Source organism: Acinetobacter sp. LipI_15 (assembly GCF_058242865.1).
Genome location: NZ_JBZAYN010000001.1, coordinates 1,095,369 through 1,210,711 on the forward strand (window position 1 = coordinate 1,095,369; position 115,343 = coordinate 1,210,711).

General features: G+C 39.9%; 105 protein-coding genes, 6 tRNA genes and 2 pseudogenes (1 of these 113 only partly in view). 59 read left to right on the top strand and 54 right to left on the bottom strand.

Annotation, left to right across the window (positions count from 1 at the left end):
- Window positions 1-93: 93 nt before the first annotated feature.
- The 10 genes from lepA to AC4CU0_RS05350 all read left to right on the top strand — a co-directional run bounded on the left by lepA (window position 94) and on the right by AC4CU0_RS05350 (window position 8,168).
- Window positions 94-1,911: a translation elongation factor 4 gene (gene lepA, locus AC4CU0_RS05305; protein ID WP_490742634.1), complete on the top strand. Its 1,818-nt coding sequence runs from the start codon at window positions 94-96 to the stop codon at window positions 1,909-1,911.
- Between the two features lie 21 nt (window positions 1,912-1,932).
- Window positions 1,933-2,760, top strand: a complete 828-nt coding sequence (gene lepB, locus AC4CU0_RS05310; RefSeq protein ID WP_411691221.1) for a signal peptidase I — start codon at window positions 1,933-1,935, stop codon at window positions 2,758-2,760.
- A gap of 20 nt (window positions 2,761-2,780) precedes the next feature.
- Window positions 2,781-3,152: a DUF4845 domain-containing protein gene (locus AC4CU0_RS05315; RefSeq protein ID WP_490742635.1), complete on the top strand. Its 372-nt coding sequence runs from the start codon at window positions 2,781-2,783 to the stop codon at window positions 3,150-3,152.
- Window positions 3,124-3,822, top strand: coding sequence for a ribonuclease III (rnc, locus tag AC4CU0_RS05320; RefSeq protein ID WP_490742636.1), 699 nt, complete (start codon window positions 3,124-3,126; stop codon window positions 3,820-3,822). The genes AC4CU0_RS05315 and rnc overlap by 29 nt, the downstream gene beginning before the upstream one ends.
- The gene (gene era, locus AC4CU0_RS05325) at window positions 3,822-4,850 is read left to right on the top strand and encodes a GTPase Era (RefSeq protein WP_067765139.1); all 1,029 of its coding nucleotides are present in this window, start codon (window positions 3,822-3,824) and stop codon (window positions 4,848-4,850) included. Before rnc ends, era begins: the two co-directional genes overlap by 1 nt.
- A 31-nt stretch (window positions 4,851-4,881) precedes the next feature.
- Window positions 4,882-5,076 carry an NF038104 family lipoprotein gene (locus AC4CU0_RS05330; RefSeq protein WP_490742637.1) on the top strand — a complete coding sequence of 65 codons (195 nt, stop codon included), beginning with the start codon at window positions 4,882-4,884 and terminating at the stop codon, window positions 5,074-5,076.
- Between the two features lie 8 nt (window positions 5,077-5,084).
- On the top strand, window positions 5,085-5,801 hold the full coding sequence (gene recO, locus AC4CU0_RS05335; RefSeq protein WP_180007698.1) for a DNA repair protein RecO: 717 nt from the start codon (window positions 5,085-5,087) through the stop codon (window positions 5,799-5,801).
- 9 nt (window positions 5,802-5,810) lie between these two features.
- Window positions 5,811-6,536 carry a pyridoxine 5'-phosphate synthase gene (gene pdxJ, locus AC4CU0_RS05340; RefSeq protein WP_180040118.1) on the top strand — a complete coding sequence of 242 codons (726 nt, stop codon included), beginning with the start codon at window positions 5,811-5,813 and terminating at the stop codon, window positions 6,534-6,536.
- A 16-nt stretch (window positions 6,537-6,552) separates the two neighbouring features.
- Window positions 6,553-7,206, top strand: coding sequence for a MiaE family protein (locus AC4CU0_RS05345; protein ID WP_490742638.1), 654 nt, complete (start codon window positions 6,553-6,555; stop codon window positions 7,204-7,206).
- Between the two features lie 137 nt (window positions 7,207-7,343).
- Window positions 7,344-8,168, top strand: coding sequence for a DUF4198 domain-containing protein (locus AC4CU0_RS05350; protein WP_490742639.1), 825 nt, complete (start codon window positions 7,344-7,346; stop codon window positions 8,166-8,168).
- 62 nt (window positions 8,169-8,230) lie between these two features.
- On the opposite strand, the gene AC4CU0_RS05355 is transcribed toward AC4CU0_RS05350, so the two are convergent.
- Both AC4CU0_RS05355 and AC4CU0_RS05360 read right to left on the bottom strand, forming a co-directional pair.
- Window positions 8,231-9,304 (bottom strand): hypothetical protein, encoded by a 1,074-nt coding sequence (locus AC4CU0_RS05355; RefSeq protein WP_490742640.1) that lies wholly within the window; start codon window positions 9,302-9,304, stop codon window positions 8,231-8,233.
- A gap of 88 nt (window positions 9,305-9,392) precedes the next feature.
- Window positions 9,393-9,468 (bottom strand) — tRNA-Asn (locus tag AC4CU0_RS05360).
- A 251-nt stretch (window positions 9,469-9,719) separates the two neighbouring features.
- On the opposite strand from AC4CU0_RS05360, the gene AC4CU0_RS05365 reads away from it, so the two are divergent.
- The gene (locus AC4CU0_RS05365; protein WP_490742641.1) at window positions 9,720-10,178 is read left to right on the top strand and encodes a hypothetical protein; all 459 of its coding nucleotides are present in this window, start codon (window positions 9,720-9,722) and stop codon (window positions 10,176-10,178) included.
- A 50-nt stretch (window positions 10,179-10,228) separates the two neighbouring features.
- Here AC4CU0_RS05365 and AC4CU0_RS05370 read toward each other — a convergent pair whose 3' ends face one another.
- Window positions 10,229-10,666 (bottom strand): PaaI family thioesterase, encoded by a 438-nt coding sequence (locus AC4CU0_RS05370; RefSeq protein WP_490743462.1) that lies wholly within the window; start codon window positions 10,664-10,666, stop codon window positions 10,229-10,231.
- 352 nt (window positions 10,667-11,018) lie between these two features.
- On the opposite strand from AC4CU0_RS05370, the gene AC4CU0_RS05375 reads away from it, so the two are divergent.
- The gene (locus tag AC4CU0_RS05375) at window positions 11,019-12,341 is read left to right on the top strand and encodes an MATE family efflux transporter (protein ID WP_490743463.1); all 1,323 of its coding nucleotides are present in this window, start codon (window positions 11,019-11,021) and stop codon (window positions 12,339-12,341) included.
- Between the two features lie 49 nt (window positions 12,342-12,390).
- Here AC4CU0_RS05375 and AC4CU0_RS05380 read toward each other — a convergent pair whose 3' ends face one another.
- Together AC4CU0_RS05380 and map are read right to left on the bottom strand one after the other, a co-directional pair.
- A complete protein-coding gene (locus AC4CU0_RS05380; protein WP_111883988.1) occupies window positions 12,391-13,617 on the bottom strand; it encodes a pyridoxal phosphate-dependent aminotransferase in 1,227 nt (408 codons plus the stop codon).
- Window positions 13,618-13,887: 270 nt separating this feature from the next.
- The gene (gene map, locus AC4CU0_RS05385; protein WP_168378021.1) at window positions 13,888-14,715 is read right to left on the bottom strand and encodes a type I methionyl aminopeptidase; all 828 of its coding nucleotides are present in this window, start codon (window positions 14,713-14,715) and stop codon (window positions 13,888-13,890) included.
- Window positions 14,716-14,922: 207 nt separating this feature from the next.
- On the opposite strand from map, the gene rpsB reads away from it, so the two are divergent.
- The 3 genes from rpsB (at window position 14,923) to AC4CU0_RS05400 (ending at window position 17,371) form a co-directional block, all read left to right on the top strand.
- Window positions 14,923-15,669 (top strand): 30S ribosomal protein S2, encoded by a 747-nt coding sequence (rpsB, locus tag AC4CU0_RS05390; protein WP_078190314.1) that lies wholly within the window; start codon window positions 14,923-14,925, stop codon window positions 15,667-15,669.
- A gap of 142 nt (window positions 15,670-15,811) precedes the next feature.
- Window positions 15,812-16,687 carry a translation elongation factor Ts gene (gene tsf, locus AC4CU0_RS05395; RefSeq protein WP_180066391.1) on the top strand — a complete coding sequence of 292 codons (876 nt, stop codon included), beginning with the start codon at window positions 15,812-15,814 and terminating at the stop codon, window positions 16,685-16,687.
- 174 nt (window positions 16,688-16,861) lie between these two features.
- The gene (locus AC4CU0_RS05400) at window positions 16,862-17,371 is read left to right on the top strand and encodes a DUF3465 domain-containing protein (protein ID WP_490742642.1); all 510 of its coding nucleotides are present in this window, start codon (window positions 16,862-16,864) and stop codon (window positions 17,369-17,371) included.
- Between the two features lie 252 nt (window positions 17,372-17,623).
- Here the strand turns inward: AC4CU0_RS05400 and AC4CU0_RS05405 are convergent, their stop codons facing one another.
- The 7 genes from AC4CU0_RS05405 to AC4CU0_RS05435 form a co-directional block, all read right to left on the bottom strand.
- The gene (locus tag AC4CU0_RS05405; RefSeq protein WP_490742643.1) at window positions 17,624-18,079 is read right to left on the bottom strand and encodes an Mpo1 family 2-hydroxy fatty acid dioxygenase; all 456 of its coding nucleotides are present in this window, start codon (window positions 18,077-18,079) and stop codon (window positions 17,624-17,626) included.
- 153 nt (window positions 18,080-18,232) lie between these two features.
- Entirely contained in the window at window positions 18,233-18,847 is a 615-nt protein-coding gene (locus AC4CU0_RS05410; protein ID WP_180173685.1) for a septal ring lytic transglycosylase RlpA family protein, read from the bottom strand.
- Window positions 18,848-19,132: 285 nt separating this feature from the next.
- Window positions 19,133-20,134, bottom strand: coding sequence for a lytic murein transglycosylase B (gene mltB / locus AC4CU0_RS05415; RefSeq protein WP_490742644.1), 1,002 nt, complete (start codon window positions 20,132-20,134; stop codon window positions 19,133-19,135).
- Between the two features lie 791 nt (window positions 20,135-20,925).
- Window positions 20,926-21,576, bottom strand: coding sequence for a hypothetical protein (locus tag AC4CU0_RS05420; protein ID WP_180126493.1), 651 nt, complete (start codon window positions 21,574-21,576; stop codon window positions 20,926-20,928).
- A gap of 17 nt (window positions 21,577-21,593) precedes the next feature.
- Window positions 21,594-22,412: an NADPH-dependent 7-cyano-7-deazaguanine reductase QueF gene (gene queF, locus AC4CU0_RS05425; RefSeq protein ID WP_490742645.1), complete on the bottom strand. Its 819-nt coding sequence runs from the start codon at window positions 22,410-22,412 to the stop codon at window positions 21,594-21,596.
- Window positions 22,412-23,185 (bottom strand): ABC transporter permease, encoded by a 774-nt coding sequence (locus AC4CU0_RS05430; RefSeq protein WP_078190306.1) that lies wholly within the window; start codon window positions 23,183-23,185, stop codon window positions 22,412-22,414. Before AC4CU0_RS05430 ends, queF begins: the two co-directional genes overlap by 1 nt.
- A complete protein-coding gene (locus tag AC4CU0_RS05435) occupies window positions 23,182-24,117 on the bottom strand; it encodes an ABC transporter ATP-binding protein (protein ID WP_233945156.1) in 936 nt (311 codons plus the stop codon). The genes AC4CU0_RS05430 and AC4CU0_RS05435 overlap by 4 nt, the downstream gene beginning before the upstream one ends.
- A gap of 188 nt (window positions 24,118-24,305) precedes the next feature.
- Between AC4CU0_RS05435 and AC4CU0_RS05440 the strand changes: the two genes are divergently transcribed.
- The 6 genes and pseudogenes from AC4CU0_RS05440 (at window position 24,306) to AC4CU0_RS05465 (ending at window position 32,208) form a co-directional block, all read left to right on the top strand.
- Window positions 24,306-24,381 (top strand) — tRNA-Arg (locus AC4CU0_RS05440).
- A 467-nt stretch (window positions 24,382-24,848) separates the two neighbouring features.
- On the top strand, window positions 24,849-26,663 hold the full coding sequence (atzF, locus tag AC4CU0_RS05445) for an allophanate hydrolase (protein ID WP_490743464.1): 1,815 nt from the start codon (window positions 24,849-24,851) through the stop codon (window positions 26,661-26,663).
- Window positions 26,664-26,681: 18 nt separating this feature from the next.
- The gene (gene uca, locus AC4CU0_RS05450; RefSeq protein WP_490742646.1) at window positions 26,682-30,281 is read left to right on the top strand and encodes an urea carboxylase; all 3,600 of its coding nucleotides are present in this window, start codon (window positions 26,682-26,684) and stop codon (window positions 30,279-30,281) included.
- Window positions 30,282-30,283: 2 nt separating this feature from the next.
- Window positions 30,284-30,973: a GntR family transcriptional regulator gene (locus AC4CU0_RS05455; protein ID WP_180026403.1), complete on the top strand. Its 690-nt coding sequence runs from the start codon at window positions 30,284-30,286 to the stop codon at window positions 30,971-30,973.
- Window positions 30,974-31,132: 159 nt separating this feature from the next.
- A pseudogene (locus AC4CU0_RS05460) lies at window positions 31,133-31,534 on the top strand (guanosine-3',5'-bis(diphosphate) 3'-pyrophosphohydrolase); the annotation flags it as partial.
- A gap of 536 nt (window positions 31,535-32,070) precedes the next feature.
- The gene (locus tag AC4CU0_RS05465) at window positions 32,071-32,208 is read left to right on the top strand and encodes a hypothetical protein (protein ID WP_180007655.1); all 138 of its coding nucleotides are present in this window, start codon (window positions 32,071-32,073) and stop codon (window positions 32,206-32,208) included.
- 28 nt (window positions 32,209-32,236) lie between these two features.
- Here the strand turns inward: AC4CU0_RS05465 and AC4CU0_RS05470 are convergent, their stop codons facing one another.
- Complete coding sequence (locus AC4CU0_RS05470) at window positions 32,237-32,932, bottom strand: pirin family protein (protein WP_168379153.1); 696 nt, start codon at window positions 32,930-32,932, stop codon at window positions 32,237-32,239.
- A gap of 191 nt (window positions 32,933-33,123) precedes the next feature.
- Window positions 33,124-34,344 carry a L,D-transpeptidase family protein gene (locus AC4CU0_RS05475; RefSeq protein WP_180003208.1) on the bottom strand — a complete coding sequence of 407 codons (1,221 nt, stop codon included), beginning with the start codon at window positions 34,342-34,344 and terminating at the stop codon, window positions 33,124-33,126.
- Between the two features lie 205 nt (window positions 34,345-34,549).
- On the opposite strand from AC4CU0_RS05475, the gene hemE reads away from it, so the two are divergent.
- The 5 genes from hemE (at window position 34,550) to AC4CU0_RS05500 (ending at window position 40,540) form a co-directional block, all read left to right on the top strand.
- Window positions 34,550-35,620, top strand: a complete 1,071-nt coding sequence (hemE, locus tag AC4CU0_RS05480; protein ID WP_180132866.1) for a uroporphyrinogen decarboxylase — start codon at window positions 34,550-34,552, stop codon at window positions 35,618-35,620.
- Window positions 35,621-35,660: 40 nt separating this feature from the next.
- Complete coding sequence (locus AC4CU0_RS05485; RefSeq protein ID WP_490743465.1) at window positions 35,661-36,452, top strand: DUF817 domain-containing protein; 792 nt, start codon at window positions 35,661-35,663, stop codon at window positions 36,450-36,452.
- 150 nt (window positions 36,453-36,602) lie between these two features.
- On the top strand, window positions 36,603-37,073 hold the full coding sequence (locus AC4CU0_RS05490) for a DUF3015 family protein (RefSeq protein WP_078190276.1): 471 nt from the start codon (window positions 36,603-36,605) through the stop codon (window positions 37,071-37,073).
- A gap of 79 nt (window positions 37,074-37,152) precedes the next feature.
- On the top strand, window positions 37,153-39,057 hold the full coding sequence (locus AC4CU0_RS05495) for an Lnb N-terminal periplasmic domain-containing protein (RefSeq protein ID WP_490742647.1): 1,905 nt from the start codon (window positions 37,153-37,155) through the stop codon (window positions 39,055-39,057).
- 106 nt (window positions 39,058-39,163) lie between these two features.
- Complete coding sequence (locus AC4CU0_RS05500) at window positions 39,164-40,540, top strand: diguanylate cyclase (protein ID WP_490742648.1); 1,377 nt, start codon at window positions 39,164-39,166, stop codon at window positions 40,538-40,540.
- 80 nt (window positions 40,541-40,620) lie between these two features.
- Here the strand turns inward: AC4CU0_RS05500 and AC4CU0_RS05505 are convergent, their stop codons facing one another.
- From AC4CU0_RS05505 to AC4CU0_RS05535, 7 genes are all read right to left on the bottom strand, one after another.
- Window positions 40,621-40,977 carry a cupin domain-containing protein gene (locus tag AC4CU0_RS05505; RefSeq protein ID WP_180003198.1) on the bottom strand — a complete coding sequence of 119 codons (357 nt, stop codon included), beginning with the start codon at window positions 40,975-40,977 and terminating at the stop codon, window positions 40,621-40,623.
- A gap of 118 nt (window positions 40,978-41,095) precedes the next feature.
- Entirely contained in the window at window positions 41,096-41,644 is a 549-nt protein-coding gene (folE, locus tag AC4CU0_RS05510) for a GTP cyclohydrolase I FolE (protein ID WP_171525937.1), read from the bottom strand.
- A 95-nt stretch (window positions 41,645-41,739) separates the two neighbouring features.
- Window positions 41,740-42,429 carry a Smr/MutS family protein gene (locus AC4CU0_RS05515; protein WP_490742649.1) on the bottom strand — a complete coding sequence of 230 codons (690 nt, stop codon included), beginning with the start codon at window positions 42,427-42,429 and terminating at the stop codon, window positions 41,740-41,742.
- Window positions 42,430-42,540: 111 nt separating this feature from the next.
- Entirely contained in the window at window positions 42,541-43,524 is a 984-nt protein-coding gene (locus AC4CU0_RS05520; protein ID WP_490742650.1) for an ankyrin repeat domain-containing protein, read from the bottom strand.
- 106 nt (window positions 43,525-43,630) lie between these two features.
- A complete protein-coding gene (trpC, locus tag AC4CU0_RS05525; protein WP_490742651.1) occupies window positions 43,631-44,437 on the bottom strand; it encodes an indole-3-glycerol phosphate synthase TrpC in 807 nt (268 codons plus the stop codon).
- A gap of 16 nt (window positions 44,438-44,453) precedes the next feature.
- Window positions 44,454-45,500 (bottom strand): anthranilate phosphoribosyltransferase, encoded by a 1,047-nt coding sequence (trpD, locus tag AC4CU0_RS05530; RefSeq protein ID WP_168379163.1) that lies wholly within the window; start codon window positions 45,498-45,500, stop codon window positions 44,454-44,456.
- An 18-nt stretch (window positions 45,501-45,518) separates the two neighbouring features.
- Entirely contained in the window at window positions 45,519-46,112 is a 594-nt protein-coding gene (locus AC4CU0_RS05535; protein ID WP_490742652.1) for an anthranilate synthase component II, read from the bottom strand.
- Between the two features lie 889 nt (window positions 46,113-47,001).
- Here AC4CU0_RS05535 and glnA point away from each other — a divergent pair.
- Together glnA and AC4CU0_RS05545 are read left to right on the top strand one after the other, a co-directional pair.
- Complete coding sequence (gene glnA / locus AC4CU0_RS05540) at window positions 47,002-48,417, top strand: type I glutamate--ammonia ligase (protein WP_171262625.1); 1,416 nt, start codon at window positions 47,002-47,004, stop codon at window positions 48,415-48,417.
- Between the two features lie 96 nt (window positions 48,418-48,513).
- Window positions 48,514-48,792 carry a hypothetical protein gene (locus AC4CU0_RS05545; RefSeq protein ID WP_180007665.1) on the top strand — a complete coding sequence of 93 codons (279 nt, stop codon included), beginning with the start codon at window positions 48,514-48,516 and terminating at the stop codon, window positions 48,790-48,792.
- Window positions 48,793-48,876: 84 nt separating this feature from the next.
- On the opposite strand, the gene AC4CU0_RS05550 is transcribed toward AC4CU0_RS05545, so the two are convergent.
- On the bottom strand, window positions 48,877-49,770 hold the full coding sequence (locus tag AC4CU0_RS05550) for a polysaccharide deacetylase family protein (protein ID WP_490742653.1): 894 nt from the start codon (window positions 49,768-49,770) through the stop codon (window positions 48,877-48,879).
- Between the two features lie 225 nt (window positions 49,771-49,995).
- Here AC4CU0_RS05550 and AC4CU0_RS05555 point away from each other — a divergent pair, with 225 nt between their 5' ends.
- The 4 genes from AC4CU0_RS05555 (at window position 49,996) to AC4CU0_RS05570 (ending at window position 53,412) form a co-directional block, all read left to right on the top strand.
- Window positions 49,996-50,481, top strand: a complete 486-nt coding sequence (locus tag AC4CU0_RS05555) for a chorismate--pyruvate lyase family protein (protein ID WP_490742654.1) — start codon at window positions 49,996-49,998, stop codon at window positions 50,479-50,481.
- Window positions 50,482-50,503: 22 nt separating this feature from the next.
- A complete protein-coding gene (gene ubiA / locus AC4CU0_RS05560; protein WP_490742655.1) occupies window positions 50,504-51,385 on the top strand; it encodes a 4-hydroxybenzoate octaprenyltransferase in 882 nt (293 codons plus the stop codon).
- A gap of 122 nt (window positions 51,386-51,507) precedes the next feature.
- Window positions 51,508-52,968: an alpha/beta hydrolase family protein gene (locus AC4CU0_RS05565; RefSeq protein WP_180175766.1), complete on the top strand. Its 1,461-nt coding sequence runs from the start codon at window positions 51,508-51,510 to the stop codon at window positions 52,966-52,968.
- A gap of 183 nt (window positions 52,969-53,151) precedes the next feature.
- Complete coding sequence (locus AC4CU0_RS05570; RefSeq protein WP_168379169.1) at window positions 53,152-53,412, top strand: hypothetical protein; 261 nt, start codon at window positions 53,152-53,154, stop codon at window positions 53,410-53,412.
- A 75-nt stretch (window positions 53,413-53,487) separates the two neighbouring features.
- On the opposite strand, the gene AC4CU0_RS05575 is transcribed toward AC4CU0_RS05570, so the two are convergent.
- The 7 genes from AC4CU0_RS05575 to AC4CU0_RS05605 all read right to left on the bottom strand — a co-directional run bounded on the left by AC4CU0_RS05575 (window position 53,488) and on the right by AC4CU0_RS05605 (window position 57,125).
- Complete coding sequence (locus tag AC4CU0_RS05575) at window positions 53,488-53,970, bottom strand: DUF2726 domain-containing protein (RefSeq protein WP_490742656.1); 483 nt, start codon at window positions 53,968-53,970, stop codon at window positions 53,488-53,490.
- Window positions 53,971-53,992: 22 nt separating this feature from the next.
- Window positions 53,993-54,068: transfer RNA gene (locus AC4CU0_RS05580), tRNA-Asn, on the bottom strand.
- A 255-nt stretch (window positions 54,069-54,323) separates the two neighbouring features.
- Window positions 54,324-54,399: transfer RNA gene (locus AC4CU0_RS05585), tRNA-Asn, on the bottom strand.
- Between the two features lie 216 nt (window positions 54,400-54,615).
- Window positions 54,616-54,691: transfer RNA gene (locus AC4CU0_RS05590), tRNA-Asn, on the bottom strand.
- A 5-nt stretch (window positions 54,692-54,696) separates the two neighbouring features.
- A tRNA-Asn gene (locus AC4CU0_RS05595) sits at window positions 54,697-54,772 on the bottom strand.
- Window positions 54,773-55,583: 811 nt separating this feature from the next.
- Window positions 55,584-56,210, bottom strand: a complete 627-nt coding sequence (gene sodB / locus AC4CU0_RS05600) for a superoxide dismutase SodB (RefSeq protein ID WP_078192384.1) — start codon at window positions 56,208-56,210, stop codon at window positions 55,584-55,586.
- Between the two features lie 156 nt (window positions 56,211-56,366).
- Window positions 56,367-57,125 carry a Nif3-like dinuclear metal center hexameric protein gene (locus AC4CU0_RS05605; protein ID WP_490742657.1) on the bottom strand — a complete coding sequence of 253 codons (759 nt, stop codon included), beginning with the start codon at window positions 57,123-57,125 and terminating at the stop codon, window positions 56,367-56,369.
- 169 nt (window positions 57,126-57,294) lie between these two features.
- Here AC4CU0_RS05605 and AC4CU0_RS05610 point away from each other — a divergent pair, with 169 nt between their 5' ends.
- Both AC4CU0_RS05610 and AC4CU0_RS05615 read left to right on the top strand, forming a co-directional pair.
- Window positions 57,295-58,473, top strand: a complete 1,179-nt coding sequence (locus tag AC4CU0_RS05610; protein WP_490742658.1) for a S1C family serine protease — start codon at window positions 57,295-57,297, stop codon at window positions 58,471-58,473.
- A gap of 185 nt (window positions 58,474-58,658) precedes the next feature.
- On the top strand, window positions 58,659-58,916 hold the full coding sequence (locus AC4CU0_RS05615) for a hypothetical protein (RefSeq protein WP_490742659.1): 258 nt from the start codon (window positions 58,659-58,661) through the stop codon (window positions 58,914-58,916).
- Window positions 58,917-59,020: 104 nt separating this feature from the next.
- Here AC4CU0_RS05615 and AC4CU0_RS05620 read toward each other — a convergent pair whose 3' ends face one another.
- The 3 genes from AC4CU0_RS05620 to lipA all read right to left on the bottom strand — a co-directional run bounded on the left by AC4CU0_RS05620 (window position 59,021) and on the right by lipA (window position 63,514).
- Window positions 59,021-59,407 carry a carboxymuconolactone decarboxylase family protein gene (locus tag AC4CU0_RS05620; protein ID WP_490742660.1) on the bottom strand — a complete coding sequence of 129 codons (387 nt, stop codon included), beginning with the start codon at window positions 59,405-59,407 and terminating at the stop codon, window positions 59,021-59,023.
- Window positions 59,408-59,566: 159 nt separating this feature from the next.
- Window positions 59,567-62,080, bottom strand: coding sequence for an acyl-CoA dehydrogenase (locus AC4CU0_RS05625; RefSeq protein WP_490742661.1), 2,514 nt, complete (start codon window positions 62,078-62,080; stop codon window positions 59,567-59,569).
- Window positions 62,081-62,500: 420 nt separating this feature from the next.
- Complete coding sequence (gene lipA, locus AC4CU0_RS05630; protein ID WP_490742662.1) at window positions 62,501-63,514, bottom strand: lipoyl synthase; 1,014 nt, start codon at window positions 63,512-63,514, stop codon at window positions 62,501-62,503.
- A 206-nt stretch (window positions 63,515-63,720) separates the two neighbouring features.
- On the opposite strand from lipA, the gene sthA reads away from it, so the two are divergent.
- Together sthA and AC4CU0_RS05640 are read left to right on the top strand one after the other, a co-directional pair.
- Window positions 63,721-65,136 carry a Si-specific NAD(P)(+) transhydrogenase gene (sthA, locus tag AC4CU0_RS05635; RefSeq protein WP_078190237.1) on the top strand — a complete coding sequence of 472 codons (1,416 nt, stop codon included), beginning with the start codon at window positions 63,721-63,723 and terminating at the stop codon, window positions 65,134-65,136.
- Window positions 65,137-65,278: 142 nt separating this feature from the next.
- Entirely contained in the window at window positions 65,279-66,391 is a 1,113-nt protein-coding gene (locus AC4CU0_RS05640; RefSeq protein WP_180055041.1) for an AAA family ATPase, read from the top strand.
- Between the two features lie 34 nt (window positions 66,392-66,425).
- Here the strand turns inward: AC4CU0_RS05640 and chrA are convergent, their stop codons facing one another.
- Entirely contained in the window at window positions 66,426-67,664 is a 1,239-nt protein-coding gene (chrA, locus tag AC4CU0_RS05645; RefSeq protein WP_490742663.1) for a chromate efflux transporter, read from the bottom strand.
- A 335-nt stretch (window positions 67,665-67,999) separates the two neighbouring features.
- Between chrA and AC4CU0_RS05650 the strand changes: the two genes are divergently transcribed.
- The gene (locus AC4CU0_RS05650) at window positions 68,000-68,983 is read left to right on the top strand and encodes an alpha/beta hydrolase (protein ID WP_490743466.1); all 984 of its coding nucleotides are present in this window, start codon (window positions 68,000-68,002) and stop codon (window positions 68,981-68,983) included.
- Between the two features lie 94 nt (window positions 68,984-69,077).
- Here the strand turns inward: AC4CU0_RS05650 and AC4CU0_RS05655 are convergent, their stop codons facing one another.
- The gene (locus AC4CU0_RS05655) at window positions 69,078-69,929 is read right to left on the bottom strand and encodes a pirin family protein (RefSeq protein ID WP_490742664.1); all 852 of its coding nucleotides are present in this window, start codon (window positions 69,927-69,929) and stop codon (window positions 69,078-69,080) included.
- A gap of 102 nt (window positions 69,930-70,031) precedes the next feature.
- On the opposite strand from AC4CU0_RS05655, the gene AC4CU0_RS05660 reads away from it, so the two are divergent.
- The gene (locus AC4CU0_RS05660; RefSeq protein ID WP_490742665.1) at window positions 70,032-70,943 is read left to right on the top strand and encodes a LysR substrate-binding domain-containing protein; all 912 of its coding nucleotides are present in this window, start codon (window positions 70,032-70,034) and stop codon (window positions 70,941-70,943) included.
- A 106-nt stretch (window positions 70,944-71,049) separates the two neighbouring features.
- On the opposite strand, the gene AC4CU0_RS05665 is transcribed toward AC4CU0_RS05660, so the two are convergent.
- From AC4CU0_RS05665 to AC4CU0_RS05680, 4 genes are all read right to left on the bottom strand, one after another.
- Window positions 71,050-72,006, bottom strand: a complete 957-nt coding sequence (locus tag AC4CU0_RS05665; RefSeq protein WP_490742666.1) for a TauD/TfdA dioxygenase family protein — start codon at window positions 72,004-72,006, stop codon at window positions 71,050-71,052.
- A 221-nt stretch (window positions 72,007-72,227) separates the two neighbouring features.
- Window positions 72,228-72,362, bottom strand: coding sequence for a hypothetical protein (locus AC4CU0_RS05670; protein WP_257221407.1), 135 nt, complete (start codon window positions 72,360-72,362; stop codon window positions 72,228-72,230).
- On the bottom strand, window positions 72,355-73,566 hold the full coding sequence (locus AC4CU0_RS05675; RefSeq protein WP_490742667.1) for an MFS transporter: 1,212 nt from the start codon (window positions 73,564-73,566) through the stop codon (window positions 72,355-72,357). The genes AC4CU0_RS05670 and AC4CU0_RS05675 overlap by 8 nt, the downstream gene beginning before the upstream one ends.
- A gap of 244 nt (window positions 73,567-73,810) precedes the next feature.
- Window positions 73,811-74,869, bottom strand: a complete 1,059-nt coding sequence (locus tag AC4CU0_RS05680; protein WP_490742668.1) for an OmpW/AlkL family protein — start codon at window positions 74,867-74,869, stop codon at window positions 73,811-73,813.
- A gap of 444 nt (window positions 74,870-75,313) precedes the next feature.
- Between AC4CU0_RS05680 and AC4CU0_RS05685 the strand changes: the two genes are divergently transcribed.
- Window positions 75,314-75,493: a hypothetical protein gene (locus tag AC4CU0_RS05685; RefSeq protein ID WP_078190224.1), complete on the top strand. Its 180-nt coding sequence runs from the start codon at window positions 75,314-75,316 to the stop codon at window positions 75,491-75,493.
- 60 nt (window positions 75,494-75,553) lie between these two features.
- Here the strand turns inward: AC4CU0_RS05685 and AC4CU0_RS05690 are convergent.
- Window positions 75,554-77,011, bottom strand: a pseudogene (locus tag AC4CU0_RS05690) (sensor domain-containing diguanylate cyclase).
- A gap of 198 nt (window positions 77,012-77,209) precedes the next feature.
- A complete protein-coding gene (locus tag AC4CU0_RS05695; protein WP_078190221.1) occupies window positions 77,210-77,998 on the bottom strand; it encodes an A1S_2505 family phage non-structural protein in 789 nt (262 codons plus the stop codon).
- Between the two features lie 300 nt (window positions 77,999-78,298).
- Between AC4CU0_RS05695 and uvrB the strand changes: the two genes are divergently transcribed.
- The 4 genes from uvrB to AC4CU0_RS05715 all read left to right on the top strand — a co-directional run bounded on the left by uvrB (window position 78,299) and on the right by AC4CU0_RS05715 (window position 84,030).
- On the top strand, window positions 78,299-80,320 hold the full coding sequence (gene uvrB, locus AC4CU0_RS05700) for an excinuclease ABC subunit UvrB (protein WP_180183382.1): 2,022 nt from the start codon (window positions 78,299-78,301) through the stop codon (window positions 80,318-80,320).
- Between the two features lie 155 nt (window positions 80,321-80,475).
- Window positions 80,476-81,072, top strand: a complete 597-nt coding sequence (locus AC4CU0_RS05705; protein WP_490742669.1) for a lipocalin family protein — start codon at window positions 80,476-80,478, stop codon at window positions 81,070-81,072.
- Window positions 81,073-81,199: 127 nt separating this feature from the next.
- Window positions 81,200-82,132 (top strand): EamA family transporter RarD, encoded by a 933-nt coding sequence (gene rarD / locus AC4CU0_RS05710; protein ID WP_180171071.1) that lies wholly within the window; start codon window positions 81,200-81,202, stop codon window positions 82,130-82,132.
- A gap of 218 nt (window positions 82,133-82,350) precedes the next feature.
- Window positions 82,351-84,030, top strand: coding sequence for a hypothetical protein (locus AC4CU0_RS05715; RefSeq protein ID WP_490742670.1), 1,680 nt, complete (start codon window positions 82,351-82,353; stop codon window positions 84,028-84,030).
- A gap of 67 nt (window positions 84,031-84,097) precedes the next feature.
- On the opposite strand, the gene AC4CU0_RS05720 is transcribed toward AC4CU0_RS05715, so the two are convergent.
- Window positions 84,098-84,844: an IS5 family transposase gene (locus tag AC4CU0_RS05720; RefSeq protein ID WP_026056797.1), complete on the bottom strand. Its 747-nt coding sequence runs from the start codon at window positions 84,842-84,844 to the stop codon at window positions 84,098-84,100.
- Between the two features lie 755 nt (window positions 84,845-85,599).
- On the opposite strand from AC4CU0_RS05720, the gene AC4CU0_RS05725 reads away from it, so the two are divergent.
- From AC4CU0_RS05725 to AC4CU0_RS05735, 3 genes are all read left to right on the top strand, one after another.
- The gene (locus AC4CU0_RS05725; RefSeq protein WP_111885541.1) at window positions 85,600-87,057 is read left to right on the top strand and encodes a glyceraldehyde-3-phosphate dehydrogenase; all 1,458 of its coding nucleotides are present in this window, start codon (window positions 85,600-85,602) and stop codon (window positions 87,055-87,057) included.
- Window positions 87,058-87,366: 309 nt separating this feature from the next.
- Window positions 87,367-88,068, top strand: coding sequence for an MFS transporter (locus AC4CU0_RS05730; protein WP_490743467.1), 702 nt, complete (start codon window positions 87,367-87,369; stop codon window positions 88,066-88,068).
- 3 nt (window positions 88,069-88,071) lie between these two features.
- Window positions 88,072-88,752, top strand: coding sequence for a hypothetical protein (locus tag AC4CU0_RS05735; RefSeq protein WP_490742671.1), 681 nt, complete (start codon window positions 88,072-88,074; stop codon window positions 88,750-88,752).
- Window positions 88,753-88,807: 55 nt separating this feature from the next.
- Here the strand turns inward: AC4CU0_RS05735 and AC4CU0_RS05740 are convergent, their stop codons facing one another.
- Window positions 88,808-89,662, bottom strand: coding sequence for an SDR family oxidoreductase (locus tag AC4CU0_RS05740; RefSeq protein WP_490742672.1), 855 nt, complete (start codon window positions 89,660-89,662; stop codon window positions 88,808-88,810).
- A 115-nt stretch (window positions 89,663-89,777) separates the two neighbouring features.
- Between AC4CU0_RS05740 and AC4CU0_RS05745 the strand changes: the two genes are divergently transcribed.
- From AC4CU0_RS05745 to AC4CU0_RS05760, 4 genes are all read left to right on the top strand, one after another.
- Complete coding sequence (locus AC4CU0_RS05745; protein WP_078191873.1) at window positions 89,778-90,152, top strand: winged helix-turn-helix transcriptional regulator; 375 nt, start codon at window positions 89,778-89,780, stop codon at window positions 90,150-90,152.
- Window positions 90,153-90,365: 213 nt separating this feature from the next.
- Window positions 90,366-91,580: an Obg family GTPase CgtA gene (gene cgtA / locus AC4CU0_RS05750; RefSeq protein WP_078190204.1), complete on the top strand. Its 1,215-nt coding sequence runs from the start codon at window positions 90,366-90,368 to the stop codon at window positions 91,578-91,580.
- Between the two features lie 40 nt (window positions 91,581-91,620).
- Window positions 91,621-92,754 carry a glutamate 5-kinase gene (proB, locus tag AC4CU0_RS05755; protein ID WP_078190202.1) on the top strand — a complete coding sequence of 378 codons (1,134 nt, stop codon included), beginning with the start codon at window positions 91,621-91,623 and terminating at the stop codon, window positions 92,752-92,754.
- Window positions 92,755-92,911: 157 nt separating this feature from the next.
- The gene (locus AC4CU0_RS05760; protein ID WP_490747067.1) at window positions 92,912-93,364 is read left to right on the top strand and encodes a GNAT family N-acetyltransferase; all 453 of its coding nucleotides are present in this window, start codon (window positions 92,912-92,914) and stop codon (window positions 93,362-93,364) included.
- Window positions 93,365-93,421: 57 nt separating this feature from the next.
- Here the strand turns inward: AC4CU0_RS05760 and arsH are convergent, their stop codons facing one another.
- The 6 genes from arsH to AC4CU0_RS05790 form a co-directional block, all read right to left on the bottom strand.
- Window positions 93,422-94,126 (bottom strand): arsenical resistance protein ArsH, encoded by a 705-nt coding sequence (gene arsH, locus AC4CU0_RS05765; protein ID WP_490742674.1) that lies wholly within the window; start codon window positions 94,124-94,126, stop codon window positions 93,422-93,424.
- Between the two features lies 1 nt (window position 94,127).
- Complete coding sequence (arsB, locus tag AC4CU0_RS05770) at window positions 94,128-95,168, bottom strand: ACR3 family arsenite efflux transporter (protein ID WP_490742675.1); 1,041 nt, start codon at window positions 95,166-95,168, stop codon at window positions 94,128-94,130.
- Window positions 95,168-95,641, bottom strand: a complete 474-nt coding sequence (locus AC4CU0_RS05775) for an arsenate reductase ArsC (RefSeq protein WP_490742676.1) — start codon at window positions 95,639-95,641, stop codon at window positions 95,168-95,170. Before AC4CU0_RS05775 ends, arsB begins: the two co-directional genes overlap by 1 nt.
- Window positions 95,638-95,967 carry a metalloregulator ArsR/SmtB family transcription factor gene (locus AC4CU0_RS05780; RefSeq protein WP_078191857.1) on the bottom strand — a complete coding sequence of 110 codons (330 nt, stop codon included), beginning with the start codon at window positions 95,965-95,967 and terminating at the stop codon, window positions 95,638-95,640. The genes AC4CU0_RS05775 and AC4CU0_RS05780 overlap by 4 nt, the downstream gene beginning before the upstream one ends.
- A 113-nt stretch (window positions 95,968-96,080) precedes the next feature.
- Window positions 96,081-98,276 carry a TonB-dependent receptor family protein gene (locus AC4CU0_RS05785; RefSeq protein ID WP_490742677.1) on the bottom strand — a complete coding sequence of 732 codons (2,196 nt, stop codon included), beginning with the start codon at window positions 98,274-98,276 and terminating at the stop codon, window positions 96,081-96,083.
- 186 nt (window positions 98,277-98,462) lie between these two features.
- Window positions 98,463-99,164 carry an SIMPL domain-containing protein gene (locus tag AC4CU0_RS05790; RefSeq protein WP_490742678.1) on the bottom strand — a complete coding sequence of 234 codons (702 nt, stop codon included), beginning with the start codon at window positions 99,162-99,164 and terminating at the stop codon, window positions 98,463-98,465.
- A gap of 484 nt (window positions 99,165-99,648) precedes the next feature.
- On the opposite strand from AC4CU0_RS05790, the gene AC4CU0_RS05795 reads away from it, so the two are divergent.
- Window positions 99,649-101,022, top strand: coding sequence for a diaminobutyrate--2-oxoglutarate transaminase (locus tag AC4CU0_RS05795; protein WP_490742679.1), 1,374 nt, complete (start codon window positions 99,649-99,651; stop codon window positions 101,020-101,022).
- A 3-nt stretch (window positions 101,023-101,025) separates the two neighbouring features.
- Window positions 101,026-102,558 (top strand): pyridoxal phosphate-dependent decarboxylase family protein, encoded by a 1,533-nt coding sequence (locus AC4CU0_RS05800; protein WP_490742680.1) that lies wholly within the window; start codon window positions 101,026-101,028, stop codon window positions 102,556-102,558.
- Between the two features lie 380 nt (window positions 102,559-102,938).
- On the opposite strand, the gene AC4CU0_RS05805 is transcribed toward AC4CU0_RS05800, so the two are convergent.
- From AC4CU0_RS05805 to AC4CU0_RS05815, 3 genes are read right to left on the bottom strand one after another with little or no spacing between them, the layout of a single operon-like run.
- On the bottom strand, window positions 102,939-103,424 hold the full coding sequence (locus AC4CU0_RS05805) for a transposase (RefSeq protein WP_227554803.1): 486 nt from the start codon (window positions 103,422-103,424) through the stop codon (window positions 102,939-102,941).
- Between the two features lie 47 nt (window positions 103,425-103,471).
- Window positions 103,472-103,777 (bottom strand): IS630 transposase-related protein, encoded by a 306-nt coding sequence (locus tag AC4CU0_RS05810; protein WP_087547287.1) that lies wholly within the window; start codon window positions 103,775-103,777, stop codon window positions 103,472-103,474.
- 21 nt (window positions 103,778-103,798) lie between these two features.
- Window positions 103,799-104,845, bottom strand: coding sequence for a Rieske 2Fe-2S domain-containing protein (locus tag AC4CU0_RS05815; RefSeq protein ID WP_490742681.1), 1,047 nt, complete (start codon window positions 104,843-104,845; stop codon window positions 103,799-103,801).
- A 410-nt stretch (window positions 104,846-105,255) separates the two neighbouring features.
- On the opposite strand from AC4CU0_RS05815, the gene AC4CU0_RS05820 reads away from it, so the two are divergent.
- From AC4CU0_RS05820 to AC4CU0_RS05845, 6 genes are all read left to right on the top strand, one after another.
- Window positions 105,256-106,284 carry a substrate-binding domain-containing protein gene (locus AC4CU0_RS05820; protein ID WP_078190190.1) on the top strand — a complete coding sequence of 343 codons (1,029 nt, stop codon included), beginning with the start codon at window positions 105,256-105,258 and terminating at the stop codon, window positions 106,282-106,284.
- 98 nt (window positions 106,285-106,382) lie between these two features.
- Complete coding sequence (pstC, locus tag AC4CU0_RS05825; protein ID WP_078190189.1) at window positions 106,383-107,762, top strand: phosphate ABC transporter permease subunit PstC; 1,380 nt, start codon at window positions 106,383-106,385, stop codon at window positions 107,760-107,762.
- Window positions 107,759-109,150 carry a phosphate ABC transporter permease PstA gene (gene pstA / locus AC4CU0_RS05830; protein WP_490742682.1) on the top strand — a complete coding sequence of 464 codons (1,392 nt, stop codon included), beginning with the start codon at window positions 107,759-107,761 and terminating at the stop codon, window positions 109,148-109,150. Before pstC ends, pstA begins: the two co-directional genes overlap by 4 nt.
- A gap of 13 nt (window positions 109,151-109,163) precedes the next feature.
- Window positions 109,164-110,087: a phosphate ABC transporter ATP-binding protein PstB gene (pstB, locus tag AC4CU0_RS05835; protein WP_168379202.1), complete on the top strand. Its 924-nt coding sequence runs from the start codon at window positions 109,164-109,166 to the stop codon at window positions 110,085-110,087.
- Window positions 110,088-110,277: 190 nt separating this feature from the next.
- Entirely contained in the window at window positions 110,278-111,240 is a 963-nt protein-coding gene (gene sohB, locus AC4CU0_RS05840) for a protease SohB (protein ID WP_180009607.1), read from the top strand.
- Window positions 111,241-111,345: 105 nt separating this feature from the next.
- A complete protein-coding gene (locus AC4CU0_RS05845; RefSeq protein WP_252725857.1) occupies window positions 111,346-111,771 on the top strand; it encodes a hypothetical protein in 426 nt (141 codons plus the stop codon).
- A 364-nt stretch (window positions 111,772-112,135) separates the two neighbouring features.
- Here AC4CU0_RS05845 and AC4CU0_RS05850 read toward each other — a convergent pair whose 3' ends face one another.
- Window positions 112,136-112,801, bottom strand: coding sequence for a DUF2238 domain-containing protein (locus AC4CU0_RS05850; protein WP_180088097.1), 666 nt, complete (start codon window positions 112,799-112,801; stop codon window positions 112,136-112,138).
- Window positions 112,802-113,013: 212 nt separating this feature from the next.
- Here AC4CU0_RS05850 and AC4CU0_RS05855 point away from each other — a divergent pair, with 212 nt between their 5' ends.
- Window positions 113,014-113,253, top strand: a complete 240-nt coding sequence (locus tag AC4CU0_RS05855; RefSeq protein ID WP_490742683.1) for a hypothetical protein — start codon at window positions 113,014-113,016, stop codon at window positions 113,251-113,253.
- Between the two features lie 201 nt (window positions 113,254-113,454).
- Here the strand turns inward: AC4CU0_RS05855 and purB are convergent, their stop codons facing one another.
- Both purB and hflD read right to left on the bottom strand, forming a co-directional pair.
- Window positions 113,455-114,843, bottom strand: coding sequence for an adenylosuccinate lyase (gene purB / locus AC4CU0_RS05860; protein ID WP_174558865.1), 1,389 nt, complete (start codon window positions 114,841-114,843; stop codon window positions 113,455-113,457).
- 56 nt (window positions 114,844-114,899) lie between these two features.
- Window positions 114,900-115,343, bottom strand: partial view of a high frequency lysogenization protein HflD gene (hflD, locus tag AC4CU0_RS05865; RefSeq protein ID WP_078190181.1) — the 3' portion only. It continues 288 nt past the right edge of the window; only the last 444 of its 732 coding nucleotides appear in the window; its start codon lies off the right edge, out of view; the stop codon is at window positions 114,900-114,902.

Genomic DNA, 115,343 nt, shown 5'->3' on the forward strand with positions numbered 1-115,343 from the left:
ATCCATCTGCTATAATCCTTCGCAATTTCTATTCGGCTTTTGCTATGCATTAAATATTGATTGCATAGCGCTTTATTTTTTCCAAGGTAGCCCATGGCGCAAGCTAAAAAATCTGTTGATATTAAAAACATTCGTAATTTCTCGATCATTGCGCATATTGATCATGGTAAATCGACGCTAGCGGACCGATTTATTCAAACTTGTGGAGGTCTACAAGATCGTGAAATGCAAGCACAGGTTCTTGATTCTATGGAGCTTGAGCGTGAACGTGGTATTACGATTAAAGCTGCGTCTGTTACCTTGTATTACACGCATCCAAACGGTGAAGAGTATCAACTCAACTTTATTGACACACCAGGACACGTTGACTTTTCTTATGAAGTATCTCGTTCATTGGCTGCGTGTGAAGGTGCGCTATTGGTTGTTGACGCTGCGCAAGGTGTAGAAGCTCAATCAGTAGCAAATTGCTATACCGCGATCGAACAGGGCTTGGAAGTTCTGCCTGTATTAAATAAGATTGATTTACCGCAAGCAGAGCCAGAGCGTGTTATTCAAGAAATTGAAGACATTATTGGTATCGAAGCGACTGAAGCACCTACATGTTCAGCTAAAACCGGTCTAGGCATTGAAGGGGTGCTTGAAACACTAGTCAATGTCATTCCTGCACCCGAAGGCGATCGTAATGCACCATTACAAGCCTTAATTGTTGACTCTTGGTTCGACAACTATTTGGGCGTGGTTTCTTTAGTTCGTATTAAAGAAGGTCGTGTGCGTAAAGGCGATAAAATGTTGATGAAATCAACTGGTCAAACGCACATCATCACCTCAGTAGGTATTTTTAATCCTAAACATACAGAAACTGACATGCTCGAAGCAGGTGAAGTTGGTTTCGTGATCGCGGGTATTAAAGATATTTTTGGTGCACCAGTCGGTGATACCATCACACTTGCAACAACACCAGAAGTTGAAAGCTTACCAGGTTTCAAAAAAGTGAAGCCGCAGGTTTATGCAGGTTTGTTCCCAATTGATGCAAGCGATTTCGAACCATTCCGTGAAGCATTACATAAATTACAAATTAATGACTCGGCTTTATTCTTTGAACCTGAAAGTTCGGATGCTTTAGGTTTTGGTTTCCGCTGCGGCTTCTTAGGTATGCTGCACATGGAAATCGTACAAGAGCGTCTGGAACGTGAATACGATTTAGATCTTATTTCATCTGCACCAACCGTAATTTACGAAGCAGTTATGAAAAATGGTCAAACCATTTATATCGACAGCCCATCTAAAATGCCTGATGGTTCAACGGTTGAAGACTTACGTGAACCAATTGCAGAGTGTCATATCTTAGTGCCTCAAGAATACTTAGGTAATGTCATGACTTTGTGTGTTGAGCGCCGTGGTGTTCAAAAAGATATGAAGTTTATGGCGAACCAAGTATCAATTACCTTTGAAATTCCAATGGCTGAAGTGGTCATGGATTTCTTTGATAAATTGAAATCTTGCTCACGTGGCTTTGCGTCATTGGATTATAACTTTGTGCGTTTTGAGTCTTCATCTTTGGTTAAGGTAGATGTGTTAATTAATGGTGATAAGGTTGATGCCTTGGCCATGATTTGCCACCGTCAAGATGCGCGCCATCGCGGTATTGCACTTGTGGAAAAAATGAAAGACTTAATTCCACGTCAAATGTTCGATGTGGCGATTCAAGCTGCGATTGGTGCACAAATCATTGCTCGTTCGACTGTCAAAGCAATGCGTAAAAACGTATTGGCGAAATGTTATGGTGGCGACGTATCGCGTAAGAAGAAACTCTTAGCGAAACAAAAAGAAGGTAAGAAACGTATGAAGCAAGTGGGTAGTGTTGAAATCCCGCAAGAAGCGTTCCTTGCTGTATTGAAAGTAGACAGATAATAAAAAGAGGTAAATGAGCTCATGGATTTTGATTTTAATTTGATCCTTGTACCTGTCACAGTCATCTTTTTCTTGGTGTGGCTGTTGGATAAATTGGTCTGGAAACAACGACAGACAAAAGGTAAAGGCAATGAAAATGTCATTATCACATGGGCTTATGATTTCTGGCCTGTATTGGCTGTGGTTTTAATTTTACGTTCATTCTTATATGAACCTTTCAATATTCCATCTGATTCTATGGTTCCAACCCTAGAAACCGGTGATTTTATTGTGGTGAATAAATTTGATTACGGTGTGCGTTTGCCAATTATCAATAAAAAAATTATTGATGTGGGTGAGCCCGAACGTGGTGATGTCATCGTATTTCGCTACCCGCCACAACCAACCATTAGTTACATCAAACGTGTTGTAGGTTTGCCGGGGGATCATATTGTTTATGATCATGGGCAGCTCAGTATTAATGGTCAAAAAGTAGCAAAAGTACCAGTTGAATTTAGCCGTGAAAAAGATGCTTTAGACACACCTACTGCGATTTATCACAAAGAAACGATGGGTACGCATACATTTACCATGCGTGAACTTGAAGGGGTGAATGTTGCCCGTCAAGCACCATTTATCAACTATGTTGAAAATGGTAAATATTCGACTGAAAATGGTTTATATTGGGAAGTTAAGGTTCCTGAAGGTCACTATTTTGCGATGGGGGATAATCGTGATCAAAGTGCTGATAGTCGTTTCTGGGGATTTGTACCTGAAGAAAACTTAACTGGACGTGCTTTTTATAAGTGGATGCATAAGGAACCTGGTTTAAAACTACCTTCATTTAGTCGTAATGGTAGTATTGATTAGTCTTACATCAGGAAAATAAAATGAGACATCAACGGGGAACGTCTTATATCGCAATTTTAATTGCGGTGATTGGTTTTGCTTTTTTAGCAAAGGCTTTAATTGCGGTTTGGGGACCGTATATGGATGATCGTATGATTAATGGTTTAATCGAAGATCAAATGAAAAGTGGGCAAGCGAATATTAGTCCTGGTAAATTTGAAACTGAAATGGATAAACGTTTCAGTATGAATAATATTCGTGAAGTTAAATTTAAAGATATTGCTCAAGTCACAAATGTAGATGGTCTACAAGTGAAAAAAGATTATGAGATAAGAAAACCTTTCTTATTGAATATTGATATTGTGTTGAAGTTCGAGAAAAGTTTTGATCAAAGCTCAGTCCAAGCTAAATGAAGCTCGTTTAGCAAGTCGTATCGGTTATCAGTTTAAACAACCTGCATTGTTACAACTGGCCTTGACCCACCGATCGGTGAGCCATAAATACAATTATGAACGCCTAGAATATCTGGGCGATTCATTATTGGGTATGATAATTGCCAATTATCTGTACCATGCCTACCCGCATGAAAATGAAGGGCGTCTAACGCGTATGCGTGCGACACTGGTTCGTCAGGAAGCGCTAGGAAAAATTGCCAATGACTTAAAACTCAGTCAAGAATTAATCTTGAGTACAGGTGAGTTGAAATCTGGCGGTCATCATCGTGAGTCTATACTTGCGGATACCGTTGAATCGATCATTGGTGCAATCTATGTCGATTGTCAGGATTTAAAAATTCTGGAACCGATTGTTCTTAAATGGTATGTGCCATATTTAGATCATATTGAACCGACCGATCAACTGAAAGACCCTAAATCACGTTTGCAAGAGTATTTACAAGCACGTAAAAAACCTCTCCCGGTTTACGAGGTTGTAGATATTCAGGGTGATGCTCCGAACCAACATTTTAAAGTTGAATGTACAGTTGAAGGGCTCCCTGTTAAATACGGTGAAGGTTCAAGCCGTCGCTTTGCTGAACAGGCAGTAGCGGCAGAAATCTTAGAAATTTTGGAGAAAAAGTCTTAATGACTACTCATTCCGATCACGTAGATGCTGATCACGAGTCGCAAGGCGACAGTAACGATTTAATTAGTCAGTTTTTTAGTGCACAAGGCACTGAAATTCCAGCCGATTTTAAAAGTGGGTTTGTGGCGATTGTTGGTCGTCCAAACGTGGGTAAATCAACGTTGATGAACCATATTTTGGGTCAAAAACTTTCCATTACCTCTCGTAAACCACAGACCACACGTCATAAAATTGTGGGTATTGACTCACGCGAAAAATCTCAAGCGGTATTTGTAGATACCCCGGGTATGCACAAAAAAGAAGTCCGTGCCATCAATAAAATGATGAACCGTGCGGCACATTCTGCACTTCGTGATGTGAACTTAGTTTTGTTTGTGATTGATGCAGACAAATGGACACAGAATGATGATTTAGTGTTAGAAAAGCTAAAAAATGCCGATATGCCAGTGATTCTTGTGATCAATAAAATTGATACACTAGAGAATAAAAACCATGCATTACCATTGATACAAGAGCGTGCAAAATTAATGAATTTTGCAGAAATTGTTCCTGTATCAGCATTACGTGGTGCAAATTTAGATCATTTGCGCAGCACGATTGAGAAATATTTACCATTCCAACCACCACTGTATTCACTTGAGCAATTAACGGATCGTTCAGAGCGCTTCCTTGCCTCTGAAATTATTCGTGAAAAAATCATGCGTCAATTGGGTGAAGAGCTTCCTTATGATTTAACGGTTCAAATTGAGTCGTTTAAAACAGAAGAAGCAACAGTTAATCCAAAAACTGGTCGTCCTAAAGCGGCGTGTACCTATATTGATGCGACGATTTTTGTCGATCGCTCTGGCCAAAAAGCCATTGTTATTGGTGAGAAGGGTGCCAAACTGAAGAAAATCGGTATGGATGCACGTGTAGATATGGAAAAAATGTTCGAGCAAAAGATTATGTTGACGCTTTGGGTGAAAGTCAAAGGCGGTTGGTCTGATGATGAGCGTGCATTGAAAAGCTTAGGTTATAGCGATATCTAATCGTTAAATAACAAACTTTGAGGGAAGAGTAATGATGAAAGTATTGGCCGTAGTTGCATGTGTTTTGTTTCTACAAGGGTGTATTCATAAAATCGTTACTGTTCCTGTCAAAGTGGCTTATAAAACCACAAAAGGCGTGGTTAAAGGTACTGCTGCAGTTGTGGGTGCAGTCATTCCAGATGGGGATGAAGATGAAGACGACAAGAAAAAGACAGACAAGGATTAATATTTTAAATCATGCGTAATGAGATACTGCATGGTTATTTAATTCACCATCGTAAATATCGTGAAAAAAGTCATATTGTGCACTTGTTTACTCAGGAGCATGGTCGAATTGATGGTATTCTCAGGCAAACGCCACCTCCCCAGTATCAACCAATTTGCTTGCAAGCATCTGGTAAGTCCGAACTTAAAAACTTTAGTAAACTCGAAATTGTAAATCAACCGATTTTCTTTTTTGGTGATGCTTTTTTTTCAGGATTTTATCTAAATGAAGTCTTATTGAGGCTATGTCCGTTAGAGGTTGAGATGCCTGAGACATTTGCTCAATATGCACACACCTTGGAAAAACTTCAATGCATGTCTGTCCAGGCCCACCCTGATCTATTCTTACGGCAAATCCTTAGACAATTTGAGCATGTGCTGCTTGAAGAGTTGGGTTTTGCGTTGGACTTTTCAACTGATGCAAATCAACAGCAAATTCAGCCTCATGAAAATTATCAATTTCATTTAAACGAAGGTTTTCAACCTGTCATTAAAGCCTCACGCGCAACATTGTCAGGTCAACATATTTTAAGTATGTGTGATTATGAAAAAGGTGGGGAATTTAATCCTGAACAGTTACAATTACTGTCTAAGTTGTACCGACAAATGATTACTTCCTTGCTTGGCGATCGTCCATTAAAAAGTCGTCAATTGTGGATACAGAATTCTCAAACTCAACGTCATTAGGAAAGAATTATGGCAGCTTTGCTTGGTGTAAATATTGACCATGTGGCAACACTACGAAATGCACGTGGGACAACTTATCCAGATCCTGTGAATGCCGCAATCATTTGTGAGCAAGCGGGGGCGGAAGGGATTACGCTGCATTTACGTGAAGATCGTCGCCATATTAAAGATGATGATGTACGTCGAATGCGTTCTGTATTAAAAACCCATATGAACCTTGAAATGGCAGTGACCAATGAAATGGTTGAATTTGCCAAAGAGATTCAGCCGCATCATGTATGCTTTGTTCCTGAAAAGCGTGAAGAAGTCACGACTGAAGGTGGTCTAGATGTGGTTGGGCATTTTGAAGATGTAAAAAACGCGACTCAAGCACTCGCGGCGATTGGTTGCGAAGTTTCATTATTTATTGATGCTGACTTTGCTCAAATTGATGCAGCGATTGCCTGTGGTGCGCCTACGATTGAGTTGCATACAGGTGCATATGCAGATGCTGAAACACCTGAAGCGCAGAAAGCAGAGCTGGAACGTATTATTCGAGGTGCTGAATATGCGGCATCTAAAGGATTGATTGTGAATGCTGGTCATGGCTTAAATATTGACAATGTCACTCCGATTGCGCGCATTGCGCAAATTCATGAATTGAATATTGGTCACTCGATTATTGCTGATGCAGTGTTTATTGGATTGGCACAGTCTGTAAAACAAATGAAAGCTGCGATTAAAGCCGCACGTTAATTTTTAAGTAAAGTATATGTCAAATATTGATTATGATGCCCTAATGAAGCCAGTCATTGGCTTCTTGGGGTGTGAAACACCAAAAGCATGGCTAGATGAAGCTTTAAATAATTTGGATATCCTGATGCAGGATCATGCCAATTGTGAAAAGAAAGCAGCAAGTACAGCAATGAATTTGATGTTTCGTTATAGTTTTTTCTCGGATTTACAAATCAAACTGGCACAGCTAGTACGTGAAGAAATGCTGCACTATGAGCAAGTGCTGGAACTGATGGCAAAACGTGGTCAGGAATGGACTGCAATCAGTGCTGGTCGGTATGCGGGTGGTCTACGCAAAGAAGTACGGACTTATGAGCCAGAAGCGTTAATTGATATCTTGGTGATTGGCGCATTCGTTGAAGCACGTTCATGCGAGCGTTTCTATGCGCTTGCACCAAATGTGGATGAAGAGTTGGGGCGTTACTACCGCTATCTACTAAAGTCTGAATCACGCCATTATGAGGACTATTTAGCATTAGCCATGGATGTGGCGACGACCAATAAGCTAAAGAACCCGAAAGAAGATATTCAGATGCGTATTGAGCATATTCGTGAAGTTGAAAAAAATCTGATTAGCAGCCCAGATGATTTATTCCGCTTTCATAGTGGTGTGCCAGTCAAAGCAGCTTGATAAAAAAAATCCTCCAGAATGGGGGATTTTTTATGCATTTAAAATAAATGATAATAAGAATTATTTACAATTGTATTGGGTGAATCTAAAATGAAACGATCTCTATGAATCAAAAAATTTAAGCTCACTTTTTCAATATGAAATTACAATTCACTTTACTCTGTATCGCTTTGTGTGCGGTTGGTCAGGCTGAAGCGCATTATCCTTATGTGGCGCCATTAAACTATCAAACATTTAATAATCATAGTGCAATTCTTTCTGGTTTTTATGATAATCCGTTTGTTTCTGAAATAGCCATTAAAAACTTTAATTTCCACGTACATACACCGTCAGGTGACAAACTATATTTAACAGATGCCGATTGGGTAAAAACGCAAACGGTCAGCAGCTATAGTTTAGAAAATAAACAGGATGGCACGTATCGTATTCGTGGTGAAAAACAGGGAAGTACAGCGCGTTTTGCTTATGATCAAAAGCAGTGGAAAGCGTTAATCAATGGTGCGCGTGATCTTCAAAAAACTGTGAATGCAAATGTTATTTACACAGCGGAGTTGTCTAAAAAGTCGCAAATCAAAAGCATTCAAACCCAAGAAATCATTGAAACTTTTGTATCGCGCCGTGTTACGTCTACACAAGTGGTGAATCATTTGCATGATGGCTTTGATGTGCAATTTAAAACCCATCCGAATGCCATTAAGCAAAATGAGCCTGTGCAACTGAAAGTGCTAGATCAGAAAAAAGCAGTTGCGGGTTTGCAGGTTGAAATTTTACAGCAAACAACGGATTACAGTCGTGAAGGGAAAGTTTATAAAACCCTTAAAACTGATCAAGATGGAAACTTGAATTTTACCCTATCAGATCGTGGTCAGTATTTACTGAAAATTGACTATCAACAGCCTTTTGAAATGAAGGGAGACGCATTAAAACGATATAAATATACCTTGAGTTTTAATGTGATCTAAAGCGAAGGGTAGTTAAATGAGAAAAAGCTCTGCGATTTGCGGAGCTTTTTTATGAAAATGATTTAGCTATCTTTAGGTTCAAGATAAAACATCGATAAACCTATCAATAAAATTAAACTGGTTTGAGTGAAAAAGTGTTTATTAAAACCACCATAATATTGCTGCGAATAGCCTGCGATCAGTAAATACCCCGTTAAATAGAGCAGTCGATAATATCGGCTCTCAAAACAATAAAAGACACTTGCAAAACATAAAATCAAGCAACCAATCACCATATAGTGGATATCCCAAATGATGGTGTTGATAGCAAATAAAAGTGCTGAAAGTGCGCCGATAGATAAATTACGAAGGCTTTCAAACCCTTGAAAAATGTGCATCAAAGCTAATATGAAGAGTGGTAATAGAGCAAGTGCATATTTTATTTTCATACTGTTTTGCGTCATGAGCATAAAATTTTGCTGTTTCTCAACAATGGGGCTAGTACTGATGCTTAGCCTAAGCCATTGCAGGGTTAAGTGTTCAGGGATGTTGGCTTTAACTAAAAATTTGAGAGTGGCTTGTGGTGGAATAATATAATTTTCTTGGAATTCATGGCCATAAAACATCCATGACTTATTGGTCTCTAGTGTGTGATATTGCGTATTTTTTTGAGTTGAGATGTTAAAAAGTTGTCCAGTTGCATTTAACCCAGCTTTCATACATGGTGTTTCTTTCTCGTGATCAATACATAACGGCAGTACCGAAATTTCAAGATCTTTTCGAGTTTGTTGCTGACCTGCAAAATCGATATGAACATACAGTTGATCGGATTGGTTTTGCAGTGTAATCGGTGTACTCGCCCAATATTGTCCTTCTGTCATCTCGTTCAATACAAATTCAGAAATTTCGGAAATAGTATTGTGATTTTGAATCTGCTGAGGTGGAATCAACCATTGTAGGTTGCTGTCAAGAAGGGTGTTAGATTCACTATTATATAAATTGGGTGGTGTTTTGAAATGTTGCTCAATTTCACTTTCAGGTGTGCAGCTCACCAAATAAATTGCAAATGGGCTGATAAAAATTAAAAGAAAAATGAATGCAGTGAGATAGTGTTTTAAGGCAGTTTTATTTGATTCAGCATCAACTTGAATGAACATTTTTTTTATTTTAATGACAATGACTTATAGATTATATGTAAATCATAGGCATTAAAAAAGCCCATTTAAATAAATGGGCTTTAGAATTTGGCTCTCCAACCTGGGCTCGAACCAGGGACCTGCGGATTAACAGTCCGTCGCTCTACCGACTGAGCTATTGGAGAATCTGAATGCGATTATAAGCAGATTTTGAAGAGGGTCAAGCTAAAAATACCAATATGAGGAGAAATGCGTGATAGATGTTTTTTATTTGAACAAAAAGAAGGATTTTTTAGAAAAAATGAATCTTAGGCTTGCAAAGAAAAAATTCAATTGATAGTCTGAATGCAACAAAAAAGCGTTTAAACATATGTTTAAACAGTGTGGATTTAAACCCAACTTGCCAGCACTAAAATGGCTAAACAGGAGAAAGCGAATGAATACGCTGACTATTTCTCAGATTTTTTCAAATTTTTCTTTTTACCAAGAAAACTATCTTTCCATTATCAGTAACCAAGAGCAATATCAAACACCTGTCGAAGGTGCATACGTTGACGTTTGGCCTTTGGGTCGACGTGACTTGGTATTGGGAGATTTATTACAACTGTGGTTTAGTGAAAAATGGTTGATCAACGCGCCATGTCATTTACGTTTTGAACATCAAGATGATGGCCGTCGTGTGCCTTTGCAACGCAAGCAAGATTTGTATTTATACCAATTGGCCGGTAATGCGTTATCAGGCTCAAATCGTTCTAAAGTATGGTCTATTTCAGAACAACAAGAACTTCGTGTTGAGTTAGATAGTGCTTTAAAATATTACTGCTTTCAAAAGGGCAGTAATCGCATTGATCTAAGTGAAGGCCAATTAATTCGTGCCTTACATTCAGCAATTTAAGTTTGAATCATCATCTGCTCGCATTGAATTGCGAGCAGAAAAATAAAATATTAAGGACGTATAATCATGCAGGTTGCAGTTGCATGTGCATAAAGTTTGCCATTGTCATCAATAATTTTCCCTTCAGAAATCCCTAAATTTTTACTGATATTAATTAAATGGCCTATTGCGGTTAAATCTTGATTTTTAGGGATAGGTCGACACATTTTTATATTGAGATCAATGGTGCCATAGCCTATACCAGCTTCTAATGCCGAGTGTACGACACACCCTGTAACTGTATCTAAGACTGTTGCTGCAAAGCCACCATGCACACCACCAAGTGGATTTAAATGTCGTGCATCTGCTTTAGCCTTAAAGCTAATACTGCTCTCAGATACTTCATAAGGCTGCATAGGAATAGTTTCGCTAATACTTGCTGGTGGAATTTTCCCTGCACACATGGCTTGTAGAAGTTGTAGTCCAGTCATTTCTTTTGGGTTCATTATTGTGGCCTATTTTATGAGTTCTAAAAAGGAATCTGAGCTTAACATAGCTAATTGTTGAAATTATTGTCAAGTTGATTATTTGAAGCTTTCATTGAGTAATCTTGCTTTGGTATTTACGTGGGTTATATAAAGAATAGCAGTGAGTAGAGGGGATAAAGGGAGGTAGGCATGATGTGAAAAATAACGCGAAATGCATCTAAAAAAATAAGTAATAAATCTATTGTATATACTTGTTTTTTAACAGATGATGGGTAAAACATAAAAGATATCAGCTGATTATAAGTCGAATTGAGACTTATATTTAGAATAAAAAATACAGTGAAAAGTCATGAAAACGTTTTTAAATTTGTGGATGCCCATTTTTTTGAGTAATACCATTTTAATGCTTGGTGGTTTATTCGATACGATTTTTTTATCTCATTTTTCAGCACAACATGTCACTGCAATGGCTGTTTGTTTGGGTATCTACAGTTTAGTTTTTGTCTCGGGTATGGGTATTTTGCAAGGCATGATGCAGGAACTGGCGGAAGCAAATGGCCGCAAAGCGTATCTGGAATTACAGCTGATTATTAAGCAAAGTATCATTATTGTGCTCTGTCTTTCATGTGGTGCGGCTTGGCTTTTTACTCATGCAGAACCATTGCTTAATGTCTTAAGAGCTGATGAAGAAATAAGAGCATTAATTCAACCATGTTTGGTTTTGATGGCTTTAACCATTCCCGGGCATTTTTTATTACGAATTCTTTTTATTTACACGCAAACCTGTGGGCAGGCAAAGCGCGTGTTTTATGCAAACACGCTGTATTTAATAATAAAAGTAACTTTGGCATATGGCTTTATATTTGGAATTTCGGTTTTTAATATTCCTGCTTATGGTGTGAAAGGCGCTTTTCTAGCGCATCTTCTTGCGCAATGGCTGTTGCTTGTTCTCTATTATTTCTTTTTCTTAGAAAAGAAATTAAGTATTCACTGGTTAGGTGAGTTCTTTAATTTAAAAATTTTATGCAATATTTTAAGCATTGGTTTACCAACTGCTGTGGTTGTTTTTATTGATGTATTTACCATAAGCGCAATTGCGTTACTGGCATTGCCACTGGGTAATGTCATTGTAAATGCGCATCAAATCGCCATGGGGTTTTGCGGCTTATTGTTTATGTTGCCGCTGTCACTTGGCGCCACCTTTAGTATTTTGGTATCGACTAAAATCGGAGAGGGGCGTGTTCAGGAGGCGTGGCATTTAACCGGTATAGCGATGAAGGTGGCTTTCGCGGTCGCCTTAACCGCCTCAATCGTTGTGGCAGTATTTCATCCCTATATGTTGCCCTTGTTCAGTAATGATAAAGATGTACTCAACGTGGTTTTCGCATTGGTGTTTTTATTGTGTTGGATGCATATCTTTGATGCGATATTAGTAGTTTCGGTCAATATGTTGAGGTGTTGGAAAGTTATTGTATTTCCGATGCTGGTTTATAGCAGCATGATTTTGGTTTTCGGGCTTGGTGGTGGCTGGTATTTGGCATTCCATCCTGTGACATGGTTGGGGCGCACGTACGATGCATTCAATATTCAAGGTTTTTGGATCATGCTGTGTGTTGCTTATACGCTGGCAGCAGTTATTTGCTTTATCTGCCTTAAATGGAAACATAGCAAATACTTTAAAATGGCTCAGATATAAAAAAACCCGCGAATATCGCGGGTTTTTTTGATTCGATCTTTAGATCAAATTATTTTTCAGCAGCAATTGAAGCAATCGCAGCATCTACGCCTTCGATTGAATCAGCAGCTTTCTTAATACGTGCAAGCGCATCTACAAGTACTTCGTCTGCAGTTGCATAAGAAATACGCATGTAGCCACCAAGACCGAACGCATCGCCAGGAACTACTGCAACACCAGTTTCTTCCAACAACCATGCAGAGAATTCTGTGCAAGATTTTAAACCTTTGGCACGAATTAAAGGACGGATGTTTGCGTATGCATAGAATGCACCGTCAGCAGGAAGGCAAGTGATACCGTTGATGTCGTTCAAACCTTTCACAACTAAGTCGTGACGGCGTTTGAATGCTTCAATCATTGGCTCAAGAACGTCTTGAGGACCATTCAATGCAGCTTCAGCAGCAACTTGTGAAATAGAAGTTGGGTTTGAAGTTGATTGAGATTGGATTTTTTTCATCGCACCAATAAGTTTAGCTGGGCCCGCAGCGTAGCCAATACGCCAGCCAGTCATTGCATAAGCTTTAGATACACCGTTAAGAACGATTACGCGATCGTAAAGGTCTGGTGCAACTGTTGCGATGTTGTAGAATTCGTCGTCCCAACGGATTGGTTCGTACATATCATCAGAAGCAACTAAAACTTCTGGGTATTTACGTAGAACGTCAGCTAAAGCAAGTAATTCTTCTTTAGTGTAGATCATACCTGTTGGGTTAGAAGGGCTGTTTAGAACCACTAAACGAGTTTTGTCAGTGATTGCAGCTTCTAATTGAGCAGGCGTAATTTTGAAACGTTGGTCTTCACCACATTTCACGATTACAGGAGTACCTTCAGCAATGATCACCATGTCTGGGTAGCTTACCCAGTAAGGAGCAGGGATAATTACTTCGTCACCTTTGTTTAACAAAGCAAGTGCCAAGTTAAAGAAAGATTGTTTACCACCACAAGAAACCAAGATTTGGTTTGCAGCGTAATCAAGGTTATTGTCGCGTTTTAATTTAGCAATAATTGCTTTTTTAAGACCTGGAGTACCGTCAACAGCTGTATATTTAGTGAAGCCATTGTTGATAGCAGCAATTGCAGCATCTTTGATGTGTTGTGGGGTATCGAAATCCGGTTCACCTGCGCCTAAACCAATTACGTTTTTACCAGCAGCTTTTAATTCAGCAGCTTTGTTAGTAACAGCAAGTGTAGGGGACGGTTTGATGCTATTTACACGATCAGACAGACGTACGTCCACGGCAGTATTCCTTCTTATAGGGATTAAAAAATAAAAAGCACACTATCTTAGCTTAAATGCACAGTAATGGGGAGTGGCAAAATCAACAATGTGCAAAAAAGTGTGATATTCCATCCTAACCCTATAATTGAGAAAATTTACATTGAGTTACTTAAATTTTTAATCAAATTTTATGGCAAATTCTTAAAGTCACGGACAAAAATAGGGCATAAAAAAGGCCACAATATGTGTGACCATTTTTAATAAAATTTTGTGCTTCAAATACTTTGCTTATTGAACAAAACGCGATAGATCTTCTTCAGGGCGAGCAGTTAGCACTTCTACACCATTTTTTGTTACAAGTAGCGTGTGTTCGTACTGTGCAGACAAGCTATGATCTTTAGTCACGACAGTCCATTTGTCGCCAAGAAGTTTGGTTTTCCAGTCGCCACCGTTCACCATTGGTTCGATGGTAAAGGTCATGCCTTCTTCTAAGATCATGCCTGTATTGGGTTGACCGTAGTGTAAAACTTGTGGTTCGTCGTGGAAAACAGTACCGATACCATGACCACAGTATTCACGTACAACGCCAAAACGTTCTGATTCAACATATTGTTGAATGGCATTACCAATATCACCCATGGTTGCGCCCGGTTTTACTACCGCCATACCACGGTACATGGCTTCTTGAGCAACTTTACATAAACGGTTCGCTAAAATAGATGTTTCACCACCCACGATGTACATCATGTTGGTATCACCGTGGTAACCATCTTTAATCACAGTGACATCGATGTTTAAGATGTCACCTTTTTTTAACTTTTTGCTTTCAGATGGAATACCGTGACACACCACATGGTTCACTGAAGTACAGATCACGTGCTGGAACGCTGGACGACCCGGCGCAGCACCATAACCTAAACATGCAGGAATAGCTTCTTGTTTGTTGACAATATAGTCATGACAAATCGTATCAAGTTCGAGGGTAGTCACACCTGGAACAATATGCGGTTTGATCATATCCAAAACTTCTGCCGCCAGTCGACCCGCGACGCGCATTTTTTCAATTTCGTCAGGCGTTTTAATTAATCGACGTGGAGCTTCGTAAGTACTGTTCATGATCTCTAAAAACTTTTGGAAATTTGTATGTGACTATGGTATAAATAGCCGCCCATTTTATCAAATGCTTTTTCGTGAATATCTTTCACGAGCTTTGTGCGATGGGGCAATAAAATCCGCACATATATCGACACATTTCTCTGGGTGCCTTTTTAGGTGGAGAATGCGGGTATATGGAGGCCTAACCCAAACTTTAAGGTAAAGAAAATGGCAGATTACAACGTAAGCATGCGCGACCTTCTTCAAGCAGGCGCACACTTCGGTCACCAAACACGTTTTTGGAATCCAAAAATGCGCGAATACATCTTCGGCGCGCGCAACAAAATTCACATCATCAACCTTGAGCACACTGTTCCTGCGTTAAATGATGCTTTGAACTTTGCTAACAACTTGGCTAGCAAAAAGAACAAAGTTTTGTTCGTTGGTACAAAACGTGCAGCTTCTGCAATCATCCGTGAACAAGCTCAACGTGCAGGTCAACCATATGTTGATCACCGCTGGTTGGGTGGTATGTTGACTAACTGGAAAACTCTTCGCCAGTCAATCAACCGTCTAAAAGATCTTCAAACTCAATCTACTGACGGTACTTTCGCTAAACTTACTAAACGTGAAGCTTTAGAACGTACTCGTGAGATGGAAAAACTTGAACGCGCTCTTGGCGGCGTTAAAAACATGGGTGGTTTACCTGACGCATTATTCGTAATCGATGTTGATCACGAAGCAATTGCAATTAAAGAAGCTAAAAACCTTGGTATTCCTGTTATCGGTATCGTTGATACAAACTCTAACCCAGACAACGTAGACTACGTTATTCCTGGTAACGACGATGCGATCCGTGCAGTTACTCTTTACGCTTCTGCTATGGCTGATGCGATTCTTGCTGGTAAAGAATACGCTCAATCACAAGCAAATGCACAAGCTAAAGGCGAAGAAGCTCCTGCTTCTGAGGCTTAATGCGTTTGACGTAAGCTTGTCATTTTTGCGACACGTGATGGTGGCAAAGTAAGCGTCATGTATGCAGACGGCCCAAGAGACAGCTCTGGGCCGTTTCTGTTCTAAAAAAGAATTCATTTTCTACCGTATTTAGGAGATTAACATGACTGCAGTTACAGCAAGCATGGTTAAAGAATTGCGCGATCGTACTGGTCTTGCAATGATGGAATGTAAAAAAGCATTAACAGAAGCGGGCGGTGACATCGAATTAGCGATCGACAACCTTCGTAAATCTGGTCAAGCTAAAGCTGCTAAAAAAGCGGGTAACATTGCTGCTGACGGCGCGATCACTATCGCTCAAGAAGGTAATAAAGCAATCCTTTTAGAAGTTAACTGTCAAACTGACTTCGTTGCTAAAGACGAAAACTTTGCTGGTTTCTCTGCTAAAGTTGCTGCTGCTGCGCTTGCTGCTGGTGTAACTGACGTTGCTCAAATTGCTGAATTGAAACTTGAAGATGGTGCTACTGTTGAAGAAGCTCGTATCGCGCTTGTTCAAAAAATCGGTGAAAACATCCAAGTACGTCGTGCTCAAATCGTTGAAGGCGACAACCTTGCAGTTTACAAACACGGTTTAAAAATCGGTGTTGTAGTTGCATACGCTGGTGATGCTGAAACTGGTAAAGGTTTGGCTATGCACATCGCTGCATTCAACCCAGTTGCTGTAAACGAAGCTGGCGTTTCTGCTGAACTTATCGCTAAAGAAAAAGAAATTGCTGAAGCGAAAGCAATTGAATCTGGTAAACCAGCAAACATCGTTGAAAAAATGGTAACTGGTTCAGTTCAGAAATACTTGAACGAAGTTGTTCTTGAGAACCAAATGTACGTTATCGACAACGATAAGAAAGTTGCAGAAGTTCTTAAAGCAACTGGTACTACTGTTGCTAACTTCGTACGTTTCGAAGTTGGTGAAGGTATTGAGAAAAAAGCTGAACTTTCTTTCGCTGAAGAAGTTGCTGCTGCTCAAGCTGCTGCAAAATAATCTCTGATTATTTGTAGAAAAAAGCCCTCGTTTTAGAGGGCTTTTTTTATGGCTGTAGCTTTACTGATTTCAAAGCTATTTAAACTTTATATTGTGTGCATTCTTGTGCATAGATTCTATTTTTATCCATATTAATGACTATAATGAGTTGAAAATTTAGATTTAAAATCTCTTATGGCAAACAAAACAAATTTAACCATCGGCGGAATTATTGTTGCGCTTACAGCCGCTTATTTCGGAATCGATTTACAACAACAAAAATCTGCACCAGTTCAGACGACAGCGGAACAAAACGCACAGCCACAAATAGAATCAGTACAACCTGTAAATGCTCAACAAAAAGGGCAGAGTGCTGAAGATGTTATTGCGCATGCATTTAAAAATAAACTCAGTAATGTTCAGGTTGAGGGTACAGGTCGAGTGAAAGCGGTACTTCGAGATGATAATGAAGGTAGTCGCCATCAAAAGTTCATTTTGACCTTAAATAATGGTCAAACGCTTTTGGTCGCGCATAATATCGATCTTGCTCCACGAATTGATGATTTGCAAAAAGGCGATACAGTTCAATTTTACGGTGAATACGAATATTCAGATAAGGGTGGTGTGATGCATTGGACACATCACGATCCGAATGGACGTCATCAGGATGGTTGGTTAAAGCATCAAGGTAAAACCTATCAATAAAAATCACGTAGTCATTTTTAACTTTAGTCATTTAAATGATCATGATTCAGATGAAGCTATAACATAAAATTGGATTAATCATATTGAGTAAAAGCCAGTGTTTAAACACTGGCTTTTTGGTCGTATAAATAGAAAAAATGATTGGAAATACCAGAGATAAATACACCTATAAACAATAGGGTTTTAAGCATCGAATATGAAGAAAACCGATGTGGAATAAGTGAAAAAGAGATCTATGAAATTAATCGTGCTCTAAATGCTCTTTATTTGCGATTTATAGCGTGTTTTCCAATTACCAAGTACTTTTCCTGCAAATGTATCTAAACACCAAATAGGGCCAATGAGGAGGAATTGGAGATCTTTGAAAAAAGAGGGCTTTTTACCTTCAATTTTATGGCCATAAAATTGACCAATCCATGCGAATACAAAGAGTGCGATATAAAAGCCATAACCAACTGGTAACACCCAAATTAGCCATGCCATGATTAATGTTAACGCGGCGATTGCAACAGCAAGGACAATGTCTAAACGTGCGTAAAAGATAAATGCTAAAGCAAGTAAGACAGCAGTAAGTAGCGCGCTAAAATGCGCCAATATGCCAACGATTGAAAAATAAATCGTGGGTACGCAAATCCAGTGAATCATTTTATTGGTTTTATTTTGATGACTTTCGCTGTATTCATCAAACCATTCGTTGATTGTTTTCATGATAGTCCTTAATCATGGGGAAGGACTCCAATATAAACAAGAATGGAGGAAGGGTCAAAATCAGGATTACTGATGATTTGAAAGGCTAAGAGGCTACAAATAAAAAAACCACGCTAGGCGTGGTCTGTTAAATGCAGTCACTTCATTGGAGAATTAAGAATTTGGACCGTCTACGCGCTCAATGCTCACATTTGCAGTACCCGCACTGGTAATACCCAATTGCTTAGCAGCACCATAAGATAAATCAAGAACACGGTTACCATGGAATGGACCACGGTCATTTACTTTCACCACGACGCTTTTACCATTATTGCGATTCGTAACACGAATAAAGCAATTAAGTGGCAGGCTACGATGTGCTGCTGTAAGTGCGTTCATGTCAAACGTTTCACCGCTTGCTGTTTTACGACCGTGGAATTGACGACCGTACCAAGAAGCAGTACCTGTTTGAGTGAACTTACGAACAGTATTCGATGCAACAGTATTTAACTTTTCAATCACTGAAGGCTCATCTTCAGGAATTTCGATTTTAGCAGCGATTGTTTGACGACGAATTTTATCGCCAGAACGCTCAGTGATTGAAAGGCTACTTAAATTCGTAAAGTTTGAATTGAAGCTTTGAGCTTCTTTATTCAATACACGAGCTGCAAGACGAGAGTTGTCATTATCATGATTGAATGATGATGACTGAACCATCTCAGCTTGTGACTGACTTAGCGCAATTGCCGTGGCAACCGCTAAGGCATATTTAATAATTGATGACTGCATTGTTTATCTCCCAATGGCATATTTACTGGTTCAACTAAGTCGCTGATATCCATGTAAACACGTCTGATATTTCACTTTTGCAACTATATTTAACGAGATGGATAATATTCATGCCATCAATAGGCTGTCTAGTGTTTAATTAAAATACTTTGAAAATGTCTAAAAAATTAACAGTAGTTGGTTAAAAAATAATCAATAATGTAACAAGGTGTGTAAAATGCCGAATAAATGTTCATTTTGATGAAAATATTTGTTGACTTTTTTGCTCTATGGGGGAAACCAGTCTTATCGACTGGTAACTTCAGTGCCTAAAAGCCATAGCGCAGTCGCATACATACGGCTTTTGTTATAGGTTGTAATGACCTGAAAATTTGGATAAGTGATGTAATAAATTGGTCCATAACTATCTTGCAATTGGATGACATTGACCAAATCCAGATCATCGATTTTTACCAATGGATTCATAGGGGTTACACCTTGAGCCTTGAGTACACCATAGGGTGTTGGCTGGTTTAAATCCTTTGCAATAATGGCATCTGGGTTGTTTCCGCTATAGCGAGCAGCAAAAGCAATCGGTTGATTACGCTGCCAACCATAATTTGCTAAATAATTTGCAATTGAACCAATGGCATCGACAGCTGAATTACGCAGGTCAACATGACCATTGCCATCGTAGTCCACACCAAATTTTGGAATGTTACTTGGCATAAATTGAGGATAACCCACAGCACCTGCATATGAACCGACGACAGAGTTGGTTGGAATACCATCTTTATATGACCAAGCAATCAGTGCAGCAAGTTCATCTTGGAAATATTGCGCACGGCGTTCATAGCCAAAACCAAGGGTCGCCAAAGCATCACGGGTGATAAAATTACCTTTATTGCTGCCATAGCCTGTTTCAACACCCAAAATGCCTAAAATCACGGATTGAGGCACACCAAATTGTTGTTCTGCACGATTTAAAGTGTCGGCATATTGATTTTTGAAGCGAACGCCGCGTTGAATTGTACTTTCAGCTAAAAAGTTGGTTTTGTATTGGTACCAAGGCTTTGATTCGCCAGGTCTATTCATAATGCTAATAATGTTGGGTAGGTTTTTACTGCCTTGCATTGCCCAATCAATTTGATTTTCACTCAGACCATAGGTTTGCATTGCATTTTGTTTAAAGCTTGCATATGCCGGATGAGATTGGAAGTCGTTGGCCTGACAAAAACTGGTCAGTGAAAGTGAACCGGCCATAATGGCAATATGTGATAGTTTTTTATAAAAATTTCGATTTAGCATAAATAAAAAATTTCCAGTTGCTTTAGCGATGAGTATGAACAAAATTTCGAGGGGGTAAAGGTCCTGAAAATTGTGATGACCTTCTGGTTTCATAGCTCATTAAAGGTAAACGTTACCAATAGCAACTAAGATACCACTGACAGCGCATGCTTTCATAAATAGATATACAAAAAAAAGACAAAGCAAAGGTTTTTTTTCGCAGTTAACATATTGAAAAGTGACATATTCATTTACATAACTTGCAAATATTCACAAATCATTTGAAATAAAGATGACTCTAAAACTCATGTGTCATAAAAACGCAGAACGAATAAACTTTATCGCGTTGCGAAATACTGTTTAGAAGCTACAAATTTTGCAAAGTAAAATCCAAAAAACGAAGGGGGCAGGGTTAGAAAAGCACAGGTCTAAAAACATCTATATGCATGTGATGGCGTATTCACCTCATGGGTGTTTTCGCTAACGCTTCAAAGCTGTTGAAAACGTCGCTATATATAGTAGAAATATAGACTGAATGATAAAAAAGAAAGAGATTGAATATTAAAATGGACGCATTGAAATTTAAGCCAAAATGACAGCTAACATTAAAATATGATCTGTAATCAGGTTCTTTCTTTTCTGTGTGTATTTTTAAAAATAGTACATATAAATGCACTGTCTTTTAATAAAAATCTGTTCAATTCTAGAACTGTGTTTGCATGACTATATATAGTCATTGTATCGGGATTCGATTTTATGCGTTTAGCCATAAAAAAACCTAGCGGAAGCTAGGTTTTGACGAGTAATGCGATTTATTTGTTAAACATCGCATCATGTGCTTCTGCAAGGGCACCTAGCTCTTCTTTGGTTAGATTTGGGAAAATCTTATCAATTGCAATATGAATAGCTTTAATCACGGCAGAAGAACCGATATCGGCTGCTTTACGCTTAATCATGCCTAAATCGAGTGTTTTATTAAAGTCATTCATAAAATGACGCACTGCAGCTTCAGCAAACTGTTTATACAGTTCACCAAAAGCAGCTTTATTGATATCTACACCCGATTTAATTTCGGCATAACTGTTCTTAAGGTTAGTGACCAATCCTGCATCTAAGCTCAGACCTACACGATAAGTGCCAGTCGCGTCTTGAAATAAACTTCGTTCTGAAAATTCAATGGATTGTTTCACCACATCATTCGGAGATTTACCCAATAGCTGCTTTAACAATACAGCGACTGTTGATTTGACATAGCCAGCCAGTTTTTCTGCTGTGTCGCGCTTATCGCTTGCAGGAAACAGATGAACAGGAGCTAATATAGTTGCACCAATGATTTCTTCATTAATCAGCAAAGCTGTTTTATCACGTAAAGGATAAAGGGGTTCACTCGAATTTTTTTTCGCGTGACCATTTTGGATACTGCTTAGAAGTTCCTCAGAAGGAATAAAACCAAAAAATGGCATCACTAACCTCAATTTTTTTATTGTCGCGCCAATCGAATGGGGCGAGGCATCCATGTTAAATCCGATACACGACAAGGGTTGATATCCAATCCACCACGGCGTGTATAGGCAGCATATACCATCAGCTGACTTGGTTTTAAATGTTGCCAAATATCGGCAAACATTTGCTCCACACATTGTTCGTGGAAACCATTATGCTGACGGTAAGAAATAATATAAGCCAGAATACTACGATAACAAGGCTTAGTACCTTTATACCTTATAAATACCGTTCCCCAATCAGGTTGACCCGTGACTGGACAGTTACTTCTTAATAAATGTGAATAAAGTTGAATTTCAACTTCTTCTTGCGCTGCATCTTCATCTAAAGAGAGTAAAGCTGCATTTGGATGATTTTCTAACTGGGTGGGTTCTAAGTCATCAATACAGATGCCTTGCGGTTTTGAAATTTCAACTTCATCAACATGAAATAGATCAATAGTCACAGCGGCATTGGCTGCAGCAGATAAGTCTTTTTCAACGGTTGCTTTAAACGCTGCCTGAGAATCAAATTTGGTAAAGTTCATACTATTAAAGTAGAGCTTTAAAGATTTCGATTCGATGAGGTTGTCTGAACTTGCAGGCAAAGTTAAACGGCCAATAGCGACTTGAGGCACACCAGAAGCATTTAACCAAGAAATTTCAAAAACATGCCACCAGTCTTTACCTTGGCGGATGCCTTCCACATGGGCATATTGTTCACGTGCAGTGGCACGTGCAATCGGAAACAGAATATCGGGTTGATATTCTGTAGGGTAGTTGGTGTCTTTACCTAAAAGGGATTGTTCTACACTCATTATTCACGCATTCCTGAACCACGAGAAAGTAAATGATACGCCACGCCATAAAGTACAACGCAACATGCAGTAATTACTGTCAGTGAAATGCCGACATTCACATCGCTATGACCTAAAATACCATAGCGGAATGCATTGACCATATACACGACAGGGTTGATTAAAGAGAGATTTTGCCAAAAAGGACTCAGTGATGAGATGGCATAGAAAACACCGCCTAAATAAGTCAGCGGAGTCAGGACGAAAGTCGGGATAATCGAAATGTCGTCAAAAGATTTTGCATAAACAGCATTAATAAATCCGCCAAGAGAAAACAGCAGCGAAGTAATGAGTACTGTATATATAGTTACGAAGATATTGGTCAGGTGTAATTCAGTAAAAAATAGGCTCATCGCAGTGACAATAAAACCGACTAAAACACCACGGCAAACACCACCGATCACATAACCCCAAAGCACCATGTGTAACGGCACTGGGCTCATGATTAATTCTTCGATGCTTTTTTGAAATTTTGCACTAAAGAAACTTGATGACACATTGGCATAGCTGTTGGTGATGACCGCCATCATAATTAAGCCGGGCACGATGAACTGCATATAGCTAAAACCGCCCATTTGCCCAATGCGTGAACCGACTAAATTACCGAAAATCACAAAGTACAAACTCATGGTGATCGCAGGTGGGAGAAGAGTTTGCGGCCAAATACGCATGAAACGGCGAATTTCTTTATACACTAAGGTGTAGAGGGCGATACACAGTTGGTTAAAATTCATTGTGCTGCACCTTCAAGATTTTTTTCGACCATACGGACAAACAGTTCTTCTAGTCGGTTAGATTTATTACGCATACTACGAACCTGAATACCTTGAGATTCCATGAGTTGAAACAGATCATTTAAGGTATGGGCTTTATCCATAGTGACCTCTAAAGTGACGGGGTCAACTAAGTTGAAACGAACACCAATAATTTCAATATGGATCGGTTCAATGGGTTCGGCTAAATCGAAAATAAAGGTTTCTTCATTTAACTGACTGAGAAAACCTTTCATGCTGGTGTCTTCTTTAATCACACCACGGTCAATAATTGCGATTCGACGACACAACATTTCTGCTTCTTCTAAATAGTGTGTCGTTAAAATAATAGACGTACCTTTTTCGTTCATTTCTGTGAGGAAATCCCACATCGAACGGCGTAGCTCAATATCAACACCAGCAGTCGGTTCATCTAAAATCAGCAGTTTAGGTTCATGCATCATGGCACGAGCGATCATTAAACGGCGTTTCATACCACCTGATAGCATGCGTGCTTGGGTACTACGTTTTTCCCAAAGACCAAGTTTTTCTAAATATTCCTCGGCACGTTTTTCTGCAATCTTTTTGGGAATGCCGTAATAGCCAGCTTGAGTCACTAAAATATCAAATGTTTTTTCAAATTGACCAAAGTTAAATTCTTGAGGGACAACGCCCAAACACTGCTTTGCATGCGAGGGATGGGTATCTAAATTATGGCCAAAGATTTCAACAGAACCTGAAGTTTTACGGGTAAGTGAACTGATAATACTAATCGTGGTAGATTTTCCTGCACCATTGGGACCTAAAAGTGCATAAAATTCACCTTCGGGTACTGTTAAATCAATACCTTTAAGCGCCTGAAACCCATTTTTATAGGTTTTTGACAGCTGCTTTAACGTTAGTGCATCAGTCATAAATAATTCACTCTATAAATAGTGTGAGTATTGTGCGATATCGGGGCAAATAAACCAAGTAAATCGTATGGAATACTGCATTTTAAAAATAGAACGTTGTATAAAGCTTAAGCAGAAAAATACCTAACATCTATATAGTTGCTTTACCTTACAGTTTTTTTTGTTATGATGTGCGCAATCCAAAATAAGCGCTCATAGCTCAACTGGATAGAGTACAGGTCTCCGAAGCCTGTGGCGTGGGTTCGAGTCCCGCTGAGCGCACCATTTTTTAGTTTTGACTGTTTAACTAAATTTTGCGAATCAATAGCTTTTATTATTACTACTTTTCTATTCAACCCGATCAATCTCAAAGCCCAATATTGCTTTAGCCATCATTGATGTATCTTTTTCTATATAAAGTTCAAAATATTTCTCAGTTGTTTTTATTCTAAGTTCAAAGTCATACAAAACATTTAAATCGAAAGCTTATAAATATTGAAAATAGAAAGTTCACTGTATTTATATCTGCATCTAAATCAAAAGAATCTATTGAAAACACGATTATAAAAGTCATGCACCAAAATAGTGGAGCTTGGAAACTTAATAGAACACTTATCGTTTTGTATTGCCTAAATAAAATAGGAAAACGATTGGTGCTTTAGTATTAACATACTAAAAAATAACAAAAAATTAATTTTGGCATGATGTGTGCAATACAGTATTCAAACTTGGATACAAGAATGAGCACATCAATGAACCCAATAAAAACTTTAGGCTGGACTTTAGAAGAATGGAAAGCGGGCTACGCGAATAACACAATTCAACTCGAAGACTTATATGCCTTGGTTGAGCAATTTGACCATGCAGACTCAGCATGGATTTCCATTGCATCGATAGAACAATTAACTTCCCAGATTGAAGCTTTAAAACAAATTGAAAATGCGACTGCCTTACCTTTATTTGGTGTGCCTATTGCAGTGAAAGACAATATTGATGTGGTGGGCTTTGCGTCAACGGCTGCGTTTAAATTATTTACGGACATAAAAACTGATGATGCCTTTGTGGTGCAGCGCTTAAAACAAGCGGGTGCGATTATTGTAGGCAAAACCAATTTAGATCAATTTGCCACAGGATTAGTCGGTACACGTTCGCCATTTGGTGCAGTACCAAATACTTTTAATCCTGACTATGTAAGCGGTGGTTCAAGCTCAGGTTCAGGCAGTGTGGTGGCGCGCGGTTTAGTCCCGATTGCGCTCGGTACAGATACAGCAGGCTCAGGGCGTATTCCCGCAGCCTTTAATAATATTGTCGGTTTAAAGCCGACCAAAGGTCGCTTTTCAAATACAGGCTTATTGCCTGCGTGTAAAAGCTTAGATTGCATTTCAATTTTTGCCTTAACCGTCGCTGATGCAACTGCAGTGGCAGAAGTTATGGAAGGTTTTGATGTAAGCGACAGTTATTCACGTGTGAATCCTGCTACAGCGCCTGCAAAGTTCAGTGCACAATTAAAGTTAGCCATTCCAAAACAATTAGAATTTTTTGGTGATGCTCAATCGGCGGATGCATTTCAGCAAGCATTAATTGAATTAAAAAACTTAGGTGCAGAACTGACTGAAATTGATTTCAGTGCTTTTAGTCAATTGGCGAGCCAACTTTACCAAGGGTCATGGGTTGCAGAGCGTACTGCTGCAGTTGCAGACTTATTAGAAACATCGGTACAAGACTTTGATCCAACAGTTTTAGAAATTATTCAAAAAGGCCAGCAGTACACTGCGGTTGATGCTTATAACGCCGAATATTTAAAGCAAGAATTGGCTCGAGACATTCAGCAAACCTTAGCTCAATTTGATGCCATAGTGGTGCCAAGCTCGCCAACCATACACACGCTTGCAGAAATGGCTGAATCGCCAATTGAAAATAATAGCCACTTTGGCACCTATACCAACTTTACCAATTTAGCAGACCTCAGTGCCATCGCTGTACCTGCAGGCTTTCGTGCCGACGGGCTGCCTTTTGGAATCACATTCATTGCACCGGCTTGGCACGATACGGCTTTAGCAGATTTTGCCGAAAAATGGCAAAAGCATTTGAAATTACCACTCGGTGCAGTAGCTAAAACATTGCCTGAAGCAAATTCAGTCATGTCTGCACCATCCGCACAACATTTTCGAGTTGCAGTCGTAGGCGCACATCTCACAGGCATGCCACTCAATTTCCAACTGACAACACGCCAAGCCGTGCATGTTGAAACCACAACCACTTCTGCCGATTACGCCCTCTATGCACTGCCGGGCACAGTACCTCCGAAACCAGGTTTAGCGCGTCAGGAAGCGGGTCAAAAAATTATTGTCGAGCTTTGGGATATTCCAAAAGCACGCTTTGGTGAATTTGTCGCCGAAATTCCAACACCACTGGGTATGGGCAATATCGAGCTTGCCGATGGACGTTGGGTGAAAGGCTTTATTTGTGAACCTTATGGCCTAAACGGTGCAAAAAATATCAGTGAATTTGGCGGCTGGCGCGTCTATATCCAATCACTGCAAGCAACAACAGCAAAATCAAATTAAAAATTCGGGGAAATAATCATGTTTAAAAAAGTTTTAATTGCAAACCGTGGTGAAATTGCTGTTCGTGCGATTCGTACATTAAAGAAACTCGGTGTTCAGTCGGTTGCCGTATATTCAGAGACAGACCGTTATGCACAACATGTCTTAGATGCAGATGTGGCGGTTTCACTTGAGGGCATCAAACCTGCAGAGACTTATTTAAGTATTGAAAAACTGATTCAAGCAGCCAAACAAACCGGTGCTGAAGCTATTTTTCCTGGTTATGGCTTTTTGTCAGAGAGTGCTGACTTTGCCCGTGCATGTGAGGAAAATGGTATCGCCTTTATGGGGCCAACGGCTGAACAAATTTTAGAATTTGGTTTGAAGCATCGTGCGCGTGAATTGGCTGCTGCAGCCAATGTGCCTATGACACCGGGCACAGGTTTATTGGCAAGTTTAGATGAAGCACTCGCATCTGCGGCAGAGATTGGCTATCCCGTCATGCTGAAAAGCACCGCGGGTGGTGGCGGGATTGGTTTAACCCGCTGTGATGATGAGCAATCATTAAAAGATGCGTATGAAAGTGTAAAGCGTCTAGGCGAGCAGTTCTTTAAAGATGCGGGCGTGTTTCTCGAACGTTTTGTCGATAAAGCCCGCCACGTAGAAGTACAAATTTTTGGTGATGGTTTTGGTCAAGTCGTTGCTTTTGGTGAGCGTGACTGTTCCTTGCAGCGCCGTAACCAAAAAGTCGTTGAGGAAACACCTGCACCGCATTTACCAGAAGCGACACGTCAAAAATTGCACCGTGCTGCCGTAGAGCTCGGTCAATTGGTGAAATACCGCAGCGCAGGCACAGTTGAGTTTATCTATGATGCTGCCCGTGATGAAGTGTATTTCCTTGAAGTGAATACCCGTTTGCAGGTTGAACATCCAGTCACTGAAATGGTGACAGGATTAGATCTGATTGAATGCATGCTGAAAGTGGCGGCAGGTGATGCTTTAGATTGGGAAAAGCTCAGCAATATTCAGCCCAATGGTGCTGCCATTGAAGTGCGAATTTATGCGGAAGATCCAGTGAAAAACTTCCAGCCAAGTCCGGGCGTACTCACAGATGTGTATTTCCCTGAAGACATCCGTGTGGATACGTGGGTTTCTACAGGCACAGAAATTTCACAATATTTTGACCCGATGATTGCCAAAATTATTGTGCATGCAGCAGACCGAGACAGTGCGATTGCCAAGCTAAAAACAGCCTTGGCTGAAACTCGCCTGAATGGTATCAGCACCAACTTAGACTATGCACATACCGTAGTATCCGATGCACGCTTTGAAAATATGCAAATCTGGACACGTCTGCTGGATGATTTTAAATACGTGCCAAATGTAATTGAAGTGCTACAACCGGGAACGCAAAGTACGATTCAAGACTATCCGGGGCGTGTGGGCTATTGGGATATTGGTGTACCGCCCTCAGGCCCGATGGATGATTATGCATTTCAATTGGCCAATCAAGTTGTGGGTAATCCAAAATCGGCAGCAGGCTTTGAGTTTACCTTACAAGGACCAAGTCTTAAATTTCATGCCGATAGCATCGTAGCCTTAGCAGGTGCGCTATGTAGCGCGACTCTAGATGGTGTGAATGTCGATTTTTGGCAGCCGATCAGCATCAAAGCCGGGCAAACTTTGGCACTCGGACAAGTTGAGTCGGGTTGCCGTACTTATCTTGCGATCCGCAACGGATTAAATGTACCTGAATATCTAGGCAGCCGTTCAACCTTTGCATTGGGTAATTTTGGCGGCCATGCAGGGCGAGTACTGCGTGCAGGTGACATGATTAAAATGGTCAATCCAAGCCTGCCTTTAGATGGATTGTCGGTTGCAACAGCAGCACCGCAAGCTTTGGCAGCAGAGCGTATTCCAAGCTATGGCAAAGAATGGAAAATTGGCGTGCTCTATGGTCCACATGGTGCACCAGATTTCTTTAAACCTGAATATATTGAAGAATTTTTTGCTTCAACATGGAATGTACACTTTAACTCAAACCGTTTAGGTATTCGCCTAACTGGCCCAACACCAAGCTGGGCACGTGAAAATGGCGGTGAAGCAGGTTTGCATCCATCCAATGTGCATGACTGTGAATATGCTATTGGGGCGATTAACTTCACCGGTGATTTTCCTGTGATTTTGGCTAAAGATGGCCCAAGCCTCGGTGGCTTTGTTTGCCCAGTGACGATTGCTAAAGCTGAACTTTGGAAAATTGGTCAACTGAAGGCAGATGACAGCATCAGTTTCTATCCGATGAGTGTGGAACAAGCCAATGCCTTGGAAGTTCAGCAAATTGCCGATATTCAAAACTTTGCTCAAGCGCCTGAAAAGTCAGAGTTGGCAAATTTTGAGTGTAAGCCTGAAGGGATATTGGCTGTGCGTGAAGCAGATGCACATGCGCCAAAAGCGGTCTATCGTCAGGCAGGTGACAGTTACATCTTGCTTGAATATGGCGAAAACGTTCTCGACCTTGCATTGCGCTTACGTGTTTATCGACTGATGCAGCTGATTCGTGAAGCGAATATTGATGGCATCTTAGAGCTTTCACCGGGTGTGCGTTCACTGCAAATTAAATATGATGGATTGCGTTTCAGCCAAGCGAATTTAATCCAGTTCTTATTGGGACTCGAAAATGAGATGGGCGATTTGAGCCAAATCAAAATTCCATCCCGTATTATTCACTTGCCGATGGCATTTGAGGATTCGGCAACTTTAGGTGCTGTAGAACGTTATCAAGAAAGTGTTTGTGCCAAAGCGCCGTGGTTGCCAAATAACGTCGATTTCATTCAGCGTATTAATGGTTTAGATAGCCGTGAGCAAGTCAAAGACATTATTTTTGATGCCAATTACCTGATTTTAGGTTTGGGCGATGTGTATTTAACTGCACCTTGTGCCGTGCCAATTGATCCGCGTCATCGTTTGCTCAGCTCGAAATATAATCCTGCACGTACTTTTACCGCAGAAGGCACAGTGGGTATTGGTGGTATGTACATGTGTATTTATGGCATGGACTCACCGGGCGGGTATCAGTTGATTGGCCGTACATTGCCTATTTGGAATAAGTTTAAAAAGAACAAGCAGTTTGGCGATCAACAATGGTTCTTACGCTTCTTTGATCAAATTAAATATTATGAAGTCACTGAAGCTGAGCTTGATCAATTCCGTGCTGACTTTGCCAATGGCGTAGCTGAAATCAAAATTGAAGAAACTGAATTTGATTTTGCAGCTTATCAAGCCTTTTTGGAAACAGAGAAAGACAGTATTGCCGAATTTAAAGCACAGCAGCAGCAGGCATTTACAACTGAAGTTGCGCGTTGGAAAGATGAGTTTGATGCACCTGTGGAAATGGAAACCCTGCAAGATGATACCGACTATAGCCAATTTGCAGCCTTGAATGCGTCGATGACCGGCAACATTTGGAAAATTTTTGTCGAAGCTGGACAGTCTGTGAAGAAAGGCGATACTGTAGCCATTATTGAAGCGATGAAAATGGAGCTTCCAGTCTATGCTGATGATGACGGCATAGTGAAGGCGATTATCTGCCGTGCAGGACAAACGGTACATAGCGGTGAACCGCTGGTTTATATGGAATAAACATGACCACAACCACCATTGTTGGGAAAAGCTCAGACAACTTGTCTGAGCTGGTTTTCCAAAAAATAAAAAACGATATTTTTGATTTCCAGCTCAAACCGGGCGCACGTTTTACCGAATCTGAAATTGCCGAATTATATGAAGTAAGCCGTACACCCGTACGGCAGGCTTTATACCGTTTACAGCAAGATGGCTATGTAAGAGTACATTTTCGTAGCGGTTGGGAAGTGAAGCCGCTGAACTTTAGGGCTTATGAAGAATTGTATGATTTACGGATTTTGCTGGAATGCTATGCCATTGAGCAGCTCTGCAAAATGGAATCAGAACAACTCAAGCAGGCTTTACAGACATTGGTGAATTTGTGGTGTATTCCGCCTGAACAGTTTTTGCATGATTTAAAAACTTTATCGATGCAAGATGAAGCATATCACTGCCAATTGGTTGAAGCAATCGGCAATAGTGAAATGGCAAAGGTACATCGGGATGTAAGTGAAAAAATCCGTATTATTCGCCGTTTAGATTTTTCTAAAGATTATCGAATTGAAGCCACTTATGCAGAGCATCAACAGATTTTACAATTGATCCTTGGACATAACGTGACAGCGGCATTGGAGAAAATGCGCAGCCATATTCAGCAAAGTAAAGAAGAGGTGAAAAAAATTACTTTGGAAATGTTGGCGCGAATGGCATAGAAGTATTTGCAAAAGATCTACCTCACGATAATTCACGGTAGATATGTATTTTACGAGTCAATCTGTGTCGTTCGAGTAGCGCTTAGAGTTACAAATATCTGTATTCATTGGTTAATATGATGGAGAAAAATAAAAAAGACCACGAAGGGGAGATTCTTTATTTCAACTTTAGAAAATGCGATTTCTTTGGCGACTGAACGCCATTTCGGACAAGTCGATAAAGCGGGACAAGCCTATATTCAACATCCACTTCGTGTGATGCAAAATGTGCAACATCCCGACGCTAAAATCGTCGCTGTATTACATGACATTTTAGAAGATACAGAGACAACGACGGATGAGCTTCATGCTTTAGGTTTTCAAGCCCATATTATCGACGCAATACAGGCACTAACTAAAACAACAGGTGAGAACCGATTTCAAGCGGCGCAGCGTACTGCTAAAAATGCAATAGCGTGTGAAGTAAAACTCAGTGATTTACACGACAATATGGATTTGTCTCGCTTAACTTCGGTCACAGTAAAAGATAAACGTCGGTATCAACAATATGTAAAAGTTAAACATAGATTAGAGTGTGCTCGGAGCGTCCATTTACATCTGATCAATTTAAATCTAACAACAGATTATCCGAGATTTCAATTTCAAAGTTCACAGCAAAATTTTCAATATCTTCTCAATACGATGTTTGATCTAGAGCATTCATTAGGTGGCGTTCAGATTGGAAGTCCACAGGAATGGTGGATTTTATTTGAAGATGTCAGCGCATATTTTGCATATTGCCAAAGAAAGGGAGTAGTTCCCAAGCAGGCAACATTCTTAGATTTAATTTTAACCACAGATGGGGACTATTTCGGGGGCATTTTTCAAACTGAACAAGATCGGCAATTATTTGCCTCTATGTTTTGCGTCTTTATGCAAAATCATTTTTATCGCGTGGAAACCGAAGGTTGATTAGATAGATTGCATCAGCAATAGAATAAAATCACCTTTGATTGATGAATTTTATCTAGATAATTAGATGCTGAGTGTCATTTAAGAATATCTCGAAATGCGTGATTTCGAGACGTTTAAAGTGATTCCATCCATTGACATCTCCAATGAAACATGTGGCCATGCTTGCTGAACCTTATGCCTCAATCCTACATGGCATCATGGTGACTGCGGGATTTATCATTCCAACTTTGGTGTTGATGTGGTTGTATAAACGCAGTGAACGCCTGAGACAAACTGTATAAAAAAGCCCTCACATTTGAGGGCTTTTAATTATTTAACTTCGGGTAAATCAAACCAAATCACTTGAGCATCTTCAAGCGCTTCAATTTGGCTATCTTCTAAGAACGCAATTGCACCACCAGCTTCAACTTTATGTTCAGCAATTTGCACTGAACCTGAAATAACATGGATATAGTTGATATGCTGCGTTGCATGGATATCTAAAGATTGACCTTTCGTCAAAAATGCAGATTTAACTTCCGCTTGCTGGCGAATATGCATAGCTGCATTGTCATTTGGACCGACAATTAAATGCCATTGGTTGGGTTGATCGCGTGGATCACATTTAATTTGTTGATAGGTCGGTTCAGCATCACGTTCATTTGGAACGATCCAAATTTGTAGTAAATGCACATCTTCATCACCTTGGTTCATTTCGCTATGACGCACACCTGTACCTGCGCTCATGAGCTGCCATTCACCCGCAGAAATGCCACCATGGTTGCCCATACTGTCTTTATGCGTAATGGTGCCTTTTAACACACAGGTCAAAATTTCCATGTTGTCATGTGGGTGTTGACCAAAACCTTCATGTGCTGCAATTAAGTCATCATTAATTACACGAAGCGCACTAACGCCCATGTATTTCGGGTCATACCAGTTACCAAAAGAGAAGCTGTGTTTAGACTCAAGCCAGCCCATTTTTACGTGACCACGGTTTTCACTTGGATGTAAAAAAGCATTCATGGCATTCATCCTTATCTTAATTATTGAACATGTACCTATTTTAAGATTGAACTAAATTGGGATATATAGTTTTTTAGCGACAATTCATCCTATTTTTGCAACGATCATTCAGTATAGAGTCTTTTGTTATGCATGGATCCAAAGCTATAAAAAAGCCTGCATCAAGCAGGCTTTTTTAAATATGACTAAAATTATTCTAAGAATTTAACAGTCACACCAGATTTCACTTTCTTACCTAAGTCATTTGCATCCCAGTTGGTCAAACGAATACAACCGTGTGATGCAGTTTTAGAGATAGCAGATGGGTTCGGTGTACCGTGAATACCAAATGATTTTTTGCTCAAGCCAATCCAGATATTACCGACAGGGCCATTTGGACCAGGTGGTAATGAAAGTGGTTTTTTGTTGTTGCCTTGCACAAAGTTAGACGGTGAGTAGCTGTACCATGGGTTTGGTGCAACACCTGTGACTTTGTATGTGCCTGTAGGCGATGGAGTATCTGAACTACCAATCGTTGCAGGGAATGAACCGATCATTTGGTTGCGGCTATTAAACAAGTAAAGTTGTTTCGCGCCTTTATGTGCAACGATCAGGTGAATATCTTCAGGAACTTCGTTACGAATATTCGCAACTAAGATTTTTTCACCAGCTTTTTTAAATGTCGCTTTTGGATTCAACTTTTTCAAAAAGTCTTCGTCCATGTGGAATTTTTCACCCAACATTTCAGTCACACGTGTGTAGTACAAGCCTTTCATTTTTGCTTGTAATGCATAGTCGTGTGGAATTGATGCTGCATAAGGACCTTTCAAGTCTGCATCAGTCAACGTGTATTCAATGAATGCAGGTTTAGAACCTTGTTTTGCAATCAATGCATCCCAAGTTTCTTTGGTTAAAGTTCCTGTAGGTTTCAACCCATTCATTTGTTGGAATGAAGCGATCGCCTTTAGGGTATTTTTACCACTGGTCCCATCAATTGCACCCGGTGAAGCATGAGCATTATTGAGCATGACATGCGCACGTGCATAAACAGGGAATTGACCTTTACCAATGTTGTCATACCACTGAGCATTATTTAGGTCATTTAAACCCCAAGCAACTTTGGCAGCAGGTGAAGTTGATGTTGGAGTTGTAGCAGTCGCTGTAGCAGGTGCAGCACCGATGTCGGCTTTAACATCTTCTGATTGTTGCAAGCTGTCTAAAGTTTGCGATGCTTGGTTCAGATCTTCTTGTTCTTGAGCGCTAATCTGGCTAGTTGCAGATGAAGCTTCAGTCGCTAACGGATCAATGGGATCCTGAACTGCAACATTAGTCACTTTTTTTGGCGTTAATGGTTGTTCAGCAGTAGATGCGGCAATAGCTGTACCAGCAAATATGCAACTTAGGCTCAGTGCGAGCATGGTGCGAACGAACATGTAATTCAACCTTAAGAATTATTCATTTACTGTGTATTAAAAACTGGCTAAGTATTACAGAAAAAAAGTGGAGATGCAGTAGTTGTTTTGTGTAAATATCATTTTTGGCACTCAACATGATCGGTTTTTAAATGCTTGAGAAGTTATTATATTTACAACCTTTTTGATATGATGATGCGAATATCGAATTAAGTTGGGAAAGTGAATGACGACCTTAAAAAATGATCGTTTCTTGCGTGCCTTATTACGTGAACCGGTAGATGCAACTCCGGTTTGGATGATGCGTCAGGCTGGCCGTTATTTACCAGAGTATCGTGAAACACGTGCCAAAGCAGGTGATTTCCTATCCCTTTGTAAAAATACAGAATTTGCTTGTGAAGTTACTTTACAACCTTTGCGTCGTTATGACTTAGACGCAGCCATTTTATTTTCAGACATTTTGACTGTACCTGATGCGTTGGGTTTGGGACTGTATTTTGAAGCAGGTGAAGGTCCGAAGTTTCATAAAACTGTACGTACCGAACAAGATGTACTGAATTTACCTAAGTTTAATGCCAAATCTGACCTAGATTATGTCATGAATGCAGTGACTACGATTCGTTCAGCGTTGGGCGGACAAGTTCCTTTGATTGGTTTCTCAGGCAGTCCTTGGACACTGGCAACCTATATGGTGGAAGGAGGTTCAAGCAAAGATTTTCGTTTTACGAAACAAATGATGTATGCACAACCTGAAGTGCTGCATGCCTTATTAGACCGTTTGGCTGTGGCGGTGACTGAATATCTCAATGCGCAGATTGATGCAGGTGCGCAAGCCGTACAAATCTTTGATAGTTGGGGTGGGGCATTAGCACACCGTGAATACATTGAATTTTCACTAAACTACATGCAAAAAATCGTGGCAGGTTTACAGCGTGAAAAGGATGGACGCAAAGTTCCTGTGATTTTGTTTACCAAAGGTGGTGGTCAATGGTTAGAGCCAATGATTGCAACGGGTGCAGATGCTTTTGGTTTAGATTGGACTACGCCATTAAATGTAGCACGTCAAACAATCGCAGGCCGTGCAGCTTTGCAAGGTAACTTAGACCCAGCAACATTGTATGGTTCGCCTGAAGCAATCGCGAAAGCGACGCGTGCCATGCTAGATGATGCATATGCCAACGGTGAAAAAACTGGTTATGTGGCGAACTTAGGTCATGGTATTACTCAGTGGGTAGATCCAGCCAATCCGAAAGCCTTTATTGATACGGTACATGAATATAGTGCCAAGTATTTATAAGGCTTCAGGAAAATAGGTTTAGGATTCAACCGTGGTCAAGATAATAAAATCATGTTTTGAGTTCTCTTATAAGGCAGCTTCGGCTGCCTTATTTGGGATATTACTGCTGATCGCTTTTGCATTAACTGCAGCAATGGGAAGTCAGGAATATTTTGGCTTTTTCCGTTATGATTATTTATTGTTTTATGCACTGATTATTCAAGTGTGTTTACTCTACCTGAAACTCGAGTCTTGGGCGGAAGCCAAAGTCATAGCACTGTTTCATATCCTTGCAATGGGGATGGAAATATTTCTGACCCATCCACAAATTGCCTCATGGCAATATCCGCAGCCTGCGGTTTTTAAACTGCTGACTGTGCCATTGTTTGCAGGTTTCATGTATTCGGCGGTGGGGAGTTTCTTTGCACGTTCGCTACGTCTATATCAAGTGTCGTTCAGTAACTTACCGCGTTTTTGCAATATGCTGTGCTTAGCCGTTTTGTCATATCTTAATTTTATGACCAAATTTTTTGTGCCAGATATTCGTATGCTTTTGTTTGCTTGGAGTGTGGTGATCTTTTGGAAAACCAAGCTCAGTTTTCAATTACAAAATCATGTGATTCAGTTGCCCATGTTACCAGTACTGTTGATTTTGGCATTCTTGATTTGGATCGCAGAAAATATCAGTACTTTCTATCAAATTTGGTTATATCCAAGTCAGGTCGATGCATGGCATATGGTCGGTTGGGGGAAACTCGGTTCTTGGTATTTGTTGCTATTACTCAGTCTGGTTTTAGTGCTCAAAATCCTTGGAAAACGTGATGAAAATGGTACTTGGTTGCTCAAAAAATAGTGAAAAAGAACGTATTATTTTTAGCCCAAAGTTTTAGATGAAAATGTTTTGCCTTATCTGAAAGATCAAGTTAATCTACAGGTGTGTAATCAAAATTACACATGTTTTAATAATTAAAAACAATGGAATAAAATTCCCTGGAGAAGTGCTATGTTAAAAAAATTAGCTTTAGTTGCAGTCGTTGCACTAGGTTCTACAGCTGCTTTTGCTGACCGTGACGTAGGTTGTGGTGTTGGTTCTCAAGTTTGGGCTGGTCAATCAGGTAAAATTCCTAAAATTTTAGCTGCGACTACCAACGGTATTTTTACTAACCAGTTACTTGGTATTACCTTTGGTACTTTAGGTTGTAGCGGTACAGGTACAGTAACTGCTCAAGCGGTAACATTTACCAATGAAAATGCTGAATCACTTGCTCGTGATATGGCAGTTGGTCAAGGCGAGAGCCTGAATGTATTGGCTGAGCTTTTAAACATTCAATCAACAGATAAAGCACGTTTCTTTGCTGTGTCTAAAGCAAATTTTGCTGAAATCTATTCAGCTGAAAACCAGTCTTCTCTACAAGTACTTGCTTCATTACAAAGCGTAATGGCGAAAGATGAAGTACTTAAAGCATACGTTTAATCGATGCTTTCAAAACCCTGTCTCTTGGCAGGGTTTTTTATTATCTAAAATATATAAAAATGGATTTGAATATAACTGAATGAAATCAATTGCTTTATTTTGTACCTTTATGATTCCGAGCATCTTATATGCTCAGCAAGTTGTAGATCCAAACCTCTCTAAAACCGTAGAGCTACAGCGATATATTGAACTTGCACAATCAAAAAAACTGTCTGAACACATCAGTTGGCAACGACTTTTATATACAGATCATAAAGGACAAAGTGAAGTTGCCTATACAGGTTATTTTTTAGCTGAAAATGGCCGCCAAAGTGCTCAAGCTGAATTAGAGGCAGATGTCGCTGCACTGTTTCAACCCGCCGAACCTAATCAAGCCTTTCGTTGTCGTTTCCCTGCGCGTAGTCAGTGGCTGATGCAAGAATTATCCATCCGTTCAGAGCAGTTACCAGTGGTGAGTTGCCCTGAGTTTGATGAATGGTTTGGGAAAATTAAGCCGTATAAAGCGACATTAATTTACGCCACAGACTTTATGGGTAATCCAAGTTCTATGTTTGGACATACCTTATTGCGTCTCGATCCGAAAGATCAAAAAGAGCTAAATTTGGTGTCCTATGCCATTAACTATGCAGCGACAGTTGCAGGTGAAGATAACTGGTCTTATGCATGGAAAGGTTTAACAGGGCAATATCCCGGTGAATATTCCTTGATGCCCTACTACCGTAAAGTGAAAGAATATGGTGATTTTGAAAGTCGTGATTTGTGGGAATATGAGCTAGCACTAACCGAACAAGAAACCAGTTATTTGGTTAAACATATTTGGGAAATGCAAAATGTAAGTTTTCCCTATTATTTCGCCAGTGATAACTGTGCATATCGATTATTGGGCTTAATGGATTTGGTTCGCCCGACACTGAATTTAACCGAAAAATTTAAAGTTGCTTCCATTCCCGTTGAGACGATCAAAGCGATCAATGATGAACAACTGATTCGAGCAGCGGTTTATCGTCCTGCATTAGAAACGCAGCTTTTGTCACAAGCGCAGCAACATGGATATCGTTTAGCACGCGAAGCGCATAAACTCGCTGAAATTAAACCTGAGAACATGTCTACAGCACTCGCTCAGTTTAATGAAGTAGAGCAAGCGAAAATATTAGAAATGGCGTATGACCATCTGTATTTATTGCTGATTGGTCGAAAGGTGAGTGCGGAAGAAACGCAGCCTAAATTGCGTCAAATCTTGGCCTTACGTAGCCAATCTTCACAACCCAAACAACGGACTGAACCTAAGCAGCCAAGTCTAGATCCAGTCAATGGACATCATGCGCGAAATTTTTCAGCCGCAGTAGGCGAAGTTCAAGGTGAAAAGTATATCGAACTTGGTCATCGTCAGGCTTATCATGATTTGATCGATCCGCAAGGTGGCTTTCGGATTGGTACGCAGTTGATGTTTTGGGATGGCTCGATCCAATATCGAGACGACCAATTCAAACTCAATCATTTTGATTTTTTATCAGTCAATTCTTACAACCCGATCACGCCATTTAAAACACCACTAACTTGGGGTTTTAATTTTGGCTGGCAGCAAGTGTCTGTAGATGCAGGTCAATTTAGTGAAACGAAACAACATGGTGTTGCTGAATTAAAAGCGCAATCCGGTTATAGCTGGGCTAATCAAGAACGTACGCATTTGTGTTATGTACAGTCTCAAATGCAGGTGCAGGGCGGTAAGTCACTAGATGATGGATGGCGAGTGGGCCTTGGGCCGACACTGGGTTGCCAAAATATTTGGTCAGAAAAATTCAATAGTTTGGTTCAAGCAGAGCTTCCGTATTGGCAAGATGCACATCAATGGAATCTGAAACTCGATGCTGAATTACAATATATCGTTAACCAGCAAAATGCTTTAAGACTAGGATACGAATACCAGCAACAAGATGATCAAGATTGGAATAAATTGAAATTGAGTTATGTATTTTTCTATTAATTTTTAAGATAGATAAAATGTGAAATATCAAATAAATTTGTTTTTTTATGTAAGTAAAGCAAGGTATGATTGCTAGCTTTGTAATCGCTGTGGTTTGTGTCACCGAATGAATCAAGAATGTATTACAGGTCTAAGTCAGACTTGGAAAGATATTTGTGATCAATATACTGAAAATGAACATCTTGCAGCTTTGCAATTTATCCAGAAGCATGTTGAGCATTTAGTTACTGTTTTTTATGAACAAATGTCGAGAGAGCCAGAGTCAGCTGAATTTTTTAAAGACGATATCATTCAAAAAAGGCTCATCGACACTTTAAGAAAATGGTTGTTAGAAACGTTTAATGTCGCACTGAATGGTGAATTTGAAAGCTCAGTCAAAAGACAGCAGAAAGTTGGAATGGTACACGCGCGTGTTGGTATTCCGTCATGGTTCATCATGCGTGGTGTACGTGAAATAGAACGTAAAATATTTGAAATTTTAGAGTTAAACCAAACGCAAAATATTCTCCATATGTGCAGTTATATTGTACAAATTATGGGGTTCAGCACAGAAATTATGTGCCGCTCTTATGAGATCAATACAGAAAAAAACCAAGAAACAAAACACAATTATCGCTTATTTTCAGCGATGCAAGATGTAGCAGTGCATAAAGATAAACAACGGGGTTCATTGCTCGACTGGGAAAATGAACTGATGTTTAAAATCTTTTCGGGCAATGTTGGTTTTTATCATCCCTTATTTTCAAAATCAGAGTTTGGGCTATGGTTCATTCATAAAGCGGCATATGCTTTTTCTGGTTCAGATCAGGTTCAACTGATTATTGACCGAATTTATGAAGTGGATCAATTAACCCAGCAAACGATGCAGATGACGGAAAAAGATCAGCTGCAACAGTTGATTCAACAGATTCGTGAATTGAACCGTGAAATTCAGCATTTAGTCGATCAACTATTTCAAGTGGCTGAATATATTGAGTCAGGCAATGATTCTTTGACGCAACTCCTAAACCGTCGTTATCTTAGTACTATTATTTCACGTGAAATTACTTTTGCACGTCAAAATGAAACGCATTTGTCTTTGCTAGCCTTTGACGCGGATTACTTTAAAATGATCAATGATAAGTTTGGTCATGCGGCAGGTGATCTTGCACTGAAATTTATTGCCGAAGCTTTGCAGCGTTACAGCCAAGGTAGCGATTATGCATTCCGTATTGGTGGCGAAGAGTTCTTGTTACTCTTGGTGGACACTAATGTAAACCGTGCGATGAAAATTGCAGAAAATATTCGCCAATATATTGAAAAGGGCTTGATCCGAACGGCACAAGGTCAGCAATTTAGTTTTACCGTAAGTATTGGTTGTGTACAGTATGATGGTCATCCTGACTATCAGCGTTTTTTAGATGCCGCAGATCATGCCTTATACGCAGCAAAAAATAATGGTCGAAACTGTATTCAAGTCACAAAGCATTTGTCGTATATCTAATTCATTCTGAGAATAAAAAACTCCCTTATGTGGGAGTTTTTTTATGGGTAAAGAAGTTTAATGGCGAGATGTGCCGTAATTTAAACTTCGACAACTACATAGTATTTTTTGACGGCTTCGACAACTTCAAACTTGCCCTGAAAAGATGGGGGAATAATGCCCGCATGGCCAGCGGAAACCTCGATATATCCACCTTGTTGATCATGAATACGTACTAAACCTTCAAGGATTGTAAAAAATTCTTGTTTATTGGGTGCAAAGACAATATTCCATGCGCCAATTTCACATTGCCAAATCCCGCAGTCCATATTGGGGTGTACATACAGGCTTGCAGTTTCACGTTTAGGATTGCCCTGAACCAAACGGTCTGGGCGAGGGAAGTCTATGCTGTGTTTGGCTTGTGCTAAACCCTGACCGGCAATATATACATCTGACATGATTCATCCTGAAAATAGTGCTTTGCTATCAAAGCAAACGATTTGCGATATTAAAACACAAATAAAAAAAGCCTCAAAAGTTTGAGGCTTTTTTAAAGAGCTGACGCTGAATGTTCTATTAATAGCTTTCAGGCACAGCACTTAAGAATTCACGGCGTTCTTCTTTATTGGTTTTAAAGTCACCGACAAAAGAAACGGTACGGGTTGTAGACTCTTGTTTACCTACACCACGCATCATCATACACATGTGAGCTGAATCAATCACCACAGCAACACCACGTGCACCAGTCACTTCAGCCACAGCTTCAGCGATCTGCTGAGTGAGATTTTCCTGAATTTGTAAGCGACGGGCAAACATTTCTGTAATACGTGCGAATTTTGATAAACCTAAAACATTGCCTTCTGGGAGATAAGCAATATGTACACGGCCATAAAAAGGCAATAAATGGTGCTCACACAAAGAATAGAATTCAATATTCTTAACCAAGACCATTTCACGGTTACCGGATGGGAAAACCGCATTGTTGGTCACTTCTTCAAGTGTCTGGCTATAACCAGAAGTAAGATATGAAAAAGCTTTAGCAGCACGCATAGGCGTATCTTTAAGACCTGGGCGATTCAGATCTTCACCAACGGCAGTTAGGATATTTGCGTAGGATTGCTGCATAGACATAAGACGTGTTCACTTACACTGAGAGATTGAACAAGGACGGCATTGTAGCAGAAAACTATTACAATGCCTTCTTTTGGAGTTAAATCCGATTATTGTTTAAACTGTGGGTTCTTTTCTGCACGTTTAAGCAGAACCAGTACAGCACCTGTACCGCCTTGTTTTTCTGGGGCGCTCACAAATGCCAATACGTCACGGTGTTGACGTAACCAACTATTTACATAAGTTTTTAAAATTGCTTCTGGCCCTTTGCCATGCACAATTTTAATGACGTTTTGATTGTCATCTTTCGCCATTTGAATGATTTGCAGCACAGCCGAACGAGCTTCTTCTACAGTGCAACCGTGTAAGTCGACTGCTTCGAACCAACGTAGATTACCGGCTTTTAAATCTTCAAAAACTTTATGCTGTAAGGTTGCAATGCGATAGCTTAAGGCCGCTTGACTGGCAACAGGGTTGAGCATCGCTTGCGTATCAGAAAGTAATGCATCATCTGTTTCCATAGGACTAATTGCAGCAGCACGTTTAGCCAACGTTTGCGCATCAGGTTTTTTACGACCCACTTTTTCCATTTTTGCAGTATTTCCTGCATTCATTTTTTGAACACCTTGCATTTGCTTTTGGAAAAGCGCGAAGTCTTCTTCCTGCTCTTGTTCAACAGTCTTTGGCGTTGGCTCAGGCTGTTTAGCAATCGTAGAGGAATGTGGATTCGTAATTTGCTTTTTAAAAGATTTCAGTAGGTTGTACTGATCTTTTGAAAGCGAAGAATCGTGTTTGCTCATAATGAAAAAACGGGAAATATATAAAAATTTAGAGCAATTATAGCCTTAAATGGCACTGATTTGAACTGGAAAGACTTTATATAAAGAAGATCTCTTAATTCATTACAAGTCCTATTTGGGCTTCAAAGTTGAATTAATTAATTTAATAACTTTTTTATTTTTATATTGTTCTGCAAGAGCTAATGCTGATTGTTCTTCATTAAATTTAGAAATACACACGATTTCGGTTGAAGCGCCTTTTTCAAGTAAATAAGAAATTATCTGATATTGATTTAGGCGAATAGCTTTACCTAATGGGGAGCATCTAGTGAAATAATATGTTTGTGGTTGAACTTCATCTACTACAAGTTCATTTATTTTTCTCAGCTTCATTTTTTTGATGAAAGAAATATCTGTGTGCTCGATAGCCGCCATAATTAAGGTGGTATCATAAAATTCATTGTTTTCACCAAAATTTAAATATTCAAGATACAAATTTTTGGCTTTTTTATAATTATCAATATCATTTTTCTGTGTCAGGTTCTTTATCGCATTTTGGAAAAAATCATTCATATCATCAAAATCATTTATTGCTGCATGGAACATGAATATATTTATTAAATATGGCTCATTAGCTAAATTCTTTTTCAATAAATGAGGGTTATCTTTATAAAAAATCTGTTCAAAATGATTTAATTTTTCCATGGTAAAAGGGTGAGATTTAATATTGATTGGTTTTGCTAAGGAATTTTTATGTCCTTTAGAAATAGAAAAATAGGTTGAATTTTCAATATTCTTGTTTTTAGTATTGATTGAGAAATTAATGACTATTGGTAAGCCTTGATAACTAATGATTTCAATTTGATTCTTATTGAAAACATAATTTTTGCCCTTTAGCACGTTAGTATTTATATTTGGAAAAATTTGATTTAGGTCAATCTGCGCAGCAATGATGCCTTCGGGCATAGTGGAAATATTAAAGTAGAGGATATGATTTTGGTCAATATGATACGGTGAGCCAGTATACAGAGTTATATTTTTTGCCCAACTTATCTGGTGTAGTGAAACCAAGATTAATGAAATGAATAGAAGAGTAGAAGAAATATTCGACTTCATTATTTTTAATTCTCAATTGAATAAAAATTATAAAAAGGATGTGTAATGTTTTTAATATGGATGCAAAAGAGAAAAAGGGTGAGCGAACTCACCCTACATATTTCATTTATATTTTATCAGGCACACCAAACAGCTCCTTAAACGCCTGATCAGGGCGAGGTTGTTTCATAAAGCTTTCACCTACCAAGAAGGCATGAATGTCATGTTCCTGCATCATTGCGACATCAGTAGGTGTTGCAATACCGCTTTCTGTTACAAGTAGGCGAGAAGGCTCAAGTAACTTTTTCAAACGTAAAGATGTATTTAAATCCACATCAAATGTTTTTAAATTACGGTTATTCACACCCAACAAGCAACGATCTGAAAGTTTTAAAGCACGTTCCAGCTCATCTTCATCATGCACTTCAACCAATACATCTAAGTTATGCTCAAAAGCTGTTTTAGACATTTCTTCCAATTGCTGATCTGATAAACAAGCCACAATTAAAAGAATACAGTCAGCATGTAATGCACGTGCTTCAATCACACCATAAGGGTCAATCAAAAAGTCTTTGCGCAGGGCTGGCAAGTTACAGTGCGAACGTGCGATCTGAATGTTTTCATCAGCACCTTGGAAAAAATCGACATCAGTTAATACAGATAAACATGCCGCACCTGCGTCTTGATATTGCTGTGCAATTTCAGCAGGGTTGAAGTTTTCACGAATAATGCCTTTAGACGGAGATGCCTTTTTAATCTCAGCAATGACACCAGGACGTTTAGAGCCGAGGTTTTGTGCAAAACCTCGAACGGGTGTAGCTGCTTGAGCTAGCTCTTCGACATCTTTATAGCTACGTTGTTTAAGACGGGCTGCAAATTCTTCTTTTTTACGTTCAACAATTTTACCCAAAATTGTATTGGCGATATCTACCATGATCTGTGTCCTAATCTTAAGCTTCGTATTCTTTTAAAGTTTTCGTAAATTCAGACAAAATGCCCATTTTTTCTAAGGCTTGACCGCCATAGATAATGTCATGTGCTAATGCAACACCTTGTTTATAGCTTTTGGTTAAGCCTGAAACATAAATGCCTGCACCTGCATTTAGGGCAATCATATTCGCGGCTTTATCACCGAGAGCAGATTTATTTTTACCTAAAGCATCTTTGATCAATTTCAGACTTTCCGCAGCACTATCTACAGATAGACCTGTTAAGGTTTGCGACTCGATATCTACAGCTTCAGGTTGAATTTCCCATTCAGTGACTTCGCCATCTTTGAGTTCAGCAACATAAGTACTTGATGCAAGGCTAATTTCATCTAAACCGTCTTTAGAATGCACCACCAAGACATGTTCTGCACCGAGCTGTTTTAAAACTTCAGCCATAGGACGACATAATTCTGTTGAGAAAACTCCAATCACAAAACGTTTTACGCCGGCCGGATTCGTAAGCGGGCCAAGTAGGTTGAAAATACTACGGAAGCCCAATTCTTTACGTGGACCAGCAGCATATTTCATGGCTTTATGATGATTAGGTGCAAAGAGGAAACCCACGCCCATTTCACGAATACAACGTTCAGTTTGCTGCATGTTCAGGTCAAGGTTAATTCCTGCCTGTTCTAAAAGATCAGAAGAGCCTGATTTTGATGAAACACCACGACCACCATGTTTAGCAATAGTTGCACCTGCTGCTGCAATGACAAAACTAGACGCAGTAGAGACGTTAAATAAGTTTTGACCATCTCCACCTGTACCAACGATATCCACCAAATGTGGCAGATCACTGACATCGATTTTGATCGCAAATTCACGCATTACACGTGCTGCGGCAGTGATTTCATCAATACTTTCACCTTTTTGGCGTAAGCCCATCATGAGTGCGCCAATTTGAGCATCGGTTGCTTCACCTTGCATGATGGTACGCATCACTTCTTCCATTTGAGGTTGAGTGAGTTCAATATTTTTCGTGATGTTATTTAAAGCTTGTTGAATATTCATAATATTTTTTGCACTCGATTAAGCGTAAATTTCTAAGAAGTTTTTAAAGATTTGATGGCCATGTTCACTGAGGATTGACTCAGGGTGAAACTGCACGCCTTCGACAGGCAATGTCTTATGTTTAACACCCATGATTTCTTCCATCGTGCCATCTTCCTCATTTTCCTCATTGGTCCAGCAGGTCACTTCTAAACATTCAGGCAATGTCGCTTGATCAATCACTAAAGAGTGATAACGCGTTGCGGCAAATGGAGAAGGGAGGTTGCTGAAAATGCCTTGATCGCTGTGATACATGTCAGATAAACGACCGTGCATCACTTTTTTAGCGCGAATAATATCGCCGCCAAAAGCTTGTCCTATGGCTTGGTGGCCTAAACACACACCCAGTAAAGGAATTTTTCCCGCAAAGTGTTGAATCGCAGGAATTGAAATACCTGCTTCACTTGGCGAACAAGGGCCAGGACCAATGACTAAATACTTCGGTTGCCATCGCTCGATATCTTCCAATGTCACGGCATCGTTACGTACAACTTTTACTTCCTGATTTAACTCGCCAAAATATTGGACGATGTTGTAGGTAAAAGAGTCATAATTGTCGATCATCAAAAGCATGAGCGTATTAACCTTTGAAATTTATGCACTTAACTGTGCTTTGAATAGTCCGAAATGATTCTAAATAGTTGTATATTGACCCAAATATCGTGTGGATATTTTTAATAGAAAAATAGTGAAATATTTAGAATGCAGCCAATCATAGCAAATATTATTCAATTTCTGCTGAACAATTTCGCCAAAGTTCATCGCAACTGAAATCATTTCAGCAAATTATCGACTTATAAATTTAGGATTTAAGTTGAACAAAGCAATCGGCTGAATTTAAGTGTTTAAAATGTGTTCAATTGATATTTTAAAAAGATCTGCTTGCTGTCGTTAAAAATATCAACTTAGGGTCAAAATGGAAAAATATGAACCGTTTTGAAGCAAAATCACCAAAATGGAGCACAATTAATGCAAAGGTAGACTGATTAAAATTAAAACAAAATGGTGAAATTTACTTCAAAAAAGAAGTGCTTTACGAGCTCAAAAAACCTAAATATCAATCATAAATATAGTTATCTCGCTGGTATTTTTTTCACCTATAACTAGCTAAACCATTAGTTTCTGTCGTATTTAAATTCGACCTTAAAGCTTGAATAAAATCCTAATAATTTTATCGTTGAAAGCGATTAATCATTTTGGTGCATACTGGTGCAAAACCAAGTTGCACTATTTTGATACACCTGCGAGAAGTTTTTAAACAAAAGTGATGAAGAGTGGCTGAATATGGTGCATTTACTGTTACACACAGTATAATAGTCGAAAAGCAAGGAGCTAAAATCTTCTATTCTGATAAGGAATTCAGTATTTTAGCTTAGCTTTTAAAAGTTGGTACGGTAATTGCTTAATAACTACCAACTACTAACACGCACTTCAGTGTGCACAAAAAAATCATCGGAGCAAAATGAGCATGGCGAACAAGGTCCTTCAACTCATCCAAGAAAGTGGCGCAAAATGGGTCGATTTTCGCTTTACTGATACTAAGGGTAAAGAACAACACGTAACTTACCCAGCAGATTCAATCGACGAAGATACGTTTGAAGATGGCAAAATGTTTGATGGTTCTTCAATTGCTGGTTGGAAAGGCATTGAAGCATCTGACATGATCTTACGTCCAGATGCAGAAACTGGTTTTATCGACCCGTTCTTTGCAGAAGCTACAGTTGTTGTGACTTGTGACGTTATCGAACCTTCAACTGGTCAAGGTTATGAACGTGACCCACGCTCTATTGCTCGCCGTGCGGAAGAATACCTAAAATCAACTGGTATCGGTGATACTGCTTTCTTTGGTCCAGAACCAGAATTCTTCGTTTTTGACGAAGTAAAATGGGACATCGATATGTCTGGCGCGCGCCACACATTAATCGCTGAAGAAGCTGCTTGGTCTACTGGTAAAGATTATGAAGCGGGTAACTCTGGTCACCGTCCACGTGTGAAAGGTGGTTACTTCCCAGTTCCTCCTGTAGATTCTTCACAAGATATGCGTGCAGATATGTGTGCAAAAATTGAAGACATCATGGGCCCAGGTCGTGTAGAAGTACATCACCACGAAGTTGCATCTTGCCAGCTTGAAATCGGTGTAAGCTTCAACACTATGGTTCGCAAAGCGGACGAAGTTCAACAGTTCAAATATGCGGTTTGGAACGTTGCTCACCAATATGCTAAAACTGCTACGTTTATGCCTAAACCAATGGTTGGTGATAACGGTTCAGGTATGCACGTTCACATGTCGATCTCTAAAGATGGCAAGAACTTGTTTGCTGGTGATGAATACGCTGGTCTTTCAGAAATGGCGTTGTACTTCATTGGTGGTGTGATCAAACACGCTCGTTCATTGAACGCAATCACAAACCCATCAACTAACTCGTACAAACGTTTAGTTCCACATTTCGAAGCACCGATTATGCTTGCTTACTCAGCACGTAACCGTTCAGCTTCTATCCGTATTCCTTACGTTTCTAGCCCTAAAGGCAAACGTATCGAAGCACGTTTCCCAGATCCAATGATGAACCCGTACTTAGGTTTCGCTGCGCTTCTTATGGCTGGTCTTGACGGTATTCAAAACAAGATCCACCCAGGTGAAGCTGCTGACAAGAACTTGTACGACCTTCCTCCTGAAGAAGAAGCTAAAATCCCTACAGTGGCTCATAGCTTAGATATGGCGCTTGAAGCTCTTGCAGCTGACCATGATTACCTTCTTAAAGGTGGCGTGTTCACTAAAGAAATGCTTGATGCTTACATCGAACTTAAAACTGAAGAAGTTCGTCGTCTTAACACGACAACTCACCCAGTTGAATTCGACATGTACTACAGCTTGTAATTCTGTACAGAATTTCACTGTAAAAAGACCCGCCTTGTGCGGGTTTTTTTATGAGATGGGTTAAGATAAAGCAAAGATTTGAATGAATATCTAAACATGGCAAAACCACGTAAAAAACATACCGGTTTTTTTCCTTGGATTGATCCAGCGGATCAAGCAAAGGGATTTAAACTCAACTTCTCAGAAGTGACTTATTTGGAAGTGGGACGGACCGTTGAAGGCTATAAACAGGCTCAATTTGTCGAACTGAAAAACCCAGAGCTAGCATTGGAATTTGATTACCCAGAAAGTTTTTATATTACGACCGAAGGGCTGGTTCTGATTAAAACGCCGCAAGGCAAGTTTGAAGCCATTGCCAAGACAGATAACTTTTAATTTAACACGATAATATTGAATTGAAAAAAATGACCTGCAACACAACAGGTCATTTTTATTGAATATCCAGTAATTTGCCAAACGTCATTGCAAACCATGCTGTTTTAAATTATCGATTTCATAAGGCGCATCTTCGGCGGGGTAGCGTAAGTTTTCTAATCCTTTGGTTTTGGCAATCGACCAAATCACACTTTCACCCGCAGGGATGTTTTGGCTGTGCTGCGTATATAAGGGATCTTGCAGGGCGTCTGCTGCTGAAATAAAAGTCCAGCCATGCTGCTGAAAAGCAGTAATGACATCCTTTAAAAATGCGGCATTAATAGCATTCACATGTAAAAGTAAAACATGCTGTGGCGAACGATTTATGGTGAGCTGGGCAAGTTGGTCATAATAATCTGCTCGGTGAAGCAGGTGAGCAATATATGCTTGTTTTAGTCGGTCTAATTTGTCCTGATCTTGCAGTTTGGCATAGTCGAGATATTTTCGGTTATAAAACCAGTCACTGGCATCGATACTCACACCGCCAATGCGGTATTGATGCTGCTCTAACCATTGATAGACAGCATCACGTTTTTCAGCGCTATTACCTTCTTTTAAAAATGGATAACGATAGATACGTGTGTAATTCGGCAGCGTTTTTAACACTGCATCCGCATGTTCAATGCTGTGCAGATAATCTTTTAATGTGACATTTTCTTTATTCAGATTTTGGTGCAGTGCACTATGATTGCCAATCAGATGGCCAGATTGTCCCCACGCTTGAATCAGTTGTTTACCTTGATAATCACCAATTTTAATCAGGCTCGGAAAAACAATACTTTTGATTTGTTGATCATGTAGCTGCTTTAAAATTTGGGCATTGATTTGTTCCGCTTGTGCGTTAAACGCTGGATTTAATCCATCATCAAAACTCAGCGCAAGAGATTTTGCTTGAGCCGCGATATTGGCACAAAGTAAAACAAGAAAAATAAAAAACATGTAGCGGGTTATATGGAAACATTATGCTTGTGTAATTCAGTTGTTATCCACGACATCATACTGTGTATGTGAGGTTTGTGTTGATTGCAAATGTAATGAAGTACTTAAGCCGTTTTAGTTTTGCTCATTTTAATCAAAACAAGCTATGGGTCATGAAAAACGATGTTGAGTTGGTTACACTAAGGATTCGCTATACTCAGCAAATGGTTATAAGGGAAATGAAATATGCAGCGTCAAGCATGCGAAATGCGGGATAAAAGAATGTCTCCTGAATTAAGAACATGGTTGTATGCTTCGGGTTCATTAACCCAACAATTAACAGATTTTGCCCAAGGTGCATTTAAAGTTGAGCCGAGTATTGAGCAATTTCAACGCATGACGCTTCAAGATGCACAGTGGCTGCAAATGCCAATACAGCACACAGCTTGGGTACGTGAAAGCTATTTATATGGCTGTGAAGCTGAGCCGTGGGTCAAGGCAAAAAGTATATTTCCAATACTTAGCATACAAGGGCGTGCACGGATATTTCAGCATATTGGTAAAAAACCCATCGGACATTTTTTATTTCAGCGTACCAATCCGAAGTGCGAGAGGCGTGTATTGTGGCTAGACGATGGTTGGACACGTCAGAGCTGTTATACTTGGCATGGTTGTAAATTTATTGTTCAGGAAACTTTTTTAGCGAGTTTTGAGCAATATTTGCAGAAATAACATTACAAGATGAAGGACAGTCATGGCCGTGGTGCAACAGATTACTTGGCAGCAGCGTTTGGAAGCTTATTACTATTTATGTCGCTTCGATAAGCCAATTGGCACGGAACTGGTTTTTTGGCCAACCATGTGGGCACTGTGGATTGCCAATCAAGGAACACCGCAATTCAGTATTTTGATTCCCATGATTTTGGGCACGATATTTATGCGTGCAGCAGGTTGTGCGATTAATGACTTTGCTGACCGTAAAGTCGATGGTGCTGTGGAAAGAACCAAACATCGTCCTTTAGCCACTGGAGTGATTAGTGCTAAAGAAGCCATATATGTGTTCTTGATCTTGGTGCTTGTTAGCGCATGTATGTTGTTCTTTTTACCGATAGAAACTTTTTATTGGTCCTTTGGTGCATTGTTTTTAGCGTTCATTTATCCCTTTATGAAACGCTACACGCATCTGCCACAAGTATTTTTAGGCGCGGCATTTTCATGGTCGATTCCTATGGCTTATACCGCTGTGGGGCAAACACCTGATTTGACTTGCTGGTTATTGTACTTTGGTAATTTGGCGTGGACCGTTGCATATGACACACAATATGCCATTACTGACCGTGAATATGATTTGAAAATTGGCGTGAAATCAACTGCGATTTTATTTGGTAAATATGATATAGAAATCATTTCTTTATTACAGGCGCTAAGCATTGTACTGATTGGTTCTGCGTTGTATTTAGAAGATCTCTTGATGCCATTTGGTTTAGTTGCAATGTTGGCTGTGGCTGCCGATTTTATTTACCAGTGGACTAAAACCAAAGGCCGTGATCCTCAGTTATGTTTTTGGGCGTTTCGCCATAACCGTTGGGTAGGGCTTATGATTTTTATTGGAATTTTCATGGCACTGACGCTTTAATGTCATTGATCTGAAACTGTTTAAAATGAGCTAAAGCATCCTATTCGGGTGCTTTTTTTTATGCATTAATAAAAAGGCATGTAGTTTCATGCTTAAAGAATAATGATTAAAAAGGATATTTTATGAAACGTTCAAAAATAGCATTAGCTCTGACAGTTGCAGTTTCTATGCTGTCTTTAACCGCGTGTAATGATGATGATAATGACTCATCATCTTCGAATCAAAAATCAACATTTGTTTCTGAAGCAAATTATGCTTTAGATACTGTAGACAATACATCGTCCATAAAAGTCATGACGTATAACATGACCAATGTGCAGGGGAAAGCAGCAACAGCAACGGCTTTAGTGTTGTTTCCAAAAGCTACTCAACCTAAAGATGGTTATCGTGTTGTGGTATGGGAGCATGGAACAGTCGGAGCTGGAGATGAATGTGCGCCAAGTAGAAATGTAATTCATCCACGTTTTAAAATTCTAGCTAACACGCTTATGGCGGCAGGTTATGTAATTGTGGCACCAGACTATGAGGGTTTAGGAACCAAGGGGGTTCATCCATACCTTAATTTATCGAGTGCGGCAAATTCGGCGCTTACTGCAGTTAAAGCGGCAAAAGAACATTATGGTAAGCAACTCAATGGTCAGTGGATGTCGATTGGTCAATCGCAAGGTGGTCATGCATCCTTAGGGACGGCGGAATTTGCGAATACCGATACTAATTATAAAGGTGCAGTAGCAGCCGCACCTGCGTCGAGTTTAGGCACGATTATTAAGATCTATTTAGATCCAAAACTAAATGTTGATGCAAATGGTCAACCTAAACCCCATGGATTGAATAGATTGGATGAACAGTTGGCACAAGTGCGTTATGCACTTAGTATGGGGCAGCTTTCGGAGGTTCAAGCACAGGCGTTAATTGATCAAATTGCAGATGGCTATGCTGAGCTTTTGGCATATGCAGCATTGACCAGTTCGGGTATTAAAGCCTATGAGCCAAATTATGATTTAAAAAATATCTTTACTGCAGATGCTGGTGTTATTGCAGAAAAAGCCTATGGACGTACAGGGGATGATGGTGCATGTTTAAGTTATGCCGATCCGAATAGTGCAAATGGTTTGCAAGAACAGTTTAAAGCAGCTGTGATTGAATTCTTAAAAGATCCAACGCATACGGTTTCACAGTATGGAATTGATTTGAATAAAATCGATACCGATCCTGTTGTTCAGAAATTTTTAAATGATAATCAACCAGCGACAAATGCAAGCGCTGATAAAGTGATTAAAGCACCTGTTTATATTATTCAAGGTGCAAATGATCAGGCAGTTATTCCTGTGGTTACGCAAGCGCTATTTGCAAATATGAAAACGCAAGCGACGAAGTATTTCCCAGATGCAAATTATGCTGAAGGTTATCAATTAGACATTGTGCCAAATGCAAGTCATACACAGGCAATTATCTGTAGAAATGCGCAAGCGGTCGAATTTATTCAAGCTAAAATGTCTGCAGGTACAGGTATTGTCTTAACCAATGAGCAAAAAGATGCAAGCCAAAGTCCACATTGTAAGGGGGTAGCTGCTTCAAGCTAAGTTTTTTCAATAATAAAAAAAGGAGCATGTCTCCTTTTTTTTGCATATTGAATTATTAATCATTCAATCCGTGAAAATGAGGGGGTACAGTTAGTTCGAGCAAAGAATGTTATGAAGACTTGAGCGAATTTTGTTTTTTGCTATATTGGGCGTCGAATTATTTATGTAAATGAAAGAATAGTTATGTCTGAAGTTAAGCCAAAACCCAATACCAAAAAGATGATCATTTTGATGGCACTTGGGCTATTGATTCCTATATTTTTGGTCAGTATGGCTTTTCTTGCAGTCAATAGTGATGCCAAAAACCAAGAAAAATATAAGCAACAACAAGCTGAAATGATTGAGCGCATTAAAGCTAAAGAAGCCCAAGATGAGGCTTTGGCTGCTGAGGCTGACCAAGCAGTATCAGAAGTGCTGGCAGCTCAAGAGTCAAATGCTCAATAAAATTCTGCTTACGTTATGGATGTGAATGCAATGCGCATTCACTCAATGTTCGATTGTGCTTTAGGTATTTAACAACTATTTATTTACATCATGCCTGAGCGTGTGAACTGTTGGAATACTGGTATAGCGGATTACACGGTAGCCCGCTTCTTCAAGCATTGCATCACGTTCAGCATCTTCTTGCTCTTTGCCTATATGACTAGGGTCATCCAGTTCGATAATCACAAGCACATCATAAGTTTGGTCAAGTATGACAAAATCAGTGACTTTTCGATTAAATCTATTTCTGATTTTGTAATTTTGATTGGTGATCAGTGCGCTAAAAGCCACTTGGGCTAAAATGTGGTAGTTCGGAAATGCTTCATTTAAACGATGAAACATCTTACTTTCAAAGGCAGTGATTACACGACGTGGGAAAAACTTTTGTTTGCTTCTAAACAGTCTCGGAAAGACTAAGCAGACAAGGGCAAAAGTTGCCAAGCAACCAATAATAAAAAATGTAAACTGACTGAGATTTGGCACGAAATAAACTACATATATGAAAAAAGCCCACGTCATGATGCGTGGGCTTTTTAGAATTTGGCTCTCCAACCTGGGCTCGAACCAGGGACCTGCGGATTAACAGTCCGTCGCTCTACCGACTGAGCTATTGGAGAATCTGCACGCATTCTATGGGGCAAATGCAGTGAGGTCAAGTCAGAATTGCAAAAAATAAGGAAATTTAGGCTGAATGTATTAAATATAAACACCTTTAATATAAAGCGTTTTTAAAACTTAAGCTCTGACTATTCTTTCTAATGTGGTCGGAGAGCTAAGTGAATAGCTTAGGTCATAGAGCAAGTGATTCTTATCTTAAAACAAAAGTCAGAGCATAAAAAAGCCCACGACATAATGCGTGGGCTTTTAGAATTTGGCTCTCCAACCTGGGCTCGAACCAGGGACCTGCGGATTAACAGTCCGTCGCTCTACCGACTGAGCTATTGGAGAATCTGAAACGGATTCTAAAGATGTATGGCAGGGTGGTCAAGCCTGATTTAAATAAAATACAGAAAAATCAAATTAAGTGTTTTAAAAATAGCCTAATCAGACAACTTGGTACATATACGGATACTTTTAGGAAAGCAAAAACAAAAAAGTATGTATGCTTTGCTTAAACAGTAGGCAATAAAAAACCCACTTCGTAATGAGTGGGTTTTTAGAATCTGGCTCTTCCACCTGGGCTCGAACCAGGGACCTGCGGATTAACAGTCCGTCGCTCTACCGACTGAGCTATGGAAGAATAGATGGCTCTCCAACCTGGGCTCGAACCAGGGACCTGCGGATTAACAGTCCGTCGCTCTACCGACTGAGCTATTGGAGAATCTGATGCGCATTTTAGGGATGAATTTTAAAGTGGTCAAGCAGATTTGATGAAATGACTATTTGAATGTTTTTTTATTGTTCAAGTCTAGAAATTTTTTCTTAAATAGCGGTTATTTTTGAAGTTTTTTATATCATCTAGGTTGCTGATTTGCTTTATCGTCAAATTTTGTAGATTTAAATTTTTAAGCGTAGTTATACGTTTCTCTTGATCTAAAGGAATTATAATTTGGAATAATAAATATATTTCTAAAATTTGATGGTTTGCGAAGGTATCTAAATGAAATTTAGAAAAAGACATAACAGGTTTAATGGTGTTTTGGAGTAGATTAAAAAGATTTTGATTGTGTTTGAATACAATCCTTAATAAATATTCATTACCGACAGGTAATAGTTTGTAGTGACTTTTTGTGTTGTTAATGGATATGCTTTCTATTTGATCATAGTTAAACTGAATTTTCATTATATAAAGTTGAATTATACAATGACTTTCGAAAAATCTAATTTGTGGCAGTCCATTTTTGATGATAAGTAAAATTAAGACGAATTCCATAATTGATAATCCAGTCAATATTAGTGCTGAATTAAAGCTATATTTAATAGATTCTTGAACATAAGAGTAACTCACATACTGGATTATAGTGATAAAGATAAACATCACTAATATTTTGGTATATTTTGCTTTTAAGATTAGTAATGGTTCTTCATTCATTCTTTTGTGTAGTATTGATTGTTGTGGCAGTATGATATTTAAAGCATAAAAAATCACCCTAAAAGGGTGATTTTTTTGACTTTTGGATAAGTTTTAAAACTTATTTTTCAACGCCAGCAGCTTGACCTGCATATTTAGCGTTTGCATAGTCCCAGTTCACTAGGCTTTCTAAGAAAGTAGAGATGTATTTAGGACGAGCGTTACGGAAGTCGATGTAGTAAGCATGTTCCCAAACGTCGATAGTCAACACTGCAACTTTACCGTGAGCAAGTGGAGTGTCAGCATTTGAAGTTTTAAGGATAGAAAGGTTGCCGTTTACTTCGTCAGCAACTAACCAAGCCCAACCTGAACCGAACTGAGTTGCAGCAGCATTTGCAAATTCTTCAGCGAATTTTTCGTAAGAACCGAAAGCTTCGTCGATTTTAGCTGCTAAAGCGCCAGTAGCTTTACCGCCACCGTTTTTAGCCATACAGTTCCAGTAGAATGTGTGGTTCCATACTTGGGCTGCATTGTTGAAGATACCAGCTTTAGAAGCATCGCCTTTAACAGCAGTGATGATTTCTTCTAAAGTTTTGCCAGCAAGGTCAGTACCTTCAATTGCTTTGTTTAGATTAACCACATAAGTATTGTGGTGTTTGTCGTGATGGTATTCTAAAGTTTCTTTGCTGATGTGCGGAGCAAGATCTTCGTAACCGTAAGGTAACGCTGGTAAAGTAATCGTTGTCATGTTTTCAATTCCTTGCATTTTGCTGGGTTTTGACATTAAGTGCCGTTATTGTAATAGATTCTTGCAGTAAAATGCGCATTGCTTATAAATAACAATACAGAATAAAGCCTGAAAATATACGTATAAGGACTGAGCCAAAGACCAAGACGATTTAAATTAAATCGGGTTATTTAATTCGAAATAACTATACTCAATATTGAACTGTTCTGAAATAGCTTTTGCGAGTCGTTGTACACCATAACGCTCGGTTGCATGATGTCCACATGCATAATAATGCACGTTTAATTCTTCAGCCTCATAAAAAGTGCGTTCACTCACTTCACCTGAAATGTACGCATCACAATCTAATGCAGCCGCCTTGCCAATAAAGTCCTGTGCGCCGCCCGTACAAAAACCAATTTTTTGAATAGAGGGTTTATCTGCCGCCAGGTGAATGGCATCAAATCCTAATCTTTCAGAAACGAACTCTTTAAACGCCGCTGGAGTCATGGCTTGTTTTAAATAACCAACATTGCCAATAGGATTGCGTTCAGTAGGATCTAAAGCTTCAATATTTTCTAATTCGAGCAAATCTGCTATCGCTGCATTATTACCTAAAGTAGGGTGACTATCTAAAGGTAAGTGATAACCAACGAGTGAAATATCGTTTTTGATCAGGCTTTTGATGCGTTTGCCGCGCATACCTGTGATTGGGTAAGCTTCACCTTTCCAAAAATAACCATGATGTACTAATAACAAATCAGCATTTGCTGCTATCGCGGCTTCAATCGCTGTTTGTGATGCGGTAACTGCACATAAAATTTTATGCACTTCTGCTGAGCCTTCAATTTGCAAGCCATTGGGAGCATAGTCCTTAAATTCATGTGCTTTGAGTGTGCTGTCACACCACTGAATAATTTCACTTAACTGAGCCATATACTGTCCAAAATCTCAAAGAGATGCATCAAAATTCACGATTGTTTAAATTGTAACTAAAGAATCACAAATCTCTGTGTTTATTTTTAAGTTTGTTGAAAATATTACATTACAATACGATATAAATTATTTAGCCATTAATGAATTATAAAATTTAGAGGATATAGACGTGCGTCGGACCTTTACATGGTTACCTTGGGTATTATTAATACTTGTGATCATCGGTTTCTTTACATGGCAACAGGTTCAAAAACCTAAAGCACCCATTGCCCCAGATGGGGTTAAAATGCCTGCAGAAAAGGTTGAACCCCTCATTGATACGTCGCGTACAGGCGGTGTGGTTTCATATAGTGCTGCGGTAAAAGTCGCTGCTCCAGCGGTTGTGAATATTTTCACTACGCAAAAAGTGAAACAATTGGATCATCCTTTATTAAATGATCCGGTTTACCGTGAGTTTTTTGGTAATCAACTTCCAGATCAAACTAATCAAAACGAAAATAGTTTAGGTTCTGGTGTGATTGTTCGTCCAGATGGCTATATTTTGACGAATAACCATGTGATTGCGCAGGCCGATCAGATCGTTGTGGCCTTACATGATGGTCGCCGTGCTGAAGCGAAAGTTGTAGGCACAGACCCAGATACAGACCTAGCTGTGATAAAGATCGAAATGAGTCAATTACCGGTTTTGCCGTTTAAGCTAAGCGGCAATCAAGTCGGTGATGTCGTCCTAGCGATTGGTAACCCTTTTGGCGTGGGTCAGACGGTTACGCAAGGGATTATCTCAGCTACAGGTCGTTCAGATTTGGGAATCAACACTTACGAAGACTTTATTCAAACAGATGCTGCGATCAACCCCGGCAACTCTGGTGGTGCTTTAATTGATGTTGCAGGGAACTTAATTGGTGTAAATACCGCGATCTTCTCGCAGTCAGGTGGCTCTTTGGGGATTGGTTTTGCCATTCCTGCAAAAGTATGTCAACAAGTGCTGAACGCTATTTTAAAAGATGGGCGAGTGGTTCGTGGTTGGTTAGGTATTAGTTTACTTCCAATTAAACAAGAAAATATTTTAGATCCACGTGTGAATGGTGTGATTGTCGCAGATGTCATTCGTAATGGACCTGCAGCACAAGCAGGTTTAAAACGTGGTGATAAAATCATGAAAGTGAATAATGAGCTGATTACCTCGACCTCACATTTAATCAATTACGTTGCACAACAAGCGCCATTGAGCACTATGCAAATTGAGATTGAGCGAGACGGAAAGGCGATGACTTTGCCAGTACAAGTGGGAGAGCGTAAACCGCAAACTCAAAACAGTGACTCGCAATATATTCCATTACCCCGCTAGCATAGAAAATCCCTCTTCATGAGGGATTTTTTTTGAGTGCCTTTTTTGTAGATCGCTTTGAAGCGCATCGTTTGCGCCAAACAATGTGCTTTAAAATTGAAATATCAATTACAAAAATGCATTGCACGCTTTGCTGAATTTGGCTTAATTTATAAGCAATAATAATCAGATAAGCGTATAAGAATATGAGCTTTTTACCCGCAGAACATGCCAAAGTTTTATCCAGTCAAGCTAATTTAGATATCACCTTATATAAGGCACGTTTGGCTTTGCTGATTGAAGAAAATGCCAAACAGGGGAATACCGCCGTATTTACGGTTTTACCCAAGCACTTAGCTTTAGAAGAGATTCGAAGTCTATCTGCTGAGCTTACAGAATTGGGATATCAAGTTCGATTTGAAGTGAATGAATTCTTCTATAATTTTAATGTCTACTGGATTTGATTCGGGATTCACTGCATTTAAGGTCCTAAGTTAAAAACAAGATGAAACCCTTTAGAAAACCACGATAATCGCAGTTTTCTAAAGCTGTTTTATAACGTAGCGACTTATTCAGATTTTTGATAGTCATTAATGACTTCAAATGCCGCACGAAAGGCTTCTTGAGTCGCCGGTGCGCCACAATATGGCAAACTATGAAGTAACACTTCCTGAATTTCTTCTACAGTCGCCCCATTATTTAAAGCACCTCGGACATGACCCTTGAGTTCTGTTGGACTTTTTTGTGCAGTTAAAAATGCAATGGTAATCAGTGAGCGATATTTACGGGGTAAAACGCCTTCACGCTGCCAAGTTGAACCCCATGCATGCTCATTAATCCAATCTTGCAAAGGTTGAGTAAATGGCACGGTATTGTCTTGCGCACGTTTGACGAAACTCTCACCCATAACTTCAGTACGAACTTTTAAGCCATTTTCATAATCTTGTTGTGACATGTAGCAAACCCTCTGTGATGTAATTTTGCAGTACAGCCTATACCTTTGACTCTGCGATACCATTGGCTGATGGTCGTATAAAAAAGCCATCCCATTGTTTAACAGTGGAATGGCTTTTATTTTGAGTAAAATTAAGTTTAAAAGCGATGCAGAAGCTGATTAATAACGCAGAAATGCTTCTGGTTCATCATCGGTGTGTTGTTGCTTTTTCACTCCTGGTGTAACGGTTAAATGTGGATTGGATAACTCAAGTTCGTGGATGAGCTGCATGTCAAATACATCTGTGAGTATGCTGTCATAGCGTTGAATGTTGTAAGTGCGGAGCTGTTCAGCTTCAGAGGCTGTAATGACTTTTTGTGCAATCGCATCTTCTATATGTGCTTCAAAAGTTAAACCTTTGAATTGGCCTTTAGATTCAGCTTTTTTAAATTGGTTCCACAGCGGTTCAATTTTCAACAATTGTAAAAAGGCATTTTCCATACGACCAGAAACTTCATCTGCTGCAGTGCTGTAATACACGTGCTTTTTCAGTTCTTGGCGGAAAGTATTGTCTAGCATCATTTGAGTGGCAACTTCACGTTTTAAACGGTCTGTCGGTTTAGCAACAACTCGTCCAAACGGAAAGCAGATGATTTTTACTACGCTTGCTGCTAGTCGCATTGGGAAGTTATCAAATAAGCCATGGAAAGCTTCTTCAACATTGTACAAAGCTTTATCTAATGCAAGTTGCGCATGTAATTGTTCAGCTTCACTTCTTTGACCTTGTTCATAATATTTAAGAATAGCTGTCGCGATAAATAAATAAGAGTGAATGTCTGCAAGTCGTCCAGAGAGCATTTCTTTACGTTTAATATCGCCGGCTAATAGGCCAAGACACATATCTGCAGTCAGCGCGAAATCGGCACTAAAGCGGTTAATTTTTTTATAGTAGGGGCGGCTAAATTCATCTGCTGAAGCTGGTGAGTCTGATGGGCCACCTGTGAACGCATAAGCAAAGGCACGTGCAGTTCGGTTAAAGGTATAGCCTAAGTGCTTAAACAGCATTTCATTGAATGTATTGAGTGCAGTGTTTTTATCTTCGGCTTGAAGTAATTGTAGCTCCTCAAATAAATATGGATGGCAACGCATTGAGCCTTGTCCAAAAATCATCAGAGAGCGACTTAGAATATTGGCACCTTCGACAGTAATTGACACAGGAATGGCCTGATAATTCAAAGCTAAAAAATTACGAGGTCCCATTTGCACGGCACGTCCACCGACGATGTCCATGCCGTGATTAACTACTTTACGCATGGTTTCAGTGGCATAGTATTTAGCCATTGCGGTCATCACAGCAGGTTTGCCGCCTTGGTTTAAACCACAAGTCACCAAATAGCGAAATGCTTCAAGCATATAAGCATCTGAAGCGATATCACTCGATGCTTCTTGTACACCTTCAAAATTACCTACAGAAATTTTAAACTGCTGACGAACTTTGGCAAATGCTCCGACATTTAAATATGCCATTTCTCCAGCTGCCGTTGACAATGCAGGGAGTGAAATACCACGACCAACCGCTAAGCATTCCATTAGCATACGCCAGCCTTTACCGGCATTTTCTATCCCACCAATGATCCAGTCTAAGGGAATAAAGACATCTTTACCTTCAACTGTCCCATTCATAAACGGTGAGCCTGGATTATGACGAGGGCCTGTAATGACACCGTCATGACTCGCTGGTAATAGGGCGCAGGTGATGCCATATTCCGTTTTATTTTTATCTCCCAATAAGCCATCTGGGTCGTATAGTTTAAATGCCAGACCAATGACGGTAGCAATCGGTGCAAGGGTAATCCAGCGTTTGGAGAAGTTCATGTTTAAGCCGAGCACTTGTTGTCCCTCAAAGGTGCCATAACAGACGACACCTGTATCTGGAATGGCGCCTGCATCTGAGCCGGCTTCAGGGCTAGTGAGTCCAAAACAAGGAATTTCTTCACCTTTGGCAAGGCCTGGGAGATATCGGTCTTTTTGTGCTTCAGTACCATAGTGTAGAAGTAATTCTCCCGGTCCAAGCGAGTTGGGCACCATACAACTGACTGCGGCAGTCAGTGAGCGGGATGCAATCTTGCTCATGACACGGCTTTGTGCAAATGAACTAAATTCACGTCCTCCATACGATTTTGGAATCACCAGTCCTAAGAAACCATTATCTTTGATGAATTGCCAAGCTTCTGGAGGGAGGTCTTTATGTTTATGGTGAATATCCCATTCGTTGAGCATGGCACAAAGTTGCTCGACTTCATTATCAATGAAGGATTGTTCTTCAGTACTGAGCTGAGGGTAGGGATAAGCCTCAAATTTTTTCCAATCAGGCGCGCCCATAAATAGCTCTTTTTCCCACCAACTTGTTCCTGCATCTAATGCTTCACGTTCCGTAATACTCATACTCGGCATTGCATTTGCTAAGGTTTTATAGGCAGGTTTGGTGAGCAGATTGAGCCGCAGTGGGTCAATCAACATAACTAAACTTAAAGCAATAAGCGGGATGCCAAGTATTAATGACCATGGGGTTAAAAAGGCGAGTGCAATTGAAACAAATATCAGTGTTATTGCGCCTACAGCTCGTGAAAGTTCAAAGAAAAAAACGGCCCAAAGAGCAAAAATAAAGAGTACTGCACTGAGTATAAATAGCATTTGTTATGGCTCCAGTGACAAGGGCCAGAGCGTTATGCGTTTAAAACAGCCTACATGCGTTTAAAAATGATCTCATCTTTTGTCTTTCTGATTTTAAAGTGCATGAGACTGTCAAAATGGCATCACTCGGCTGGTGAGTATGATTGGACAATTGCGCGAATATAATGAAAGCGCAAATAAAGTGTTATCAATAGATTGATTAATAAATAATCACAACACAATCCCTATCGGGCAAAGAAATGTCACATTACGTAAACTTGGATGATTCGATATATTGGGTTGAATATTGGATACAGTTGTAAAGAACGCACTATTTTCGAAAGATATTATATTGGGAAACGAATTAGGCTGAGGGTGTAAGCCACAAAAAAGCCCTCAATCAATGAGGGCTTTTTTGAGATGTTTTAAATCTTAGAGTGATTAAGCTTCAATGGTTTGAACTGCAATTTTCTTTGCAGGATCAGTTTTACGACGTACCGCAGGCACTGGCTCACCATAGTATTGACGGTCAGCAAAGTAACTTGAACGGACCATTGGTGCAGCCCAAATGTTTTTGAAACCAAGCTTTTGGCCATGTGCAGTGTAACGCTCAAATTCTTCTGGGCTTACAAAACGGTCAATCGGGGCATGTTCTTTAGAGGGCTGTAAGTACTGACCAATGGTGACATAGTCAACATCGTGTGCTTTTAAGTCGTCTAATAACGCGATCACTTCTTCTTCAGTTTCACCAATACCGACCATCAAACCACATTTAGTTGGTACATCTGGGCAGTATTCTTTAAACATTTTTAATAAGTTTAGAGAGTGTTGGTAGTCAGAACCCGGACGCATTGCTTTATACAAACGTGGCACGGTTTCAATGTTGTGGTTAAAGACATCAGGTGGACACTCCGTCATAATACGAAGGGCAACATCCATACGACCACGGAAGTCAGGAACTAGAATTTCCAAAAGTGTTTTTGGACTCAAGTCACGAGCTTCTTTAATACAGTCAACAAAGTGCTGTGCGCCGCCATCAACTAGGTCATCACGGTCGACCGACGTAATTACGGCATATTTCAAACCAAGATTGGCAATGGTTTCTGCCATGTGACGTGGTTCATCTGGGTCAAGAGCATTGGGACGACCATGCGCAACGTCGCAGAATGGGCAACGACGAGTACAGATATCGCCCATAATCATAAAGGTTGCAGTACCGCCACCGAAACATTCAGGTAAGTTCGGGCAAGCCGCTTCTTCACACACGGTATGTAATTTTTGTGCGCGTAAAGTTGTTTTAATACGTTGAACTTCATCAGGGGCAGCCATTTTGACCCGAATCCAGTCAGGCTTACGAGGCGTTTCAACCGTTGGAATGACCTTCACGGGTATGCGAGCGACTTTTTCTGCGCCACGAAGTTTTACACCCTGTACAGGTTTACGGTTCTCAGACATATTCAACTTTTCCACTGTTTTTGACGAGGAGATATTCAAAAAATTAGCTCGATCATTATAGCGGACTTGAGCTTAAATAGGGGGAAAACGATATTCATATAATAAATGTGGTTATCACATAATATATGTGAGCTAAATATCCAAAAAAGTTAGGATATACGTCATAATACAGCCTAGATTAAAGAATATTTGTAAAGGAGCGTTGAATGCCACGTAAGAAAGAGGTCGTTAGTGGAACTTTCGTGAAATACGATGCGGTAGTTCTGGGTTCTGGCCCTGCGGGTGAAGGCGCTGCAATGAAACTTGCTAAATCAGGTAAGCGAGTTGCAATTGTAGATATGCGTGAACAGCTTGGTGGTAACTGTACCCATGTAGGAACAATTCCAAGTAAAGCATTACGTCAGACCGTTTCAAGCATTTTACGTTACCAACGTGACCCTATGTTTCAAAAAGTCGGTGAATGGAAACAGTTCACGATGAAACAGGTGTTACGTAATGCGCATAAAGTGATTCAACAACAAGTTGAAACTCACTCACGTTTTTATGACCGTAATAAAATTGATATTTTCCACGGTCGTGCGTATATCCAAGATCAAAACACTGTTTTGATCTTTAGCAATGAAGGTATGACGGAAACTTTAGTATTCCAGCAATTAGTGATTGCTACAGGTTCACGTCCTTACCGTCCAGCTGCTTTAGACTTTAATCATCCTCGCGTATTTGATTCAGACAAAATTTTGGATCTCGATTATTCAATCCAAAAAATCATCATTTATGGTGCAGGTGTGATTGGTTGTGAATATGCGTCTATCTTTATTGGTCTAGACCACAAAGTTGACTTGATCAATACACAACACAAATTACTCAGCTACTTAGACGATGAAATTTCAGATGCATTGTCATATCGTTTACGTGAGCAGGGTGTATTGATTCGCCACAACGAACAGATTGATCATCTTGAAACACATGATGATCATGTGGTTCTGCACTTGCAAAGTGGTAAGAAAATTAAAGCCGACGCGATTTTGTGGTGTAACGGCCGTTCTGGTAATACAGATGGTTTAGGCCTAGAAAATGTAGGTATCAAACCAAACAGCCGTGGTCAATTAACCGTGAATGATCAATATCAAACTGAAGTAGAGAATATCTTTGCTGCGGGTGATGTAATCGGTTGGCCTTCACTTGCATCTGCTGCATATGACCAAGGTCGCTGTGCCGGTTCTAACATGAGCGGTGAAGAAGGAATTGCACCTGTAACGGATATTCCTACAGGTATTTATACAATTCCTGAAATTTCTTCGATTGGTAAAACTGAACAACAGTTAACTGAAGAAAAAATTCCGTATGAAGTGGGTCAGGCATCTTTCCGTCATTTGGCACGTGCGCAAATTACGGGCGATACCGTGGGCGAGCTTAAAATCTTGTTCCATCGTGATACTTTAGAAATTTTAGGCGTTCATTGCTTCGGTAATAATGCTGCGGAAATTATTCACATTGGTCAGGCCGTGATGAACAGCCCGAACAATACGATTAAATATTTCGTAGAAACCACATTTAACTATCCGACTATGGCGGAAGCGTACCGTGTTGCAACATTGAATGGTATGAACCGCTTATTCTAAGGTTAAATTTAACTTAGATTGTGCAATGAAAGACCCGTAAGTTTCGGCTTGCGGGTTTTTTATTGTTAGAATAAAGTGCATGAAAAATATACAAGCAATAAACTTATAATCATCAACATTTCCAACTCATTTTAGGTAACCCATGACGATCCGTTCAGTGACTATTCAAGGTTTTCGATCTATTCATCATATGAATTTGACCTTGTCGCGTCTGAATATTGTCAGTGGTCCGAATGGTTGTGGTAAATCCAATCTATATAAAGCTGTACGTCTCCTACATGAAGCTGCAAATGGCCAATTATCCCAAGCTATTGCAAATGAGGGCGGGATTCAAAAAATCATGTGGGCAGGTGGTCACCGTGCGGGTGATCGATCGAAAGACCCTAAGCGCATGAAGCTTGCAGTGGAGATGGAGCATTATGAATATCAACTTGAAATTGGTTTTCCTGAACCGCTCATCACCTTGTTTGCACTCGATCCTTTGGTCAAACTAGAAGGAATTTGGTTGAGCGGCTATCTACGTCGAAAAATGAGTGAGTTGTTGGAAAGAACCAACCAAGCGGCATTTCTTAAAAATGTTGATGAAGAACGGATTGCTTATCCGATGGCATTAACACCAGAAGAGTCGGTGTTTGGACAATTGTCCGATCCACACTTATATCCCGAAGTTTCACAAGTGCGTGAGACCATGAAAAACTGGCGCTTTTATCATGAGTTTTCAGTCAGTGGAAATTCACCGATCCGTGTCCCACAGGTGGGTATTCGTTCGCCGGTTTTAGCGCATGATGGCACAAATTTAGCCGCAGCCTTTGAAACTTTACGTGAGCGTGGCAACAGTGAAACCTTGTTTGAAGTACTAGAAAAAGCCTTTCCGCAGACCCAATTTTATGTGCAGGAAATGGGTGGGCGCTTTCAAATGATGATGCAAAAGCAAGGGATCTTAAGACCTTTGGAAAGTGCCGAATTTTCAGATGGGACTTTACGGTTTTTGTGTTTAGCTGTGGCTTTATTGAGTCCAAGACCCCCAAATTTTATGGCACTGAATGAGCCAGAAAATAGCTTACATCCCGATTTATTACCTGCCTTGGCGATGCTGATTGCCGAAGCAAGTCGCTATACGCAGCTTTGGTTGACCACACATTCCAATGAACTGGTTGAAATGATCAAACAGTATAGTGATGTGCAGCATTATCAACTAGATCAAGTCGAGGGGAAGACCGTGGTCAAGGGCGCAAGCTTAATCGATGAGGATTAGATTATTCCTTTAGCTATAGTTTTTTTGCTTAAGTTTAAAAAGGTAGAAAAGTTAAAAAAGCATAATAGCCGATAAAACTGCTTATTAAGCTAAACCAGACTGGCAGCTTGCTGCGAAGTAAAGCAATAACGACGGCAACAAATATAAAGTCCGTCCATTGAATGATGTATTTCTGGCTCATTTGAAATAGTAGACACAGTAATAGACCGACGACAGCAGCATTGATTATTTTTAAGGTGCCGAAAAGCATCGGGTATTTCATCAACTTATTCCAAAACGGTAATAAGCCAAACAATAATAAAAATGATGGTAAAAATATCGCCACAGTCGCGAGTACAGTATTTAAGAGTAGCACATCAGTCATGGGTAAAAGTGTGCCGAGATAGGCGGCGAAACTAAACAAAGGCCCCGGCATGAGTTGTGCAAGGGCATAGCCTAAGTCAAAATTTTCATTACTGATCAGTCCTGTCGAGACAAAGTCCTGATGTAAAAATGGCAAAATAATATGTCCACCACCAAAGACGAGGGACGCTGTGCGGTAGAAGCTTTCTAAGCTAAATGCCAAGACACTGCTGTGTTGTATATCGAAGAATGGCAGAATGAAAAAAGGGCTGATAAAGGCGAGAAGCCATAACCAAGAGGTGCAAGTATTTTCATGTGCATTCCGGCTAAAATTGTCATGTTTGGGTGGAACTGTTTCGGCGATATTTGGCTTTTGGCTGCGTAATTGATTTGACGATAAAACTAAACCGATAATTGCAGCGCATAAAATCACCAAAACTTGATTTAGAGAAAATTGAAAGAAATAAATAAAAAATGCAGCTAAAAGCATGACTAGATACTGAAATTTTGTTTTACAGAAGCTTCGCATCATTTGCCAAAATGCCCATGCAACAACGGCTAGTACAATTAACTGAATAACATGAAAGAATAAAGTTGAGAGTTGATTACTGAGTTTTATACTTAAAGTGGCCGCGGCACACATCAGCAGGGCTGAAGGTAAAGTAAATCCTAACCATGCAAAACAAGCACCTTGATAGCGGTTGAGTTGAAATCCAATCGCCATGCCGAGCTGGCTACTTGTTGGGCCTGGAAGGACTTGAGCCAAGGCAAGCAAATGAGCATATTCATGCTCTGTTATCCATTTTTCTTGTTTCACAAAATATTGAAAAAACAACACCAAATGTGCCGCAGGTCCACCAAATGCAATACACCCTAATCTTAAAAAGGTGAGAAAGATGACAAGGTTTCGTTGTGGTTTGGACTGGCTCATACGTTACCAATATTTAAAATCAAAAGTAAGGTTATGAATTTCTAAAGGATAAAATTATGAAAGTTAAAAGATCTTAAAGGCTGATTATTGCAGGAGTATGTAAATCCTGCTTCAAAAATATTTTGAAGTGCTTAGCAGGGAAAAAGATAATTGGACGAAGTGACATAGTGCTGTCCCACATGCACATGGCGTCGGTTTCCGCCGCTGATTAGCATCAGCACATACACATAAAAAATTGTCTAAAAATGACTTCTCCAAAATCAGACACCTTATCAGAAATTTTGAGCGCTTTATTGAAGTGGTTGATGAGTGGCATTGCATCGTTACTTTCAATCATGGCATTTGCAGATGATCAGCTACTTGCTTCACAAGCATTAGCAAGTTATACAGATCAAAACAGTTGGCAGGGCATTCAGCACTATCTACCCAAAGAATACCATTTAACAGAAACGCAGCGACCCAAAGAAGAGTGGTGGAGTTGGCAGGGTCATACTGTTCACTTAGATACTTATCGGAATCCACAGGCAAAAGTGAAGGTGATTCTGTTTCATGGTGTGGGAACAAATGGTCGACAAATGTCGATGATTTTGGGTCATCCTTTGGCACAACGTGGCTATGAAACTATCGCTATTGATATGCCCGGTTATGGCCTCACCCAAGTCAAAAAGGGCTCAAAAATTCGTTATGATGATTGGGTTCAAGCAGGTAATGACCTCATTGAAGCCGAGCTACAAAAAGATCATCGTCCTATCGTTTTGTATGGGCTTAGTGCAGGTGGTATGTTGACCTATCACGTGGCGGCAAAAAATAAAAAGGTGAAAGGTATCGTCGGTATGACCTTTCTAGACACTTCAAATAAAACTGTGCGTGATCAAGTCTCTTTGAATAAATTTATGAGCCGCGTGGGCAGCCCACTGGCTCATGTGACAGCACATACACCATTTTCAGCATTGCCAATGCCGATGCGGTGGGTAAGTAAAATGCATCGCTTGGTGAATAATGACGCAGCATTGCAGGTCTTTTTAAAAGATAAAACGTCAGCTGGGAATAGTGTATCGGTTAAATTTCTAGATTCGTATTTATATTATAAAAATGACACGCCACCGGAGCAGTTTGATGTCTGCCCAATTTTACTAACGCAGCCTGAACAAGACCGCTGGACGCCTTTGGCTTTAAGTCAGCCATTTTTAGCACGGATTCACCAAGTTCCAGTCGATGCCGTGCTGTTGAAAAATGCAGGACATTATCCTTTGGAACAGCCGGGACTCGATCAAATGGTCAATGCAATCGATGAGTTTTATCAAAAAGTCACACAATAATCTGTTGAAAGCGTGATGCGTAATTCATACCAAAATAGATATAAAAAAACCGCCAGAAGGCGGTTTTTTTATTGGGACTTTATAGTGGAAATATTTAAGCAAAATGACCATGTTGAAAATCATAAAATGCCTGACGTATTTCATCTTCAGTATTCATGACGAATGGTCCATGTGCCGCAATAGGTTCATTTAAAGCTTCGCCACTTAAAATAAGCAGTTTGGTTGCTTCAAAAGATTTAAGTTTCAAGGACGATATTTGGTCACTGACATATAAAGTCTGTTTCGCATCAAAGCGTTGACCTTCGATTTCGATCGCGCCACTTAATACAAAAATCATGTTATTCCACTGTGGGTTGAATGAAAATTCCTGTTCAGCATTTGCATTCAAGCGCACATCCAGCACATTCATCGGGCTAAAGGTTTCAGCTGCACCCAATGTGTCTTCAAATTGGCCAGCAATGACGCGTACCACGCCTGCATTTTGTGCAAGTTTAACTTCAGTAATGTTTGCTGTAGTCAGTTCTTGGTAGTGAGGTTCTGTCATTTTGGCATGACTTGGTAAATTGACCCAAAGTTGTACCATGTCTAAATTTCCGCCTGTTTTGGCAAAATCTTTAGAATGATGTTCTTCATGCATAATGCCTCGACCTGCGGTCATCCATTGCACTTCGTCTTTGGCAATGCTACCGTGATTTCCTTTAGAGTCAAAATGCTCCAATTCACCTTCATAAACAATGGTCACTGTTTCAAAGCCACGGTGTGGATGTGATCCAACACCACGTTGATGATGACTTGGAGAGAAATGATATTGGCCGGTATAGCCCATAACGAGAAATGGACTGGTTTGATTGCCCATTTCTTGCATAGGGAGCATAGAGTTTGTTGGGAAGCCATCGCCCACCCAAGTACTACGATCACTATGATAAACACGTTTGATTGAATTCATAATTCAGCCCTCAATTTATTGCTTCTGAGATCTATTATTGAGGTATAGTGAGGGAATGACAGGGCGAAAAACTCAACAGATTATTCTAAAAATGAAACAATCATGCAAAATTTAAATGACTATTACTATTTCGTGCAAGTGGTGAAATACCAAGGTTATACCAAAGCCAGTGAAGCATTGGGTATTACAAAATCTAAGCTATCACGCCGTATCACAGAATTAGAGAGCCGTTTGGGTGTACGTCTGATTCAGCGTAACACGCGAAAATTTACAGTAACTGAAATAGGACAACAGTTCTATTTGCATTGCTTAAAAATTTTAGAGGAAGTCAGCGAAACGGAAAACTTTGTGCTCAGTACGTTGAATGACCAACTCTGTGGCCAGATTAAAATCTCTTGTCCTGTGGCTTTGGTGGAAATGCCTGTTGCAAAAATGGTCACCGATTTTATGCAGCAATATCCAGACATCAGTGTGCATCTGATGGCGACCAATCATCGGGTTGATGTCATTGAGGAAGGCGTAGATTTAGCCATTCGTGTGCGTAATATGCCTTTAATGGATAGTGATTTGATCGTTCGAGATTTAGATGCTTGGGATCATGTTTTGGTGGCATCGCCACAACTTTTCTTCGAGCGTGAAATTCCACAGCAATTGGCTGAGATTCAAAATTTTCCGTGTATTGGTTTTGACCGACCTAAACATTTTTGGGATTTCCGACATCGGGAAAAAAGTGAAACTCAACAAATTGAATTTCATCCACGCTTAAGAACTGACAGTTTTAGTGCGATGATTTCTGCTGCTCTTTCTGGCGTAGGAATCGCATCTTTGCCCAAAGTGTTTGTACGTGATGCTTTAAAAAGTGGTGAGTTAATAGAGCTATTTCCTGAATGGCAATTGCCGCAAGGGGTCATCCATGTTGCATACGCGACACGACAAGGCATGCTGCCGGGTGTGCGTGCGATGTTAGACCATTTGATTTCAGGTTTTAAGGCCTTAGATATAGATCATCCGTAATTTGAGCAGTGTTCTTATTGTTTTAAAATTTTAATTATTTGGAGTTATTGCTCAAACACGGATTTTACAGGGTTATTTATTTTTATTGTTGGCATGAAGTTCAACATTAGTATGGTCGTCCTCCTGCTAAGCTAATTCGCTTTAATAAGCGGCGTTGGTTTGAAGGGAAAGGGCGGCGTGAGTGTAAAGTGGCTTGGTTATCCCAAAATACAATGTCACCTTCTTCCCATTGATGTTCATATCGAAACTCAGGTTTTAATAAATGTTCACGTAAAGATGCAATCAATTCACTGCCCGACTGATCATCGTAGTGAACCAATTCCACTTCAGATCGTTCATTTAACCACAGACCTTTACGGCCACTTTCTGGATGGGTACGTACAAGCGGATGTGGATAGGCATGTCCAACAATCGGTTGGTTTTTGAAACGATATAGCGGTGTAGCGCCATATCCCGTTGTGCCTTTATTATTTTTGGCACGGACAAATGGGTTGTAGGTAATGAGTTGAAGTTGGTCTAAATGTTTTTGTGTCGCTTCATCTAAAGCTTCATAGGCTTTAATGGTGTTATACCATGAGGTTTGTCCACCGTCTTGTGGCAGTTCAATGGCATAGAGTAATGAACCAAAAGATGGCAGCGGAGTCCACTGATGATCTGCATGCGCAGCCAATTCACCATGTCCAGTATAGTCACCTTTGCCGACTGCATTTGAAACGAGTACCACGTCTGGTGGTGTACCGGTATCATCTTGTGACGCTAGCACAGGAATATCTGCACCGGGACGGAAGATTGAACCGAAATAACTTGCAAACGCAAGATACTGTAAATCATCTAGACTTTGATGTTTAAAAATTAAAATCAAGTGTTCTGCCAGCGCTTGTTTTAAACGATAGATGGTTTCCCCAGACTGTGCTTTACGCGCATCTAAACCATAAACCACAGCCCCCAAAGCTTGGTCATGTTGCGCTTCAATACGAATTTCATTGCCATCTTGAAATTGTTCTGCTTGATGCCAACGTGGAGCATCATGGATGGCTTGCGAAAGTTGAGTTAATGCGGTCATTTCATAAGTTCTCAATTTGTTCTTTATTGAGACTTAATCTATGGAAGAAAGCACAGGATGGAAAATTAAAAAATAAGCTAAGTTTATGAAAAAACGTATTATTAATACTAATATGCTGAAAATGCAGCTTTTATTGAATCGTGTAGAAAATAGCTAAAAAACTGCTGTTGTAGTGTTGATAAAACAGCAGTTTGGGTCGGAATTAAGATTTCAATACGTTTTTAATGCGCACAAAACGCTTGGTTAAAGTATTCAAATAATTCAGGTGTTTGGCTCCATAAGCCGATGGATAAAGCCAACAAGGCCAGAATACTGATGGCAATACTGAGTCGGAACCATAATGTTGAATTAGTCATGAATGACACTTTCCTCATTAACCATGAAATGTACCAATACCCCAAAAATACTCAGGACAATCGAAAAAATCCAAATGGCATTATAGTTACCGGTCATATCGTGGTTCACACCACCCAACCAGCCACCAAAAAAAGAACCGACTTGGTGAGTAAAGAACACGATACCACTCAGCATACTGAGATATTTAACGCCAAACATATTGGCCACTATACCGTTGGTGAGCGGTACGGTAGAAAGCCATAGTAAACCCATAATGACGCCAAAAGCATAGATTGTCCATGTACTTAAAGGCAGCAAAAGAAAGGCAATAATGGCAATACCACGTAATCCATACAGTCCCATCAACAGCTTTGGTTTGGAATATTTGCCACCGAGCCAACCTGCTGTGTATGTGCCGACAATATTAAATAGTCCAACGAGCGCTAGGAAAATAGTGCCTGTAGTGGCATTAAAGCCATGATCAATTAAATAACCCGGCAGATGGATACCAATAAACACCACTTGGAAGCCACAGACAAAGAAACCAAGTGCTAAAAACCAAAAGGGTTTATGCTCCCAAGCCAATTGCAAAATTTGTTTAAAAGTCAGAGAGGCTTCATGCGTATTGGCTGCATTTGGTGCAACATACATTGGTGCTTTTAACATCCAAGCTAAAGGAATAATAAGCGCAATTAAAATGGCGCTAACCACCAAAGCCGAAGACCAACCAAATTTTTGCAGTAGCAGTAATGTAGAGGGCAGCATAATGAACTGACCAAAAGAACCTGCGGCACTGGCAATACCCATGGCTAAACTACGTTTGTCTGGATGCGCTGCACGTCCTACGGCTGAGAGCAAAACTGGAAATGATGTGGCTGAGAGAGCCAAACCCAGAATTAAGCCTGCGCTTAAATTAAGCAGTAAACCGGTAGAGCTAACGGCCATGAGTAATAGTCCGAGGGCATATAATGCACCACCGACGGCGACCACGATCTTACTGCCATATTTATCTGCAAAAGCCCCTGTAATCGGTTGCACAGCACCCCAAATTAAGTTTTGCATGGCAATGGCAAGGCTAAATACGTTATGTCCCCAACCGAATTCATCACTCATCGGCACGAGATAGAGGCCAAATGCATGACGCACCCCTAAAGACAATGCCAAAATAATAGCACTGCCAATAAGCATGTAAATCAGGGGCTTTGAGAAACGAGTATCAGACATACAGCAGGCTACATTCTTTAAATTTAATCCAATGGTATTCGAATAAACGCAGAGTTGCGATTAAATTTAATTCACCAAACAATAAATTTTTTTTATAGGTAACTATGGATGAATAAAGGAAATTGCCTCAGCATAAATTCAAAAGTGTTTAAAAGAGATTGAAAAGATATCTCAGAATAAAAGACCATATATAGCCTAATAAAAAAGACGGCTGTAGCCGTCTTTTTTATATTCAGGTTATTAATTAGAAACGCATACCGATACCTGCATATGCAAGGATCGGGTTTACTTCAATATCCGCTTTAGATTTGATCAGTTCGCCGTGTGTCGCATCTGTAACGGTAATGGTTGTTTCATTTTGAAGGTGTGCATAGCTAACAGAACCAACAGCAAACCATTTATCATTGAAATCATACGTGAAGCCCACCGTCGCAACCGGAGCAAATACATCAGTTGCCTCTAAATCAACTTTTGGGTTTGCCTTACTTGGTTTTCCTTCCAAAGAGGCGCCTGCATTACCTTCTTTAATGTTGGCAATCATGTGACCTGCGGCAATCAAATCTTTCTCAATTTGTGGATTCATTTCCAATTCATTGAAGTAGGCATACATCACGCCTAGACCCACATAGGGACGGAATTTATTGACGCCAGTTTTACCAAAGTGATATTGGATTTCAGCAGCCGGAGTCCATGCACGTGCAGAAGCTGCTGCACCATGTGCGCCTAAGTCGGTAATGAAAATATCATTTTCAAGTTCAAGATTTCCCAATGCACCCCCGAGTGGTTTTGCAATGGCTGAAAATGGTGCGTAAATTTTTCCTGAGCCTTGTAAATCAACTTTTGGCGGAATACCCGCTTTCATTTCTAGTGATACATTGTCAGTGAAGAAATAGTTGGTCATGATCCCAAGCGTGGTGACATCGTCTGCTTCAAGACCGGTCCCTGGATTGTCCCATTGTTCAAGTCCTGAAATAGTGGCTTTACCACTCATTTCAGCAGGAACAGTGTCCAAAGTATTTAGCGCAACTTCTAGTAGGGGCGGAACTTTGTACCCTTCTCGAATATTGTCTTTTACTGTTTGTGATTTAACTTCGCCAACTTCTGCCTCATAGCCTTCATTGATGGCAGTATTTACACGAAATGGCTGCGCTTTACCTTGTGGCATAACATGTAAAGCACCAACAGAGACAGAAAAACGTTTGAAGCCATCGCCATCTTTTAAACTAAAATATGGTGAGTCTGCATGACTGAGCATAGGTAGGGCAGCCATTGAAGCAGCAATGCACAATACACTTTTTTTCATTTGAAAGGACTCCATGTCCGTAAATTGATAATAATTTTTCTAAGTGCTCATTATTCAAAATTAGTGCGTAAAAAATGTTATAGAAAACAAGAATAAACGTAATAGTCCTGTAACATTTTTGATGATTTGTATTATTTGAGGGCTTTAAGTAGGTATTTGTGTAAAAAAATCTAACTTTTTTGAAATTTAGAAATGGTTCTATCTATTTGTAAATATTCAATATTTATTGACATTAGTGACAGTGTATTGGTTGATTTGGGTCAATAAAATAGTTTAAAACGACCATATTCAAAGCAACTTTTTGTTTTGTTGTCCTATATAGATATAAAAATTCATAGCTAATTATGGAGTCTTTATATGTCAATCGAGGCTAATCACTCAAAGCCTTTTACACCAAAACCATTTTTTTTGTACAATAGCGCCAGATTCAATTGAGTTATTCGTATGAGTACGCAAAACCCTCCCAAGAAAAAGGCTTTAGTCAATTTGCCTTTTCCGATTAAAAAAGCTGAAGATAATGCTTCGGATGAAATCTTTGAAGATATGCGTCCAAAACCGCAGCGTTATGCTGACCGTACTTGGATGCCACCACGCGGTACACGTCGTTCGATGGGTAAGCGTTAAGAGATTTAAATAAAAAAGCCATGGTTCAAACCATGGCTTTTTTACTGCAAATTATTGATGTTAATTGCGTATTTCAGACTGAATTCTACGGTCTTTATTGAGATAATACTTTTTCTTCTGACGATACATGTCCAAATCGGCACGTTTAAGCATATCGTCCATCCGCTCATTCAGCCCATTGGTGGCACAGCCAATCGAGATACTCATCGGTTGATTAGAATAAAATTGGTTATCGACCAATAACAACTCATTCAAACTTTGTAAGCAGTTTTGCAATGCTGCATCATCAGCACCCGGTAAAAGTATGACAAATTCATCACCGCCAATGCGCGAAGCAGAATAGGGCGTATGCTGAATAAGTTGGTTTAAAATGTTGCCCAGACGTCTGAGGATACTGTCACCAGCATCGTGCCCAATACTGTCATTGAGTTCTTTTAGTCCATTTAAATCAATAAAAATACAAGAAACAGGACGTAATTGATTGCGTTCGAGACGCTTGAGTTCTGCTATATAAAATGAACGATTATAGAGTTTGGTCAATACATCGTGCTTACCTAAATACTCAAGATAATTTTCAGCCTTTTTACGTGCGGTAATATCGGTTAATGCAACCTGCACGGTGCTCCAATCATCAAGATAATCGGGAAATACAGTAAATTGTAGTAAGACGTGGCGAATACTGCCATCAAGTTCATAATTTATAGCTTCACGTTGATGATGTAGATTACCATTCCAAAGTTCAATCAGTTGTTCTTTAAATGTTTGAAGCATCTCTTTGGCAAATACTTTATGTACATTTTTGAGCAATATTTCTTTGTTCTGAGCGCCAAATAAATCAAGGGTGGACTGATTAACATCAACGATCAGTATTTCCTTAATACACTCTTGTACAAAATCGGGGTGAACATCCAAAAATGTCACAAAATCTTCTATACCTAAAGCGCGAAGTTGATCTAATTTTATTTTAATCCGGCTGAAATCTTCTACCCAAAGTGAGGTTGGCGAATAATGGAAACGCGCTTCTGCTAAATGACGACTTTGTTCTTGTAAACGGCAAGCTTAGGTATAAGACGTGATATCTTCAGTTGTAATTAAGACTGCTGATAAATCCTGCTCATGATTTGGTAGGACGATGCCTTTGAGTTGAATGTCTAGGCGTTGCCCACTGAGTGTATAGTTTACGGCAGAATGGGAAAAATGTGTTTCCCCATTCCATAATGCAACCAATTCTCTAATATGTGTTTGACACATCTCCGCCTGAAAAACTAAATTAAGGTTTTGACATAAATGTTCAATATTACGCGCTTGATACAGTTCTAACGTTTTTGTATTGACCTGTAAGATTTTTATTTTTCTTGCACATTGCAGAATACGTAATTCATCTTGTTGAAGAAAAGTGGCGAGATCCTGCACACCTTGCTGACGCCAGAGATCAAATTGTTTTTTGACTTCACTGTAATCTTCAAGCCACATTGCAATGGGGGATAGCTCAAAAAAAGGAGAATCTAGCATGTCTATTTTATGTGCTCGTCATTCTTCATGATAATTACAGCATGTAGTATAAGATGAAAAAAATGATATTAAAATAATGTGATATATAAAATAAACTTTATTTTTAGTGTGACTTAAGTCGCTAAAAACCATTAGTCAACCGTAGAAAAAAAGCCAATATGGACATTGGCTTTTTGGGTGTTTCAAATGTGGTGAAAAGAGCCTTTAGCGGCTGGCTTTACGGGCTTTATTTTCAGGCTTTGGTGCAGCGATTTCACGTTCAGCTTTCCAAACATCAATAAAATCTTTTTCATTAATATTGTACAGTTCAAGTAGGGCTAAAATGACACCGCCAAACATCATTGGGCCTTCTGAGTTGCTTTGAAACTCAAATATTTTCCCATTCAGGGCATGCAAAATATCTTCAATTTCAAAAATACGGTCACGACCATTGCTATCTGTCGGGTACATTTGGGTATTCAGCACAATTTTCGCAAGACTTTTTTCATTATCGGTTAAGGCTAGCACATCAACCAATTCATCTGTTGAAGGTGCGAAAATAACCGAATCTCGATAAATCGTATGTAAAAGTTTCGAGGTCAGTTTTGGTAATGCTTTTTCAACGAATGGACGGAAAGAAATCGGGAAAATCACATTGCTTGAAATGCCCTTAAACATTGGGGCAATTTCTTCAACTTTATAGCCAGCGACACCACAACCGATCGAAGTAATGAAGTATTTAGTCTTCGGATGATTCTTGGTATAGATTTTAAAATCATCGACATAGTGTTGAATTTGCGACAATGGCATTTGTTGTAAATGCTCATTCATGGTTGGAATAGCAAAACTTTGACCTGCCCATCCACGACCAATACCATTCATTGCACCAAAATGCTCTAGTGCGGTACGCGCTGCACCGCCAGCATGTTGACCTGCCATATTGCTGCCAAAAACAAAAATGGTATCTTCAGCTAAGTTTTTAACAATACTTTCGTCATGATATTGGTAAGTCATAAAGTTTGATCTGTGGCGTCCTTTTGTTCATGTTGCAGGTGAAATTTAGCTAGGTCAAGTATCTATCTGGGTTAAATGAACGCTTTATCTATGAGTTTTTTAGCCTAAAGAGTTTCTTCGAAAAAAATTGGCACAATCAGGCGCTTTATATTTTTTGAAGTTGATGACAAAGTATAGAAACACATACTCAGTAAAGTTTCTTCTGTCTGTAAGAGACTTTGGCTTTTTACATAAATTTAGCGTTGTTTTGTGCAACTTTGCCCTCATAATAAAGCCCTATAAAAACTGTTGAAGAAGAGTGTGATGCAGGAACAGCCTTTTGAACTGGTAACACAATATCAGCCCGCAGGTGATCAGCCTCAAGCGATTGAGAAATTGGTCAAGGGGATTGAGAAAGGAATGCATGACCAGTTGCTCTTAGGGGTAACAGGTTCGGGTAAAACCTATACCATGGCAAATGTGATCGCTCGCACGCAACGTCCAACGATTATTATGGCGCATAACAAAACTTTGGCTGCGCAGCTTTATGGTGAGTTTAAAGCCTTCTTTCCGCATAATGCTGTGGAATATTTCGTCAGTTATTATGACTATTATCAGCCCGAAGCCTATGTGCCATCTTCAGATACCTTTATTGAAAAAGATTCATCGATTAATGATCACATTGACCAAATGCGTCTTTCGGCAACCCGAGCATTATTAGAGCGACGTGATGCAATTATTGTAGCGTCAGTTTCAGCTATTTATGGTCTGGGTGATCCCAATGCTTATATGAGTATGCTTCTGCATATCGTGGAAGGAGATCGTATTAGCCGTGATGATATCATCCGTCGTTTGGTGGAAATGCAATACACCCGAAATGAACTCGAATTTTTACGGGGCACATACCGTATTCGTGGTGAAATTATTGATATTTTTCCTGCTGAATCTGATCAAAATGCCATTCGAATAGAGTTATTTGATGATGAAGTTGATTCAGTTCGATGGTTTGATCCCTTGACGGGCAAGTTGGTCCGTAAAGTGCCACGTATTACGATTTATCCAAAGAGCCATTATGTGACGCCTAAAGATAATTTACAGCGTGCAATTGGGACTATTCGTGAAGAACTCACAGACCGACTGGGGTTCTTTCGTGCAAATGATAAATTACTCGAAGCACAGCGTATCGAACAACGTACACGTTATGATTTAGAGATGATGCAGCAGCTTGGCTATACCAACGGTATTGAAAACTATTCACGCCACTTGTCTGGCCGTCCTTCTGGTGAAGCACCTCCGACTTTGTTTGATTATGTACCTGATGATGCTTTATTAATCATTGATGAATCGCACGTTACCGTACCGCAAATTGGGGCTATGTATAAAGGTGACCGTTCACGTAAAGAAAATTTGGTCAATTACGGTTTTCGTTTACCAAGTGCGCTTGATAACCGCCCAATGAAATTTGAAGAATGGGAGCGGATTATTCCTTCGACCATTTATGTTAGTGCAACGCCTGCACATTATGAAATGGAAAAGTCTGAACAAGTCGTTGAGCAAGTGGTTCGACCCACAGGTTTGGTCGACCCTGAAATTGAAATTCGTCCAGTGTTAACGCAAGTGGATGATGTATTGTCAGAAATTAATAATCGTAAAAACTTAAATGAGCGTGTATTGGTTACGACATTAACCAAACGTATGGCAGAAGATTTAACTTCATATTTGAAAGAATATGGTATTAAGGTCGCTTATTTACATTCTGATATTGACACTGTTGAGCGCACTAAAATTATCCATGAATTGCGTTCGGGTGTATACGATGCAATTGTTGGGATTAACTTACTGCGCGAAGGCTTAGATATGCCAGAAGTGTCTCTAGTCGCCATTTTAGATGCAGACAAAGAAGGCTTCTTGCGTTCTGAGCGTTCTTTGATTCAAACCATTGGTCGTGCAGCGCGTAACTTAAACGGTAAAGCGATTTTATATGCAGATCGTATGACTGACTCAATGCAAAAAGCCATTGATGAAACGGATCGTCGTCGTAATTTACAGATCGCATTTAACCTTGAGCATGGCATTACGCCACGAAGTGCAGTGCGTCAAAACGTCAATGATATTGATACAGGTGAAGTGCTGACAGATGATGAAATCGATGCAAAAATTTCAGATCAGGCTAAGGCGTTAACTGCAGATGAACGTCATTTGATGTCTGATCCAAAACTTTTAGCAAAACATATGAACAAGCTGGAAAAAGAAATGCTGAAAGCATCGAAAGATTTGCAGTTTGAACAAGCTGCTCGATTACGTGATGAAATCTTGCGTTTAAAAGCACAGATGATTTCATAATTTTGTTAGACAAGATGCGGAATATTGTCTGAATTACATACATAATTCAGACAAGAAAATGATTTTTAGGGCAATTTTTTCCGCTAGAGTAAAAACACGAGAGAAAGAATTACTTAATTTTCATCGAATGTTTTGCATCGAAATGAGGCATAAAAATGACAACAACGAATATTCCCAAAGCAGGTTTTAAGCTCGCGAAAATTGCACTTGGCGCAGCAGTGTTAATTGGTTTGGGTGCAGCCACAATGGCCTATGCACAGACGAAACCATTACAGACTGTGGAAAAAGTTGAGCTCGATCGTTATTTAGGTATGTGGTATGAAGTAGCTCGTAAGCCTATGGTTTTTCAAAAAAGCTGTGACCGTGATGTGATTGCGGTTTACACGCTAAATGAAAATGGCAACATTAATGTCAATAATCGCTGTGTATCTAAAGATGGTACCAAGAAGCAATCAATAGGCGAGGCATTTGTACAAAATGCACCGTTTAACTCGAAATTAAAAGTTAGTTTCTTACCAGAAGCCATTCGTTGGTTGCCTGTGGGGCGTGGTGATTATTGGGTACTCAAAGCCGATGAAGACTATCAGACAGTTTTGGTAGGTGAGCCACGTCGTAAATATATGTGGGTGCTTTCTCGTTCGGCTCATCCAGATCAGGAAGTGATTCAGGAATATCTGAATTATGCTCAATCTGTCGGTTATGACTTATCAGATATAATTCATACCAAGCAGACAGTGAAACCTAAAACCTAAATATTTGAACAAATGCTAAAAAACCATGCCTGTGCATGGTTTTTTATTTGCTAGAATGTCCAGATGAAAAGCTTGATTCATCAAGCAAAATATCAAGATTATGTAGTCATTTGGACTGGAGTGAAAGATGTATAAAGGCGTTGCATTGTCTGTATTGGCATCGGTCACTTTCGGTATTTTGTATTTCTTTACCATCTTTTTAAAACCTCTAGATAGCGAGCAAACTTTTGCATGGCGCATGTTGGCGACCTTGCCATTTTTAACCTTATTTATGTGGTGGATGAAAGATTTAAACAAAGTCAGTGAAATTTTTTGGCGTGTGGTCAAGCAACCGATCTTTCTCATTTGGTTAATCATTAGTTCACTTTTATGTACTACACAGCTTTGGTTGTTTTTGTGGGGGCCAATTAATGGCCGAGGGCTAGAAGTATCTTTAGGGTATTTTCTATTGCCCTTAGTGATGGTTCTGGTTGGATGTGTGCTGTATAAAGAAAAGCTGTCTAAATGGCAGATGGCTGCTGTGGCATTGGCAATTTTAGGGGTCGGCCACGAAATTTGGCGTATTGGTAGTATCGCGTGGGAAACTGTCTATGTCGCTGTGGCTTATCCGATTTATTTCTTTTTACGTCGTACCTTTAAAACCGATCATTTGGGTGGTTTTTGGTGGGATCTTTGCTTAATTTTGCCTGTAGCCTTTTATTTAGGATTTATTCATAGCGATAGTTTAGCGCTGATGTCGTTATTCCCGTATCTGATTTTGGCGGTTTTAGGACTGGGTTTTCTGAGTGCGCTTGGCTTAGGTAGCTATATGTTGGCGAGTCGTTATTTGCCATTTGTGATTTTTGGTTTGTTGAGTTATTTAGAACCCGTGTTGTTAGCTTTTGCATCCATCGCATTGGGGGAGCGAGTAGAAGCCGAAGAATGGCTGACCTATATTCCAATTTGGGGTGCGGTATTGTTATTGGTGATAGAAGGTGTTTTGCATCTGTTTAAACAAAAGCAAAATGAACGTGCGCTAGCAAAAAATGTTAAAGCGTTAAATGATCGAATCGATTCTTAGACTGAAAATGCTGGTACGATAAATTGATCAGTTTACAATTAATGCTTGCTGTTTTTTAATAAAATCTTAAACTTAGAAAACTAAAACACGCCATGATTCAATTTATTGTTTAGGAAGAACAGCATTGAATGATGGTGTACAAAAATATTTATTTTAGATAAAAATAAACTGAAATCGATAAAAGATCGATTAAAGAACCAAGATACAGGAAGCAGTCAGTGGTTGTCCCATTTCATCAAAGCGCTAAACTTTTACAGCTAGAGCCTGTGTTGGATCAGCATTGGCGGAGTATTGTATCTGAAGTATGCACTGATCTTGATCAATCCAATTTAGCACAGATACAGCAGGTGTTATCGCAAAAAGGTATTCGTTGGGAGTCTTCATCACAATCGTATCAAAGAGATGTACCGATGAATTTGGGCATGCTGATGAAAGTACTAAAATATGATGTCATGCGTGAGCATGCACAGTATTTGGCAACACAGCTTGAAGAACTTCGAACATTGACAATGAGTATTCAAGTTGCGCAAAAATTAGAAGAAAACCTATCCTATATCAATAAAATAGATGCAGAAGAAGATTTTGAATTACAGTATGAAAAAAATGTATTACGTCGGCATTTTATTTTAAATGCCGCACAAATCATTCGTGAAATGGATTTGATTGCGCTGAGTGATGCACGTCAACTCACTGCTCTGCAAGTCAAAATTTTCTTGATCGAAATTTTCTTAAAGTCACATATGTTAGGGCAAGTTTTTGATGCTTCTATCCCGAAATCATCTGAGGTTTGGCAACATCCGATTTTTAAATATTATTTAAAGCGTGAACAAAAAACGCGATATTTACAAATCGTACAAACATCTGAGTTTATTTATATTTTGTCGCCTGATTTAGATTGGACGACGCAGTATTCAGCAACTCGGTTTTTATCGACAAAGCATAATGAGGCCTTAGCAGACGACGTTTTTGATGGGGTGGCCATAGATTTAACTACTGCTTTAGAGAATCAGCAGATCGAACAATTAAAATTTCGAGTCTCAAAGTTGGCATCCATTGCAGGTTTTATACATTTAGATCTACAAAATTTAATGCAGCAACTACATACACGGGTAGATAAGCATCTACTTTTAATGCTGCATGTAGAGGATGCCACTCAACAATTGGCGACGGTTTTACCTGCTTTTGAGCAGCAGTTCGATGCATTGATTTTGAAGCCATTGCATCAGACTGTTCAATATCAACTGAATGAGCAGATACAGCATGACTTTGTATTTTTCCATAGCATGCAAATATCTCAGAAGCTCATCACGAGTCTAAACGTCTTGAGTAGTTGCCCGGAGTTTGAGGCAAATTTGGAGTTGAAACGACTGCGACTTCAACTACAGGCTTGGCAGGTGCTTTTGTTGAAACGGCGTACGCACATTTTTCATGTTCAAAATGAAGATGATTGGGAGTTACATCATCAGCAGTCACAGCAAATTCATACGGCGTTGAAAGCGCTCTTGCAGCCGAACGAGGATCAACAGAAAATCTTTGCTACAGAAGCAACTGTAGAAAATACGGGTGCCCATGGCGCGCATGTTGGATTTTCCAAACGCATGACGAAAACAGGGGATTATGAAAGCCTTGAAGCCGATGCTTTAAAAGCGCAGCAGCAAAAAAAGCGACAAACTTATATGCAGGTTTTAATGTTGCTAAAGGAACATGCGTCACAGCTCGTCAATCTCGATTTTGAGCCATGTGAAAATGCCTTAAAGGTGCAGTCTTTTAGTGATCGGAGATATTTTGCGATTAGTGCTGGAGAGAATGGTTTAAATGCACTACCGAAAATATTAGAGCTGAGTGTAAATTTCTTTGATTTTAATCTGGAAAAGTTTGCTGAGAATCTGAAAAATTAACTGAATTTTAAATATTGATCTGATTTTAAAACTAGGGTGTGTTGACATTTACAGCCGATAAATTGAGCTAAAGAGGCAACCATATAAATATACAAGCTAAAGCAACAGCGCTTTGATAGTTACGTTTTAGCTTATCGTATCTTGTGGCAATTCCTCTAAATTGTTTTAATCTACAAAATGCATTTTCAACTAAATGTCTGATTTTATACATATACCAGTCCATATCATCATTGCTAGATTTGGCATTTGATCTTCGAGGAATGTTTGCTTTCGTATTACTTTCTCTAATTTTCTTTCTGAAACTTTCTGAATCATAGCCTTTATCTGCACATAGCATTTCTGACTCTGTTAAATCTAATTTTGATACAAGATCAGGTGCAACCTTAATATCATGTGAAGTTCCATCTGAAATAATAAATTCAATAGGATTACCATTTGAATCGATTGCTAAATGTATTTTTGAACTATTACCACCAATACTTTTGGAAATACTTTGATTCTTAATACCAGCTGAATGTTGATGCGCTCGTACATGGCTCCCATCGATAAAAATCCACTCTTTATCAGCATGCTGGCTGAATAATTTAAAAATATTCATAAACTTACTATTTTTAGACCATCGATTATATTTCTTAAAAATAGAATTTGATTTACCAAACTCTTGAGGTAAATCACGCCAAGGACAGCCTGTTCTAATTCGAAATAAAATCGCTTCAATAAAATTCCGTAAATTTAATTTGAGATAAATATTAAAGTGACGGAAAATAGCAAGTAACTTGGACCAGTGTTGATCATTTAGCATTGTTCGAGGCATAGCGAGTGTAAAATTGGGTTTGGCGATTTAATTTTACTATCTCGCTATTTTTTTAATCAACAAATGTCAACAGACCCTAATGTTAGGCAGTAACATTAGAGGCGAAATTTGATTCAAATAAAAGAACGATACGCGGTAATGTCATCCGCAATTGTCTGAGACAGGGTTACTTCTAATAAAAAATGTTTTTGCGATACTTTGAATAAATTGACGGTAGTGAACGAGTTTTGCGGTGAGGAGCATTGCTCCGCAAGATGGTTTCCTTATGAAGCACGCTTCTCATTTTGCCAAATGAGAAACAACGTTTCGTAAGAGTACCTCCGACTGAAGGCTAAACCCTTTATTCAAACTTTAGATGTAAGATTCCGTCGAATAGTCTTAAAAATCATCTAAAAATGTGAAATTATTATTACGAGCTTAACATCAGTAAAAATACTATAAATTGAGCAAAATAAAAAACACCACAATTTGAACAATATAAATATTCGTTTATCTTTGAGCTAAATATGCAGAGATCTGGTTGATAAAACTACATTTGAAATTTTGTGACAAAAATCTGCGAAAAAGCCGGTTTTTCAACTTTCGGCTATAAAATCATAATACTAATCATGATTATTTTGAAAATTGATAGTGAATATATAACAAAATAACCTTGTCGAAATCTGCTTTTAGATTCATTAATTTTCAGTTTTCCATTACAATTGTGGGGTTTTGAAATTTATGCTTAGATTTACAATTAATTAGAGGACGTATCTGTGAGCAAAGACACTATCGTTGCCCTACATGCAGAGCACCAAGGTCGCTGGAAAAACCGTGAAGAAATCGCGGAACGTATGATTGCCCTAGTGGGTCAGTTATATCGTGAAAAAAACATCGTAGCTACAGTATACGGTCGTTCTTTAATTAACCGTTCGGTTATCCAAATTCTTAAAGCGCATCGTCGTACTCGCGTACTTGACGTTGAACTTTCAGTTGTGAACACTTTCCCAATTCTTGAAGCTTTAGCGAAAATCGAAAACATCGGTACTGCTGAAATTGATCTTGGCAAACTTGCTGTTGAGTTCAAAGAAAAAGGCGGTGATGTTGACGCATTCGTTGCTGACGCTGTGAAATCACTCGAAGGCAATGCAACTAACGTTGAAAACCGTGATGTTGTGCTTTACGGTTTCGGTCGTATTGGTCGTATCCTTGCACGTTTGATGATCAGCCAATCTGGTCTAGGTCGTGGTCTTAACCTTAAAGCAATCGTTGTTCGTAAATCATCTGACGGTGACTTAGAAAAACGTGCGTCTTTATTACGTCGTGATTCTATTCATGGTCCATTCGCAGGTACAATTTCTGTTGATGAAGAAAACGAAGCAATCATTGCTAACGGTAACTTCATCAAAGTGATCTATGCGTCTAATCCATCTGAAGTTGATTACACTGCTTACGGTATTAACAATGCACTTGTAATCGATAACACAGGTAAATGGCGTGATTCTGAAGGTCTTGCACAGCACCTTAAATGCGCTGGCGCTGCACGTGTAATTCTAACTGCACCTGGTAAAGGTGACATGAAGAACGTTGTATACGGTGTGAACCAAGCTGACATCCTTGATGAAGATACAATCATCTCTGCTGCAAGCTGTACAACAAACGCGATCACACCAACACTTAAAGTGTTAAATGACAAGTACACAGTGATCAATGGTCACGTTGAAACAGTTCACTCGTTCACAAACGACCAAAACTTGATCGACAACTACCATAAAGCTGACCGTCGTGGTCGTGCTGCTACTTTAAACATGGTAATCACTGAAACTGGTGCTGCTAAAGCTGTTGCTAAAGCACTTCCAGCGCTTCAAGGTAAATTGACTGGTAACTCAGTACGTGTACCTACTCCAAACGTATCTCTTGCAATTTTGAACCTTACTTTGGGTCAAGATGTTGACCGTGAAGAAGTGAATGAATACATTCGCCAAATTTCAATCAACTCTAACCTTCAAGGTCAAATCGGTTATACAAACTCAACTGAAGTTGTATCGTCTGACTTTATCGGTTCACGTACTGCTGGTGTGTTTGACGCTCAAGCGACAATCGCTTCTGGTAACCGTTTAACTGCTTATGTTTGGTACGATAACGAAGTGGGTTATAGCTGCCAAGTATTGCGTATTGCTGAGCAAATGGGCGGCGTAAGCTATCCAAAAGTTCCTGCTGAAACTAATGCTTAATTAGTTCACGCTGTAAAAAAAGGGCCTCATTTGAGGCTCTTTTTTTATCTAAAGAGTATGGGTTAAAAACTTAAGGCATAGATGACGAATGGATTGATCAAAAGCATCAAAAGTTCTTGTTTTTTCTGCCACTGTTAGATGAGTGTGAGTCATTTATAATGAAAAGCTGACTAAAATGTTCAAGTTTTAAGTTAATGAAATTATTAAAGAATTAAATACAAAAAATTGCAAACTGGTTTGTATAATGTGTTCAAAATGAGACTGTAAAAAATAAAAAAGCAAAAGGAATTTAGTTTGCAAGCAAAGCACATGCTCAGTGGATTGGCATTTATTGTGTTTGCTGCGCTCTGTGGTGTACTTATCGCCATTTGGGTGTTTAAGCACTTTAATATTTATATCCCGCTAGAAAATCAGAACGTCAATATTGACCTGCAAGAGCCGTTACAAGCCGAAGTCAAAATTCATGATGCCTTGGATGTGGACGTGACAGGGAGGGTGAATGCTGAAATTCCGATACATGAAAATTTAAATATTCCCTTAACTCAAACGCTGACGCCACGGGTGTATTTTGATAATCAAGTCCCGATCAAGACCACGATTCCAGTGCGTGAAACTTTGAAAGTGAATCAAAACCTTCCTGTGAATACCAAAGTAAAAGTTAAAGTCATGGGGCAAGGTGTGACTTTACCACTCAAAGGTGATATCCCAATTCAATTGGATATTCCAGTGAATATGAATGTGCCTTTGGAGCAAAAAGTACATTTAAAATTTGATGCGCCAGTCAAAACCGTACTGAAAGAAAACCTACATATTCCACTGAATGCAAATTTAAAAACCAACATTCCTATTGAAGGTAATTTGAATGTTCCAATTAAAACGGCATTGAAAGCGACAGTGGACGTACAAAATACGTTGCCGGTTCAAATTAAAAAGGGTGAATTGGTAATTCCACTAAAAACAATGCGACTCAACAGAGAGCATGCCAAAACTGAAGCGAAAGCTCAGGAGTAAGCCATGTGGATATTTCAATCGGCGAAGCGCATCATTTTGAGTTTTATTGCAGCTGCGTTATTGGTTGCCGTACTATTTTGGTTGTATTTAAATATTTATGCGTCGATGCAAGTACGTGCAAAAAATGCTGATATTCAATTGTCGCATTCACTACCCACTAAAATTTCCGTTGGCAATTATTTGCAAACGCAGTCTATTGGGACGTTGGATACACAGATTGCTTTGGATCGGAAGCTGCAACTCCCCTTAAAGGGAAAATATCTGGCAGATTTGCAGTTTAGTGTAGAGGTTCCGATCTCTGTGGATATTGATTATTCCACCAATATTCAAATTAACCAGACGATGCCGCTTGAGGCGACCACGGATTTGGTGATTAAAAATAAACTCGTGCCGAAATTTCCTTTAAAAATGGACATTCCTGTCAAGTTAGATATGCCTTTTCATTTGAAAAGAACCTATAACATTCCTATTCGAATTAATTTTAATGGCCCTGTGTATTTTGAGTTTAATGAAAAAGTTGATTTACATGTGGTACATCAGTTTGCACCACAACTAAAACTCAATGACCCGATGACCATGCGAAAAATCGCAACCTTTAATGCCACGATGTATAACGCAGAGCGTAATACCAAGGCAAATTTAGATATGAACATGGATTTACCGATAAAAAATGTACATCCCTAAGTGAAATTCAAATCAAAAAGCCCGAATCAATTCGGGCTTTTTTGATGGTTCGATCTTATTTTAAAGCAGCTTCAACAGCACTGCGTAGAGTAGTGGTTGAGTGACCGAGCAACTGTTCCAAGTCCTTACGATCACTTTGCATTGCACCGTCAATGCTATTGATATCGGCATCGACGATCACATCTACAAGACCAGCAGGTAATCCAGCTTGTAATAGACCTTGTGTATAGTCGTCTGCTGTTAGATTTTGATAGTGAACCTTTTGACCTGAAACTTGCTGTAGGGTTTCAGCAAGCTGTGCCAAGGTGAAACTGTCTGAGCTTGCAAGTTCATAGGTTTTATTCTCATGACCAGCGCTTGTAAGCACTTTTGCAGCAGCTTCGGCATAGTCAGCACGGGATGCTGCATTAATTTTTCCATCCTTTGCTGCACCAAATAAGGTACCTGTTTCCACCACATGCCCAGCAGCAGCAAGATAGTTTTCGACATACCAGTTATTTCGTAAGAAGGTATAGGTTAAACCACTAGCTTGAATCAGACTTTCTGTTTCACGATGTTCTTGAGATAAACCCAATGGCGATGTATCAGCACGTAACAGGCTGGTATAAGCAAGATATGGAACTTTCGCTTCTACTGCAGCATCAATTACGGCTTTGTGTTGTGGAGTACGACGACCAATTTCATTGGCAGAAATAAGTAATAATTTATCGACACCTTGTAGTGCAGGAACCAGTGTATCTGGTTGATCATAGTCAAAATGACGCAGTTCGATGCCTTGAGCTTGTAGGGATGCTGCTTTTTCTGGCGAGCGAACTAAAGCGATGATGTTTTCGGCTGCGGTTTCTTTCAATAAAAATTTAAGGACCAATTGGCCTAGTTGACCTGTTGCACCTGTAATTGCGATTTTCATATTTAAACCCTCTGATTGTTGAATAAATGATCTTGATGGTTGAATCTTAATCTGTTAACTTACTAAATGTAAGTACGTACCAAAAAGTAAGTTAGTGACTTTGAGGAAAGATTTAATGAACACATACGCTACAAGTAAATTATTAGGTCAAGTTTTATCCACTGATTGTCCATCTCGAGAAATATTGGAACATCTCACCAATAAATGGTCAGTATTAGTTTTGCGTTGTTTGACTGAAGGGGTACACCGTTTTAGTGAACTTAAGCAGCGGATCGAAGGGGTGAGCGAAAAGATGCTGGCTCAAACGCTGAAAATGCTCGAGCAAGATGGTTTTATCTTACGGACAGTCTATCCAGTCGTGCCACCCAAAGTTGAATATCAACTGACTTTAATGGGCTCGCAGGCTGCAGAAAAGTTAATGCATCTGATTGGTTGGGTTGAACGAACCTTGCCTGAAATTATTGAAGCCAAGGAAAATGCACGTAAATAGCTTTCAGAAATGGGGAGTGAAATTCGTTTGCCATTTATCAACGGTATTTTGATGATGAGCTAAAGATTTTCGAGCGAGGTGCGGATTTTCCTAAAAATTTGCATCAGCACCAAGATGAATGAAATTTATAGTATTGCTGAATAATATTGTTCGAGAAATTCTTTAAAATATGGCAGAATAAGCGGTTTTAAAGTTTTTAGAGGATTGGCAAACATGCGCTTTGTTGATGAAGCAGTCATTACCGTAGAGGCTGGCGACGGTGGCAATGGCGTAGCCAGTTTTCGCCGTGAAAAATTCGTACCATTTGGTGGTCCAGATGGTGGTGATGGTGGTCGTGGCGGTAACGTATACGTTCAAGCCGACAACGACACAAGTACCCTAGTAGATTATCGTTATACACGTAAATTCCGTGCAGAACGTGCTAAAAATGGTCGTGGAGCGAACTGCTCAGGCCGTGGCGGTGAAGATACCGTATTGCTCGTTCCAGTGGGCACAACAATTGTAGATACAGAATCTGGCGATATCATCGGCGACTTAGTGGCTGACGGTCAGCGTGTGTTAGTGGCAGCAGGTGGTGAAGGTGGTTTGGGTAATACTCACTTCAAATCTTCAACCAACCGTTCTCCACGTAAATGTACACACGGCTCAAAAGGCGAATATCGTGAAATTCGTCTTGAATTAAAAGTACTCGCAGACGTTGGTTTGTTGGGTATGCCAAATGCGGGTAAATCAACCTTTATCCGTGCAGTTTCAGCAGCAAAACCAAAAGTTGCAGATTATCCATTTACCACTATGGTGCCAAATCTAGGTGTGGTTGATGCCGATAGTCACCGTTCATTTGTAATGGCGGATATTCCGGGTCTAATCGAAGGGGCTGCAGAAGGTGCAGGTCTAGGTATTCGATTCCTGAAACACTTGGCTCGTACACGTATTTTATTACACATTGTAGATGTTCAACCGATTGATGGTTCTGACCCTGCGTACAATGCAAAAGCAATTTTGGAAGAGTTGAAAAAATTCTCCCCAACACTTTCAAAATTACCTGTTGTATTGGTACTCAATAAAGTAGACCAATTGGCGGCTGAAACGCGTGATGAATGGTGTGATCACATTCTCGAAGAGTTGCAGTGGAAAGGCCCTGTATTCAAAACTTCAGGTTTAACATTTGAAGGTACTAAAGACGTTGTGTACTACCTGATGGATCAAATTGAAGAACAGCGCGAACGAGAAACTGAAGATCCTGAATATGCAGCAGAAGTTAAAGCGTTCCGTGATCAGCTTGAAGCTGAAACACGTGAGCAAACGCTTGCTGCGAAAGAAGCATATCGTGAAATGCGTCGTCAACAACGTCTGGCAGGTCAAGGTGAAGACTTTGATGATGAATTTGAAGACGGTGATGATGAGGCAGAATCGTACTACGTACGTTAATTGCTGAATAAGTGTCAAAGCAAACAAGTCTGAGGACAAGATGATAGAAGTGGTAGATGGGCAACGTCAGCTCAAGGGTTGTAAACGTATCGTTGTTAAAATCGGATCATCACTACTCACAGCAAACGGAAAAGGGTTAGATCTGGATGCAATCTCGCATTGGGCGGGACAAATTGCAGAACTACACAATGCAGGACACGAGATCATTCTTGTGTCTTCCGGTGCTGTGGCTGAAGGGATGGTTCGTATGAATTTGGACAACCGACCCACAGATCTACCCAGTCTTCAGGCTTGCGCAGCCATTGGACAAATGGGTTTAATACATACTTGGTCAAGCGTTTTAGAACAGCGTTCTATTCGTACAGCACAAGTTCTGTTAACGCATGATGACTTGGCAGACCGTCGTCGCTATTTAAACTCATGTGATGCCTTGCAGCATTTGATCGATTGGCGTGTGATTCCTGTGATCAATGAAAATGACACAGTGTCGACTGACGAAATCCGCTTTGGCGATAACGATACTTTGGCTGCGATGGTGGCTGGACAGGTTCATGCAGACCTTTTGGTGATTCTAACTGACCAAGAAGGCATGTTTGACTCAGACCCTCGTTCCAATCCAGATGCAAAACTGTTCCATACAGTACGTGCAATGGATGAATCATTATTCGATATGGCTGGCGGCGGCGGTAAATTCGGTCGTGGTGGTATGTTGACCAAAGTTCGTGCGGCACGTTTGGCAGCCAAGTCCGGTTGTCCAACAGTCATTGCGAGCGGTGATAGCGACAATGTGCTTTCACGTGTGATGGCAGGTGAATTACTCGGTACCTTATTCATTACGGACAATGATCGTGTGACAGCCCATCAACAATGGTTAGCTGCACATTTACAAACAGCGGGTCGTTTAGTAATTGATGATGGCGCAGTCAAAGCCATTCGTGATAATCACCGCAGTTTATTACCTGTCGGTGTGAAAGCGGTTGAAGGGCATTTCGAACGTGGTGATGTGGTGGAATGTGTCGATACACAAGGTCATCGTGTTGCCGTCGGTCGTGTAAACTTCAGTTCACGTTCGGCAGAAATCGTTAAAGGTTTAGCCTCAGATAAAGTTCATCAAGTTTTAGGGGAAGCCCGATCACTTGAAATGATCCATCGCAATCATATGTCGATTTACTAAATTGAAAGTTCAAAATCCTGCTTCCGAGCGGGATTTTTTATGGCATGCCATTTGAACATAACGATAAAAATAGTAATAAGAGGAAAATAATATGAGCGAAATTTAATATTTAAACCTTCAAGATCTAAAAGATGAGCAGGCTCAACTGTGTGAATTATTGGCCCAATGTGTGCAAGATGGTGCATCACTGGGTTTTTTAGCTGAAGAATCTAAGTCGCACTATGATGAATATTGGTCTGCTGTGGCAAAGGATATTCAAAAGCATAAAACCTTTTTGTGGGTGGCGCTGCAAAGCGGTGAAGTTGTGGGCACAGTACAATTGGTTCGTGCCACCAAAGCCAATGCGCTGCGTCGTACTGAGATTGAAAAACTTACGGTGCATCCAAAGGCACGTCAAAAAGGCATTGCTCATCAACTATTCACACTTGCAGAAGATCAAGCAAAACATTTGAACTTGAAATTACTTGTACTTGATACGCGTACAGGCGATGTCTCTGAAAAGCTATATGAAAAATTTAACTTTATAAAAGCTGGGATCATTCCGCAATTTGCATTGAGCCATACAGGTACAATAGATTCAACGACATTATTTTATAAATTATTAGTTTAAGTTGAAACGGATGGATATTTTAGACCAAAACTCCTGCACAGATGCAGGAGTTTTTCATTAAAGGTTCTTTTGATTAACTCGTTTAGAGAGTTCTTCCGCACTTTCAACTCGTTCAGAATAGCGATCTGTGAGGTAGGCAGATTGACCACGTGTGAGTAGGGTAAATTTGTATAATTCCTCCATCACATCGACAATGCGAATGTAATAGGAGGAAGGTTTCATGCGATCATTTTCATCAAACTCTAAAAATGCTTTTGCAACGGAAGATTGATTTGGAATCGTGATCATCCGCATCCAACGCCCAAGGATGCGCATTTGGTTAACAGCATTAAAAGATTGCGAACCACCACTGACTTGCATTAACGCCAGCGTTTTACCTTGAGTAGCACGAATGCCACCTGCCGCTAAAGGAATCCAATCAATTTGTGCTTTCAATATAGAGCTCATCGCACCATGTCGTTCTGGCGAACACCAAACCATGCCTTCTGACCATGTAAGCAATTCATGTAATTCCTGAACTTTGGGATGTGATGTTTCAGCATCTTCAGGCAGAGGAAGACCTTTAGGATGAAAGATTTTGACTTCTGCACCAAAATGTTCAAGGATTCGACCCGCCTCCAATACCGTTAAACGGCTAAATGAGCGTTCACGGTTAGAGCCATATAGCAGCAGAATGCGTGGCGGATGTTCAAGTGCTTTAGCTTGAACTTGTTCAAAACGCGGTGTTTCAAGTAGATCTAGTTGAATATTGGGGAGCTTCATTTCAGTTCTCTTTATACCATTTGCGTTTTAACCATAGCGATACACTCACTAATGCAATAAGCACAGGCACTTCAACCAATGGGCCAATAATCGTGGTAAATGCAATCGGAGATGCAATACCAAAGGTGGCGATGGCAACAGCGAGGGCAAGTTCAAAATTATTACCTGCTGCTGTAAAGGATATGGCAGTGGTTTTGGCGTAATTATTGCCCATCCATTTGCTCATCAAAAAGCTAATGAAAAACATCACCACAAAGTAGATCGTGAGGGGAATGGCAATACGCAGTACATCCATTGGAAGGTTCACGACATCTGCACCTTTGAGGCTAAACATCACCACAATGGTAAAGAGTAGTGCGATTAAACTGATGGGGCTGATTTTGGGTATAAATTGATTTTTATACCAATCCAGACCTTTTTGTTTTACCAATATTGCACGCGTCAGGAAACCGAGCAGGAAGGGAATACCTAAATATACCAATACTGCATGTGTAATGGTCCAAAAGCTGACTTGGATCACTTGTGCTTCAATACCAAAATAAGGCGGTAAAAAACTCAAAAAGAACCATGCGTAGGTACTAAAAAATGCAATTTGGAAAATACTGTTAAATGCCACTAAAGCCGCAACGTATTGGTTATCCCCGCAAGCTAGATCATTCCAAACCAGAACCATCGCAATACAACGTGCTAAACCAATCAGAATCAAACCAGTCATGTATTCAGGATAATGTTGTAAAAACACGATAGCCAAAATAAACATCAGGCAAGGTGCGATTAACCAATTTTGAACCAGTGATAGGTATAAGGTACGTTTATCTTTAAACACTTCAGGCAGCGCTTTGTAATCCACTTTGGCCAAAGGCGGATACATCATCAGGATTAAACCAATGGCAATCGCAATATTGACATCACCGATATTGAGTTGATTTAAAGCTCTTGAAGCACTTGGAATATAGACGCCAATCGCAATGCCTAGCCCCATTGCGATAAAAATCCATAGCGTTAGATTGCGGTCTAGAAATGACAGTTTTGCAGCAGCCATTATTGGATCTCTGAAATTTTTTGGATTTCTAGGTTGAGTTCTTCACGATTTAATTGCGTAAAATCGAGTGCAAATAAAGCATCTAAACGGCGGTTAATATGCGCCACGGTATCAAGAAATGCTGCAAGTTTTATTTCATCTACAAGCTCTAAATGGGAAGGATCTTCTAAGCCCCAGTGGGCTTTGATGGCAGAGCCTAAGTAAATTGGGCAAGCTTCTTGAGCGGCAGAACCACAGACGGTAATTACCACATCGGGTTGATATTGTTCACATGCTGCGATGGTTTTACTCGACAAACCCTCAGTCGGTAGATTGAGGTTATGTAGGGTTTTTAAGGTAAATGGGTGGACTTGTCCTGAAGGTTTACTGCCTGCGCTATAAGCACGGAAACCTTCAGGAGCACGCTGGTTAAAAAGTACTTCGGATAAAATGCTGCGGCAGCTATTGCCAGTACATAGAAATAAAAAATTCATAGCGTTTCACACAATGTGGTAGTGCCTTTCGGGGAGTTTAAATCGAGGTCTTTAAATCGTTCTTGGTGACGCATGACATCGAGTATTTGTGTACACCAAGTAGGCAGTGCAGGGTGAATGGAGTAATAGACCCATTGACCTTTACGTTGATCACTCAGCACACCTGATGAACGCAGTAATGCCAAATGACGCGAAATTTTAGGTTGGCTCAATTCAAGGGACTCAGTGAGTTCGCAGACGCAGAGTTCACCTTTACAAGCCAACAGCATGATGATGTTCAGACGAGTCTCATCTGCAAGTAATTTGAAAAATTCAGTCTGTTCCATGTTTATCTGCATATATGGATTTTCATATATCTTTACATATGAATATATGGATGTCCATATGTATTCTTCAATAAAAATCCCACACGCGGTGGGATTTTTATATTTAGACCAGTTTAAAAGTCGAATGAAGTTTGTAAGAAGAAGGTACGTGGTTGACCGATATATTTACCACCTGTTGCATCTGATGAACGGGTGAAATACTGTTTATCAAATACATTCTTGATGCCAGCAGCAACTTTAACCCCTTGTAGCGAACCGCCAAAGTCATAGCCGGTACGCACAGCAAAAGTTGAATAGCCTGGAATATCGCCCAGTTTACCATTTGCCGTTTCTTCAGTTTGGTAGATCCCTGAATCTTGGTTACCTGGGGCACGTTGTTTAGATTGAGCATACATGTCGGCATTGATTGACCAAGCATAGTATTTATAGCCTAAGCCAAAGTTTGCGACATTTTGTGAATAGAAGGGCAAATCTTTACCTTTAAAGTTACCTGCTTCAGCAACTGCTTTGGTATAGGTGTAATTACCATAGGCTTTTAAGCCTTCGAGATTTTCAGCTAAATGTCCAAAGTCATAGCTAAAACCGGTTTCGATCCCTTTATGACTTGTAGCACCGAGGTCAGTCCAAATGCCATTGTTTGCAGCATCGCGTTCTAAAATCAGTTCTTTGTCAAAATCTAGATAAAACGCAGTCAATTCAGCACTCAAACCATTGCCTAAATATTTGGTACCAATTTCATAGTTATTAGACTTTTCAGGATGTAAGCCATCTAAGGTGGTGACCGCTGTAGTGCCTTGTGTTTTTGCTAATTGGTTATATTGCTGTGGACCAAAAGAAACACCTGCATTAGCAAAGAAATTCCAATGGTCTGTTGCTTTATACAGGATAGCTAAACTTGGTAAAAATTCATCTGATTGGATCGATGGATGAACAGTATTTTGTAATACGCCATTTTTATAGGCACTAAAACTGTTCTGGGTGTCAATCGATTCAAAACGAACGCCCGGTGTAATATTCCATTTACCTAGTTCTATACGGTTATCAATATAAGCTGCGTGTGCTTTGGTGCCACCCGCACTGCGGGTACGTGCTATAAACTGACCGGGTTCAGCATCTGCAGCGTATTCAGTACGGCCTGCGAACTCAGTGCTTTCTTCATCCATATAACGGTAGCCTACTGTCACTTCATTCAGCGTGCTACCTAAGCTATAGCTACGAGAATAACGTGGCTCAATGGCAAAGACTTTATAATCACGCGGTGAAGTATCTAAGCGATGATTGCCATTGGTTAAGGTGGATTCAAGGTTGCTGGTACGGAATGAATCGATGTAATAACTTAAAAGTTCAAAGTTGTTCGTGTCGTCTTTATGTGTATAACGTAGGGATACATCTGAACGACGGCCAGTGAAAAAGTCACGATAATGCGACGTTTGATATGGATTTACTTCGAATTCAGCAGCGCTTAAACCTTCAGGCATTTCACCTGTACCATCGTAGTGATGGAAATTTAATGCGATTTTATCCTGATCAGTGATGTCATAAGCGGTTTTTAACATGACATCATCAATGTCATTTTTATTGTTCGCTTCACGATAACCGTTGCCTTTAGTGCCTGAATAAAGTAAGGCAAGACCTAAACCATTATCTAATGTTCCACCAACAAACAGACTAGGACCTAATTTTACCTGATCTGTACCTGTTGCATATTCAGAGTTTAATGCCACGGTACCTTTAAAGTCTTCAGGAATGCTACGTGTGGCAAAGTTGATAATACCGCCGACATTTTGTGGCCCAAAACGGACAGAACCTGCTCCACGGACTACATCAACAGATTCTATATTTCCTAAAGAGACAGGTGCCATAGAAAGCTGTGGTTGTCCATAAGGTGCAAATGACATCGGTATGCCATCGATCAACACGGTTGAACGGGGAGAAAGACGAGAGGTTAATCCTCGAACACCGATATTTAATGATACATCGCTGCCGCCAGTACCATTATTTTCTTGAACCTGAACACCAGGGACTTGGCGTAACGCATCTTTTAGAGATGATGCTGAGCTTTCATTTAAGCGTTTACGGTCAATAATGGTCCGCGCACCGGCATGCTTTTGCACCTTTTTTTCATTGGCATTTTCAAGCCAGTTACCTTGAGTTTCAATGGTGATGGTCGGTAAAACATCTGCCTGCGTTGTCTCTGTATTTTCAGCAGCAGAAGCCATAGTGGCAACCATGCTTATACCTACAGCAATACTCAGAGGTAATAAGGAGAAGTTTTGAAGCTTTGGAGATTTTTTGCTTGAACTATACATAAAAGTGTAAGCAATGGAGAGAGTGCGCGTATCATAATCTTGAGTGTAATAAATTTAAATAAGGATGATTATCATTTAAATCTATGAATCTTATTAAGCTAATAGACTTTTTAATCTAAATAAAGAATAGGTGGATTTTATAATTAAAAAACCGCGCTAAAGCACGGTTTCTTAAAATGAATTTAATTATTTGAACTGGATAGAGCCATTTGCACTGACCGTGATTTTAGATTCACCACCTGCCATTTCTTGTTCAGGAATAGCATCAGCACTTGCAGCTTTCATCATGGCCATACGCGGTACTGGCTGTCCACCATAATTGCTGGTATTTAAATTAATATTAACTAAGTTGTAGCCTGATTTATTCCATGCCTGAGCGAGCGATTGGGCACGTTGTTGAAAGTTTTTGGATACTTCAACCATCAGTTCATTTTCAACTTTTTTACGCTGTGCATCTGACACACTAAAGCTGATGGATTGAGTTTGGAAATTTTGTTGTAACTCGCTCACCAATTGGCTAGCTGCTTTAAAGTCTGTACTTTCTAAACGCACTTCGGCACGACCACGCCATTCTTTCAATTTACGACTGTCATTGTCATAAATCGGGTAGGTGCTTTGAGATCCCGTTTCGATTTTTACCGCAGGGTATTTACGGGCTGTGTTCACCGCTTGGGTCATCAATTGGTTGATTTGGGTAGCAAGTTCAGCCGGTTGTTTATTTGATTTTTCAATATATAAAACGGCATACATTTGGTCGTTCGACACTTGGCGAGTAGCATCCGCCTGAATGTTCACGATGTTGTAATTGAGTGGGTCAGCTGCTTGAGTTGCCGCTGCCAAACCTAGACTGGATGCTAATAAAACAGTAGATAAGATAATTTTACGCATTGTTATGACCTATTCTTCTTTCAGAATGACTAATTTAGCTTATGCTGTTATCTTAAAAGGGGATTGTGATGGATTAAAGGAAAATCTGTGGTGGGATTGTAAATCTTTCAAGAAAAATAAATGCAGTGCTTGATGAATATTGCTTCAAATAATCAATACTTAATTGCGTAAATGTTTGAAGATTACAATAATCATTCATAAATTGTAAAAAAGCATAAAATAAAAAGGTTTTCTTTGTTTTGTCACACTGTAAGATGATAATTCAGGTTATCCATGGCATAGATCTGTTTTTTCTCTAAATTATCTTTTTATTTGATCATAAAAGTGATTTATTTTATTGAAAAAGTCTGTATCATCCGCCGTCTAGTTAGCCATTACACAAAGAGCTCTTAAAACTAACTAGAAACTCATAAAGCACCGAGTCAAAGGACCGCAAGTCACCCGACTTATTTCTTTCAACCCATATCAGAGATGGTAATTCGATATGAGCGTTTCTTCTGTAAACCCTGCCACTAATTCTACTAACGAATACTATTTGACTCGCCAAAGCCAGATGGAATCCAATGTTCGTAGCTATCCGCGTAAACTTCCACTTGCGATAGCAAAAGCTTTAGGTTGTTGGGTTACCGATGTTGAAGGTACAGAGTACCTCGATTGTTTAGCTGGGGCAGGAACATTGGCATTAGGCCATAATCATCCTGCGGTAATTCAAAGTATCCAAGATACACTTGCAAGTGGCCTCCCATTGCATACTTTGGATTTAACAACGCCTTTAAAAGATGCTTTTACTGAAGCACTACTTGAGCAATTACCTGGTGGTAAAGAAGAGTATTGTCTACAGTTCTGTGGCCCGTCTGGTGCAGATGGTACAGAAGCAGCAATTAAATTAGCAAAAACTTACACTGGTCGTAGTTCAGTAATCAGCTTCTCAGGTGGCTACCATGGTATGACTCACGGTTCTTTAGCAATGACAGGTAACTTGTCTGCTAAAAATGCTGTGAACGGCTTAATGCCGGGTGTTCAATTTATGCCGTATCCGCATGAATACCGTTGCCCATTAGGCATAGGTGGTGAAGCGGGTGTAGACGCATTAACGTATTATTTCGAAAACTTCATTGAAGACGTAGAAAGCGGTGTAACGAAACCTGCAGCTGTAATCTTGGAAGCAATCCAAGGCGAAGGCGGTGTAGTGACTGCACCTGTAAAATGGTTAAAGAAAATCCGCGAAGTGACTGAAAAGCACAACATCGTGTTGATTCTTGATGAAGTACAAGCGGGCTTTGCACGTTCAGGTAAAATGTTTGCCTTTGAACATGCTGGTATTGAGCCAGACGTAGTGGTTATGTCTAAAGCAGTCGGTGGTAGCTTACCACTTGCAGTATTAGGTATTAAACGTAAGTTTGACGCATGGCAACCAGCAGGTCACACGGGTACATTCCGTGGTAACCAACTTGCTATGGGTACTGGTCTTGCAACAATCAAAACCATTAAAGAACAAAACTTGGCTCAAAACGCGCAAGAGCGTGGCGACTTCTTACAAGCTGAAATTAAAAAATTAGCAGTGGAATTCCCATGTATCGGTAACGTACGTGGCCGTGGTTTGATGATTGGTGTTGAAATTGTTGATGAACGTCAAAAAGCAGATCACATGGGTTCTTTACCGGGTGATTCTCAATTGGCAGCAGCAATTCAAGCAGCATGTTTCAACAACAAATTGTTGTTAGAAAAAGGTGGTCGTAACGGTACAGTCATTCGTTTACTTTGCCCATTGATCATTAACCAAGCTGAATGTGAAGAAGTGATCGTTCGCTTCAAGAAAGCACTTTCTGAAGCACTTGTTGCAACCCGAGGCGCATAAGTCATGGTAGATTTTGCAGAACATCGTAAAGCGTTATTCTGCAATGATGCACAATCCATTGCTGACTATCAGTCAGCAATGGGCGAAGCGGTAAAAGCCGTTTCTGCATGGTTGCAAAATGACAAAATGTACACCGGCGGTAGCATTAAAGAGCTTCGTAGTGCAATTGCATTCAATCCTTCAAAAGAAGGTATGGGTGTACAAAAATCACTAGACCGTATGGTTGAGCTTTTCTTAAACAAAAGCTTAAAAGTACATCACCCACATTCTTTAGCGCACTTGCATTGCCCAACAATGGTAACAAGCCAAATCGCTGAAGTGCTCATTAACGCGACTAACCAATCTATGGACTCATGGGATCAAAGCCCTGCAGGTTCATTGATGGAAGTTCAGTTAATTGACTGGCTTCGCCAAAAAGTTGGCTATGGTGCAGGTCAAGCAGGTGTATTCACCTCTGGCGGTACGCAGTCTAACTTGATGGGCGTTTTGCTTGCACGTGATGCATGTATTGCTAAAAACTGGAAAGACGAAAACGGTAACCCGTGGTCTGTTCAGCGTGATGGCGTACCTGCGGAAGCAATGCGTAACGTAAAAGTGATCTGTTCTGAAAATGCACACTTCTCTGTGCAAAAGAACATGGCGATGATGGGTATGGGTTTCCAATCTGTTGTCACTGTTCCTGTAGATGCAAATGCACGCATGGATATAGACGCGCTTGAGAAAACCATGGCGCACCTTCAAGCTGAAGGTAAAATTGTAGCATGTGTGGTTGCAACTGCGGGTACAACCGATGCAGGCGCAATTGACCCATTGAAAGAAGTGCGTGCAATCACCAACAAATATGACGCGTGGATGCATATCGACGCAGCATGGGGCGGTGCACTGATTCTTTCAAATGACTATCGTTCAATGTTAGACGGTATTGAACTGTCTGACTCGGTAACGCTTGATTTCCATAAGCATTACTTCCAAACGATTTCATGCGGTGCGTTCTTGCTTAAAGATGAAGCGAACTATCGTTTCATGCATTATGAAGCTGAGTACTTAAACTCTGCTTATGATGAAGAGCATGGCGTTCCTAACTTAGTGTCTAAGTCACTGCAAACAACTCGCCGTTTTGACGCGTTGAAATTGTGGATGACAGTTGAGGCGCTAGGTGAAGAGCTTTACGGTTCGATGATCGATCATGGTGTAGGTCTTACACGTGATGTTGCAGATTATATCAATGCAACTGACGGTCTAGAAATGCTGGTTGATCCACAATTCGCATCGGTATTGTTCCGTGTGATCCCTGAAGGTTACCCAGCTGAATTGTTAGATACATTGAACCAAAACGTAGCAGATGAATTATTTGCTCGTGGTGAAGCGAATATTGGTGTAACTAAAGTAGGTCAAGTTCAATCTTTGAAAATGACGACTTTAAGCCCAGTAGCGACTTTAGACAACGTGAAGAATTTGCTTGCTCTTGTGCTTGCAGAAGCGGATCGTATCAAAGGTCCAATCGCTGAAGGTACATATACTCCTGCAATTGACTAATCATCATTTTGTAGGTGTAGAAGAAGGAGCTCATTTGAGCTCCTTTTTTTTAAATGAAAAGGCGCTTAATTTATTACATGGCCACAATTTTTCATTGAAAGATGATAGTTTACTGCGTAGGCAGATTGTTACTTTGAGGGATCAAAGTAACTAAAATCCTTCTCAGGGAAAAGGTACTTCCATGTGACCATTACCTTATAGTGACATCCCTGTCGCCAGTTGCGATAGTCATTGATGTTTATCATTTGATGAATGAGATACCACAATATTTATAACCAATATAAGGCTTGTAAAGGAGTTTCCCTCTCCTTGTAGGAGAGGGTTAGGGTGAGGTGAATGCAATACGATATTGATGTTATGCCGCAAACAATGGACTATAGCTAAATACCAAATAAATCATTACAGTAATCTTTAAATAATTTATCAATATCTTTAACTCTAAACTTAGTTCGAATCGCCTTGACTCGTGACCACATATTTTCTATTGGATTTAAATCTGGACTATATTTAGGAAGCCACACAATGTAATGGCCTGCACAACGTATCAACTCCTGAAGTCTTTTCCCTTTGTGAAAGGTCGCATTGTCCATAATCAAAACACTGCTTTCTTTCAACTTAGGTAATAAATCCTGTTCAATCCAACATTCAAATACTTCTGTATTCACAGAACAATTAAACACACCAACTGTCAACAATCTATTTTCGATAATTGCACCGATCGCATTACTGCAATTCTTCAACTGCCAGTTAAATTCACCTTCAGCACGTGTTCCTTGAAGGCTATAACTATGAGTTCTGGTACTTTCACTTTGAAAACCACTTTCATCTATGTAAATCAGAGGCAATTTCCCTTCTAAACACTCTATGAGATTTTGAAATTGCTGACGTTGATTTTGATCTGCTTTAGGATGCTTTAACGTCTTTTTTTACGCGATATTCCTGCGGCATGTAATGCATTAAATACCGCATGAGTGCTTACTCCTAAACGTTCAGCTCGCTCATACTGATAATCATCAGGATATTGTTCAACATCCTTCAATATTTGCTCTCTGCTAATTTTAGCTGGACGGCCAGGAATAGGTTTGTTTGTAGTGGACTTTTTCCAGTTCTGAATCGTTTGTATACAGATGTTAAAATGCTGTGCTGCTTTTCGCACAGACATTTCATCTCGAATCATAATTTCTATGACTTTGTCTTTAAAATCTTTTGAATATCCCATATCTCTATTGTTCTATAGTTTTTAGGATTTGGCTATAAAACCTTTTTTACGCAATAATTTGCGGTACATGCTGGAACTGCGGTCCGCTGGAAAATGCGCTTCGATGCTTAAATCCAAAGGCAAATATTCAGGCTTTTGTGATTCAGAGACTAAGCGGTCTTCCTCAAATATTTTCAGGTTAAAGTCATAAGCATCTTCCACAGGTAAGTCTTTGTCATAATTGCGGCAAATGGGAGCAAATAGACGGGTAGAACGAGCAGTCATCGGTGAAGCCGCATTCATAATCACTTGCTTGCTGTTATTTGGAAAATGAATCGTCAGCGTTGCAGTAAAGGGTAGATGAATTTCAAAATGGCGCAGCCATTGGAAACCCTCTTGTCCGCGCTGTTCTAAACCAATTGGATAGCGCCCAACACTGCTCCAATAGTCTGCATTAAAGCCAGTTTCTGTTTCGATGGTCGTGTAGTCAGGTACTTCTACATTTGCAGGATCGCCAAACGTATCGGGATGTAGCCAAGCAAAATGCGCGACATCAATAAAGCCTTCAAGCTGCCGGCCTGCAAAACATTGAAAATCGACCGTTGGGCACACCAATTGCTGAAACTCGGCTTCATCCCAATATGGCATTGCAGGGATATTCGGTGCAGCCTCTTTAGGGGCAGTGAGGGAGCACCAAATTAAGCCATAACGCTCAACAGCAGCATAAGTACGCAAGTTGAAACGAGGTGAAATTTTGTGCTCAGGATGTGCAGGGATGCGGTTGCAATGACCGTGTTCACCAAAGCGTAAGCCATGATAGCGGCAGACTACGCCTTGACCATCATTTTTGCCTAAACTCAGTGGTACGCCACGGTGTGGGCAAGCATCTTTAGCGACAATCAGTTCATCTCCCATTTTATAAATGACGAGCGGCATATCTAAAAGCATGGTGCCATAAGGCTGTTCTGTAATGTCTCGAGCGAGTGCAATGGGATACCAATATTCTGCAAGTAAGTGCCAGTCATGTTCTTCAAAAGTCATATGCACAGGCAAGTCCGGATTAAATCTCGCAATGGCTTTACTGGTCATTTTAGGCTCTGTTTTTATGTAAACTTGCATATTGAGCGAACTAAAAAGGTAATGAAATTTCAATTATTGGAATATGAGGGAATAAAAAATCGAACATGCAAATGTGCAACATTCAGAAAAAGAGTGGAATTTGAAAAAAGAAAATAAGACAAAATATGACACGGACATGAATTCTTACGAATATCAAAGTAGAAATAACTAAGACCAATACTTTGATAAATTTCATTACATATTGAAAAATAAAGAATTATATTTAAATCAATGTGCAATCATCAATTATCATAAAAGCGTCATAAAGATGTAACCTAACTGTCATACTCTAAAATCAAAATGCAGATATCGAAAAAGTACAAGACTTTAAAAACAAAAGTGGCGTACTCCAATAAATGCATCAATTAAGAGAGATGAGAATGCGCTTAAATCATATCGCACTTGCTATGGTACTCACTACTGGGGCAACAGTCGCTACAACTGCAAATGCAGCTCGTGACACGATCCAAATTGCTGGTTCTTCAACTGTACTGCCTTATGCAAGTATTGTTGCAGAAGAGTTTGGTAATACATTCCCACAATTTAAAGCACCTGTCGTAGGTTCAGGCGGTACTTCAGGTGGTTTGAAACAATTCTGTAATGGTGTAGGCGACAACACAATTGACGTTGCAAACGCATCTCGTAAAATTAAAGATACTGAATTGGCTGCATGTAAAAAAGCCGGCGTTAACCAAATCTTAGAAATTAAAGTTGGATATGACGGTATCGTATTTGCGTCAAATGCGAAAAAAGCGGCATTCAAACTTCGCCCACAGCACGTATTTGCTGCACTCGCTGCTGAACTACCATCAAAAGGTAAATTGGTTCCAAACCCATACACACGTTGGAATCAAATCGACCCAACATTACCAAACGAAGCAATCACTTTAGTTATTCCTGCATCAAACCACGGTACACGTGAAGTGTTCCAAGAAAAAATGGTCGATGCTGGCTGTGAAACTTATGAAGCTTTCGCAAAATTAGATAAAGATGCTCAGAAAAAAGCATGTTCAACTTTCCGTAAAGATGGCCGTGTAATTGAAATTGCTGGTGACTACACTGAAACACTCGCACGTTTAAAAACATCTCCAAATGCAGTCGGTGTTTTTGGTTTAGGTTTCTATGATCAAAACCGTGACAAATTACGTGTAGCGACAGTGAATAATGTAGCGCCATCTGAGAAAACAATTCTGAATGGTTCATACCCAGTATCTCGTCCATTGTTCTTCTATGTAAAGGGTGAGCACTTAAAATCAATTAAAGGCTTAAAAGAGTTCACAGAATTCTTCCTCAGTAAAAAAGTATCAGGTAAAGGTTCTAAGCTAGAAAAAGCAGGCTTAATTTCAATGTCTGACAAAGAACGTGCTGCGGTACTTGCAAACTTCAAAGCGGGTAAGGCTGTTAAATAAAGTATGGAAATAGCCAATGGCAGGGTCGACCTGCCATTGGCTTTTTGCAAAGAAACAGTTTTTTCAAGAAGGGCTTTTGAAAAAACAGTGGAGATTACATGAATCTGCTACTTATTGGTGTGTTGCTCGCAATTATTGCAATCGCTTATCAAGTTGGACTGACCAAAAGTCGCAAACTTGCAGGTAAAGGCAATAACTCAGCAATGTTGCATTCACGACCGGGCTATTATGGTGTTTTGGTCGCTTTATGGTGTGGGATTCCCGCTTTTTTAATCTTGATTGTTTGGAACTTGGTTGAACCGAGTATTTTTCAACATGTTATTTTAAATAATGTTCCCGAAAATATTCGTTTAAGTTTAGATCCTGCAAGCACGAGCGTAATGGTTGACCGCGTTCAAGCGATTGCTTCTGGTTTTGGGGTAAGTGATACGCCAGCTGCATATGAACTTGCAGCAGCAGAACAGTTAAAGAAAATTGAAAACATCGGCTCATATGCAAAATTGGCCGTTGTGATTTGTGCGGCATTGATTGGTTTAGTCATGGCTAAACGCCGCATCGCAGAAAAATATCGTGCACGTAACCAAGTCGAAAAAGTCATTAATATCGCATTAGCATTATGTTCGGGTGTCGCAATCCTGACAACAGTTGGCATTGTGATGTCGATGTTCAGTGAAGCCATGCGTTTCTTTAGTTTTGTCAGTCCACTCGATTTCTTCTTGGGCACTGAATGGAACCCCGGCTTTAGTACATCAGGGAATGCCGAAGGTAGTTATGGTTTGCTGCCACTCCTTTGGGGCACACTCATGGTTAGTGGTATTGCACTACTGGTTGCTGTTCCAGTTGGTCTGATGATTGCGATTTACTTGGCTGAATATGCCAAGCCAAGTTTCCGTGCTTGGGCAAAACCGGCCATTGAAGTTCTCGCAGGTATTCCAACGATTGTTTACGGTGTATTTGCCTTAATGATTATTGGACCTTTTGCAAAACAGCTCGGCGCGTATATTGGACTCGATATTAATGCAACCAGTGCTTTAACAGCAGGCTTTGTGATGGGGATTATGATTATCCCATTCGTTTCATCATTATCTGACGACATCATTACTCAAGTGCCTCGCGCGCTTCGTGATGGTTCACTTGGTTTGGGTGCTACAAAATCAGAAACCATTCGCCAAGTGGTGATTCCAGCAGCATTGCCGGGCATCATCGGTGCATTCTTATTGGCTGCATCTCGTGCAATTGGTGAAACCATGATTGTGGTGCTTGCAGCAGGGAACAGTCCTTTACTGCATATCAACCCACTCGAAGCGGTATCTACAGTCACCATTACCATCGTAAACCAATTAACAGGTGATACAGACTTTGCGAGTCCTCAAGCATTGGTCGCTTTTGCACTCGGTTTAACACTGTTTGTGATTACTTTAGGTCTGAATATTGTTGCACTGTACATTGTGCGTAAATACCGTGAGCAATACGAATGAGTACGACGAATACATCAAATATGGATCAAAATTTTGATCCGCACGCAGCCGCAGAGCTTCGTGAAAAACGTAAGAAAATCATTGAAAACTCATTGGCAAAAAGACACCGTAAAGAAAATACCTTCCGTGTCTTGGGCTTTAGTGCAGTAGTGACTGGCTTATTGTTCGTCGTGCTATTGTTTGGCAGTATTTTAGCCAAAGGCTTACCAGCATTCTGGCAAAGCTCGATGACGGTGCCTGTGTTTTTTGATCCAAGTATCGTCAATGTAGGAGCGAAACCGGTTCAAAAAGAAGGTGAATCTCCTGCACAGTTCCAAGAGCGTTTTATTGCTTGGCAAACTGAAATGGGCATGGTGGATTGGGATGCGCTGATCGTAAATGGGATCATTGCAAAAGATCCAGCGATTGCCTCTCAACGTGATGATCTCAACAGTTTATATACCAGTTCAGAAGCTTATCGCTTACGAGACATGGTTATGGTAGATCCTTCATTGATCGGTCAAAAACAAGATTTAAAAATCCTTGCAGATGCCAATGTCGATGTCTGGTTAGCCGGTAATATTGACCGTAGCTTGCCTGATGAACAGCAGCAATTGAGCCCTGAAGTACGCCAACTCGCAGATAAACTTAAAGCTGACGGTGTGATATCTAACTCATTTAATACTGAAATATTTAAAAATCCAGACTCTCGTAGCTCACCTGCAACTTCAGGTTTAGCAGGGGCGTTTATGGGTTCACTCTTCATGATGCTGATCGTGATCATTATTTCGATTCCAATCGGTGTAGCATCCGCAATTTACTTAGAAGAATTTGCACCTAAAAACTGGATTACCGATGTTGTCGAAGTCAACATTAACAACCTAGCAGCGGTTCCTTCGATTGTCTTTGGTTTGCTTGGTGCAGCGATCTTTATTGGTTGGATGCATATGCCGCTTTCGGCTCCTGTGGTTGGTGGTTTAGTCTTAAGTTTGATGACTTTGCCAACGGTCATTATTACCACACGTGCTTCACTAAAAGCTGTTCCTCCATCGATCCGCCAAGCCGCTTTAGGTTTGGGTGCATCACGTTTACAAACTGTATTTCACCACGTCTTGCCACTGGCATTACCGGGTATTTTAACCGGTGCCATTATTGGTGTTGCTCAAGCCCTAGGTGAAACTGCTCCATTATTATTGATTGGTATGAGTGCCTTTGTGGCAAGTGTACCAGCCACTCCTTTAGATCAATCCACTGCATTACCTGTACAAATTTTCCTTTGGCAAGGTAACGAACTACGTAACTTCTTTGAAGGGCGTACCGCAGCAGCAATCATTGTACTTCTTGCTCTCATGATCGGCTTAAACAGTTTAGCGATCTGGTTACGTAAGAAATTTGAAGTACGCTGGTAATTGAGGGCATTATATGAATAGCGTCGTTACAACTGAAAAGAATTCCTTAGATCAGGATAAGTCCGTGAATCCAGAACAAACACAATTTACCTCTGCACAGGGCAGCCAAAAGCAAACCAATACTGCGTTTGTGTCACAATTCGATACGCAATCTAGCGCGAAAAAAGATGCGAAATCGACCAATGTGAAAATCAGTACCAATGATGTGCATGTGTACTATGGCGAATCTGAAGCGATCAAAGGCATTGATCTGAACATTTATGAAAATGAAGTGATCGCCTTTATTGGACCGTCTGGTTGTGGTAAGTCAACTTTCCTGCGTACGCTCAACCGTATGAATGACACGATTGATTCTTGTCGTGTGACAGGACAAGTGCTCATGGATAATCAAGACATCTATGATCCAAATCTTGATGTGGTATTACTGCGTGCCCAAGTAGGTATGGTTTTCCAAAAGCCGAACCCATTTCCAAAGTCAATCTTTGATAATGTCGCTTATGGTCCAAAACTTCATGGTTTGGCACGTGATAAATATGACATGGAAGAAATTGTAGAAAATAGTCTGCGTAAAGCTGGACTTTGGGATGAAGTGAAAGACCGTTTGAACCAACCGGGTACGGGGCTTTCAGGTGGTCAGCAGCAACGTCTATGTATTGCGCGAACCATTGCAGTCAGTCCAGAAGTGATTTTGATGGATGAACCTTGTTCAGCACTCGATCCGATTGCAACAGCAAAAGTAGAAGAACTCATCACTGAACTTTCAGCGCAATATACCATTGCGATTGTGACGCACTCGATGCAGCAAGCAGCACGTGTATCTGACCGTACCGCATATTTCCATTTGGGCGATTTGATTGAAGTGAATTCCACTGAAAAAGTCTTTACCCAACCGGATCATCAGCTAACAGAAGCGTATATTACGGGGCGTTTTGGTTAATCTAGTCTGTTTAAAAATAGAGCCGAAAGGCTCTATTTTTATGGGGTTAATAATTAGGTAGAGAAGTCTTGATAGAAATAAAATGCTCAATTTGGCTCAATGAGAATTATTTTCAAAAAATAGATTGAATTTTTGTGATGCAGCCCACATGTTATACGACATAAATATGAATTAAATGAGTTTCAATTTTATGCTATTTCATAATCCCAAGTTGCCTGCGGAAATTCGTGTAAGCCACTTAAATGCACGTATCAATGAACAACGAAAAAAAATTGCGCAAACGACTGCATCTAAACTTGAGCTGCTGCAACTAAGCCAACAATTATCAAAAGAAGCGCGCGCACGTAAAAAGAATAACCAAAAAATTTATGTAATCGATTTTAATGGTGATACCGCTGCATCTGCGGTAACGAGTCTACGTGAAGAAATTACCCTGATCTTAGCGACAGCAAAAGCAGGACGTGACCGCGTGGTTTTACGTTTAGAAAGTCCAGGCGGGATGGTGCATGGCTATGGTCTGGCCGCTGCACAATTGGTACGTTTACGTGATGCTGGATTTAACTTAACCATTTGCGTGGATAAAGTTGCTGCAAGCGGTGGCTATATGATGGCCTGCATTGCAAATGAGATCGTTTCAGCACCATTTGCCGTGGTGGGTTCGATTGGTGTAGTTGCACAAGTGCCGAACTTTAACCGTTTATTGAAAGAAAAACATATCGATTTTGAACTGTATACCGCGGGTCAGTTCAAACGTACCGTAACTATGTTTGGTGAAAATACTGCTGAAGGTAAAGCCAAATTTGAAGAAGAGTTACAGCAAACCCATAACTTGTTTAAACACTTTGTTGAAAAATACCGTCCTCAGCTCAATGTCGATAAAGTTGCCACAGGTGAGCATTGGTATGGTCAAGATGCAATGGATCTCAATTTGGTCGATAAACTCCAAACGTCAGATGAATATCTATTAAGTCTTATGCCACAACATGATGTATATATGATTGAAACCCGCAAAAAACCAACACTGGGTGAGAAGTTAGGCTTACAAGCAGCACAAATTGCGGATTCATTGGTTCCTGCTGTCATGTCAAAAGTGATGGAATCATTGAGCAAAGCTAATGCAAATATCGTTCAATTAAAAGATCTAAAATTTTAAAATCTTTATGCTTATAAAGTATTTAAAGCTCACTTCGGTGAGCTTTTTTTATGCTAAACGATGCTGTTGTGATAGATTGCGTTGCGTACATAGATATTGATGATAATGATGTCTAATTTTCTGTTTATTTTAGGTGGTGTCATTTGCCTAATGGTTTGGCCTTGGCTATATTTGCTGCATTTTCAAAGTGTGAAAAAATCTGTGCTGAAACAGTATGCTGCGCTGTTTGGCCCAGCAGCAACACTGTTGGCAGGCTATATTTATTGTTCATCACTACAGGTAGATGTTCGCTCTGAAGCCTGCGGCACTGTTGTGGCCTATCAGAGTTATATGAGTAGCGGAAATATAAATAAAAGACAGCCTTTTGAGCGGGTTGAAATTTTAGTGAATCATACAAAATATACACGGCATTTTCGTATAGATGATGATCTACAAAAAATGCCAGCGGGAGCAAAAGCGTGCTTTCAGTATTATGACCGAAAATTGAATCCGCAAATGTCAGATTCAATCTTAATTCAATGGACTGCTTAAATATTTAACTGATGTTACGCAGTAACACCAGAAGTGCAATTTGATTCAAATAAAACAACGATACGCGGTAACGTCATCCGCAAGTGTTTGAGACAGGGCTGCTTCTAATCAAAAATGTTTTTGCGATACTTTGAATACGTAGACGCGAGCGAACGAGTTTTGCGGTGAGGAGCATTGCTCCGCAAGATGGTTTCCTTGCGAAGCTTCGCTTCTCATTTTGCCGAATGAGAAACATCGTTTCGTAAAAGTACCTCCAGCCGAAGGCTAATCCCGTTATTCAGTTCCTAGATGTAAGACTCCGTCGAATAGACTTAAAAATCATTTTTAAAATGAGAAATTACTTCTAGGTGCGTAACATCAGTATTTAAGATAAAAAATATTCAGGCTTTTGTTTAGCGTTATTCAACAAATTTGATGTCATTAAACAAATACCACCAGTGATCATCGCACCAAGTGTTGCAAGCAGCATATCTTTATGTGCATCCCAAATATCACCTTGTTGCCCATTATAATTTTCAGCTTCTTCTGGTGATAAGCCAATGGCAATCAGCCATTCGATCCATTCATAAAATAAACTGGTCGCCATGACGAATTGTACGACCAATAAAAAGAGTGTTCCGGCTTTTAATTGCGGTAGCCAGATTTGAAATATGCGATAAAAGAACGGATAGAGCAGCAATCCATAGGCAAGATGTACAAGCCGATCATACATATTCCGAGACCATCCCATGCTTTGGTCAAGGTTGAAACCGAAGAGAGCTTGTGTCCATTCAGAATAAGGTACATAAGAATATAAATAATGGGCACCGATAACATGAATCAATAAAAAGCCAAGATACAGGCAAACAGTTGTGAAACTTAGCCCTATTTTATAGAGGAAAACGAGCAACACGATCAGCATAAACGCTGTGCCGATTTGATGGAGGATATACGCTTCCATTTCTAAAGGTTGGATACTGGCGATCACAATGGCAAGCGTTAATAACGCAAAAGCTAAGATGTGCTTAAGTTTTAATTTGAAATCAATCATGAAAAGGCAAAGCTCAAAATTTTTATCGGTGTGCAGTGGTTATAATTCGCGGCAAGTATAGCCATAATGCGATGAAAAGTGTTAGTTAGACGGCGCTAGAATTTGTGCATTATTTTTTCAAATGTCTTTAGTTTGCGGCTGGGGATAAGTATTTTTAAAAAGATTGTATTAAACTCAGATGAATATCGATGTTTAAGTATTTGGAAGTAACTATGGCCGTTGTTGAGGCATTTATTGCGACTCAAAATTGTTATTTTAACTATGAGTTTGAAGAACTTAATTTAACAGATGATTTTCCAGAAGAGCTCTCTGTGTCTTTGCGCGGCATGATGTTTCGCCATGAGATTCAATATCCTGAGGCGACTTATTATGTTTATTACTCAGATGTTTTAACGGGCTGTGAATTACAACGGATGAAAGATGATTGGGCGAAATATTGCCCTGCAGAATAAAATTACGTCTAAATTTTCTATCTCCTTATAGGAGATGAGAATCCTCAGAATATATTCTGAGTTCGCAAGGAGAGTTGGATAGTCTCATCTCCTTGCGGAGCATGCTCTTCATCCTAAAGGGAGTAGGAGTATCTAGATGTAAATAAAAAACGAGGCATGAAGCCTCGTTTTTTTGATCTATCTAAAATTAGATTTTAGAAATCAGATCTTAGAAATTAAATCAGCAACTTGTTTTGCTTGAGTCGATGCATTACCTGTATAAGTCGCAGGTGTCATTTCTGCAAGACGCGCACGGTCAGCAGCAGGAACAGCTTCAAGCTCATTACCATTGACGAAATCAACCATCATGTCGCGAGTCATTGCTTGACCACGAGTGAGAGCTTTAAGTTTTTCGTATGGTTTTTCAACTGCATAACGACGCATAACAGTTTGAATCGGTTCTGCAAGCACTTCTTGTGCATGGTCAAGGTCTTCTAGAATACGTTGAGCATTCAATTCAAGTTTACCAATACCTTTAGAGCAAGCTTCAAATGCGATCAAGCTTTGTGCAAAACCAACACCCATGTTACGAAGAACAGTAGAGTCAGTTAAGTCACGCTGCCAGCGAGATACAGGAAGTTTTTCGCCTAAATGCGCAAGTACTGCATTTGCAATACCCAAGTTACCTTCAGAGTTTTCGAAGTCAATTGGGTTTACTTTATGCGGCATAGTAGAAGAACCAACTTCACCTTCTTTCAAACGTTGTTTGAAGAAACCAAGTGAGATATAGCCCCAAACGTCACGGTTAAAGTCGATCAAAATGGTGTTGAAACGACGTAGCGCATCAAAAAGTTCCGCCATGTAGTCATGTGGTTCGATTTGAGTGGTGTACGGGTTAAATTCTAAACCTAATGATTCAACAAATGCTTGTGAATGCGCAGGCCAGTTAATTTCAGGGTAAGCAGAGTAGTGCGCGTTGTAGTTACCTACTGCACCATTGATTTTACCAAGTAATTCAACTTGTTTGAATTGTTTGATTTGACGTGCAAGGCGGTAAGCCACGTTCGCCATTTCTTTACCCAAAGTTGTTGGGCTTGCAGTTTGACCGTGTGTACGAGACAACATTGGTTGTTCAGCGTGTTGTTCAGCCAAAGCAACGATTGAATCGATAATTTGCTGCATTGCTGCAACTAAAACTTCACGGCCATTTTTAAGCATTAAAGCGTGAGACAAGTTGTTGATGTCTTCAGATGTACATGCAAAGTGAATGAATTCGCCTGCATTTTTAAGCTCATCGATATGTGCGATTTGCTCTTTTAAGAAGTACTCAACTGCTTTTACGTCATGGTTGGTTGTACGTTCAATTTCTTTAATGCGGTTTGCATTGTCTTCAGAGAAGTTCGCAACAATTGCATCAAGCGCAGCGTTAGTTTCAGCACTGAACGCTGGAACTTCAGTGATTTCAGGACGGTTTGCAAGCGCTTGTAACCAACGCACTTCAACAGTCACACGAGCATGGATTAAACCAAACTCAGAGAGGAAGGGACGTAAAGCATCACATTTGCTTGCGTAACGTCCATCTAATGGAGAAAGTGCGGTTAAAGCGTTCATAGCGATTCCTTAAATTTTGGAATTAAACGTAAAACAAAAAGCCCGTACTGCATCAGTTAAACCACCTGATACTGTAAACGGGCAAGATCTTGAATATCTTGTAGTAGCTTGCGCTTACTGAAAATCATACCCCATGAGCTACCACCGAGCTGACGCCATAAATGTGCCATTTGTAAGCCGGTAAATAAGGTGGCGCGAATGCGATTGGTATGAGAGGTGTCTTTAAATGCTTCGGCATTACCACGAACCATAATACGTGGATTAATTTGGCCAGCAGTTTCAATATAGGTTTGCGCTAAATTAGCAATGATACTTGGATGTAAATAATTATTATCGAAAAATGAAAGCTGTCTTAGAATTTTTTGTTGGGATTGTTCAATGATTTCTACAAATTTAGGATTGCTATAGACTTTCTTTTCTAACTGCAATAACGCCATCGCATACGTCATGGGTAGCTTGGTATTGGCAAGTTTAGGAAGTCTAGATTTGGGAGATGTATT

Coding starts and splice junctions, on each gene's coding strand:
- pstA (WP_490742682.1), top strand. CDS start 107,759: ATGAGTACGACGAATACATCAAATATGGATCAAAATTTTGATCCGCAC.
- lepB (WP_411691221.1), top strand. CDS start 1,933: ATGGATTTTGATTTTAATTTGATCCTTGTACCTGTCACAGTCATCTTT.
- AC4CU0_RS05475 (WP_180003208.1), bottom strand. CDS start 34,344: ATGTTCGTTCGCACCATGCTCGCACTGAGCCTAAGTTGCATATTTGCT.
- mltB (WP_490742644.1), bottom strand. CDS start 20,134: ATGCTAAATCGAAATTTTTATAAAAAACTATCACATATTGCCATTATG.
- AC4CU0_RS05680 (WP_490742668.1), bottom strand. CDS start 74,869: ATGAAAAAAAGTGTATTGTGCATTGCTGCTTCAATGGCTGCCCTACCT.
- trpD (WP_168379163.1), bottom strand. CDS start 45,500: ATGAATATTCAACAAGCTTTAAATAACATCACGAAAAATATTGAACTC.
- rpsB (WP_078190314.1), top strand. CDS start 14,923: ATGGCAGATTACAACGTAAGCATGCGCGACCTTCTTCAAGCAGGCGCA.
- AC4CU0_RS05500 (WP_490742648.1), top strand. CDS start 39,164: ATGAATCAAGAATGTATTACAGGTCTAAGTCAGACTTGGAAAGATATT.
- pstC (WP_078190189.1), top strand. CDS start 106,383: ATGAATCTGCTACTTATTGGTGTGTTGCTCGCAATTATTGCAATCGCT.
- AC4CU0_RS05575 (WP_490742656.1), bottom strand. CDS start 53,970: ATGACGTGGGCTTTTTTCATATATGTAGTTTATTTCGTGCCAAATCTC.
- arsB (WP_490742675.1), bottom strand. CDS start 95,168: ATGGCTGCTGCAAAACTGTCATTTCTAGACCGCAATCTAACGCTATGG.
- AC4CU0_RS05330 (WP_490742637.1), top strand. CDS start 4,882: ATGATGAAAGTATTGGCCGTAGTTGCATGTGTTTTGTTTCTACAAGGG.
- AC4CU0_RS05845 (WP_252725857.1), top strand. CDS start 111,346: ATGATGTCTAATTTTCTGTTTATTTTAGGTGGTGTCATTTGCCTAATG.
- AC4CU0_RS05695 (WP_078190221.1), bottom strand. CDS start 77,998: ATGACTTACCAATATCATGACGAAAGTATTGTTAAAAACTTAGCTGAA.
- hemE (WP_180132866.1), top strand. CDS start 34,550: ATGACGACCTTAAAAAATGATCGTTTCTTGCGTGCCTTATTACGTGAA.
- sthA (WP_078190237.1), top strand. CDS start 63,721: ATGCCACGTAAGAAAGAGGTCGTTAGTGGAACTTTCGTGAAATACGAT.
- tsf (WP_180066391.1), top strand. CDS start 15,812: ATGACTGCAGTTACAGCAAGCATGGTTAAAGAATTGCGCGATCGTACT.
- AC4CU0_RS05740 (WP_490742672.1), bottom strand. CDS start 89,662: ATGAAAATCGCAATTACAGGTGCAACAGGTCAACTAGGCCAATTGGTC.
- AC4CU0_RS05430 (WP_078190306.1), bottom strand. CDS start 23,185: ATGAATTTTAACCAACTGTGTATCGCCCTCTACACCTTAGTGTATAAA.
- AC4CU0_RS05815 (WP_490742681.1), bottom strand. CDS start 104,845: ATGACCAGTAAAGCCATTGCGAGATTTAATCCGGACTTGCCTGTGCAT.
- AC4CU0_RS05535 (WP_490742652.1), bottom strand. CDS start 46,112: ATGCTTTTGATGATCGACAATTATGACTCTTTTACCTACAACATCGTC.
- AC4CU0_RS05410 (WP_180173685.1), bottom strand. CDS start 18,847: ATGCAGTCATCAATTATTAAATATGCCTTAGCGGTTGCCACGGCAATT.
- AC4CU0_RS05685 (WP_078190224.1), top strand. CDS start 75,314: ATGAGTACGCAAAACCCTCCCAAGAAAAAGGCTTTAGTCAATTTGCCT.
- AC4CU0_RS05620 (WP_490742660.1), bottom strand. CDS start 59,407: ATGTCACAACAAGATTATGAAAATGGCTTAAAAGTTCGTACTGAAGTT.
- AC4CU0_RS05605 (WP_490742657.1), bottom strand. CDS start 57,125: ATGGCTCAGTTAAGTGAAATTATTCAGTGGTGTGACAGCACACTCAAA.
- AC4CU0_RS05705 (WP_490742669.1), top strand. CDS start 80,476: ATGACAACAACGAATATTCCCAAAGCAGGTTTTAAGCTCGCGAAAATT.
- AC4CU0_RS05550 (WP_490742653.1), bottom strand. CDS start 49,770: ATGTTTTTTATTTTTCTTGTTTTACTTTGTGCCAATATCGCGGCTCAA.
- uca (WP_490742646.1), top strand. CDS start 26,682: ATGTTTAAAAAAGTTTTAATTGCAAACCGTGGTGAAATTGCTGTTCGT.
- AC4CU0_RS05520 (WP_490742650.1), bottom strand. CDS start 43,524: ATGAAGTCGAATATTTCTTCTACTCTTCTATTCATTTCATTAATCTTG.
- AC4CU0_RS05785 (WP_490742677.1), bottom strand. CDS start 98,276: ATGTATAGTTCAAGCAAAAAATCTCCAAAGCTTCAAAACTTCTCCTTA.
- sohB (WP_180009607.1), top strand. CDS start 110,278: ATGCTATTTCATAATCCCAAGTTGCCTGCGGAAATTCGTGTAAGCCAC.
- AC4CU0_RS05505 (WP_180003198.1), bottom strand. CDS start 40,977: ATGTCAGATGTATATATTGCCGGTCAGGGTTTAGCACAAGCCAAACAC.
- AC4CU0_RS05545 (WP_180007665.1), top strand. CDS start 48,514: ATGGCAAAACCACGTAAAAAACATACCGGTTTTTTTCCTTGGATTGAT.
- lepA (WP_490742634.1), top strand. CDS start 94: ATGGCGCAAGCTAAAAAATCTGTTGATATTAAAAACATTCGTAATTTC.
- AC4CU0_RS05555 (WP_490742654.1), top strand. CDS start 49,996: ATGCAGCGTCAAGCATGCGAAATGCGGGATAAAAGAATGTCTCCTGAA.
- sodB (WP_078192384.1), bottom strand. CDS start 56,210: ATGACAACGATTACTTTACCAGCGTTACCTTACGGTTACGAAGATCTT.
- AC4CU0_RS05640 (WP_180055041.1), top strand. CDS start 65,279: ATGACGATCCGTTCAGTGACTATTCAAGGTTTTCGATCTATTCATCAT.
- AC4CU0_RS05315 (WP_490742635.1), top strand. CDS start 2,781: ATGAGACATCAACGGGGAACGTCTTATATCGCAATTTTAATTGCGGTG.
- pstB (WP_168379202.1), top strand. CDS start 109,164: ATGAATAGCGTCGTTACAACTGAAAAGAATTCCTTAGATCAGGATAAG.
- AC4CU0_RS05405 (WP_490742643.1), bottom strand. CDS start 18,079: ATGAAAACAATCAACGAATGGTTTGATGAATACAGCGAAAGTCATCAA.
- AC4CU0_RS05735 (WP_490742671.1), top strand. CDS start 88,072: ATGTGGATATTTCAATCGGCGAAGCGCATCATTTTGAGTTTTATTGCA.
- AC4CU0_RS05625 (WP_490742661.1), bottom strand. CDS start 62,080: ATGCTATTTATACTCAGTGCAGTACTCTTTATTTTTGCTCTTTGGGCC.
- AC4CU0_RS05675 (WP_490742667.1), bottom strand. CDS start 73,566: ATGTCTGATACTCGTTTCTCAAAGCCCCTGATTTACATGCTTATTGGC.
- AC4CU0_RS05670 (WP_257221407.1), bottom strand. CDS start 72,362: ATGACTAATTCAACATTATGGTTCCGACTCAGTATTGCCATCAGTATT.
- AC4CU0_RS05790 (WP_490742678.1), bottom strand. CDS start 99,164: ATGCGTAAAATTATCTTATCTACTGTTTTATTAGCATCCAGTCTAGGT.
- chrA (WP_490742663.1), bottom strand. CDS start 67,664: ATGAGCCAGTCCAAACCACAACGAAACCTTGTCATCTTTCTCACCTTT.
- AC4CU0_RS05850 (WP_180088097.1), bottom strand. CDS start 112,801: ATGATTGATTTCAAATTAAAACTTAAGCACATCTTAGCTTTTGCGTTA.
- proB (WP_078190202.1), top strand. CDS start 91,621: ATGATAGAAGTGGTAGATGGGCAACGTCAGCTCAAGGGTTGTAAACGT.
- AC4CU0_RS05800 (WP_490742680.1), top strand. CDS start 101,026: ATGGTAGATTTTGCAGAACATCGTAAAGCGTTATTCTGCAATGATGCA.
- AC4CU0_RS05570 (WP_168379169.1), top strand. CDS start 53,152: ATGTCTGAAGTTAAGCCAAAACCCAATACCAAAAAGATGATCATTTTG.
- AC4CU0_RS05455 (WP_180026403.1), top strand. CDS start 30,284: ATGACCACAACCACCATTGTTGGGAAAAGCTCAGACAACTTGTCTGAG.
- era (WP_067765139.1), top strand. CDS start 3,822: ATGACTACTCATTCCGATCACGTAGATGCTGATCACGAGTCGCAAGGC.
- AC4CU0_RS05775 (WP_490742676.1), bottom strand. CDS start 95,641: ATGAATTTTTTATTTCTATGTACTGGCAATAGCTGCCGCAGCATTTTA.
- AC4CU0_RS05495 (WP_490742647.1), top strand. CDS start 37,153: ATGAAATCAATTGCTTTATTTTGTACCTTTATGATTCCGAGCATCTTA.
- glnA (WP_171262625.1), top strand. CDS start 47,002: ATGAGCATGGCGAACAAGGTCCTTCAACTCATCCAAGAAAGTGGCGCA.
- AC4CU0_RS05465 (WP_180007655.1), top strand. CDS start 32,071: ATGAAACATGTGGCCATGCTTGCTGAACCTTATGCCTCAATCCTACAT.
- rarD (WP_180171071.1), top strand. CDS start 81,200: ATGTATAAAGGCGTTGCATTGTCTGTATTGGCATCGGTCACTTTCGGT.
- AC4CU0_RS05420 (WP_180126493.1), bottom strand. CDS start 21,576: ATGCCATTTTTTGGTTTTATTCCTTCTGAGGAACTTCTAAGCAGTATC.
- AC4CU0_RS05655 (WP_490742664.1), bottom strand. CDS start 69,929: ATGAATTCAATCAAACGTGTTTATCATAGTGATCGTAGTACTTGGGTG.
- lipA (WP_490742662.1), bottom strand. CDS start 63,514: ATGTCTGAGAACCGTAAACCTGTACAGGGTGTAAAACTTCGTGGCGCA.
- AC4CU0_RS05615 (WP_490742659.1), top strand. CDS start 58,659: ATGAGCTTTTTACCCGCAGAACATGCCAAAGTTTTATCCAGTCAAGCT.
- queF (WP_490742645.1), bottom strand. CDS start 22,412: ATGAGTGTAGAACAATCCCTTTTAGGTAAAGACACCAACTACCCTACA.
- AC4CU0_RS05435 (WP_233945156.1), bottom strand. CDS start 24,117: ATGACTGATGCACTAACGTTAAAGCAGCTGTCAAAAACCTATAAAAAT.
- AC4CU0_RS05810 (WP_087547287.1), bottom strand. CDS start 103,777: ATGGGATATTCAAAAGATTTTAAAGACAAAGTCATAGAAATTATGATT.
- AC4CU0_RS05660 (WP_490742665.1), top strand. CDS start 70,032: ATGCAAAATTTAAATGACTATTACTATTTCGTGCAAGTGGTGAAATAC.
- arsH (WP_490742674.1), bottom strand. CDS start 94,126: ATGAAGCTCCCCAATATTCAACTAGATCTACTTGAAACACCGCGTTTT.
- AC4CU0_RS05565 (WP_180175766.1), top strand. CDS start 51,508: ATGAAACGTTCAAAAATAGCATTAGCTCTGACAGTTGCAGTTTCTATG.
- cgtA (WP_078190204.1), top strand. CDS start 90,366: ATGCGCTTTGTTGATGAAGCAGTCATTACCGTAGAGGCTGGCGACGGT.
- pdxJ (WP_180040118.1), top strand. CDS start 5,811: ATGGCAGCTTTGCTTGGTGTAAATATTGACCATGTGGCAACACTACGA.
- AC4CU0_RS05650 (WP_490743466.1), top strand. CDS start 68,000: ATGGCATTTGCAGATGATCAGCTACTTGCTTCACAAGCATTAGCAAGT.
- AC4CU0_RS05820 (WP_078190190.1), top strand. CDS start 105,256: ATGCGCTTAAATCATATCGCACTTGCTATGGTACTCACTACTGGGGCA.
- map (WP_168378021.1), bottom strand. CDS start 14,715: ATGAACAGTACTTACGAAGCTCCACGTCGATTAATTAAAACGCCTGAC.
- AC4CU0_RS05665 (WP_490742666.1), bottom strand. CDS start 72,006: ATGACCGCATTAACTCAACTTTCGCAAGCCATCCATGATGCTCCACGT.
- AC4CU0_RS05780 (WP_078191857.1), bottom strand. CDS start 95,967: ATGGAACAGACTGAATTTTTCAAATTACTTGCAGATGAGACTCGTCTG.
- ubiA (WP_490742655.1), top strand. CDS start 50,504: ATGGCCGTGGTGCAACAGATTACTTGGCAGCAGCGTTTGGAAGCTTAT.
- folE (WP_171525937.1), bottom strand. CDS start 41,644: ATGCAGCAATCCTACGCAAATATCCTAACTGCCGTTGGTGAAGATCTG.
- purB (WP_174558865.1), bottom strand. CDS start 114,843: ATGAACGCTTTAACCGCACTTTCTCCATTAGATGGACGTTACGCAAGC.
- AC4CU0_RS05720 (WP_026056797.1), bottom strand. CDS start 84,844: ATGCCTCGAACAATGCTAAATGATCAACACTGGTCCAAGTTACTTGCT.
- AC4CU0_RS05470 (WP_168379153.1), bottom strand. CDS start 32,932: ATGAATGCTTTTTTACATCCAAGTGAAAACCGTGGTCACGTAAAAATG.
- AC4CU0_RS05400 (WP_490742642.1), top strand. CDS start 16,862: ATGGCAAACAAAACAAATTTAACCATCGGCGGAATTATTGTTGCGCTT.
- AC4CU0_RS05345 (WP_490742638.1), top strand. CDS start 6,553: ATGTCAAATATTGATTATGATGCCCTAATGAAGCCAGTCATTGGCTTC.
- AC4CU0_RS05490 (WP_078190276.1), top strand. CDS start 36,603: ATGTTAAAAAAATTAGCTTTAGTTGCAGTCGTTGCACTAGGTTCTACA.
- AC4CU0_RS05730 (WP_490743467.1), top strand. CDS start 87,367: ATGCTCAGTGGATTGGCATTTATTGTGTTTGCTGCGCTCTGTGGTGTA.
- AC4CU0_RS05855 (WP_490742683.1), top strand. CDS start 113,014: ATGGCCGTTGTTGAGGCATTTATTGCGACTCAAAATTGTTATTTTAAC.
- AC4CU0_RS05355 (WP_490742640.1), bottom strand. CDS start 9,304: ATGTTCATTCAAGTTGATGCTGAATCAAATAAAACTGCCTTAAAACAC.
- AC4CU0_RS05795 (WP_490742679.1), top strand. CDS start 99,649: ATGAGCGTTTCTTCTGTAAACCCTGCCACTAATTCTACTAACGAATAC.
- AC4CU0_RS05350 (WP_490742639.1), top strand. CDS start 7,344: ATGAAATTACAATTCACTTTACTCTGTATCGCTTTGTGTGCGGTTGGT.
- trpC (WP_490742651.1), bottom strand. CDS start 44,437: ATGGTAGATATCGCCAATACAATTTTGGGTAAAATTGTTGAACGTAAA.
- AC4CU0_RS05375 (WP_490743463.1), top strand. CDS start 11,019: ATGCCCATTTTTTTGAGTAATACCATTTTAATGCTTGGTGGTTTATTC.
- AC4CU0_RS05515 (WP_490742649.1), bottom strand. CDS start 42,429: ATGAGCAAACACGATTCTTCGCTTTCAAAAGATCAGTACAACCTACTG.
- atzF (WP_490743464.1), top strand. CDS start 24,849: ATGAACCCAATAAAAACTTTAGGCTGGACTTTAGAAGAATGGAAAGCG.
- AC4CU0_RS05365 (WP_490742641.1), top strand. CDS start 9,720: ATGAATACGCTGACTATTTCTCAGATTTTTTCAAATTTTTCTTTTTAC.
- AC4CU0_RS05745 (WP_078191873.1), top strand. CDS start 89,778: ATGAACACATACGCTACAAGTAAATTATTAGGTCAAGTTTTATCCACT.